The following is a 113,457-nucleotide window of genomic DNA, read 5'->3' as shown; positions in this document are numbered from 1 at the left end:
GCTGGAGATCATGCCGCGGCCGGGTGAGGAGCGCAGCGCCAACCAGCCGTGGCCGACCTTCCCCATGCTCTACAAGGTGACCTCCGCGCACGAGGAGGGCGGCGAGCGGGTCTACGCCGTCTCGACCACCCACTTCGAGGGCGACGAGGACGGGAACGTCCAGTTCCTGCACCTCACCGAGGTCGAGTTCATCGACGGCAAGCTGACCCCGAAGCCGGGCACGGAGCGCAAGATCCCGGCCCAGCTGGTCACCCTCGCCATGGGCTTCACGGGCACGGACCGCGAGAACGGTCTGGTGGACCAGTTCTCCCTGGACCTCGACGAGCGCGGCAACGTCGCGCGCGACGCGGATTTCCAGACGAACGTTCCCGGCGTGTTCGTCGCAGGTGACGCCGGCCGCGGTCAGTCGCTCATCGTCTGGGCGATCGCCGAGGGCCGCTCGGCCGCGCAGGGCGTGGACCGTTTCCTCACCGGTGCGAGTGACCTCCCGTCGCCGATTCGCCCCACGGACCGATCTCTGATGGTCTGATTCCAGCACAACCCCTCATACGTCCCGTACAACGGCGTACGGAACTGATGCGACGCCCGCCTCGTCCCCGACCGGACCTGGGCGGGCGTCGTGGCGTTTCCGGGCCGTGGTGGCGGGGCACCCCTGCGTTGCAGTGTGCGCAACGTGCATTGCTTGCAACGCAAATCACGTTTCGGCCCCGCTTAGCCGAATGGGTCTAGACCGCACCGAGCCCCTGTGACCACAATCGCTCCCACAACGGATCGGCGCAGTTACAGCACGTACCCATGAGGGGGCCGGTATGAAGCGACGGGTCATCGCGGCAGGTATCGCCATGACGCTCGGACTGACCGCGACGGCATGCGGCAGCGATGACGGGAGCGACAGCGGCGACAAGGCGACCGACGGCAAGGGCAAGACCCTCACCGTATGGATCATGGAGGGGACCAACCCCGACGCCAGGCCCTTCTTCAAGGAGGCCGAGAAGGCGTTCCAGAAGAAGACCGGCGCCAAGATCCACGTCGAGTACCAGCAGTGGGCCACCGCGCAGAAGAAGTTCACCACCGCCATCGAGGGCGGCGAGGACCAGGTCCCGGACGTGGCCGAGGTCGGTACGACCTGGGTGCCGCAGTTCGCCGAGACCGGCGCCCTCGTCGACGTGACCGACGACGTCAAGAAGTCGGGCCTGGGCGGCGACCTCGTGGAGGGCCTCAAGGACGCGGGCACGCTCGACGGCAAGCAGTACGGGATGCCCTGGTACGCGGGCGTACGCAGCATCGTGTACCGCAAGGACATCTTCGAGAAGCACAAGCTGAAGGCCCCGACCACCTGGAAGGAGCTCCAGTCCACGGCGAAGACGCTGAAGGACAAGGAGCCCGGGATGATCCCCTTCCCGGTCGCGGGCGGCGCCGAAATGTACGCCACCCCCTTCATCTGGGGCGCCGGAGGCGAACTCGCCACCGAGCAGGGCGGCAAGTGGAAGTCCGGCATCAACTCGCCCGAGGCCGTGAAGGGCATCGAGTTCTACACGGGCCTCGCCACCAAGGACAAGGTCTCCCCGGCCAAGGTCAACACCTGGACGGAGAAGGAGGTCGGCGACGCCTGGGGCAAGGGCCAGGTCGCCATGTCCGTCAACGGCAACTGGACCCCGAAGGCCATCGTCGAGGCCAACCCCGACCTCAAGGGCAAGCTCGGCGCCGTGCCGATCCCCGGCCAGACCGGCGGTATGAGCAAGTCCTTCCTCGGCGGCTCCTACCTGTCCACGTTCAACACGGACAAGAAGGACCTCGCCTGGGAGTTCGTGAAGATGCTGACCACGGGTGACTTCGCGGCCAAGTGGGCCGAGGAGACCAACTACTTCCCGGGTCAGAACTCCGAGCTGAAGAAGATCGAGGCGAAGAAGGACCCGCTGGTCGAGCCGTTCGCCAAGCAGATGCTGGAGGCCGGCGCGACCGTCCCCAAGACCAAGGCGTACGGCGAGATCCAGGCATCGAAGGTCATCCCCGGCATGGTGCAGTCCATCCTGACCGGGAAGTCCTCCGTCCAGGAAGCGGCGGACAAGGCCGCCAAGGACATGGACGCGATCTTCGCCAAGGACAAGTAGGCAAGGGCGAGCCGGCACCGTGAAAGACACGCTGATCGGCGACGGGCCCAAGGACACGCAGGCCCGTCGCCCCGCCCCCCGCCCCGAACACGAAGCGGCCCTCCGCAAGAAGAAGCTGATCGGCCTCTCCCGGCCGTGGCTGCTCCTCGCCCCCTCCCTCCTGGTCCTCGCGGGCCTGCTGCTCTGGCCGCTGATCCAGGTCGGCAAGCTCTCCATGCAGGACTACGCCGTCAAGTTCGGCGGCGGAGTGGGCACGTACACGGGATTCGACCACTACACCGACCTGCTCGGCAGCGCACTCCTGTGGAAGACGGTCCTGCCCAACACGGCGTTCTTCGCGATCGCCTGCGTCGGCCTCACCGTCGCCCTCGGCACACTCGTCGCGCTGCTGCTCAACCGCCTCGGCCCGGCCTGGCGGCTCATCTGCTCCATCGCCGTCCTCGCGGCCTGGGCGATGCCCGCCGTCACCGGGACGTACGTCTGGATCTGGCTCTTCCAGCCGCAGGACGGCATGGTCAGCCAGATCGCGGGCTCCATGGGGCTCATCGACCCCGAGACCACCAACTGGTTCACCGAGCGCGGGCCGTTCTACGCGATCGCGACCCTGAACGTCGTCCACCACGGCTTCCCGTTCGTCGCCATCACCGTCCTCGCCGGCCTGATGACGATTCCCAAGGAGCTCTACGAGGCGGGCGAGCTGGACGGCGCCAACGCCTGGCAGCGGTTCTGGAAGATCACGGTGCCGACGATCAAGCCCGTCTTCCTCGTGGTGACCATCCTCTCCACCATCTGGGACTTCAAGGTCTTCACCCAGATCTATCTGATGCCGGGCGGCGACGGCGCCAACGAAGAGGTCTACAACCTCGGCGTCTTCTCCTACATCCAGGCCTTCGCCAAGAACGACTACGGCACGGGCGCGGCGGCCGCGGTGCTGCTGACCCTGCTGCTCCTGGCCATCACGGTCGTCTACATCCGCACGCTGTTCCGGCAGGGGGAGGAGGACCTGTGAGCGTCCGTCGCACCACACTCGCCGCACGCATCGGGCTGCCCGTCGGGGTCATCGCGCTGCTGGTCTTCGCGCTCTTCCCCGTGTACTGGATGATCTCCACGGCACTCGACCCGAAGGCGGTCACCCGCGGTTCGGACGTGCTGCCGAGCGGCCTCAGCTTCGAGCACTTCACCTACGTGTTCGAGAAGGGCAACTTCGGCACGTACCTGCTGAACTCGGCGATCGTCGGCTTCGGCACGATCCTGGCCGCCGGGGTGCTCTCGCTCTTCGCGGCGATCGCGGTGGCCCGCTTCAAGTTCCGGTTCCGCACCGCCGTACTGATCATGGTCCTGATAGTGCAGATGGTGCCGCTGGAGGCGCTCGTCATCCCGCTCTTCATCCAGATGCGGGACTACGACATGCTCAACTCGCTGCTCGGCCTGACGATCGTCTACGTCGCGCTCTCGCTGCCCTTCGCGATCTGGACCCTGCGCGGCTTCGTCCAGACCGTGCCCAAGGAGGTCGAGGAGGCCGCGTACATCGACGGGGCGTCCTGGTTCCGGATGTTCCGGTCGGTGCTGCTTCCGCTGGTGGCGCCCGGACTCGTCGCGACCTCGATCTTCGCCTTCATCACGGCGTGGAACGAGTTCGTCTTCGCGTACACGTTCATGAAGGGCAGCGACAAGTACACCGCCGCCGTGGGCATCTACCAGTTCTTCGGTGAGAACTCCACGGCCTGGGGCCCGGTCATGGCCAGCTCCACGCTGGTCACCGTGCCGGTGATGATCTTCTTCGTGATCGTGCACCGGAAGCTGGGATCGGGCCTGGCGGCCGGCGCCGTCAAGGGCTGATCCCGCCTCCCGGCGGGGGGGCGTTCAGGGTCGCGGAACTACGGGACCCTGAACGTCTCCCCATACACCTTCCAGGTCAGCGGCGTCTTCAGGCTCAGATTGCCGTCGTAGAGGAACTGACGCTGCGCCGTGTCCACGCGCGTCGTGTCGCGGTGCGCCTTCTCAGACTTCATCGCCGAGCGGCGGATGTCCAGGAAGATGTCGAGGTACGCCTTCTCCTTGCCGCCCTGCGCGGGCGTGTCCGCCTCCTTCAGTGCCGCCTCGCGCAGGCCGTAGAAGCCGCGCGGTCCGGTGCCGGGGCCGTGCAGCACCATCGCGTCGTAGTAGATGAACTGCCCCAGCGTGCCGAGCCCGTCGAGCTTGGCGAGGCGGACCGCCGGGTCGAAGTAGATGCGGTCGCGCGCGCTGTTCTGGGCCTTGCGGAAGGCGGGCTCGTCGGCCTCCGCCTTCCAGGCCTTGGTGAAGCCGGGGTCGAGGCCCTCGTGCGAGTCACTGCCGTCGACCTTGCGCAGGGCGGGCAGATAGCGGGCCAGACCGTTGTCCGGGTGGTCCTTCGTATACCGCTCGACGAGGGTGAGCAGGTCGTGCGTGCCGGTGCAGAAGCCGATGATCCCGGCGGTGTAGCCGTGCCCGTCGTCGATGTCCTCGATGTAGCCGTACTGCCCGCGCCAGTTCAGCGTGGAGTTCTCCGCGCTGGCGATCAGCTGCGAGGCCAGCTCCTTCTTGGCGGGCGCCGCGAGGCCCGGGGGGAGGTCCGCGATCAGCTCGTCGTCGGCCTTGATCTCGGCCGCCGACTTGTCCCGGTCGTAGGGCCGCTGGGTGCCGGTCCCTTTCCCGTCGGCCCCGGGGGCATCGCTGTCCGAGTCCCCGCCGAGGAGGTAGACGGCGACCGTGGCGACCGGAGCGACGGCGAGAAGGAGGAGGCCTGCGCGTTTCATTCGCACAAGATTACGTGCGGTTGTGCGGTAGCGCGCCTTCCGGATCCGGCTCTATTGACTAATAGTCAATTTCGCACCAGTCTCGGGAGCCGTACCCGGTCATGGGAGGCCCTATGAGCACCGAAGCGCGGGAGCAGCTCAGCAAGGAGCTGCGGGACGAACCACCGGAATCCTTCGGGCAGTTGGCGCCCGAGCAGTCGGCCCTGCTGGCCGACGCGCTGCGCCGCGAACGCGAGAGCCGCGCGTCGGGCCTGAACGAAGCCGCCGAGGAAGCGCTGAAACTGGTGCCCGCGCTCGCCCGCGGTCCCGTGCGCCGGATTCTGTTCCGATAGCCCGACACGAAGAGGGGCAGGCCATGGACAAGCTGCGGAGCAGGGCGGAGACCCTGAAGATCGCGCGTCTTCTGGACGTGGACCCCGACGGGCTCGCGTTCCTGCGGACCCTCCCCGTCGAGGACGTACGTCGCTTCCGCGAGAGTTGCGTCGCGGCGCTCTTCGACCGTACGCCCGAGATGCTGGACCGGATCGCGTCCGCGACGAAGCTGGTGCCGGCCGGGGTCGCCGCCGCGATCTCGCAGAAGGCCCTGGGCCCGCGGCTCGCCGCCGGGGTCGCCGGGCGCCTTGAAGCGACGCGGGCCGCGGACATCATCGAGAAGCTGCCGGTGCCGTTCACCGCGGAGTCGTGCGGGCATCTCGACCCGCGCAAGATCAAGGGCATCGTCGACCGGCTCGACGAGGGCCTGGTGGTGCGGATCGCGGTGACGCTCGCCGAGCGCGGCGACCACCTGACCATGGGCCGCTTCGTCGGCCACCTGCGCGACTCCGCACTGAGCCGCATCCTGCCGCAGGTCGACGACGCCGCCGTCCTGCGGACCGGCTTCATGATCGACGTGCCCGGACGGCTCGGCCAGATCATCGACCTGATGGGCGCGGAGCGGCTCGCCTCGGTCATCGCCTCGGCGTCGGGGGAGGGCCTGTGGCCGGAGGCGCTGGCCGTCGCCGGGATGGTGACGGGCGAGCAGCGGGGCCGCATCGCCTCGCTCGCCGCGGCGCGCCCGCAGGAGCAACTGGACTCCCTGGTCGTGACGGTGAGCGAGCAGGACCTGTGGGAGTCGCTGCTGCCGCTGGTCGCGCTGCTGGGGGAGGAGGAGCGCCGGGCGGTCGCCGTGCTCCCTTCCCTGCGGGATGCCAAGGTGCTGGGCGGGGTGGTGCGGGCGGTGGTGGCGACGGGGCTCTGGGCGGAGTTCCTGCCGCTCGTGGGCATGCTGCCGGAGGAGTCCCGGAAGGTCGTCGCGGACGCCGCCGGGGCGCTGCCCGCGCCGGACCTGGACGCGCTCGCCCGGGAGGTCGACAAACAGGACCTGTGGGACCTGGTCATGCCGCTGGTGGAACTGATGGACGACGAGGCAAAGACCCGGATCTTTGAGCTGCCTGCGTTCCAGGAGCAGGTGGGGTAAGGGCGATTTCTCTTCCGGCTTCGCCGAGTTCGTCCTCAATCGCCGGACGGGCTGGAGATAGCCCGTCCGGCGATTGAGGACATCTTTCCTACCCCGCCGTCGACCCGCCGTCCACGGCGAACTCCGCCCCCGTGATGTACGACGACGCCTCCGAGGCGAGGAAGAGGACCAGCTCCCCGACCTCCTCGGGGCGGCCCATCCTGCCGAGCGGCAGATGCGACCAGTCCCGCCCGGCGGAGGCCGAGGAGATCATCGGAGTGTCGATCGCCCCGGGGTGCACGGAGTTGACCCGCACCCCGTACTCCGCCAGATCCAGCGCCGCGCTCCGCGTCAGCCCCCGCAACCCGAACTTCGTCGACCCGTACGCCGCATGCCCCCGTATCCCCACGAGCCCCGCCGTCGACGAGACGTTCACGATCGACCCGCCCCCCGCGTCCCGCATAGCAGGCAGCACCGCTTGGATGCCCAGGAACGGGCCGAGGAGATTGACCCGGATCAGGGTCTCGAAGTTCTCGTACGTCTCCTTCTCCACGGACGCCGTCCGCCACAGCGCGGCGTTGTTCACGAGCGCGTCCAGGCGGCCGAAGGCCTCCACCCCGGCCGCCACGGCCGACGCCCAGCTCTCCGCCTCCGTGACGTCATGACGTACGAAAAGGCCCTGCTCGCCCAGGGACTCGGCGACCTCGCGCCCCTCCTCCTCGCGCACGTCCGTGACCACCACCCGCGCCCCGGCCTCCGCGAAGAGCCGCGCCTCCGCCGCCCCCTGCCCACGGCCCGCACCGGTGATCAGCACGGCCTTGCCCTCCAGCCCGTAAGAGATCACCTCACGCCACCCGCCTCTCCCGTACGCTCGGCATTTTGGGACGGACCGGAGAGTGGAGCCGCACATGGGACCGGCGATCAGCCTGAGCAAGGTGGAAGAGGCGGCGCCCGCGCTCGTGAGCCTCTACAAGTCCGCCGGGGTCAGCCTGCGCAAGTACGGCCTGGAGGGCGAACGCGCCGCCGTCTACCTCGTCGTCGACTACTCCGGATCCATGAAGCCGTACTACAAGGACGGCACCGTCCAGGCCCTCGCGGACCGCGTCCTCGGTCTGTCCGCGCACTTCGACGACGACGGCACCGTGCCCACGGTCTTCTTCTCCACGGACGTCGACGCCGTCACGGATATCGCCCTCGACCGCCACCACGGGCGGATCGAGGAGATCGTCGCCGGGCTCGGTCACATGGGCAAGACCAGCTACCACCTGGCGATGGACGCCGTCATCGACCACTACGTGGACAGCGGTTCCACCGCGCCCGCCCTGGTCGTCTTCCAGACCGACGGCGGCCCCATCAACAAGCTCGCCGCCGAGCGGTATCTGTGCAAGGCGTCGAAGCTGCCGCTGTTCTGGCAGTTCATCGGCTTCGGTGACGCGAAGAGCAAGCAGTTCGACTACCTCCGCAAGCTCGACGACCTCGCCGTCCCCGCCAAGCGTGCCGTCGACAACGCCGGTTTCTTCCACGCGGGGCACGACCCCCGGACCGTCTCCGACGACCGCCTGTACGACCAGTTGGTGGGGGAGTTCCCGGCCTGGCTCGCGGCGGCGCGGGCGCAGGGGATCGTGACCACCTGAGCCCGGCCGTCCTGCCGCGCCGCGTGCCCTAACCGACCATCCGCTCCCGCAGCGCGAGAATCGTCCGTGCGTCAAGCCCGAGTCCCTTCGTCAGATAGCCGCTGAGGCTGCCGTACTCCGCCTTGACCTCGGTCAGTGCCGCCTCCAGATAGCCGGTGCGGACCTCCTGGAGGGGGATGAGCAGGTCGGGGTTCTGCATCAGGCCGCTCTGCTTCAGGCCCTCGCGCACTTTCGCGTCGTACGCGGCCCGGTAGGTGTTGGATGCCAGGAAGTCATCGACGACGGTGCTCTCGGGGACGCCCACGGCGCGCAGCAGCAGATAACTGGTCCAGCCGGTACGGTCCTTGCCGGCCGTGCAGTGGTAGAGCAGCGGTGACGTCTTGCCGCTCTGGGCGATGTCGCGCAGGGTCGCCGCGAACTGGGCGCGGTTGGGGCCGTCGGTGACGAAGGTGCGGTAGACGGCGCGCATGAAGGCGTCCGCCTTGCCGTTGCCCAGCATCTCCTCCTGCTTGACGGGGTCCCTGGAGCCGATCACGGTCATCAGCGTCGCGAAGAGGCCGTTGTCGTTGATCGCCCGGGACGTCACGGCGAGCCCGGCGGGCAGCCGGTCGGCCCCGTCGTACCGCACCTCCGCGGGCACCCGGAAGTCGACGACCTTCTTCAGGCGCAGTCCGGAGAGGGTGGCGACATCGGCGTCCGTGAGCTTGGCCAGGGCGTCGGCGCGGAAGACCTGGCCGTACCGGACCCGCTCGCCGTCGTAGGTGCGGTAGCCGCCCAGGTCTCTTACGTTCACGGCGCCCTGGAGAGGTATCTGCCGTACGCCGTCGGCGGCGGGGCGGGGGTGGTGCGGGGCGTGCCGGGCCGTGCCGCGCTCGGGTGCGGCGGGCTCGGCGTGGGCCGCCCAGACGGGCAGGGCGCCAAGGGCGAGCGCGGAGATCGTGACTCCGACCGCCGTACGGGTTCGGGTGATGCGCATCGGGCCGCCTTCCTCGAGAGCGGTCGCCATGGCCACACGTCGCTCAACCAAGCGATTGTTTGGTGGAAGGTAGCGGGGTGTCCCGACAGGGGGAAGGCGCGTCTAGTGACTGTCCGGCGGAGCGTTACAGCGGCGGGCGATGGAGCGAGTGGCGTAAGGGGGGGGGGCGGCCTTGTGCCGTGCGGCACGTGGGACCCGGAAACAACGGGTCCCTCGTCCGTGTTAGCCTTATGCGTCGCAGTTTTGGTACCCATGAACTTTATGTGCGCCTGACGGGAATGCTCCGAGGGCGCATTATTGTTTTTCTCCGGTCTCTCCGGGATGGGGGTCATTGCAGCGCTTGGAATCCACAATTCCGTGGTTTTCCTTACTCTGCCCCTGTTGAGGAGATTGACATGGCAACTGGCACCGTTAAGTGGTTCAACGCTGAAAAGGGCTTCGGCTTCATCGAGCAGGACGGCGGCGGCCCCGACGTCTTCGCCCACTACTCGAACATCGCGTCCTCGGGCTTCCGTGAGCTCCTCGAGGGCCAGAAGGTCTCCTTCGACGTCACGCAGGGCCAGAAGGGCCTGCAGGCCGAGAACATCGTTCCCGCCTGATCGTCGTAGCACGCGAACCTCATAGCCGGGGCCCGCACCAGAAAGGTGCGGGTCCCGGCTTGTGCTGTCACCAGGTCCAGGAAGGCATTTCCGTATGAATCGCTCCGAACGCCCTGCACGTCCTGCCCGCGGGCGCTCCACGAACGCACGCGGAAAGGCCCCGGTGGCCGGCGGCGGCCAGGCGAAGGGCGCCGCGAAGAAGCCGGGCCGTGCCAAGCCCAGGCCCGTCGGCGGTGAATTCGCGCTGCCCGAGAGCATCACGCCCGCACTGCCCGCGGTCGAGGCGTTCGCCGACCTGGACATGCCCGAGGCCCTCCTGAAGACGCTGGCCGCGCAGGGCGTCACCGAGCCCTTCCCGATCCAGGCAGCCACGCTCCCCAACTCCCTCGCGGGCCGCGACATCCTCGGCCGTGGCCGCACCGGCTCCGGCAAGACCCTCGCCTTCGGCCTCGCGCTCCTCGCCCGCACCGCGGGCCGCCGCGCCGAGCCGCGCTCCCCCCTCGCCCTGGTGCTCGTCCCCACGCGTGAGCTCGCGCAGCAGGTGACGGACGCGCTGACGCCGTACGCGACGTCCGTGAACCTGCGCATGTCGACGGTCGTCGGCGGTCTCTCCATCACCAAGCAGGCGGGCACGCTCCGCCGCGGCGCCGAGATCATGGTGGCGACCCCCGGCCGTCTCAAGGACCTCATCGAGCGCGGCGACGCCGATCTCTCGCAGGTGCGGACGACGGTCCTCGACGAGGCCGACCAGATGGCTGACATGGGCTTCATGCCGCAGGTCACCGCGCTTCTGAAGCAGGTGGAGCAGGGCGGCCAGACGATGCTCTTCTCCGCGACGCTCGACAAGAACATCGACCGCCTGGTGCGGATGTTCCTCACGGACCCCGTCGTGCACTCGGTCGACCCGTCCGCGGGCGCGGTCACGACGATGGAACACCACGTTCTGTACGTCGCCGACGAGACCGACAAGAAGGCGGTCGCCCTCCGTATCGCCGCCCGCGAGGGCCGCGTGATCATGTTCCTGGACACCAAGCGCGCGGTGGACCGCTTCACCAAGCGGCTGCTCGCCAACGGTGTACGGGCCTCCGGGCTGCACGGCGGGCGTTCGCAGCCGCAGCGCAACCGGACCCTGGACCAGTTCAAGACCGGGCAGGTCACCGCCCTTGTCGCCACCAACGTGGCGGCCCGCGGCATCCACGTCGACGACCTCGACCTGGTCGTGAACGTCGACCCGCCCACCGACCACAAGGACTACCTCCACCGCGGCGGCCGTACGGCCCGTGCCGGTGAGTCCGGCAGCGTCGTCACGCTCGTCCTCCCGGACGAGAAGCGGGAGATGGCGCGTCTGATGTCCGACGCGGAGATCAGCCCGAAGATGGCGCGCGTGAAGTCCACCGACGAGGAGCTGGCGCGGATCACCGGTGCGCGCGAGCCGTCCGGGGTGCCGGTCGTGGTCGAGGTTCCGCAGCAGCAGCAGGCTGCGCCGCAGCGGGGGCGTCGTCGTCCTGCCGGGCAGGGGGGCGGCCAGCGTCGCTCCCGCCCCCAGGGGCAGTCGTCCTCCCAGGGGCAGGGTCAGTCCCAGGGCGGCCAGTCCAGGGGTCAGTCCCAGGGCGGCCAGTCCAGGGGTCAGTCCCAGGGCGGTCAGTCCAGGTCCCAGTCGCAGGGTGGCGGCAGGCCTTCCGCCGGGGGCGGCGCCGCCGGCGGTGGCCGTGCCAGGCGTGGCGGTGGGCGCCCCAGCGGGGGCGCGGGGCGCCGGGCCGCGTAGTCCGTGCCCCGGCGGGGGCGCCTTGCCCCCTGCCGGGGCGGGCTCTCCCGCCCGTCCACCTGATCACCCCGCATTCACCCTGACCGAACAGGCCTTTCCCACCCACCCACCTGATTGCCCCGTAGCGGCGGATGGTTGGAGCGGGTGGGGAACCTGCCCGAGGGAGGCCCTGATGTCTGAGAAGTCGAACCGGATGCAGCCCCGGGCGGAAGCCGGCGAGCGGCAGGTGCTCCCCCTCGTCGAGCGCGATGACCGGGCGGAACTGCGGGCCGACTGCGGCAGTTGCTTCGGGCTCTGCTGCGTCGCCCTCACCTTCTCCAAGTCCGCGGACTTTCCCGTCGACAAGGCGGCCGGTACCCCCTGCGCCAACCTCCAGCAGGACTTCCGCTGCGGCATCCACCAGAAGCTGCGCCGGACGGGCTTCTCGGGCTGCACGGTCTACGACTGCTTCGGCGCGGGCCAGAAGGTTTCCCAGGCCACCTACGGCGGCACCGACTGGCGGCAGGACCCCGACAGCGCCCGCCAGATGTTCGACGTCTTCCCGGTGATGCGCCAACTCCACGAACTGCTCTGGTACTTGACCGAGGCGCTCACCCTTCCCGAGGCCCGCCCGATCCGGGCGGAACTCCAGCGCGCGCTGGACAGGACCGAGCACCTCACCCAGGGCACCCCCGCCGCCGTGGCCGCGACGGATGTCGCCGCGCACCGTGAGGACGTCAACGTCCTCCTTCTGCGCACCAGCGACCTCGCGCGCGCGGACATCCGCCGGAAGAAGAAGGACCGCCGAGGAGCCGACCTCTTCGGCGCCCGGCTCCGTGGCGCCGATCTCCGGGGCGTCACCCTGCGCGGTGCCTACCTCATCGCCGCCGACCTCCGTGGCGCCGACCTCCGCAGGGCCGATCTGATCGGCGCGGACTTCCGGGACGCGGACCTGCGGGGCGCGGACCTCACCGGCAGCATCTTCCTGACGCAGTCGCAGGTGAACGCGGCGAAGGGCGACGCCGACACGAAGCTGCCGCCGCCCCTGGAGCGCCCCGGCCACTGGGGCTAGGCCCCCGCGAAGCCCCGCGCACGCACCCTCACGTAACGCACCCTCACATCACGCGCCGCGCCCTCACGTATCGCACTCAAGCACCGTCCGGCACAACGTGCACCGGGCCCGCATCCGCCCCCGGGCAGGCAGCCGGATCCGCTGCTGACACGTCGGGCAGGGGAACGAGACCCGCAGCGGCTCCGCCCCCGCCGGTCCACGGGAGAACGAGTACGCCCCGCCCCCGCCCCCGGCGCCGGAAATCCCCGCTCCACCCGGGCCGCGCTCCAGCGCGTACCGCCGGTCCTTCGCGTACCGCCGCCGCCCCGTCCAGCCGGCGGCCGTCAGCGGAGGCTGCTGCTCGTCGCGCCTGGCCTGCGCGAGTCCCTTCGTGTAGGCGGTGTACGCCTGGGCGCTGGTGAACCACGTCTCCGGCGCCTCGCCGAAGGCGATGGCCCGCTTGGCGAGGACGTACCCGAACTCCTCCGGCGTGAGATACCCGAGCTTCTGGGACGAGGCGCCGTCCTCGCGGTAGGCGTCCAGGAGGAGCCATCCCGCCCCCAGATAGGTGGTGGCGGTGTCCGTGAGGATCTCGTTGTCGCGCGTGCCGGGGAACGTCAGATCAAGCCGGTGCAGATACACGTGCATGACCTCGTGGGCGAGCGCCGCGCCGATGTCCCTGCGATGCGTGCGGAACCGGTCGTTGAGCTCGATGAAGTACTCGGGCCCCGCGGTGAGTTCGACGTTCGCCGCGTGTTCCATCGCGCGGAAACCGACGATCATGCGGGCGTCCGGCAGCCGGAGGTGCCGCACCATCTCGCGGGCCACGCGCTGCACGCCCAGGTACAGGTCGTCCTGGTCGGAGAAGGCGACGTCGGCGGGCGTGATGCTGGTGTCGAAGGTGTGGACGCCGTCGTAGGACAGGCGTTTGTAGAGCGCGGTGATCGCGGAGCGCACCGTCTCCAGATGGGGGTAGCCGTGCACCACCGGCCCGCCGTCCGCCATGCCGGCACCCCCAGGAGACGTTTTCAACCCGCCTCCACTGTAAGGCCGGTCCCCGGCGGCAGAATGGGGCGTCGTGGCGGCTGCTGGCCGAAAACCGCCCCTTGCTCTATGCGGACACTGATCTCCATAATCCGCAACAACGCTTTGGCGGGCTCATGCCATTCTCGCGTTCGTCGTGGAGGAGGCAGCGGGTCCGCCGACGCGCGTACCCCCCACGAACCCCCCACGAAGGGAAGCCCGTTGAACACCAAGCTGCGTGGAGTCAAGAGAGCCGCCACCCTCGGTGCCATCGCCCTCGCCACCGTCAGTCTCCAGCCCGTCGCCGCCTCCGCGGCCCCGCACCCCGGCCCCACCCCGGGTGAGCGCGTGGTCGGCGGCACCCCCGCCGAGCAGGGCGAATTCCCGTTCATGGTCCGTCTGTCGATGGGCTGTGGCGGCGCGCTGTACGCCAAGGACATCGTGCTGACCGCCGCCCACTGCGTGGACGGCTCGGGCGACAACACGAGCATCACCGCCACCGGTGGTGTCGTGGACCTGGAGAGCCCCGACGCGATCACGGTGAAGTCCACGAAGGTCCTGCAGGCGCCGGGTTACAACGGCAAGGGCAAGGACTGGGCGCTCATCAAGCTCGAGAAGCCGATCGACCAGCCCACGCTGAAGATCGCCAAGGACGACAAGCTCAACAACGGCGACTTCGACATCGCCGGCTGGGGCGCCGACAAGGAGGGCGGCGAGCAGCAGCGCTACCTCCTCAAGGCGAAGGTCCCGTTCATCAGCGACGCCGACTGCGAGGCCGCGTACGGCGCCGACCTCACGCCCGGTGAGGAGCTCTGCGCCGGGAACCTGGCGGAGGGCGGCACGGACACCTGCCAGGGTGACTCCGGCGGCCCCATGTTCCGCAAGGACGAGGCCGGGGAGTACGTCCAGGTCGGCATCGTCAGCTGGGGCAACGGCTGTGCGCGCCCGAAGTTCCCCGGGGTCTACACCGAGGTGTCGACGTTCGCCGGTGACATAGAGAAGGCGGCGTCGGAACTCTGAGTTCTCGCTGTACGCGGGGCCGGACCAGCCACTGGTCCGGCCCCGCGTTCGTGTCGGCACGGCCCGCCCCGCGGGGCGGACACCCCCCGGCTGCGGACCCCCGTTAGTCCAAGACCTGCCTCCCCTTTGTCCATGGGCGCACCCGTCCCTTCCGGCGCAGGGTGACCGCACCGAGATCCGTCCCACGGAGGGGTGCCATGCAGCCGTCAGACACGTCCGGCCCAAGCCGCAGAGCCGTAGTCGCCACGGGCGCGCTGGCCGGGGTCGGCGCCGCCGTCGGCCTCGGGGGCGCGGCAGCCGCGTCGGCGCGGCCCGCGGCGGCGGGCGAAGCCGTCCTTCGCTCCGCCGACCTCGAGGTGCGCGTCGCCACCGACTTCCCCCGCGTCGTCTCGTACACGGACCGCGTATCCAAAGCGGTCCTGCACGCACAGCCGGAAACCGTCACCACGCTGCTGGTGGACGACGTCCCGCACACCCCGACGGTGACCGTCACCGACCAGGGGCGCGACCGCGTCGCATACGTCCTGGCGCTCGGCGGCGGCACCTCCCTCACCGTTGAGATCGCCCTCAAGGGCCGCCAGGTGCACTGGCGCGTGACGGAGATCGACGACACCGATGCCTTGCGCGTCGGCACGCTGCGCATCCCCGGACTCACCCTCCTCGCCGTACGCAGCGACCAGCCGGGCGCCACCCTCCTCGCCGCCAAGGTCCAGCTCGACAAGGCCAAGAGCGGCGACACGGAGGTGAAACCGACCCCGGACACCGCGGCGGAAGCGGCCACCGGATGCGCCTACGCCGTCGTCGCGCACGACACGCTGGGCGGCGCCGTCGAGACCAACACCGTCTACGACAAGCCCACCACCGAGGCCGGGACCACCTGGGACAACGGCAGGCTCCGGCGGGAGACCGTCAGGAAGAGCGGCTACGTGGAGGCCCGCCTCGCCCCCGGCCAGTGGACGCACCGCGCGGCCACCGCCGCCGTCGGCGACACCGAACCACTGCCGTACGCCACCGTCGTCATCACCGGCGACCGCAACGGCGACGGCAAGGTCGACTGGCAGGACGCCGCCATCGCGTTCCGCGACATCATGGTGAAGCCGCTCGGCGCGGACGAGCAGCATCTGCGCGTCGTCCCGCACATCCCGTTCAACTTCGCCTCGCAGGCCACGAATCCGTTCCTCGCGACCCTCGACAACGTCAAGCGGATCCACCTCGCCACGGACGGCCTGCGGCAGTACACGCTGCTCAAGGGCTACCAGTCCGAGGGCCACGACTCCGCCCACCCCGACTACGCGGGCAACTACAACACGCGCGCGGGCGGCCTCGACGACCTCAACACCCTGGTCAGGGAAGGCAAGAAGTGGAACAGCGACTTCAGCGTGCATGTGAATGCCACGGAGTCCTATCCCGTCGCGAACGCCTTCTCCGAAAAGCTCGTCGACAAGGGCAATGAGCAGTGGGACTGGCTGGATCAGAGCTATCGCATCGATCAGCGGCGCGACCTGGTCTCGGGTGACATCGCCCAGCGGTTCGGTGATCTGCGGGACGAGGCCGACGGCGCGCTCAACGCCCTCTACATCGACGTGTTCCGCGAGTCCGGATGGACCTCCGACCGGCTGCAGCGCACCCTGCGCGAGCAGGGCTGGATCGTCACCAGTGAGTGGGGGCACGGCTTCGAGCGCTCGTCCGTCTGGTCGCACTGGGCGACGGAAACGGATTACGGTCCCGATACCTCGCGGGGCATCAATTCCCGGCTCATCCGCTTCGTCCGGAATCACCAGAAGGACGTTTTCGCCGACAAATGGCCGACCCTTCTGGGCATTGCCCGCATGGGCAATTTCGAGGGCTGGGTCGGCAAGACGGACTGGTCGTACTTCTACGATCTGATCTGGACCGACTCACTGCCCGCCAAGTATCTCCAGGCCTATCCCATCAAGTCCTGGGGCGAGCACGAGATCAGTTTCTTCGGGGAGAGCGCGACGACGGTCTCCGACACGGGCGGCACCCGCCGGATCGTGACCGACGGCCGTGTCGTCTACGACGGGGGCAGCTATCTGCTTCCCTGGGAGCCGCGCAAGGCCACCGACCCCGCGAAGCTCTACCACTACAACCCCCAGGGCGGTAAGGGGAGTTGGCGGCTGCCCCGCGGCTGGTCCGGGCTCTCCGAGGTCGCGCTGTACCGGCTCACCGACCAGGGCCGGGTCTTCGTCGCCGATGTCCCGGTCCGCGGCGGCAAGGTGACCCTCGACGCCAAGGCCAAGCAGCCCTACGTCCTCTACCGCCGGCGCGCCGCCGCGCTGCCCGACCCCGGCTGGGGGCAGGCCACCCCGCTGCACGACCCCGGCTTCAACTCCGGTTCGCTGCGCGGCTGGAAGGTCTCCGGGCCCGCCTCCGTCGAGCTCAGCAAGCTCGGCGACCACGAGCTCGTCATCGCCCAGGGTGGCAAGGCCGCCGTCGGGCAGCGGCTGCGCCGCCTGAAGGCGGGGGCGTACGTCGCCTCCGTACAGGTCGAGGTCGGGGAGAAGGCCGGCGACGAGCGCAGGGCCGCCCTGGAGGTGCGCACCGCTGATGGTGTCACCGCCGCCAACTGGACGCGGACCTCCACGGCGGGCAACTACGTTGCGGCCGACCGCAAGCACGGCACCCGCTTCCAGCGGATGTTCGTGCCCTTCACCGTCCCCGGCGGCGGCGGACCGGCCGAGCTGACACTGCGGGCCGACGCGGGCGACGCGCGCGTGCGCTTCGACAACGTACGCGTCGTCCCCGCAACCCGTGGCAGCTCACTCGCGGAGGGCAAGCTCGCCGCCGAGGACTTCGAGCACGTTCCGCAGGGCTGGGGGCCGTTCGTGAAGGGCGACGCCGGGGATGTCACCGACCCGCGCACGCACATCGCGCAACGCCACGCCCCCTACACGCAGCGCGGCTGGAACGGCAAGGCCATCGACGACGTCATCGACGGCTTCCAGTCCCTCAAGTCCCGCGGCGAGAACGCCGGGCTCGTCTACCGCACCGTCCCGCACACCGTCCGCTTCGAGGCGGGCAAGCGCTACCGCGTCTCCTTCCGCTACGAGAACGAGAAGGCGGGGCAGTACGCGTGGATCACCGCCGTCGACGAGCCCGCGGCGCGCGAGACCGACCGCAAGGAGCTGCCCGTCGCGACCCAACCCACCGTTCTGACCTACGAGTTCACCGCACCCGCCAAGGGTGAGGCGTGGGTCGGGCTGCGCAAGAGCGGGGACGACGGCACTGCGGAGTTCACCCTCGACGCCTTCGAGGTACGCGAGATCTGAGGCGCCCTCCAAGACGCCATGAAGAAGCCGGAGAGGCCGTCCGCGGCCTCTCCGGCTCAACCAGTCCCCTACGACCCCTACGGCATGCGCGGGACCGGGGAGAGCGAGAGCTCCCCGGCACCCGCCCCCTCCATCTCGAGCACCCACACCTCGTTCACGCCCTCCCGCAGCACCGGCCCGGGAACGAACAGCGAACCCTGCGGGCCCACCGACCAATAGCGGCCCACATTGAAGCCGTTCACCCAGACGAACCCCCGCGTCCAGGACGGGAGTTCGACGATCGCGTCCCCCGGCCGCCCCACCACCTCCACCGTGCCCCGGTACAGGCCGGGCAGACCCGCCGCCGCATCTCCTGACGCCGGAACGCCCCGCACGGCCGAGGGCACGTCGAACGCGTCGAGCCGCAGCCCCCTGGCCGCCACCCCGTGCAGATACTGCCGCTCGTGCAGCACCCCGCCGGTGATGCCCTTCGTCTCCCCGGTCCGCGGCCCGTAGTTGACCCTCCCCAGCGACTCCACCCAGAGCTCCACGCGCGCGTGCCCCGCGACGGGCTCGGGGAGCGCCGGCTCCGCCTCGCTGAGGACACCGGCCCGCACCCCGTCCACGTACACCACGGCCAGGTCCCGCAGCCCCCGCACCCGCAGCGGGTACGGCTGCCGCGGGCCCGGCACCGTCACCGTGTACTGGACCAGGCCGCGGTCGACATCGAGCTCCTCGAAGGTGGGCGGCACGGCGTACTCCGCCAGAGGGCCGCCGAGCGACTCCATGACCGCGGACAGCGGCGCCCACTCCGTGAGGGCGACCCGAGCGGACTCCCCGAGCGCAGGCAGCGGCGCGGGCGGCTCCGGCAGCGGGCCGTCCGCGTACGCGGCGAGCACCTCGCGGAAGAGCCAGAACTTCTCCGTGGGGCGCCCGACCTCGTCGATGGGCGCGTCATAGTCGTACGAGGTGACGTCCGGCTCCAGGACACCGTCATGGAGCGCGCCACCGCCCCGGTTCGCCCCCGCCCACCCGGCGAAGTTCGTGCCGCCGTGCGCCATGTAGAGGTTCACCGACGCCCCGCACTCCAGGATCTCGCGCAACGCGTTCGCGGCGTCGGCGGCATCCCGCGTGACATGCTCCGCACCCCAGTGGTCGAACCAGCCGCACCAGAACTCCATGCACATCAGCGGCCCCTTCGAGCGGTGCCTGCGCAGCGTCTCGAAGCCCGCGCGGGCCTGCGAGCCGAAGTTGGCCGTCGCCAGGATGCCGGGAACGGACCCACCCGTCAGCATGTGGTCCTCGGGGCCGTCGGACGTGAACAGCGGCACGGTGACGCCCTCGGAGCGCAGCAGATCGGCGAGATGACGGAGGTAGACCTGGTCCGAGCCGTAGCTGCCGTACTCGTTCTCCACCTGCACCATGACCACCGGGCCGCCCCGGTCGTGCTGGCGCGGGACGACCTCCCCCAGGAGGCGGCCGAACCAGCGGTCCACGTGCCCCAGATACTCCGCGTCACGGGTCCGCGCCCGCGGACCCACCGCACCCGTCAGCCAGTGCGGAAGCCCGCCGTTCTCCCACTCGGCGCAGATGTACGGGCCCGGCCGGACGATCGCCCACAGGCCCGCTTCGTGCGCCGCGTCCAGGAAGCGGCCGAGCGCCCCGACGTCCCTGAACTCCCCGGGGCGCGGCTCGTGCAGGTTCCACGGAACGTACGTCTCCACGCAGTTGAGCCCCATCGCCCGCAGCATCGCGAGGCGGTGGCCCCACTGCGCCTCGTGCACCCGGAAGTAGTGCAGCGCACCGGACAGCAGCCGTACGGGCCGCCCGTCCAGTTCGAAATCGTCCTCGCCCACCCTGAAGCCGTTCATCGTGTCCCTCTCGCTCACGTACTGCTCCGCCACGATCACCTCTGGCGGGCGGCAGGGTCCATGGACAAAGATCTAGGCGGGTTGGACGCAGCGAGCGGGCCGCGGCCCGGATGAAAGGGGCACCAGCGGATGTACCACACGTGGATGCGGTATTTCACGCCGAGCCCGGCCCACCACCGCCTCGGCCTCGCCTGCCTCGGCGTCGGCCTGCAGCACGGCCTCCTGCCGACCGTGGGCCCGCGCACCCTCGACCACCACGTCGCGGTCGTCGTGAGCGCGGGCGGCGGCTGGTTCCAGGGCCCCGACGGCCGGCGCACGACGGTGACGGCGCCCGCGCTGATCTGGCTCACCCCCGGAGTGCGCCACCACTACGGGCCCGACCCGGAGAGCGGCTGGGACGAGTGCTTCGTCGACTTCACCGGGCCCGCCACGGCGACGTACACCGAACTCGGCTACATAGAACCCAGCCGGCCCGTGGTGCCGCTCTCCGACGCCACCGGGGCGCGGGCCGCCGTCGGGCGCATCGCGCGCGCCGCACGCCGGGGCAACCCGCTCCTGGAGGTCGAGACGGGCGCCGCCGTCCACGAACTCCTCGTCGCGCTGCGCAGGGCCCGCGCCGACATCGCCCCCGACGGCGACCCGGTCCTCCAGGCACTGGCCCGCGATGCCTTCCAGCCACTTTCCGTCGCCGAGCACGCGGCACGGCACGGCATGACACCCGCGGAGCTGCGCACGGCGGTGCGCAGGGGCGCGGGCTGCAGCCCCAAGGACTACCTCCTCGGCATCCGCCTGGGCCGCGCCAAGGAGCTGCTCGCCGCCACGGAACTGCCGGTCGCGGCCGTCGCGCGCCGCGTCGGCTACGACGACCCCGCGTACTTCTCACGGCTGTTCACGCGCCGCGTGGGCACGGCACCCGTCCGCTTCCGCGAGCAGCAGGGGCGTGCCGTCCCGGGCGGCTGGTCGCAGCAGATCCCCGACCCGGACCACCCGCCGATTTTGCGCTCTTCCGCCGTCGGCGGCGAAGGACCGGCAACGTAGGCTCGTCGACCATGACCACCAGCCACACAAGTGACGCGAACGGCGCCGGGGCCACAGACGCCACGGACGCAGCCGTGGCCGCCGAGCTGTCCCGCCTGCGCGACAGCATCGACAACATCGACGCCGCCGTCGTCCACATGCTCGCCGAGCGCTTCAAGTGCACCCAGCAGGTCGGCCACCTCAAGGCCAACCACCACCTGCCGCCCGCCGACCCGGCCCGCGAGGCCCGCCAGATCGCCCGCCTGCGCGAGCTCGCGGAGAACGCGAAGCTCGATCCGGCGTTCGCCGAGAAGCTCCTCAACTTCATCATCGCGGAGGTCATCCGCCACCACGAGACGATCGCCAAGTCGTCGTGACGCGGGCCCGCGGCATCGCTCAGGGCTGAGCCCCGATGTCCGGGCACCCCGCATCACCGGCGCGGGGATCAGGCAGCATGGACCCATGTCCGTACTGACGCGCGACGAAGCGCAGACCCGAGCCCGGCTCATCGACGTCCAGCGGTACACGGTCGAGCTCGACCTGACCCGCGGGACCGAGACCTTCGACTCCCGTACCGTCATCCGGTTCACGGCGCTCGGGGAACCCGCGGCCACGGTCGACACCTTCGTCGAGGTCAAGCCCGCCGAGCTGCGCTCCGTCACCCTGGACGGGCAGGCGCTCGACCCGGCGGACCTCGACGGGAACCGGCTCGCGCTCACCGGACTCACCGCGGGCGAGCACGAACTGCGCGTCGACGCGGCCATGCGCTACTCGCACACCGGCGAGGGCATGCACCGCTTCACCGACCCCACGGACGGCGAGACGTACACGTACACGCAGCTGTTCATGGAAGACGTGCAGCGCGTCTTCGCCGCGTTCGACCAGCCCGACCTGAAGTCCGTCTTCGAGCTGACCGTCACCGCCCCCGAAGGCTGGACCGTCCTCGCCAACGGCGTCACCGAGCACGTCGGCGGCGGCACCTGGCGAGCCGCCGCCACCCCGCTGATCTCCACCTACCTCGTCGCCGTCGCCGCGGGCCCCTGGCACTCGGTGCGCACCGAACACCGCGGGCTGCCCTTCGGCATCCACTGCCGCCGTTCACTCGCGCCCTTCCTGGACGCCGACGCCGACGAGATCCTCGACGTGACGCGCGCCTGCTACGACCGCTACCACGAGAAGTTCGAGGAGCCCTACCCCTTCGACTCGTACGACCAGGCGTTCGTCCCGGAGTTCAACGCGGGCGCGATGGAGAACCCCGGGCTCGTCACCTTCCGCGACGAGTTCATCTACCGCTCCGCCGTCACCGAGACCGAGCGGCAGACCCGCGCCATGGTCATCGCGCACGAGATGGCCCACATGTGGTTCGGCGACCTCGTCACCCTGCGGTGGTGGGACGACATCTGGCTGAACGAGTCCTTCGCCGAGTACATGGGCTTCCAGACCACGGCCGAAGCCACCCGCTTCACGGACACCTGGACGGACTTCGGCGTCGCCCGCAAGTCCTGGGGATACGACGCCGACCAGCGCCCCTCCACCCACCCCGTCGCCCCCGACCCGGACGCCGTGCCCGACACCGCGTCCGCGATGCTCAACTTCGACGGCATCTCGTACGCCAAGGGCGCATCCGCCCTGCGTCAGCTCGTCGCCTGGCTCGGCGAGAAGGACTTCCTCGCCGGCATCAACACCCACATCGCCCGGCACAAGTTCTCCAACGCCACCCTCGCCGACTTCATCGAGTCCCTCGCCCACGCCACCGACCGCGACGTGCACGCCTGGGCCGACCAGTGGCTGCGCACCACCGGCGTCGACACGCTCACCCCGGCCGTCACCCACGACGCCCGCGAGTGGACCCTGGCCGTCGACCGCGACGGCAGCCGCCCCCACCGCATCGCCGTCGGCGTGTACGACCGCGACCTCACCGACACCCAGGGCCTGGTCCTGCGCGAGCGCTACGAGAGCGACGTCCCGCACACCGGCGCCGCCACGCCCCACGACGGCGGCCGCCCCGCCCTGATCGTCCCGAACGACCAGGACCTCACGTACGCCAAGATCCGCCTCGACGAGGTCTCCATGGAGACGGCCCTGCGCAGCCTCTCCCGCGTCCCCGACGCCCTCACCCGCGCCGTCCTGTGGAACAGCCTGCGCGACATGGTCCGCGACGGCGAACTCGACGGCATGACCTACCTGGAGACGGCCCGCGCACACCTGCCCGACGAGACCGACCTCGCCCTCGTCCAGGGCGTCCTCGCCTTCGCCACCACCCACATCGCGGGCCGCTTCCTGACCCCGGAGCGGCGGACCGTCGCCCTCACCACCCTCACCGAGCTGTGCCGCGACCTGATCCGGCGCACGGAGGACGGCTCACACCCGGGCCTGCGGCTCACCGCCGTACGCGGCTTCATCGACGTGGCGACGCGCCCCGACCCGCTCCAGGAGTGGCTCTCCGAGGGCACCGTCCCCGGCGGCCCCGAGCTCGACCCCGAGCTGCGCTGGCGCGTCCTGACCCGCCTCGCCGTCCTGGGCACCGCCGACGAGCCCGCGATCGCCGCCGAACTGGAGCGCGACCCCAGCGCCACCGGCCAGGAGGGCGCCGCCCGCTGCCGTGCCGCACTGCCCGACCCGGCGGCCAAGCGCCGCGCATGGGAAGCGATGTTCGCGTCCGACGACCTCTCCAACTACCTCCTCACCGCCACCGCCCAGGGCTTCTGGCAGCCCGAACAGGCCGACCTCGTACGGGAGTACATCCCCCGCTACTACGAGGACGCGGTCGCCGTCGCCGCCCGGCGCGGCCCCGCCATCGCCGACGTCGCCGGACGCTGGGCCTTCCCGGCATCCGCGGTGGACGCCGAGACGCTCCGCCTGGGCGAGGAGTGCCTCCGCGGAGCCGACCTCATCCCCGCCCTGCGCCGCAAGCTGGCCGACCAACTGGACGACCTGGCACGGGCGTTGCGAGTGCGGGAGGCGACGGGGGCCTAGGCCCCGCCGGTACGGGGACCAGGTCCGGGGACCCATGCGGACCTGGCCCCAGCCGACGATCGCGCGAGCCCACGGGCCCGCCCAGGCTCGAAGATCCCTCACGAGATCCTCAGGAGCCCGCCGTGATCGTCATCACCGGTGCCACCGGAAACGTGGGCCGCGCCCTCGTCACCCAGCTCACCGCCGCGGCCACCCCGGTCCGCGCGCTTCGACCCCGCCGCCGAACCGGCGGACCTCGCCCCGCTGTTCGACGGCGCGTCCGCGCTCTTCCTGCACGCGGCGGCCGTCGGCGAGCACGGCGACGCGGTCCTCGCGGCGACCCGCGAGGGCGGCGTCCGGCACGTCGTCAAGCTGTCGTCGGGAAGCATCGGAAAAGGCGCCAACGAGACCAACCCCATCCACGTCATGCACGCGGACCTGGAGGAGCGGGTGCGCCGCAGCGGTCTCGCCCCGACCTTCCTGCGGCCCAACGCCTTCGCCACCAACTCCTTCCAGTGGGCGGACCGGATACGCGCGGGCGACACCGTGCGAGGGCCCTTCGCGGGAGCCCGCCGCGGTGTCGACCGAGGAGCAGATCCACGCCATCGGGCAGGCACTCGGGCGCGACCTGCGGTTCGTCGAGGTGCCGCCGCAGGACGTGACCGCGGACATGTTCCCGCACGTCCCCGCGGGGATGCTGCCGGCCATCCTGGCGGCCTTCGCCGACACCGTCGGTGTCGCGCCGGAGATCACCTCCACGGTGAGGACGGTGACGGGCACACCGGCGCGGACCTTCACCGCGTGGGCACGGGACCACGCGGACGACTTCCGGGCCCGAGCCACCGGCGTGTCATGAGGGCCGCTTAGCACCCCTGCCCGTGCCGGCACGCTTTCTCCGCGCGGCAGTACCACTTTCGGGTTCGGATCGTTGAGCTCTCCGGGCGTGCCGTCACTTCGGCAGACAGGCTGGTTGTCCCCGCCCGAGCGCACCCGAAGGACGTCGCCCATGAGCACTCCGCCGCCCCTCGCCGGAGGAGCCCAAGGCCCTGACGCGCTGCGGCCGTTGCTCACCGCCGCCCTCGACGCCCTGCACACCGGGGCGACCGCCCGCGGGGGACCGCTCCCGGCGGGCGGCCCCACCGCGGTGGCCGCCCGGGTGCGCGAGGCCGCCGGAGAGATCCTGCCCGACCGCGGCGCGGGCCCCGATACGGCCCTGCGCACGCTGGTCCACGCCCTCGCCGAGGGAGCCGCCGACCCCGCGGACGCCCTGTGCGCCGCCCATCTGCACTGCCCGCCGCTCGCCCTGGCCGTCGCCGCCGACCTGGCCGCCTCCGCGCTCAACCCCTCGATGGACTCCTGGGACCAGGCGCCCGCCGCCTCGGAGATCGAGGCCCTGGTCACCCGCGCGCTGGCCACCGAGGCCTACGGACCCGGCAACGGAACCGGCAGAGGAGACGCCCTCGTCACCACCGGCGGCACCGAAGCCAACCAGCTCGCCCTGCTCCTGGCCCGCGAGCGCACCGCCGCGCACGGCCCCGTCCAACTCGTCGTCGGCGAGAACGCCCACCACTCGCTCGGCCGCGCCGCCTGGCTCCTCGGCATGCCGGAACCGGCCACCGTCCCCGCACCCGCCGGTGTCCTCGACCCGGCCGCACTCGACGAAGCCCTGACCCAGCTCACCGGGCCACCCGGCTCGTTCCTCGTCGCAGCCACCGCGGGCACCACCGACGCGGGGCTCATCGACCCCCTCGACCAGATCGCCGACCTCTGCGCCGAGCACGGCGCCCGCCTGCACGTCGACGCCGCGTACGGCGGTCCGCTCCTCTTCAGCGGCGTACGAAGAGAGCTGCTGCACGGCATGGAGCGCGCCGACAGCATCACCTTCGACCTGCACAAGCTCGGCTGGCAGCCCGTCGCCGCCGGACTGCTCCTGGTCCGCGACCCGCACGACCTCGCGACGCTCGGCCACCACGCCGACTACCTCAACGCGGACGACGACACCGAAGCGGGCCTCCCCGACCTCCTCGGGCGTTCCCTGCGCACCACGCGCCGGCCCGACGTGCTGAAGATCGCCGTCACCCTCAAGGCACTCGGGCGGACGGGCATCGGCGCACTCGTCGACCAAGTCTGCGACCAGGCCCAGGAGTTCGCGGCTCTCATCACCGCACACCCCGGCTTCGAGCTGTACGACAGGCCCGCCCTCAGCACGGTCCTGTTCCGCCCCGTCGGCGCCGACGACGACCACATCGCGTACGTCAGGCGCGAACTGCTCGGCCAGGGGCGCGCCGTGCTCGGGCGGGCCACGATCGACGGACGCCGCTGGCTCAAGGCCACCCTGCTCAACCCGCACACCCGGCCCGGCGACCTCGCCGAGATCCTGAAGCTCGTGGAAGGAACCACCCCCCGATGACCGGCCAGAACGACAAGCCCGCCCCGCCGCTCACCACCCCCGAGGACCCCCGGGACCTGGTCGGCATCGGCATCGGCCCCTTCAACCTCTCCCTCGCCGCCCTCGCCCAGCCCCTGGCCGGACTCGACACCGCCTTCTACGAACAGCGGCCCGCCTTCCACTGGCACCCCGGGCTCCTCATCGATGGCGCCAGCCTCCAAGTGCCCTTCCTCGCCGACCTGGTGACCCTCGCCGACCCGGCGAACCCCTGGTCGTTCCTCAGCTACCTCAAGACCCGTGAGCGGCTCTTCCCCTTCTACTTCGCCGAGCGGTTCCACATCCAGCGCGCCGAGTACGACGCGTACTGCCGCTGGGTCAGCGAGAACCTGACCTCGCTGCACTTCGGGCACCAGATCGACGCGGTGCGCTGGAACCCCGAACGCGACCTCTTCGAGGTCGACTTCACGCAGCTCGACGCCGAGGGCGAGGCGGAGGCGCTCGGCCGGACGTACACGAAGAACATCGCCGTCGGCGTCGGCACCGCACCCCACATCCCCGAACCGCTCAAGCCCCTCGCGGACGCCCCCACCGTCCCCGTGATCCACTCCGCGGACTATCTCCTGCACCGCGACCGGCTGCTCGCCGCCGAGCACATCACCGTCATCGGCTCGGGCCAGTCCGGCGCCGAGGTCTTCCTCGACCTCCTCAAGCACCGACCGGTGGGCGCCGAGAAGATCCACTGGCTGGCCCGCACCGAGGCCTTCGCGCCCATGGAGTACTCCAAGCTCGGCCTGGAACACTTCACCCCCGACTACACCCGCTACTTCCACTCCCTGCCCGAAGCCGTGCGCGACGGACTCGTCCCCCACCAGTGGCAGCTCCACAAGGGCATCGACGCCGACACCATCGCCGCCATCCACGACGAGCTCTACCAGCGCACCCTGCACGGCGGCTGGCCCGACGCCGTCCTCACCCCGGGCGTCTCCGTGCGCACCGCGGGCCGCGTCGCCACCACCCGCGTGGAACTCCACCTGGAACACGTCCAGCAGGGCACCCGCTCCCGCCTCACCACCGACGCGGTCGTGCTCGCCACCGGCTACCGCGAGCGCCCCCTGGACCAGCTCCTCGCGGGCCTCGACCCCTACATGCGCCGGGACTCCTCGGAGCGCCCCCGGGTCGACGAGCGGTACCGCCTCGTCCTCGACCCCTCCGTCACCGGCACCGGCAGCAACATCTACGTACAGAACGCCGAACGCCACACCCATGGCGTCGGCGCCCCCGACCTCGGCCTCGCCGCCTGGCGCAGCGCCACCATCCTCAACGCCCTGACGGGGAAGTCCCCCTACCCCCTCCCGCGGCGCACCGCGTTCACCAGCTTCGGCCTCCAGACACCGGAGGGCCACACCTCCGCCGTCGGCCGCATCGGCGAACAGCGCGGGAATCTCGTACGCCTCAAGGGGTGACCCGCAGGGCTGTCCCAGGGCTGACCCGCAGGGCTGTTCTCAGGGCCGGGGGAGTGCCAGCTCCCCGATGGGCGCGACCACCCGCCGCGTCCTCGGGCACGACCAGACCGCGACCCCCTCCACCACCCCGGCCCGCAGCGGATGCGCGTCGGGGTGTGCGGGGCACTCCGGCCACACCGCGGGCTCCAGCTGGGCGCACAGCTCCTCGACCGCCCAGTCCTGCACCTGGTCCGCGACGTCCGCGACCTGCTCCGCCGCGCTCTGGTGCGCCGCGACCGAGACACCCTGCCCCGAGCCGTCGGACGCGTACACCATGACCACGTCCTCGCCCAGGCCCAGGAAATCCGTCTCCTCGCCCACCGTGGCCCGCACGGCGCAGGTGGCCGAGAGATCCCGGAGCACCGGGTCGAGCGCTGTCCCAAGTACGTCATCCATGACCGGAATTGTCCGCCCCCAAGCGCCGTCGCGCCGCTGAATATTCCTGCGCGAAATACGGCACACGGCGAAATACCGGAGCCGTCCGCCCTGTTCGGACGAGCATGATCACCGACTCCACGGCCTCCTGGACCGCAGCCTTCCGCTCCGCCGTCGTCAGCTCCCACGAACGCATCGACCTCTTCGAACTCCGCGCCTTCTCCGGCCAGACCCTCCGCCAGATCATCCGGCTCGACGGCGGCGGCAGCGCCCTCCGCATCCGCCTCAGCAACCGCTACGGCAAGGAACCCCTCCACATCGGCGGCGCCCGCCTCGCCAGACGCACCGAAGGCAGCGGCATCGAGTCCGGAAGCGACGTGCCCCTGCGCGTCGGCGGCGCCGAGGACTTCACCGTCCCGGCCGGCGAGGAGATCGTCAGCGACGCCGTCGAAGGCACCGTGGCCGCCGGCGACGAACTGGCACTCAGCCTCTGGCTGCCCGAGGACACCGGCCTGTCCACCTACTCGGCGGTCCCGCTGCGCACCGGCTACGCCGTGCCCGGCAACGCACTCTCCGCACCCACCCTCGACGGCGCCGAAGGCCTTCAGGAGCTCGCGACCCGCCACTTCATCAGCGGCGCCGACGTCCTCGCCCCCGCGGGCACGCCCGTCATCGTCGCCTTCGGGGACTCCTGGTTCGAGGGCACGGGCACCACGCCCGACACCGACCACCGCTTCCCCGACCTGCTCAACGACCGGCTGCGGGCGGCCGGGAGCGAGGGCTGGGTGGTGAACCAGGGCCTGTCCGCCAACCGCCTGCTCACCGACGAGATCGGCGAACACGCCCTGGCCCGCCTGGAGCGCGACGCCCTGGACGTGCCCGGCGTCACCCACGTCCTGGTCCACTTCGGCCTGAACGACCTCGGCATCCCGGGCCAGGAGGCCTACCCCGACCCCGCGCCCATCCCCTCGGCCGCCGAGCTCATCACCGGCCTCACGGCCCTCGCCGACCGCCTGCACGCGGCGGGCCTCACCGCGATCGTCACCACCGTCGGCCCGTACAAGGACACGATCTTCGAGGGATACTCCACCCCGGAGGGCGTGGCCGTCGCCCGCGAGGTCAACGACTGGATCCGGGGCGCCGAAAGCCCCTACGACGCCTACGCCGACCTCGCCGCCGCCGTCGCGGACCCGGCCGACCCCGACCGGATCCACGACGACTACGACAGCGGCGACGGCCTGCACGTCAACGACGCGGGCGCACAGGCCCTCGCCGACGCCGTCGACCTCACCACCCTCACCCGCAGGCAGCTCCTGAACGCCTAGAAGACCGGCGTGCCGTCCCGGGTCAGCTTCCAGTCCACCGACGCGAACTGGCCTGGGTCGACCGTCCCCTTCGCCTGCACCCACTGGATGATCGTGTTCCGGATCTCGTCCGAGTTCGCCCACAGCTGCTTGGCGCCCGGCACATGCGGGAAGTTGCCGCCGCCGCTCGCCCGGTAGTTGTTCACCGCGAGCACGAACTCGGCCTTCGGGTCGAGCTCCTTGCCCTCGAAGCTCAGCTTCGCGATGCGCGAGCCCACCGGCTTGGCGATGTCGATCTCGTACGTCACGCCGTACAGCGCGTCGTAGTTGTAGTCCGGGGTGTTGCCGGCGTTCGTCAGCTTCGCCGGGTCGACCGGGGCACCGGCCGCCGTCTGCACGTAATAGCGCGCCGAGAACTCCAGGTAGTCCTTGAGCTGCGCGCCCGTGATGAGCCGCGCCTCAAGGGTGTTCTCGAACGGGTAGAGCCCCGCCGCGTCCTTGATCGTCACCTCGCCCGCCGGGATCCCCGCCGTACGCGAGAAGCACGAGGCCTGCGAGAGCACGGGCAGCGCCGCGTACTGGCCGCCCTTGAGCGCCTCCTTGACCGTCTCCGCCTGGACATGGCTGATCAGATCAATGATCGCGACATCCTTGTACGGGCCCTCGGCCGTGCTCATCGCCTGCGTCGAGGTGCCGATCACCTGGTTGACGTACGCGACGACCTTCTTGTGCTCGTCCGAGAGGAGACGGGTGACCTTCTTGTCCTCCGCCGCCGTGTTCGAGTTGAGGACCTTCGCGCCGACCTTCTCCACCGTCCAGCAGCCCTTCGACCACACCAGATCGAAGTCGAACAGCGTCAGACGCTGGCCCCACTTCAGCGGCTCGGACAGGACGACCTTCTTGCCGGTCTGCTTGTTCTCCACGAAGTACTCGGGGATCTCCGTGTGCGCGTGCCCCACCAGGATCGCGTCGATACCGGGCACCTGCTCGGCCACCAGACCCGCCGCGTTCTCGATGTACGGGAGCTGGTCACCGTACGAGGACGTGCCGCTGGAGCCGGAGTGCGCCGAGACGATCACGACATCGGCGCCCATGGAGCGCAGCTTCGGCACCCACTTCGCCGCCTGCTCCTCAAGACCCGGGAACGTCATCCTGCCCTGCACGTTCGCCTTGTCCCAGATCGCGATACCGGGGTTCGTCAGACCGAGGACCGCCACCTTCACGTCCCGGCCGTGCGGGGTACGCAGACGCTTCATGAAGTACGGCGGGAAAGCGGGCTTCTGCGTCTTCGCATCCAGGGCGTTGGCGCCGAGCAGCGGGAAATCGCACTGCTCCTCGAACTTCCGCAGCACGGGAATGCCGTAATTGAACTCGTGATTTCCCAGCGCCGCAGCGTCGTAACCGATGCTGTTCATCGCCTGCGCCATCGGGTGCACCGGGCCGTGCTCGGCCGTGATCGGGTCGATCTTGGCGTAGTAGTAGGAGAGCTGAGTGCCCTGAATGGTGTCGCCCGCGTCGATGAGGAGCGTGTTGCGGCGGCCCCTCTCCTCGCGGATCTCGTTCACCAGCGTGGAGATCTTCGCCAGGCCCACATCGTTGTGGTCCTTGTCGTCGAACTCCTTGTCCGTGAAGTAGTCCCAGTTGAAGACATTGCCGTGCAGGTCCGTCGTGCCCATGACGGTGAACGAGTACCGCTTCTTCCGCCGGGCGGGCTTCCCTGAGGCCTGCGCCGACACGGAAGGTGCGGCGGCCACGCCACCCGCGAGCGCCACGCCCGTGGCTGCGGCGGACTTGCCCAGGAACTTGCGGCGGTTCAGCGGCATTTCGTACTCCCCTTGGACCCTGTGGGCCTGTGATCGACCGATGTAACGCGCGTAGATTCTGACCCCGACCGCCCCACCGGCAACAGACCCCGCAGGTTTCGATCCGATGACTGTCCGGTGCCGCCCCCCAGTGCGAGAGTGGCCGCATGGACGAGACCACCCCCACTCCGGCCCCCTACGGCACCCCCGGCGCCCCGCGCCTGGCAGTGAAAGGCGAAGCCCACCTCGAGGTCGACCCCGAGATCGCCCGCATCGGCATCACCGTCAGCGCCCGCGGCACCGACCGACGCGACGCCCTGAACGACCTCACCCGCCGCAACGCCACCGTCATCGACCTCGTGAAGACCTACGGCGAATCCGTCGAGACCCTGGAGACCGGCGCCTTCTCCATCAGCCCCGAACTCACCAAGCACGGCCGCGGCGAACGCATCCGCGCCTACCACGGCCGGGTCCACATCACCGCCGAACTCACCGACTTCACCGCACTCGGCGAGCTCACCACACGCCTCGCCGACCTCGAACTCACCCGCGTCGACGGCCCCTACTGGGCCCTGCGCCCCGACTCACCCACCCGCCGCGACGCCCGCCAGCAGGCCGTCAGGGAAGCGGTACAACGCGGCAGGGAATACGCGGAGGCACTGGGGACCACACTCGCCTCCCTCGTCGAACTCGCCGACATCGGCGCCGAGAACGCCCAGCCCCTGGGCTACGGCGCCCCGGCATCCGCCATGCGCACCGTCGCGTACGGAGGCGCACCCGACATGGGCGGCCAGGAAGCCGCCGCCCTCGACCTCGAACCCCAGCGGCAGCACGTCTACGCACAGGTCAACGCACGCTTCACGATGACACCGCCGAGGCTCTAGTCACGGGGGCCCACAAGAGTTGTGGACACCGCGGGGCGCCCCGTAAATCGCTCATCAGAGCAACGCCCCGCACAATTCAACACTTGTCAATAACCTTTCACGCAAAGGTTGTTGAGTAGTCATGCTCAGCCAATTCTCTACCGGCCGGTAAGGCCTAGGCTCGAACCATGCGCCGAGCAAAAATCGTCTGCACCCTGGGCCCCGCCACCGACTCGTACGACCAGATCAAGGCACTGGTCGAAGCCGGAATGGACGTAGCCCGCTTCAACCTCAGCCACGGCACGTACGCCGAGCACGAGGAGCGCTACCAGCGCGTACGGAAGGCCTCCGACGAGACGGGCCGCAGCGTCGGCATCCTCGCCGACCTTCAAGGCCCGAAGATCCGCCTCGGCCGCTTCAGCGAAGGACCCGTACTCCTTGAACGGGGCGACGAGTTCACCATCACCGTCGAAGAGGGCATCGAGGGCGACCGCCAGACCTGCGGCACGACCTACGACGGCCTCGCCGACGACGTCACCCCCGGCGAGCGCATCCTCGTCGACGACGGCAAAGTGACCCTGGAGGTCACCGCGGTCGACGGGCCCCGCGTCACCACCACCGTGGTCGAGGGCGGCATGGTCTCCGACCACAAGGGACTCAACCTCCCCGGCGTCGCCGTCTCCGTCCCCGCCCTCTCCGACAAGGACGAGGCAGACCTGCGCTGGGCCCTGCGTTCAGGATTCGACGTCATCGCCCTCTCCTTCGTCCGCAGCGGACGCGACATCGAGGCCGTGCACCGCATCATGGACGAGGAAGGCCGCCGCCTCCCCGTCATCGCCAAAGTGGAGAAGCCGCAGGCCGTCGAGGCCATCGACGACATCGTCGCCGCCTTCGACGCGATCATGGTCGCCCGCGGCGACCTGGGCGTCGAGATGCCGCTCGAACAGGTGCCGATCGTCCAGAAACGCGCCATCAAGCTCGCCAAACGGAACGCGAAACCAGTCATCGTCGCGACCCAGATGCTCGACTCGATGATCGACAACTCCCGCCCCACCCGCGCCGAAGCCTCCGACGTCGCGAACGCCGTCATCGACGGCACCGACGCCGTGATGCTCTCCGGCGAGACCAGCGTCGGCAAATACCCCATCGAGACCGTCCGCACCATGGGCCGCATCGTCGAAGCAGCCGAGGAAGACATCCTCGCCAAGGGCCTCCCGCCGCTCACCGAGCGGAACAAGCCCCGCACCCAGGGCGGCGCCGTGGCCCGCGCCGCAGCCGAGATGGGCGACTTCCTCGGCGCCAAATTCCTCGTCGCCTTCACCCAGTCCGGCGACACGGTCCGCCGCCTCTCCCGCTACCGCTCACCCATCCCACTGCTCGCCTTCACCCCGGACCGGTCCACCCGCTCGCAGCTCAACCTCACCTGGGGCGTGGAGACCTTCCTCGGCCCGCACGTCGAATCCACCGACGCCATGGTCCGCCAGGTCGACGAACTCCTCCTCAAATACGGGCGCTGCGAGAAGGGCGACGTGGTGGTCATCACCGCGGGCTCCCCGCCCGGAGTCGCGGGCTCCACCAACCTCGTACGCATCCACCACATCGGCGAGGACGACAGCCCCAAGTAGGTCAATCGTCTGCGGGAGTCGAGGGGCCGCTCCGGGGCGAGCGGCCCCTCGCTTTTGTGCGAGCGTGTCTAGGGCGTCACGATCGCGAAATTCGGGTCCGGCTTGTCCACTACGCCGAGCAGCTCGGCGAGGAGTTTCGCGTCCCCCTCGACCTTGATGTCACCGAGCCCCTTGCCGCCCAGCATCGCGAGCAGCTGAGGCTTGGTCATCGTCAGGGTGACGCCCACGTCAGGATCCCTCTTCGTGTCGCTGCGGTAGGTCAACACACCGTTCCGCAACGTCAGATGCCAGATCTTGCCCAGGGCCGGAAGGCTCCAGTCCATGCGCAGCTTCAGGTCCCACGCCTTCGGACCGTTCACGCGGACAGCCACCGAGTCGATCAATTGGTCCACGGAGAGTGCCATCAGCATGTCCGCGCTCGCCACGGAGGTGGGGGAGTCCTGTACGCCTTCGCGCAGCTCCTGCGCACCCGTCAGATAGAAGTTGCGCCACACGGCGTTCTCCGAGGCTTGCCCCAACATGACGTAGAGCTTGGCGAGTTCGGACTTGGCGGCCTTGTGCCCGGGATCCGCGAACACGACGTGGTTGAGCAGTGTCACCGCGAACCGCAGATCACCGCTGCCCGCGAACGCCTTGGCCTTCGCGACCGTCGCCGTACGGCCCCCCATCGCCTTCACGTACCGCTTGGCCTCCTCGACCGGCGGATGCTCCCACAGATGCGCGGGATTACCGTCGAACCAGCCCATGTACCGCTGGTAGATGCCCTTCACGTTATGGCTCAGCGACCCGTAATACCCACGATTCGCCCACACCCCGGCCAGCGCCGGCGGCAGCTCGATCTCCTCGGCGATCTCCCGCCCCGTCATCCCCGCATTGATCATCCGCAACGTCTGATCATGCATATACGCGTACAGATCCCGCTGCTGCTCAAGCAACTCGACGATCGTCTCCCCGCCCCACGTCGGCCAGTGATGCGAGGCAAAGGCAACATCCACCCGCCCGTCGAAGAGGACCACCGACTCGTTCAGGTAGTGCGCCCACTGCCGGGCGTCCCGCACCTGCGCACCACGCAACGTGATGATGTTGTGCATCGTGTGCGTCGCGTTCTCCGCCATACAGACGGCACGCAACTCGGGGAGCACGAAATTCATCTCCGCCGGCGCCTCGGTCCCCGGCGTCATCTGGAACTCGAACCTCACCCCGTCGACCGTCTCGACCTGACCAGTCTCGGTGATGTCCTTGGTCGGCGGAATCAACCCGATCGACCCCAGGGACACGGTCTGCCCAAGCCCACAACCAATCTGCCCCACAGGCGACTTGGGCAGCAGCGCGCCGTACATGTACCCGGAACGCCGCTGCATGGCCGTCCCGGCGTAGACATTCTCCGAGACGGCGTGCTCCATAAAACCGTCGGGAGCAAGGATCGGCACGTCACCGGCCCCATCCGGCAGCACGCCGCGGCACCCGCCGAAATGATCGACATGCGGATGGGTATAGATGAGCCCGGTGACCTTCTTGTCGCCACGGTGCGCGCGGTAAAGCTTGAGCGCGGCGGCGGCGGTCTCCGCGGAGATCAGCGGATCGATGACGACGACACCGGTGTCACCCTCGATGATCGTCATGTTCGACAGGTCAAGCCCACGCACCTGATAGACACGCTCAGTGACCTTGTAGAGCCCCTGCTTCGACACGAGCTGCGACTGCCGCCACAGGCTCTTGTTCGCGGACTTGGGCGCGTCCTTCTTGAGGAAGCCGTACGCGTCGCCGTCCCAGACGACCTGCCCCTTGCCGTTCTTCACGACCCCCGGAGTCAGAGCGGCGATGAACCCCTTGTCGGCGTCGGCGAAGTCGTCCCCGCCCTTGTCTGTGCCCTCGCGGTCGATCGCTGAGGCGGTCTGGGGGTTCATGGCCACGGCTGCCGCGGCGGCACCCGCGGCGGCGGCGACGAAGCTGCGGCGGTTCAAGGGAGTCATGGGGCCGAAGATCGCAGCGGGGGATGGGGCGGGGCAAGGGTTCGCCGGGGATTTGGGGCAGCTCCCAGGGAGGGCGGGGGAGGGGAGTGACGTGTCCTATTGCGCGGGCGGGGGTCGGGTCAGTACTTGGGGCCTACGTGGGTGTCCATGAGGGCTACGGAGGCTCTGCGGGCGACGGAGATGTTGTACGGGTTACCGTTGCGGGTGCAGTTCCTCCACTCGACGCCGAGCTTGTCGAGGGTGTCGGTGTAGAGCTTCCGGATGTCGTCGGAGACATTGGTGAACCAGTACCGCGGGTACTCGTAGCGCTTGCGCTCGCCGCTGATCATGCGGGTCGTCCAGTTGATGCTGCGGCAGCCGTCGGAGTGGATGAGGCCGCGGATGAACTCCCAGGGGTGGGCGTCGACGATCTCCTGCTGCCACAGTTCGAGGGCGATGACGCGCTCGTGCTTCTTGCCGGGTCCGTGTTGGGGGAAGAGACAGGGCCAGTGCTTGCTCCAGCAGGTGACGTACTGGCAGCCCTCGCTCTGGACGCGGCAGACCTTGTTGTCCGGACGCACTGACTGGATGGCGTTGGCGCAGGCTTCGATGAGACCGGGCCACGCGTCGGCGCACGCGATCCGCAGGGAGTAGACACCTTGCCTCTGGAAGCTGATGCAGCCGTCGCCGAGGTAAAGGCCGAGCAAGTAGGAGTAGGCAGCCGGGTCTTCGGGCTTTCTGGGAACGTCGCAGCACCTCGGACACGGAGCCGCCCGATTCATCCAGTCGAGCGGTTCGATGCGGGTCTGCCAGGAGCGGATCGCAGCGCGCGATATGCCGGTTTCCTTGCTGACGGAGTTCAGGCTGCGGCCTTGCCCGACCAGCACCAGGGCTCGCTTTCGCATGCCGATGTCGTACATATGGCTGAGCGTGGCTGGATCTTGCTGACCCTGTGGGGGTTCGAAGGTGCGTTCACTGCGACGAGTGAAGATCGCCAACCTGCTAGGGAACCTTCGATTCGAAGGTAAAGTGCCCCGGGTGGGATTCGAACCCACGCTGGATGGTGTTTGAGACCACTGCCTCTGCCGCTGGGCTACCGGGGCATCCTTCAGAACGAAGGTTAGCGGTGACCCGCCGTGCCTCAAACATACAGGAGCTAGGTAGGCTCAAGGCAAGCAGTAACCTGCCCCGCACCTAGGAGCCCCCGTGACTTCCCCCGAGTCGCCCCAGCCCGTAGCCGATGACGACGACAAGTCGCACGTGCCTCCGCTGACGACCCGTGTCGTCATCGCCGAGGACGAGGCTCTCATCCGGCTCGACCTCAAGGAGATGCTCGAGGAAGAGGGTTACACCGTCGTAGGCGAGGCCGGTGACGGCGAGAAGGCCGTCGAGCTGGCCCGCGAGCACAAGCCGGACCTGGTGATCCTTGACGTGAAGATGCCCGTCATGGACGGCATCTCGGCGGCCGAGAAGATCGCCGAGGAGTCCATCGCCCCGGTACTCATGCTGACGGCGTTCTCGCAGCGTGACCTGGTCGAGCGGGCCAGGGACGCGGGCGCGATGGCGTACCTCGTGAAGCCCTTCAGCAAGACCGACGTGGTGCCGGCGATCGAGATGGCTGTCTCGCGCTTCGCGGAGCTGAAGACGCTGGAGAGTGAGGTCGCGGACCTCACCTTGCGGCTGGAGACGCGGAAGCTGGTGGACCGTGCGAAGTCGATCCTGCAGACGGAGTACGGCCTGACGGAGCCCGCCGCGTTCCGGTGGATCCAGAAGACGTCGATGGACCGGCGTCTGTCGATGCAGCAGGTCGCGGAGGCGGTCATCGAGGACGCCGACGAGAAGAAGGCGGCGAAGGGGCAGTAGCAGCCCCCTCCGGCATACGTACGAAGGCCCGCACCCCGAAGCCGGGGTGCGGGCCTTCTCGCACGTCAGTGAACCGTTCAGTCCTCGCCGAGGTACGCCTTGCGCACGGACTCGTCGTGCAGCAGGTCGTTCCCCGTCCCGGAGAGGACGATCTTGCCGACTTCCATGACATGACCGTGGTCGGCGAGCGAGAGCGCCGCCTGGGCATTCTGTTCGACGAGCAGAATCGTGGTGCCCTGGGACTTCAGCTCGGCGATGGTCGCCATGATCTTCTGCATCATGATCGGCGAAAGGCCCATGGAGGGTTCGTCGAGCATGAGCAGTTTCGGCTGGGACATGAGTGCGCGTCCCATGGCGAGCATTTGCTGTTCGCCGCCGGAGAGTGTGCCCGCTGCCTGCTTTCTGCGTTCCCCGAGAATGGGGAAGAGTTCGTAGGCGCGCGCGATGTCCTTTTCGATGGCGGCTTTGTCACTGCGTAGATATGCGCCGAGTCGCAGATTGTTCTCGATCGTCATGCGCGGGAAGATGTGCCGGCCTTCGGGGGAGTGTGCGAGGCCGAGGGCGACGATCTGGTCGGCGCGGTATTTCCGCAGTGCTTTCCCGTTGAATTTGATGGAGCCGCCGACCGGCTTGAGCAGTCCGGAGAGGGTGCGCAGTGTGGTGGTCTTGCCTGCGCCGTTCGTGCCGATCAGCGTGACGACCTCGCCGGCCTCGACCTTGAAGGAGATGCCTTTGACGGCTTCGATCTTGCCGTAGGCGACCTTGAGGTCCTCGACTTCGAGCAGTGCGGTCATCGGCTGGTCTCCTCGTCGCCCGTCGCGTCGGCTTCCGTGCTGCCGGGGGCACCTTCGAAGGGTTCGCCCAGGTAGGCGGCGATGACGCGGTCGTCCTGCTGGACGGTTTCACTGTCGCCCTCGACGAGTTTCTCGCCTTGGACGAGTACGGCCACGCGGTCGCACAGGTTGAAGATGAAGCGCATGTCGTGCTCGATGACGAGGACGGCGATGCCCATGTCGCGGATGGCGAGGACGAGTTCCTCGGTGGCGCGGGTCTCCTGCGGGTTCATGCCGGCGGTGGGCTCGTCGAGGAGGAGCAGGCCGGGCTCGCTCGCGAGTGCCCTGGCGATCTCGAGCTTGCGCTGTTCGCCGTAGGGGAGGTTGCGGGAGAGGTGTTCTGCCTTCTCGGCGAGGCCGACGAACTCGAGGAGTTCGAGGGCGCGGGCTTTGGACTTGGCTTCGGCCTTGTGGAAGCCGGGGCCGCGCAGGAGGGCGGACCAGAGGCCTTCCTTGGTCCGTGTGTGGCGGCCGACGAGGACGTTCTCGAGGACCGTCATGTTGGCGAAGAGGCGGATGTTCTGGAAGGTGCGGGCTACGCCGGCCGCGGTGACCTTGAAGGATTTGCTGGGCAGGACCTTGCCCTTGTACCGGACTTCGCCCTCGGTGGGGATGTAGAGGCCGGTGAGGCAGTTGAAGAAGGTGGTCTTGCCGGCGCCGTTGGGGCCGATGAGGCCGACGATCTCGCCGCTGTTGACGGTGAGGTCGACGGAGCGTACGGCGGTGAGGCCGCCGAACCGCATCGTGACGCCCTTGGCGTCCAGGACGGTTTCCCCGGCGGGTGTCGCGGCGGGGCTGTCCTTGCTGGTGGTGGTGTCGGTGGTCATGGCTCAGGCCCCTGTCTTGCTGAGGACTGTGGGTGGCGGCGTGTCGCCTGGGGCCAGTTCGGCCTCGTGGAATTCGAGCTGGCGGCGGCGGTTGGGGATGAGGCCTTCGGGGCGGAAGCGCATGAGCAGTACGAGTGCGAGGCCGAAGGCGAAGAGCTGGTAGTCGCCGAGGAACGACAGTTTGCTGGGGATGAGGTAGAGCAGTGCCGCGCCGACGAGGGGTCCGCTGATGGTGCCCATGCCGCCGAGGACGACGGCGGCGAGCAGGAACGCCGAGTTGGGCGGGACCGTGTTGGCGAACTGGTACTGCTCGGGGGTGACGGTGTAGGTGACGTGCGCCTGCACGGTGCCGGCGAGTCCGGCGAGCGTGGCGCCGAGCGCGAAGGCGATGAGCTTGACGCGGAAGCCGTTGATGCCCATGGCGAGCGCCGCGGTCTCGTCCTCGCGGATGGCGACCCAGGCGCGCCCGATGCGGGAGTCGCCGCTGCGCCGGAAGACCAGCACGACGACGAGGGTGATGAGCAGCATCAGGAAGAAGTAGTTCGCGAAACGGCCGATGGCGACGCCGAGGATGGTGTGCTCGATGCCCAGGTCGAAGCCGAGGATCTTGAGGTTCGGGATCGAGGAGATGCCGTTCGAGCCGTTGGTGATGTCCGGACCGGACGTGCCGTCGGAGTTCATGGCGACGAGCCGGAAGATCTCTCCGAAGCCGAGGGTGACGATGGCGAGGTAGTCGCCGCGCAGCCGCAGGGTCGGTGCGCCGATGAGTACGCCGAAGATGAGCGATGCGCTCGCCCCGACGAGGATCGCGCCCCAGAACGGCAGGTGGACGTCGAAGGGCGAGGACGGTGAGCCGGAGACCATGGATGCCGCGTAGGCGCCGACGCCGAGGAAGGCGACGTATCCGAGGTCGAGGAGGCCCGCGAGGCCGACGACGATGTTCAGGCCGAGCGCGACGGTGGCGAAGATGAGGATGTAGACGCCGATGGTGGCGTACTGGTCGTCGCTCTGCGTGAACGGGAAGGCCGCGGCGGCGGCGAAGGCACCGGCGAGTGTGATGTTGCGGTGCCGTGCGGTGTACGTGGAGACCTGGGCGACGAGCCCTGCCTTGGACAGCGCGGCGAAGCTGAACGCGACGGTGACGAGGAAGCCGATGAAGAGCTCGTCGTACTCGGTGCCGATGCCGTAGGTGAAGACGAGCAGGCCCACGGCGAGTGCGGCGATGATGACGAGGATCTCGAGGTAGCTGGGCAGCTTGCGCGCGGTGGGCGGGGCCTCGGCGGCGAAGGCACCCTTGAAGATGATCATGGCGTTGCGCGCGCGGTGCTTGAACTGCTCGCCGCCGGTGTCCTCCGTGTCGACCGCGTAGGTGTGCGGCCGTACGAAGGGCAGGGCGAGGGCGCCGACGAAGGCGCCGAGGGTGGCGATGGCGGCGACCCAGCCGCCGGGTTCGAGGTTGGCGAGTCCGCCGAGCTGGTAGCTGATCGAGAGGACCGTGTACCAGGTGGTGACGAAGGCGGCGAGTGCCGCGTACTTCAGGGCCGCGTCGGCTCCGGCGGGGGCGAGGGCGCGTGCGCCCTTGATGCCGTAGGAGGCGAGGCCGAAGACTGTGGTGAGGATGCCGGCGATCAGGACGAGCACCTGGAGGCCGCCGGGGTAGCCGTAGACGGTGAGGTCGCCGGGGAATGCGGCGGTCCAGGTCCATGCCATGAACGTGGAGACGATGGTGAGGATGCCGCCGCCGGTGGCCAGTGCGCGGGCGGGGCCTTCGGGGATGGCGATGAGGCCGGTGGTGGTGTGGTTCTGCTTGGGGGTGGGCGCGTCGGCCGCGGTGGTCTGTGTGGTCATGGTTGTCACGCCCTGTCCGCGACGCGCTCGCCAAGGAGACCTTGTGGCCTGACGAGGAGTACGACGATGAGGAGTACGAAGGCCCAGACGTCGGCCCAGGACTGCCCGCCGAGCTGGCTCATGCCGGGGATGTCGTTCATGTAGGCGGTGGCCATGGCTTCGGCGATGCCGAGGACGAGGCCGCCGATCATGGCGCCGTAGATGTTGCCGATGCCTCCGAGTACGGCGGCGGTGAAGGCTTTGAGGCCCCAGAGGAAGCCCATGCGGAACTGGACTTCTCCGTAGCGGAATCCGTAGGCGACGGCGGCGATGCCGGCGAAGGCGGCGCCGATGGCGAAGGCGACGACGATGACGCGGTCGGTGTTGACGCCCATGAGCTTGGCGGTGTCGGGGTCCTGTGCGGTGGCTTGCATGCCGCGTCCGACGCGGGTCTTCATGACGAACCAGCCGAGGGCGAACATGCAGATCGGGGCGGTGATCAGCAGGAAGATGTCGCCGGGCTGGATGGTGATGGACCCGAGGTGGATGGAGTCGCCGGGCATTTCGGGGAAGGTGCGGGACGATTTCGCGTTGGGGTACCAGGCCCAGACGGCCTGCTGCAGTGCGAGCGAGAGGCCGATGGCGGTGATGAGGGGTGCGAGGCGGGGTGCGCCGCGCAGGGGGCGGTAGGCGAAGCGTTCGGCTCCGACCGCTATGAGGGTGGAGACGATGACGGCGCCTATGAGCATCAGTGGCAGTGCGAGCCACATGCTGGTTCCGCCGGGCAGCCACAGCCAGACGGTGAGGGCGCCGAAGCCGCCGACCATGAAGATCTCGCCGTGGGCGAAGTTGATGAGCTGGACGATGCCGTAGACCATTGTGTAGCCGATGGCGATCAGGCCGTACATGGATCCCAGTAGCAGGCCGTTGACCAGCTGTTGCGGCAGTTCGTGCACCGCAGGTCCTCCGAGTCTTTCGGTGTCGTTCGGCCTGCGTGCGGTGGCGGTGGGCCTCGCTGGCCGTACGGCTTAGGTGACGGATGCGACGCCGCGCGGGGCGCTGCAAGAGGCAGCGCCCCGCGCGGTGGTGTCGTGGGCTGCGGGGTGGATCAGCCGGTGAACGTGCCGGATTCGACCGGCTTCCAGCCCTTGGCCGGGTCCTCGGTGGACTTCACCTGGTACACGGTGAGTTGCTTGTTGGTGGCGTCGCCGTACTTGTCGAAGGAGACCTTGCCGGTCACGCCGTCGAACGAGACGCCCTGCATGGCGTCGACGATCTTGGCGCGGGCGTCGTCGGGCAGCTTGCCGTCGTTGTCGTCGACGACCTTCTTGACTGCTTCGATGATCGCCCAGGCGGAGTCGTAGGAGTAGCCGCCGTAGGCCTCGTAGGCCTCCTTGTAGCCGGCCTTCTTGTAGTTCGCGATGAACTCCTTGGCGGACGGCAGTTCCTCGACGGGCTGGCCGACGGAGGTGGCGTAGTCGCCCTTGCCTTCCTTGCCGGCGAGCTTGACGAAGTCGGCGCTGTAGATGCCGTCGCCGCCGACGAGCGGGATCTTGGCCCCGGCCTTCTTCATCTGCTTGCTGAGGGGGCCTGCCGCGGGGTACTCGCCGCCGTAGTAGACGACGTCCGCGTCAGAGTTCTTGATCTTGGTGGCGACGGCGCCGAAGTCCTTCGTGTCCGGGTTCACGTGCTCGGTGCCTGCGACCTTGCCGCCGAGCTTGGTGAACTCGTCCTTGAAGGTGGCGGCGAGGCCGGCACCGTAGGTCTTCTTGTCGTCGACGACGAAGACCTTCTTCTTCTTCGCCTTGTTGTACAGGTACTGCGCGGCGAACGGGCCCTGGATGGCGTCCGTGGTGGCCGTACGGAAGTAGGCCTTGTACGGGCGTACCTTCTTGCCGCCGTTCCAGTCCTGGCCCTGGGTCATGGCCGGGTTGGTGTTGGCGGGGGAGACCTGGACGAGCTTCGCGTCGTCGAAGACCTTCTGCATCGACTCGCCGACGGAGGAGTTCAGGGGGCCGACGGCGCCGAGGATTTCCTTGTTGGCGACGAACTTGGTGGCGTTGGTCTGGCCCGATGCGGGCTGTCCCTGGTCGTCTGCGGCCTCCACCTTGAAGGTGATGCCGTCGACGAGCTTCTTCTCGTTGGCCTGCTTGGCGGCGAGCTGCACGGAGTTGCGGATGCCGAGGCCCAGCGCGGACAGGTCGCCGGTCAGTGGCGCGTCGACGCCGATGACCACGGTGGTGCCGCCGCCCCCGGCGTCATCCTTGTCCTTGTCGTCGCGTGAGCCACAGGCGGTGAGGGTGAGTGCCCCCGCGGTGAGTGCAGCGGTGATGGCTATGAGCGAACGTTGACGCACGATCAGTCCTTTCCCCTGGCACGGCCGTCCCCTGTTGGGTGGCCGAGTCGAGCGCAGAACCGAACTGACAGGAATCCGGTGGGCGCGGTGACTGGCCGTGACTCTAAGGGGCGCTTTGTTCCTGGTGGAGTGGTCAGGCCAAAGGTGTGACGCTCTTGTTATGCCACGGAGTATTCCGGGCTGGAACTCAGGGGGCGGTTGGGGCGGAATAAGCCATCTTCGGTGCATCCCGCATGCTGAGAACTTGCAGGACTGTCAGGGTGTTTTACTCATGACATCAGTGTTCGGGGGGCATGCGGCTGTCAGGGCCCTGGAAAGATCTTTTGCGTACCTCTCACCGAGGATGAAGCTCTGCAGCTGCTTTGCGCGCACATTACGCAGTGTTACGACCAGGAAAGGGAGTCCGGCATTCCGTTGCACATTTCCGCATTCGCGAATGTGCATCGTGATGCGTGCCGTCCGAGGGCTTCCCGTTTTCACGTCGAATGGGGTATGGGGCGTGACGGTGACCGACAGCGCCTCCGACGGCTGCGTGATCCGTCTGACGGCCACGGGCGGCCCCGAGTCCTGGCTGACGGAGACGGTGAAGCTGAACGTGGCGTCACCGGCCTGTGGGTGCGTCATGTCGCCCCTGTAGGTCACGGCCACGGTCTGCGACGGGTAGAGGGGTGGCGGCGGCGCCGGGGGCCGGGGGCGCGTCAGATAGAGGCTGAGCCCGGCGGCCCCGACGACCACGGCCGTGGCGACGGCCAGGGCGGTGCGGCGGTGCCGGGTGAGCAGCGGGCGGGGCCGTACGGGATGGACGGTGACCTGGTCCAGATCCTGGCTCTGACCTTGGCCCTGGCCCTGGCCCCGGCTCTGGTCCGTGGCGGCGGCGCCGGTGTCGTAGGTGTTGTCGCCGGGCTCGATGGGACCGATGGCGTTCACACCCACGGCCCGCCGCTCGGCTGCCCGTGGCGGTAGCGCTTCGCGCACCGCTCACGGGCCTCCCGGGTGAGCAACTTCCGTCCCGCGTCGGCCCCGTGGCGGCTGCGCTCGGCGCGGGCCAGGTCGAGGGTGTCCCGCAGGATCAGGTACTGCCCGTTGGAGAGGCCCATCGACTGGTAGTCGCCGTAGGTCTCCTTGCCCGAGTCGTAGATCTGCCGCCCCCACTTGGTGATCAGGGCCGTGCAGAGGTCCTTGGGGGAGGTCGTGGCGGGGGAGGGGTCGGGGGAGTCGGCGGGAGGTGAGCTCCCGCATCCGGCGGCGACGAGGGCGGCGAAGGCGAGCGCACAGAGCGGTTTCCGGTGCCTCATGCGCTGACGCTAGACCGGCGCCCCACGCTCCGACAATGCGTAGGGCGCCCGCCCTCAACCGTCTTATCCGGCGGAGCCGTTGGGCTCCACGTCGCGCAGCAGGCAGGTGAGCCGCGCGGTGCACACCCGCTTGTCCTGCTCGTCGGTGATGACGATCTCGTACGTCGCCGTGGAGCGGCCCCGGTGCACGGGCGTCGCCACGCCGGTGACCAGGCCCGAACGCGCGCCGCGGTGGTGCGTGCAGTTCAGGTCGACGCCGACGGCGAGCTTCTTGCTCCCGCCGTGCAGCATCGAGCCGACCGAGCCGAGGGTTTCGGCGAGCACCGCGGACGCGCCGCCGTGCAGCAGGCCGTACGGCTGGGTGTTGCCCTCGACCGGCATGGTGCCCACGACGCGCTCGGCGGAGGCCTCGACGATCTCGACGCCCATCCGGTTGCCCAGGTCGCCCGCGGAGAAGAGGGCGGGCAGGTCCACGCCCAGCGCGGCGTACTCGTCGATGACCTCTTGCGGGAACTTCACGCTGTGCTGCTCACCCATCGGGCCCGGCTCCGTTCGTCGTCCTCACCAGTCGCTGAGCGAACGCTCAGTCGGTGCCCTATTGTTCCAGGCGCACGACGACGGACTTGCTGGCGGGGGTGTTGCTGGTGTCGGCGGTCGCGTCCAGCGGGACCAGCACGTTCGTCTCCGGGTAGTACGCCGCCGCGCAGCCCCGGGCCGTCGGATAGTGCACGATCCGGAAGCCCGGCGCGCGCCGCTCGACGCCGTCCCGCCACTCGCTCACGAGGTCGGCGTACGACCCGTCGGCGAGGTTCAGCTCACGGGCGTCATCGGGGTTGACCAGGACGACCCGGCGGCCGTTCTTGATGCCTCGGTAGCGGTCGTCGAGGCCGTAGATCGTGGTGTTGTACTGGTCGTGCGAGCGCAGCGTCTGCAGCAGAAGACGCCCCTTCGGCAGGTCGGGGAACTCGACCGGCGCCGCGGTGAAGTTCGCCTTGCCGGTGGCCGTGGGGAAGCGGCGCTCGTCGCGCGGGGCGTGCGGCAGGGCGAAGCCCGCCGGGTCGGCCACCTTGGCGTTGAAGTCCTCGAAGCCGGGGATCACGCGCGCGATGCGGTCGCGCACCGTGGCGTAGTCCTTCTCGAACTCCTCCCAGGGCGTGGCCGAACCGGCGCCGAGGACGCGGCGGGCCAGGCGGCACACGATGGCCGGCTCGGAGAGCAGCTGCGGGCTCGCGGGCTCCAGACGGCCGCGCGAGGCGTGCACCATGCCCATGGAGTCCTCGACGGTCACGAACTGCTCGCCACTGCCCTGGAGGTCCCGCTCGGTGCGCCCGAGCGTGGGCAGGATCAGCGCACGCGCGCCCGTGACGACGTGCGAGCGGTTCAGCTTCGTCGACACATGGACGGTCAGCCGCGCCTTGCGCATCGCCGCCTCCGTCACCTCCGTGTCGGGCGACGCCGCCACGAAGTTGCCGCCCATCGCGAAGAACACCTTCGCCTTGCCGTCCCGCAGCGCCTCGATCGCCCGGACGACGTCCAGGCCGTGCTCGCGCGGCGGCGCGAAACCGAACTCCTTCTCCAGGGCGTCGAGGAAGGCCGGCGCGGGCCGCTCGAAGATGCCCATCGTGCGGTCGCCCTGCACGTTCGAATGTCCGCGCACCGGGCACACGCCCGCGCCCGGACGGCCGATGTTGCCGCGCAGCAGAAGGAAGTTGACGACCTCGCGGATGGTCGGCACGGCGTGCTTGTGCTGCGTCAGGCCCATCGCCCAGCACACGACGGTGCGCTTCGAGGCGAGCACCATGGCGAGCGCTTCCTCGATGCGCTCGCGCGTGAGGCCGGTCGCGGCGAGGGTCTCGTCCCAGTCGGCGCCGCGCGCGGCCTCGGTGAACTCCTCGTACCCATGGGTGTGTTCGCCGATGAACTCCTCGTCGACCGCGCCCTCCGTCTCCAGGATGAGTTTGTTCAGGAGACGGAACAGGGCCTGGTCGCCGCCGAGGCGGATCTGCAGGAAGAGGTCGGTGAGGGCGGTGCCCTTGAGCATGCCCTGCGGGGTCTGCGGGTTCTTGAAGCGCTCCAGGCCCGCCTCGGGCAGCGGATTGACCGTGATGATCTTCGCGCCGTTGTTCTTCGCCTTCTCCAGGGCGGAGAGCATGCGCGGATGGTTCGTGCCCGGGTTCTGCCCCGCGACGATGATCAGATCCGACTTGTAGAGGTCCTCCAGGAGGACGCTGCCCTTGCCGACCCCGATGGTCTCCGTGAGCGCGGAGCCGGACGACTCGTGGCACATGTTCGAACAGTCGGGGAGGTTGTTCGTGCCCAGCTCGCGGGCGAACAGCTGGTACAGGAACGCCGCTTCGTTGCTGGTGCGGCCCGACGTGTAGTAGACGGACTCGTCCGGGCTGTCCAGGGCGGCCAGTTCCTCGCCGACGATGTCGAAGGCCCGCTCCCAGGAGACGGGTTCATAGCGCTCGGCGCCCTCCGCCAGATACATGGGGTGGGTGAGGCGGCCCTGCTGGCCCAGCCAGTACCCACTGCGGGTGGCGAGGTCGGCCACGGGGTGCGCGGCGAAGAAGTCGGGCGTGACGCGCCGCAGCGTGGCCTCTTCGGCGACCGCCTTCGCGCCGTTCTCGCAGAACTCCGCCGTGTGCCGGTGCTCCGGCTCGGGCCAGGCGCAGCCGGGGCAGTCGAAGCCGTCCTTCTGATTGACCCGCAGCAGGGTCAGCGCCGTGCGGCGCACACCCATCTGCTGCTGGGCCATGCGCAGCGAATGCCCGATGGCGGGGATGCCCGCCGCGGCGTGCTGGACCTCCGCGACCTGCGGCGCGTCCTGGACCGGATCACCCTTGGGCGACTTCCTTGCCATGGTCGGCTCCCCTTCGAGCACGTGCGTGAGCTATGTCTCCGATCCTCCCACGTGCCGCTGACGGCGCGGTCGCGGGTGAGGGTTGGGCCTGAGTGTCAGTGGGGCGTGGCAGGATCGGGGACGTGGCAGAAAAAGCAGCGCAGAAGAAGTCCCAGACCGCGACGAAGCCCAGTGGCGAGCAGCGTCCGCGCCTGCTCCTCATGGACGGGCACTCCCTGGCCTACCGGGCGTTCTTCGCGCTGCCCGCGGAGAACTTCACGACCGCGACGGGCCAGCCGACGAACGCGATCTACGGCTTCGCGTCGATGCTGGCGAACACCCTGCGCGACGAGGCGCCCACGCACTTCGCGGTCGCTTTCGACGTGTCGCGCAAGACGTGGCGCTCCTCGGAGTTCCCGGAGTACAAGGCGAACCGCTCCAAGACCCCGGACGAGTTCAAGGGCCAGGTCGAGCTGATCGGCGAGGTGCTCGACGCGATGAACGCGGTGCGCTTCGCGGTGGACGGCTTCGAGGCGGACGACGTCATCGCCACGCTCGCCACCCAGGCGGAGGCGGCCGGATTCGACGTCCTGATCGTCACCGGCGACCGTGACTCCTTCCAGCTGATCACCGACCACGTGACGGTGCTGTACCCGACCAAGGGCGTATCGGAGCTGACGCGCTTCACCCCGGAGAAGGTCGAGGAGAAGTACGGCCTCACGCCCAGCCAGTATCCGGACTTCGCGGCCCTGCGCGGCGACCCGTCCGACAACCTCCCGGGCATCCCCGGAGTCGGCGAGAAGACCGCCGCGAAGTGGATCAACCAGTTCGGCTCCTTCGCGGACCTCGTCGAGCGCGCCGAAGAGGTCAAGGGCAAGGCCGGGCAGAACTTCCGCGACCACCTGGACGCGGTGAAGCTGAACCGCCGCCTCACGGAGATGGTGCGCGACGTAGAGCTCCCCAAGGAGGTCACCGACCTGGAGCGCGCTCCGTACGACCGCACGGCCCTCGCCATGGTCCTGGACACCCTGGAGATCCGTAACCCCTCGCTGCGCGAGCGGCTGCTCGCCGTGGACCCCGGCGCGGAGGAGGCCGAGGAGACCCCGGCGGAGCCCGGCGTCGAGCTGGACGGCACGGTGATCGGCGCGGGCGAGCTCGGCCCGTGGCTCGCCGAGCACGGCAAGGCGGTCCTCGGCATGGCCACGGTCGACACCTGGCAGCTCGGCACGGGCTCGGTGACCGAGGTGGCCCTCGCGGCGGCTGGGGGAGCGGCGGCCTGGTTCGACCCGGCCCGCTTGGACGAGTCGGACGAGAACGCCTTCGCGGCTTGGATCGCAGACCCCAAGAAGCCCAAGGTCCTGCACAACGCCAAGGCCACGATGCGGGTCTTCCCCGAGCACGGCTGGACGGTGGACGGCGTCACCATGGACACGGCGCTCGCCGCGTACCTGGTCAAGCCGGGCCGCCGCTCCTTCGCCCTGGACGCCCTGTCCCTGGAGTACCTCGGCCGGGAGCTGGCGCCCGCGTCGGCGGCCGAGGGCCAGCTCGCCTTCGGTACGGAGGAGGACGACCAGGCCGAGGCCGACGCGCTGATGTCGCAGGCCCGCACGATCCTCGACCTCGGCACTGCCTTCGGCGAGAAGCTGCCTGAGGTCGGCGCGGGCGATCTCCTGACGGACATCGAACTGCCGACGTCCACCCTCCTGGCCCGCCTGGAGCGGCACGGCATCGCGGCGGACCGCGCCCATCTCGAGGCGATGGAGCAGCAGTTCGCGGGCGCGGTGCAGCAGGCCGTGAAGGAGGCACACGAAGCGGCAGGCCACGAGTTCAACCTCGGCTCGCCCAAGCAGCTCCAGGAAGTCCTCTTCGGCGAGCTGAACCTCCCCAAGACGAAGAAGACCAAGACCGGCTACACCACGGACGCGGACGCCCTGGCCTGGCTCGCGGCCCAGACCGAGAACGAACTGCCGGTCATCATGCTGCGCCACCGCGAGCAGGCGAAGCTCCGCGTCACGGTCGAGGGCCTGATCAAGTCGATCGCCGCGGACACCCGCATCCACACGACCTTCAACCAGACGGTCGCGGCGACGGGCCGTCTGTCCTCCACCGACCCGAACCTCCAGAACATCCCCGTCCGTACGGACGAGGGCCGGGCGATCCGCCGCGGCTTCGTGGTGGGCGAGGGCTTCGAGTCCCTGATGACCGCGGACTACAGCCAGATCGAACTGCGCGTGATGGCCCACCTCTCCGAGGACGAGGGCCTCCTTGAGGCGTTCGGCTCGGGCGAGGACCTGCACACCACGGTCGCCTCGCAGGTGTTCGGCGTGGAGGGCTCCGCCGTCGACGCCGAGATGCGCCGCAAGATCAAGGCCATGTCGTACGGCCTGGCGTACGGCCTCTCCGCGTTCGGCCTCTCCCAGCAGCTGAACATCGAGGCGGGCGAGGCCCGTGCGCTGATGGACACGTACTTCGAGCGGTTCGGCGGCGTGCGCGACTATCTGCGCCGAGCCGTCGACGAGGCCCGTGCCACGGGCTACACGGAGACGATGCTGGGCCGCCGCCGGTATCTCCCCGACCTCAACAGCGACAACCGCCAGCGCCGCGAGATGGCCGAGCGGATGGCCCTGAACGCGCCCATCCAGGGCACGGCCGCGGACATCGTCAAGATCGCCATGCTGAACGTGCACCGCGCCCTGACGGAGGCGAAGCTCGACTCCCGCATGCTGCTCCAGGTCCACGACGAAATCGTCCTGGAGATCGCTCCGGGCGAGCGCGCCAAGGTGGAGGAGCTCGTCCGCCGCGAAATGGCGGGCGCGGCGTCGCTGCGGGCTCCGCTGGACGTATCGGTGGGCGTGGGCCCGGACTGGGAGTCCGCCGCGCACTAATCCACCCACCGCGGACCCGGGGCTGCGGCGGCGGCCCCGGGCCCGCGGTGCATTTCAGCCCCTCCAGCGTTCTGTATTTCAGCCCCTCCGGCTGAGGAGCGGGGCCTGGGGCGGAGCCCCCGGGAGGGTGCCCGCACACGGCAGGGGGATGTGAGGTCTGGGGCGGAGCCCCAGGAGGGTGCCCGCACACCGCAGGGGAAGCGCGCCCCCCGTAGGCCCCCGGCCAGACCCCTCACTCGCGTGGCCCCCGCCCCCGAGCCCCGCCAAGGCGCCCCGGCCACGATGACCGCATGGCCCTTCACCTGCGAAAGTGCCGCATAGCGATAGCCACGGCACTGGTCAGCACTCTCCTCAGCCCCCTCCCCGTAAGCGCCGCCAGAGCAAGCACGGCGCAACGCGCGGCCTTCTGCACGGCCCGCAGCGACTCGCCCCTCGCCGCCCAGCTCTCCCGTGACATCCGCGCCGTCCTCACCGCCCGCCGGGGCACCGTCGCCGTGGCCCTCCACGACCCCGCCACGGGCCTCAGCTGCGCCCTCGGCAGCAGCTACCGCTACGACACCGCCAGCATCGCCAAGGTCATGATCATGGAGGTCACCCTCCGTCGCGCACAGGACTGGGGCCGCGGGCTCACCGCCTGGGAGCGCCGCAAGATCCGCCCCATGATCACCCGCTCGGACAACACCGCGGCCCGGCGCCTCTGGGCCGACCTGGGCCGGCCCTGCATCGCCCGCTTCCTGGGCCGCGCGCTGCTCGGCCCGACCTCACGCGCGTACGGCCTGAAGCAACTGAACGATGTGCGGCGCGACCAGCGCTGGGGCGTGCCCGCCGGAATGCCGCGGGGCACCAAGGCGTACATCAAGAACGGCTGGCTGCCTCGCTCCACGCACGGCTGGCGGGTGCACAGCATCGGCGCGTTCACCAAGGGGAGGACCAAGGCGGGGAGCAGGACCGGGGCCGGCACGGCGAACAGTCGCGACCGCGACCGCACGTACCGCATCGTTGTTCTTTCACACGACAACCCCACGATGAAGTACGGAGTCCGTACCATCGAACGCGTTGCGCAAGCCGTGCACCGCGCCCTCAACAAGGGGCGTGCGGCAGGGCAGGAGCTCACCCCGGAGAACGAGATCAGCGAAGTGGCCGACGGCTCGGCCCCGGCCGGTGCCCCGCCCGAGGCCCCACCCGAACAGGACACGGCCAACCGGTGAAAATCGGGCACGAACGGGTGTCTGGGCGCCGGAAGTTGTCGTAGTGTCGCCTGAGTCGGCCCGCTGGGGAGCACAACGGGGAGCAGCACAGAGCGGGCGGCGACACGCACAGTCGTCAAGGGGAGGGGATCACGGTCATGGCGCCGGTATTCGGCAGGCGGTTGCGCAGAGGAGCGGTGACCACCGCGGTGGCCGCGGCAGCGGTGGCCGCGCTCGCGGCGTCCCAGGCCCCGGGCGTGACGGACGTCCCTCGCGACGAGCGGACGGGGGCGTCCGGCTCCACGCCGCCACCGGAGGACTCCGCGACCGGCAACTCCCCCTACTACACCGACCTGCCGCCCCTGAAGACCCCGGTCCCGCCGACCGGAGCGCCCACCGGCAGCGACGAGAAGACCGACGCGGGACTCCCGGCCACCGTCCTGGACGCGTACAAGAAGGCGGAGGCGTCCCTGGCCACCTCCAAGCCCGGCTGCAAGCTCCCCTGGGAGCTGCTCGCCGCGATAGGCCAGGTCGAGTCCGGCCAGGCGCGTGGCGGTCGCGTGGACGCGAACGGCACGACGAACGCCCGGATCCTCGGCCCGGTCCTGAACGGCGACGGCTTCGCCAAGATCACCGACACCGACGGCGGCGCGTACGACGGCGACAAGACGCACGACCGCGCGGTCGGCCCCATGCAGTTCATCCCCTCGACGTGGGACACCTGGGCGCAGGACGGCAACGCGGACGGCAAGAAGGACCCGAACAACATCTACGACGCAGCGCTCGCCGCGGGCAGCTACCTCTGCGCGAGCGACCGCGATCTGTCCGTCGAGGCCGAGCTGCACAAGGCGATCCTCAGCTACAACCACTCGACGGACTACCTGAACACGGTCCTGTCGTGGCTGGAGCACTTCCGCAAGGGCACGCACGAGATCCCCGACGGCACGGGTGACCTGCCGGGTGACCGCAGCGACGGCAACGGCCCGGGTGCGAGCCCGAGCCCCACGCTGACGCCCACGCCCCCGGCGTCCGGTTCGCCCTCGCCGAAGCCGCCCAAGTCCGGCGACGACAAGCCCTCGAAGCCCTCCAAGCCCTCCAAGCCCGGCCATGGCAGTGGCAGTCCGACCACGCCTCCGTCGGGCGGCGACGGTGGCACCGGGACTCCCAAGCCCCCCTCGCCCACCGACCGGGTCGCGAGCCTGAAGGACGCCGGCACCGGCAAGCTCACCGCGACGGCGGGCGACGCCTTCGCCGAGCGCGTCGAGGTGCGTGCGCAGTCCACGTCCGGCGCGGGAGTGGCCAAGGCCAAGGTGAAGTTCACGATCGTCGGCGACACCGACGCGCGCTTCCCGGGCGGCGCCACGAGCGTGACCGTCACCACGAGCGCCTCGGGCAAGGCCACCGCCCCGGCGCTCAAGTCAGGTGAGAAGACCGGTGACTTCAAGGTCCGGGCCACGGTCGTCGGCCGCTCGCTGCCCGGCCTCGCCTACACGGCGACGGTCACCGCGCGTCAGGCCGATGCCCTGGCCAGGACCAGCGACAAGGCGCTGACCTGCGCGCCGGGCGGGGAGTTCGCCGACCAGGTCGAGGTCAAGGCGACGTACAAGGGGAAGGCCGCCGACCGCGTGGCGGCCACCGCCACCATGATCAAGTCGGCGGCGGACGCCACGGCCAACGACAAGGGTCCGTACTTCAAGGGCGCGGACGGCAAGCCGGTCCGCACCCTCAAGGCCCTGAAGACGGACGCGAACGGCGTGCTCAAGCTCCCCAAGATGTACGCCGACGACGCGGCGGGCACGTATCTGCTCCGCGTCACCACCGAGGGCGGCGCGACGCTCACGGTCGAACTGAAGGTGGCGGCGCCCGCGGCCTAGCCCCAGGCAGCCTCCGCACCGCAGGCATTGCAGGCACAGCACGCATAGCACGCACAGCACGCACCACATAGGAACGCCCCCTGCGCCCGCCCGGCGCAGGGGGCGTTCGGGTGTGTGCAACGTGTTCTCATCTGGCCGTCGCGTTGCTACGGTGCCCCAGCCCTGACGCCCTGTCAGTTCCCCGCCTCGGGAGGATCCGCATGCGCGCTCTCATTGCCGCCGCGACCGGTCTTGCCGTCGCCCTCGCCCTGGTCATGACGATCACGGCGATCGGCGCCCCGCCCGGCGAGACCTCGCCCGAGCCGCTGCTCACCACCGTCCCCAAGCACCCCTGACCGTCAACCGCCCGTCTCCGTAGGGAGGGCCGCCGCGATGCGCCGCAAGGCAAGCCTGATCCTGCTCGCCTTCGCCGTGTTCTTCACGGCGATGTCCCCGCTCATGCGCTGGTACGCCTTCCCGCGGCTCGCCAAGATCCCGCCGAGCCAGTACCAGGAAGCGGTGCTCGAGGCGAAGAACCCGACGCTCATCGACTACGGCACGATGCGGGCCAAGAAGATCGACAAGGTCACCATCGTGCAGACCCTCAAGGGCAACGTGGAGGCCTCCGAGAAGATCGAGAAGAGCGCCGACCGCGACGTCGTCGTCTGGGACGCCCTCTCCTACGTGCAGGACGGCGACGGCAAGATGGTCTCCAAGGTCCCCGAGCGCTACATCTTCGACGCGCACAGCCAGGAACCGGTGCACGCCACGGGCGAGATGGTCGACGGCGACCCGGTCAAGCGCGAGGGCATCGAGTTCAAGTGGCCCTTCCTGACCGAGAAGCGCGACTACGAGTACTTCGACGCGCAGGCCCGCGTCACCAAGCCCATCCACTACAAGGGCACGCGGACGTTCCGCGGCGTGGAGGTCTACTACTTCGAGCAGACCATCCCCTGGACCAAGGTGCCCTTCCCCAAGACCATGCCGGTCAAGGGCATCACTCCGGAGTCGCTCGCCAAGACGGGCACCACCCGCTGGTACACCACCGTCCGCAAGTTCTGGGTCGACCCGACCACCGGGGCGCCCGTGTACGGCGAGGAGATCCAGAGGAACGAGCTGCGGGGCGGCACGCTCCTGGGCGACCGCGACAAGGTCACCGTCTTCGCCGGCCACGTGAAGATGCGCGAGGACTACATCAAGGACACGGTCGCCCTGGTGAAGTCCCAGCGCGTCCTGGTCCTCCTCATGACGGCCTACCTCCCCTGGGGCTTCCTCGGCCTCGGCCTGCTCCTGCTGGCCCTCTCCCTCTGGCTGGAGGCCCGCGGCCGCAGGCCGGGCGACCCGGAGGCCACGGCGGCGCCCGAGCCGGAACCGGTCAACGCCTGAGCCGCGCGTTGGTGAACCGCGTCGCCCGGGCGGCCGCCGGATCCTCCGGCCACGGATGCTTCGGGTACCGCCCGCGCAGCTCGGCCCGCACCGCTCGGTAGCCGTCCCGCCAGAAGGAGGCGAGATCGGCGGTGACCGCGGCGGGGCGGCCTGCGGGGGAGAGCAGGTGCACGAGGACGGGTACGGCGCCGTCCGCGACGCGCGGGGTCTCGGCCAGCCCGAACATCTCCTGCAACTTCACCGCGAGGACGGGCTGTTCGGGGTCGGCGTAGTCGATCCGGATCCTGGACCCGCTGGGCACCGCCACCCGCTCCGGGGCGAGCGCGTCGAGCCGGGTGGCCTCGCCGGTCGCCCACGGCAGGAGCCGGTTGAGGGCCTGGCCCGCGTCGATGCGCCGCAGGTCGGCCCGGCGCCGCGCCTTCGACAGCTCGGGCTCAAGCCACTCGTCCACGCGCGCGTGCAGGGCGCTTTCGGAGACGTCGGGCCAGGGCGCCCCCAGATGCCGGTGCAGAAACGCGAGGCGTTCCCGCAGCTCCCGAGCACTCTGGGACCAGTTCAGGAGTGCGGTCCCTTCCTCCTTGAGCCCCGCCAGGAGCCCTTCCCGTACGAGTCCGGGGGCGGGCTTCTTGAGGGGCCGCACCGTCAGCTCCACGGCACCCAGCCGCTCGACGTGCCGCGCGACGATGTCCCCGTCGGCCCAGGCGACCTCGTCCCCTTCCGTGTACAGCGGCGCCGCCGCGCTCCGGGCGACGTCCTCGTCGATGTGCCCGCCGAGCAGCACGCGCGCGTGCCCCGCGCCCACCGGCCGGTCGGCCACGGCCACGGCGATCCACTCCGCACCGGTCAGCGCGGACCCCGGCCGCACCTCGGCACGGGTCCCGTTGACCATGAGGTACGTCCCGTCCCCACGCGCCTGGGCGACGCGCTCGGGGAAGGCGAGCGCGGCGACGATCCCGGCGGCGCGGTCGTCCCCGGGTCCGGCCTCGCGCCCGTCTCCGGTGCCGGTACCCGCTGCCGACGTCAGGCGCCGTACCTCCGTGCGCCACCGCGCCGCGTACCCGTCCTGGCCCCGCCGGGCGGCGCGCCAGGCCGCCGCGAGGTCGTCCCCGTACTCACGCGGCGGCTCCTCGCTCAGGAGGGCCACCACCTCGGCCGCGCGGCGCGCCCCCACGAGCGGGACCGCGTCGAGCAGGGCACGCGCCAGCCGCGGGTGCAGCCCGGCCCGCGCCATCCGTGCGCCCCGGTCCGTGACCCGCCCCGACCCCGGGGACACCGCCCCGACCGCCGTCAGAACGGCACGCGCCGCCGCCATCGCCCCACCCGGAGGCGGGTCGAGCAACGCCAGCCCGGAGGCGTCAGGATCCCCCCAGCAGGCCGCCTGCAGGGCGAACGCGGCAAGGTCGGCCAGCTTGATCTCCGGCGCCGGAAAGCGCGGCAGACGGGCGTCCTCGGCCTCCGCCCAGCACCGGTACACGGCCCCCCGCGCCTCACGCCCCGCACGACCGGCCCGCTGCCGGCCCGACGCCTGCGAAGCCCGTACCGTCGCCAGCGCGCTCAGCCCGCGCGCGTGGTCGACTCGGGGCTCACGCGCGAGCCCCGAGTCGACGACCACCCGCACCCCTGGCACCGTCAGCGACGACTCGGCCACCGAGGTCGCGAGGACCACCCGCCGGGTGCCGTCCGCCGAACCCGCGAGCACCGCGTCCTGCACCGCGGCGGGCGCACGCCCGTGCACCTGAAGCACCTCCGCGGAGGCGCCCCCCAGCTGACCCGCCACCCGCGCGATCTCCCCCACCCCGGGCAGGAAGCACAGCACGTCCCCGTCCCGCTCGGCGAGCGCCCGCCGCACCACCGACGCCACATGCGTGAGCAGCGCCGGATCCACCCGCATCCCGTGCGGCGGCCGCACCGGGCGTGCGGGCGGCGCCCAGACCACCTCGACCGGATGCGAGACGCCCTGGGCCTCCACCACGGGCGCGTCCCCGAGGATCCGCGCCCACCCCTCCGCGTCGGTCGTCGCGGACGCGGCCACCAGCCGCAGCTCGGGCCGCAGCGCCGCCCGCACGTCGACCAGGAACGCCGCCACGGTGTCCGCGTCCAGATGCCGCTCGTGACACTCGTCGATGATCACCACGTCGATACCGGTCAGCTCCTGGTCCCGCTGCAGCCGCTGCAACAGGACACCCGTGGTGACGACCTCCACGCGTGCGCGTGGACCGACCACACGCTCACCGCGCACCGTGTAACCGACGCTCTCCCCGACCTTCTCGCCGAGCAGCCACGCCATCCGGCGCGCGGCGGCCCGGGCGGCGATGCGCCGCGGCTCGGCGACCACCACACGCCGTACGGGCGCGTCCCCCAGCAGCCCCGCCAGGGCCAGCGGCACCAGCGTCGTCTTGCCCGTACCGGGAGGCGCGCACAGCACGGCGCTGCCCGGCCCCTCCAGAGCGGACCGCAGCGCGGGCAGCGCACTGCGGACGGGCAGGTCCAGGGCTTCGTTACGGAGACGGATCACGCACTCAGTCTCGTACGCAGACGAAGATCGCCGACCCCGGGATCAGATTCCCGCGCAACGGGGACCAGCCGCCCCACTCCTGGGTGTTCCACGCGGGCCACTCCGGCTCCACCACGTCGGTGAGCCGGAAACCGGCGGCCACGATGTCCCGCACCCGGTCGCCGAGCGTGCGGTGGTGCTCCACGTAGACGGCGTTTCCGTCCTCGTCCTGCTCCACATAAGGAGTGCGGTCGAAGTACGAGGCCGCGACCGAGAGGCCCTCGGGGCCCGGCTCGTCCGGGAACGCCCAGCGGATCGGGTGCGTCGCCGAGAACACGAACCGGCCGCCGGGCCGCAGCACACGGTGCACGTCCTTGAGGACGCGCACCGGATCGGCGACGAACGGCATCGCCCCGTACGCGGAGCACGCGAGGTCGAAGCTGCCGTCGGCGAACGGCAGCGCTCCCGCGTCCGCCTCCACCAGCGGCACCCCGCCACCGATCCGCAGCGCGTGCTGGAGTTGCCGGTGGGAGAGATCGAGGGCGACCGGACGCGCGCCCTGCGCGGCGAGCCAGCGCGAGCACTGCGCGGCACCCGCGCCGATCTCCAGGATGTCCTTGCCCTTCAGCTCCTCGGGCGGACCGAGGAGCTCGGCCTCCACCTCGTCGAGCCCTTCGGGACCCCACACGAAACGGTCGTCACCCAGGAAGGTGCCGTGCTCGATCTGGTAGTCGTCCGCGTTCCTGTCCCACCAGCCGCGATTGGCGCGACTGCTCTCCGTGACATTCGCGTCACGGCGGGTGGCTTCCGGTTCGGGCGTCTCGGGCAGCTCGGACTCTTGGATGATCGGCTCCATCGTCGTACTCTTCCGTCTGGCTTGGCGCGGCTCGTCGCAGCGGGATGGTGGCGGGGCGGTCCGCAAGCGGTCGCGACAGGGTGCTGTGCGGCCCATGTGGCCTTACGCGACAGCATTTGTGCCGGGTATGCGGCGTTCCGCCCCGGGTGTGCGCCTTCGCGCATTGACCCTGTCCGGCTGCCCCCGTATGCTACAAGTTGCGCTGCGAGCCTGCCGTCCTCAGACATAGCAGGGTGCGCTCGCATCTGTTGTATGTCCCCTCGGTTGTCGAGGCGCCTTCCGTTTCTTCGGAAACTCAGGAATCGGCGCTTCCAAGGCTGTCCGGCTTCTTCAGAGCGAAACCGGTTCCGGCGCTAGCAGTACCTACGACTCACTGTCCGTACCGGAGCCCTTTCCCACATGACGAGCAGCACCGAGACCACCTCTACCACGCCGCAGGTAGCGGTCAACGACATCGGTAACGAGGAAGCTTTCCTCGCCGCGATCGACGAGACGATCAAGTACTTCAACGACGGCGACATCGTCGACGGCGTCATCGTGAAGGTCGACCGGGACGAGGTCCTGCTCGACATCGGTTACAAGACCGAAGGCGTCATCCCGAGCCGCGAGCTCTCCATCAAGCACGACGTCGACCCGAACGAGGTCGTCGCGGTTGGTGACGAGATCGAGGCCCTGGTTCTCCAGAAGGAGGACAAGGAAGGCCGTCTGATCCTGTCCAAGAAGCGCGCTCAGTACGAGCGTGCCTGGGGCACGATCGAGAAGATCAAGGAAGAAGACGGCATCGTCACCGGTACCGTCATCGAGGTCGTCAAGGGTGGTCTCATCCTCGACATCGGCCTCCGAGGCTTCCTGCCGGCTTCCCTCGTCGAGATGCGCCGCGTCCGCGACCTCCAGCCCTACGTGGGCAAGGAGCTCGAGGCCAAGATCATCGAGCTGGACAAGAACCGCAACAACGTGGTCCTGTCCCGCCGTGCCTGGCTCGAGCAGACCCAGAGCGAGGTCCGCCAGACCTTCCTCACGACCCTGCAGAAGGGCCAGGTCCGCTCCGGCGTCGTTTCCTCGATCGTCAACTTCGGTGCGTTCGTGGACCTGGGCGGCGTCGACGGTCTCGTGCACGTCTCCGAGCTTTCCTGGAAGCACATCGACCACCCCTCCGAGGTTGTCGAGGTCGGCCAGGAAGTCACCGTCGAGGTTCTCGACGTGGACATGGACCGCGAGCGCGTGTCCCTGTCGCTCAAGGCGACGCAGGAAGACCCGTGGCAGCAGTTCGCCCGCACGCACCAGATCGGGCAGGTTGTTCCCGGTAAGGTCACCAAGCTCGTTCCGTTCGGTGCGTTCGTGCGCGTCGACGAGGGCATCGAGGGCCTGGTCCACATCTCCGAGCTGGCCGAGCGCCACGTGGAGATCCCGGAGCAGGTCGTCCAGGTCAACGACGAGATCTTCGTCAAGGTCATCGACATCGACCTCGAGCGTCGTCGGATCTCGCTGAGCCTCAAGCAGGCCAACGAGTCCTTCGGTGCCGACCCGTCGGCCGTCGAGTTCGACCCGACCCTGTACGGCATGGCCGCGTCGTACGACGACCAGGGCAACTACATCTACCCCGAGGGCTTCGACCCCGAGACGAACGACTGGCTCGAGGGCTTCGAGACCCAGCGTGAGGCTTGGGAGGGTCAGTACGCCGAGGCGCAGACGCGCTTCGAGCAGCACCAGGCCCAGGTCATCAAGTCCCGCGAGGCGGACGCCCAGGCCGAGGCCGAGGGTGCTGCGGCTCCCGCGTCCTCGTCCGGCACCCCGGCTGCCGGTGGCAGCGGCGGTGGCGGCGGCGGTTCGTACTCCTCGGAGTCGGACGACAACTCCGGCGCCCTGGCGTCGGACGAGGCGCTTGCCGCTCTGCGCGAGAAGCTGGCCGGCGGCCAGAGCTGACCGCGCGCCGCTCTCTCTAGGCGGTAGCTGAACGCTGCGGGCCCGCATCTCTTCGGAGGTGCGGGCCCGTTGTTCTGTTTCGGGTGCGGGTGCGGGTGCGGGTGCGGGTCCGGTGGGGCTGGTCGCGCAGTTCCCCGAGCCCTTAAGGGCTCGTCCCTTCGGGACGTTGCCCTTAGGGCGTTACCGGGATGTTCGTCAGGCCCTTGCCGCCCGTCACCGTGTTGCTTGCGTACACCGTCGTCTTGCAGCTGCCGCTGAAGTTGGTGACGTTGATGGCCAGTTGCTTGTCGCCCGTCGAACCGGTCAGGTCCGACTTGTTGCCCCGGAACACCGTGCCGCAGCCCCAGCCGGACTGCTGGCTGTGGGTCTCGTAGCCGCTGTTGGTGGTGTTCTTGCCGGTGTTGTTCTCGATGACGTAGTTGTTGCCCTTCACGTCGATCCACGAGTCGTCGTAGTTGTTGCCGGTCAGGCCCTTGCCGTCGAAGGTGTTGCCGGTGATCTTGCCGCCGGTGGTGCCTTCCTTGAGGTCGACGGCCTCACCGCCCACGTCGGGGCCGATCGTGTTGTTCAGCACCTGTACGTTGTCGCTCTTGTCGGAGAGCGTGTTGGCGCTGCCCACGTAGACGCCCTCTCCCATGCCGCGGTCGTCGTTCCCGGTGTCGTAGATCTTCGAGTTCTTGATGACGCCGTCGGTGCTCGACTTCCGGAAGTGCACGCCCTCCATGTCGAGGCCGTGCACCGTGACCGTGTCCACGGTGACGCCCTTCGCGGAGTCGATCATGATGCCCTTCTGGCCGCCCGTGACGGTGATGCCCTTCACCGTCCAGTAGGAGGCGCCGTTCAGATGCAGGCCGTATCCGCCGCCCGTCGTGAGCACGGCTTTCGAGGAGCCGGTCAGGGTGATGCGGGCGCCTGAGCTCGCGGCCGTACTCGTCGTGAAGTTCCCGGTGTACGTGCCGTCGGCGAGGTGGATCGTGTCGCCCGGGGAGGCGTTGGTGAGCGCGGACTTGAGCTCGGCCGCCGTGGAGACCTCGATGGGCGCGGCGGCCGTCGAGGCGGGGGAAGCGGTGGCCGCGACGGCCAGGCCTCCGGTCGCTCCTGTCGCGGCCGTTGCGGCGAGGACGGTGAGTGTGGAGATGAGCGGGGTGCGTCGGGTGCGCATGGGGGTACCCCTTTCCGGTTCTTGTATATGAACACTGGGTGCGCATATGAACGTAGAGCTGAGTCATGTTCGCGTCAAGGTCTGGACTAACCGGCCTGAGCCGGGCGCGGACTCGGCGGTCGGCCTGAACTCGGAGCCCCGGTGCGGGTGTTCAGTGAGGGGCGATAGTCGTACGCCGTGAAGTGAGAAGCCGCTGTGAAGAGGCGAGGGAGGGAATGCCTGCGCTCTTGAGGGCGTTCTGCTGTACGAGTCACGACGAAGAGGGCGAGGAGCGGTCACAGTGCTTGATCCGCAGGGTTTGTACGCATGGGAGCCGAAGGGCCTTGCCGTCGTCGACATGGCGCTCGCCCAGGAATCGGCCGGACTGGTCATGCTCTACCACTTCGACGGCTACATCGACGCGGGTGAGACCGGCGACCAGATCGTCGAGCGGCTCACGGACAGTCTGCCGGGTCAGGTGGTGGCGACCTTCGACCACGACCGGCTCGTCGACTACCGCGCGCGCCGCCCGCTGCTCACGTTCCGGCGTGACCGCTGGACCGACTACGAGGTGCCCGCGCTCGACGTGCGGCTGCTCCAGGACGCCACGGGCGCACCCTTCCTGCTGCTCTCCGGGCCCGAGCCCGACATCGAGTGGGAACGCTTCGCGGCGGCGATCGGGCAGATCGTCGAGCGGCTCGGCGTACGCCTCTCGGTGAACTTCCACGGCATCCCCATGGGCGTGCCGCACACCCGCCCCGTGGGCCTCACGCCGCACGGCAACCGCACCGACCTGGTGCCGGGGCACCGCAGCCCCTTCGACGAGGCGCAGGTGCCGGGCAGCGCGGCGTCGCTCGTCGAGTACCGCCTCCTGGAGGCGGGCCACGACGTGCTCGGTGTCGCCGCGCACGTCCCGCACTACATCGCGCGCTCCGCGTACCCGGACGCCGCCCTCACGGTCCTGGAGGCGATCACCGCCGCGACCGGTCTCGTGCTGCCGAGCGTCGCGCACGGCCTGCGCACCGAGGCGCACCGCACCCAGACCGAGATCGACCGGCAGATCCAGGAGGGCGACGAGGAACTGGTCTCCCTCGTGCAGGGACTTGAGCACCAGTACGACGCCGCGGCCGGTGCCGACGCGCGCGGCAACATGCTCGCGGAGCCCATGGACATTCCGTCGGCCGACGAGATCGGCCAGGAATTCGAGCGCTTCCTCGCCGAGCGGGAGGGCGACGCGTAGCGGGACGCGGCCATGGAGGGGGCAGGTGCAGCGCCTGGCCGGGAAGGCGGAGCGTGAGGCCACCCCCTAAGCTGCCGGTCATGCTGAAGGTGGGCCTGACCGGCGGTATCGGCGCCGGCAAGAGTGAAGTATCGCGTCTCCTCGTCGCGTCCGGAGCCGTCCTGATCGACGCCGACAAGATCGCGCGGGAAGTTGTGGAGCCGGGAACTCCGGGCCTGGCGAAGGTCGTTGAAGCCTTCGGCCAGGAGATCCTCGCTCCGGACGGCACCCTCGACCGGCCGAAGCTCGGCTCGATCGTCTTCGCCGACCCGGAGAAGCTGGCCGTCCTGAACTCGATCGTGCACCCCCTGGTCGGCGCCCGCTCCGCCGAACTGGAGCAGGCGGCCCCCGAGGACGCCGTGGTCATCCACGACGTGCCGCTGCTCGCGGAGAACGGCCTGGCACCCCTGTACGACCTCGTGGTCGTCGTCGACGCGAGCCCCGAGACCCAGCTGGAGCGTCTCGTGGGGCTGCGCGGCATGAGCGAGGAGGACGCCCGCGCGCGGATGGCCGCCCAGGCCACGCGCGAGAAGCGTCTGGAGATCGCCGACGTCGTGATCGACAACGACGGCCCGCTGGAGGGTCTCCGGGAGCGCGTCGACGCCGTATGGGCGGACCTCGCGCTGCGGGCGCGGGCGGCCTAGAAGGAGGCGGGGGCGTGGTCGTGCTGGCGGTGGTCACCGCCTTGGGCGGCCTGGTCGCGCTGCTGGCCGGTGCCCACGGCCTCTGGCGGACCCGGCACCTCACGGACGCGGGCGAGAGGGCGCAGGCCCTGGTCAAGGCGGTGCCGCCAGGGGCCGAGCGGCCGATGCTGCAGTTCGAGACGGGGGACGGGCGGGTCGTCGAGGTCGTGTCACCGGTGCCGCCGAGCGGCAGGCAGCCGCTCGCCGCGGGTGACCGGGTGCGCATCGCGTACGACAGCGACGACCCCCGGGAGACCGTCGTGCTCGGCCGTGAGCGCAAGGGCATCGACCGGGGGTTCGTGGCGGCGGGGGCGGCCGTTCTGGTGCTCGGGCTGGTGCTGGCGGTCCTGGCGGTGTGAGGGTGGGGCTCGGGCCGGGAAGAGATGCCGGCAGCGGAATAGGCGTCGGCGCGACGGGCGTTGACACAGTGCAGCGAGGGAAGGAGTCACGCGTGCCCGAAATTACCCCGGAGACCCATGTCATCGACTTCCGAGCGGCGGAGCAGCTCCTTGCCGCGCGGGATCCCAGAGGCGCCGTGAAGCTGCTCGACACGGTCATCGCGGCCCACCCCGAGAACACGGCGGCGCGGCTGCTGCGGGCCCGCGCCTTCTTCGCCGCCGCCCAACTGCGCGCCGCGGAGCTGGAGTTCAGCATCGTCCTGGAGCGCGAGCCGGACAACGCGTTCGCCCACTTCGCGCTCGCCCGCACCTACGAACGTGCGGCGCGGCCGGACCAGGCGCGGCGCCACTTCCGGCTGGCCGCGGCGCTCGATCCGCAGCCGGAGTACCTGGCGGCGGCGCGCTTCGACGACGGCGGCGACGCCGGCGGGGGCAACGGCAGCGGCGGCGAGGCGGGCTAGCCGGTCCGCGGGGGCTCGTACGGCGGGATGTCGCGGCCCGGCTGATAGTGCGGGCCCTGGTGGATATGGCGCACGATCATCGCCATGTCGGCGGTGACGATCAGCCAGAGCACCCCGCACGCCGCCGCCCACTCGGGGCGTCCGACCAGGGCGAAGGCGACGGTGCCGAACGTGGCCCAGATCAGGCCCCACACGCTGAGCCAGAAGCGCATGCGCAGCGGACTGCGCGCGGTCACCGGTTCACTGCCTGTACGCATCACGAGAGGTCATCTCCTCCCTCTCCCTGTCCTCTCCACCCCTTGTCCCTTACACGTCCCCGTCTGGATCCCTGAGCGTCTCCACCTTCCAGGATCCACCCCGGGGCGGTGGACCGGAAGGGCCCGAGGCTTCAAGATCGTAGATGTGCCGATCGGGGGCAGGACTGTTCGGGGGTAGGACTGTGCTGGACGTACTGAGGAACCGGGCGAGGACGGACGAGCGGCTCGCCGCGTGGCTGAAGGATCTTGAGGGCGCGGAGGAGCCACGGACCGAGGCGGTGCTGCCCGCGGCCGACGAGCTGGCGGACGAGCTGCTCGACCTGGCCGTGCCGCACGAGGACATCAATGACCTGCTGGCCCTGCGCGAGCGGCTGATGGGGGACGCGGGGGCGCGATGGCTGCTCGACCGCACCGTCGACGCGACGGTGCGGGACATGGGGAAGCCAGGTGCGGCCCCCGAGTACGCCCCGCTGCCCGCGGAGTCGGGCGCGCTCGGAACCTACTTCTACGTGTACGTGTTCACGGCGGCACTGCCGTACGTACGCGCGTATCACCGGAGCCGCGGCATCCCGGACGACATCTCCCGCCGCACGCTCGCGGACCTCGGGCGGCACATGGCGGTGCACCGCAGGGCGCGCGGTGGCCCCGGGCTGCTGCACCCGGAATGGAACGCCCTGCACTTCCGGGGCGAGCTCTATCAACTGGGCCGGCTGCAGTTCCAGCGTGCCGTGCTGGGGGAGCGGATGGGCGGGGCGGTGGCTGCCGCGGGGCATTCCGCGGGGAGGGGCGACCCGTGTCTGAACCTCCACATCACCGACTTCCGGGGGCCGCTCTCGCCGGAGGCCTGCGACCGGTCGGTGGCGCTGGCCCGGGAGTTCTTCGCGCGGCACTTCTCGGAGGAGCGGTATGAGACAGCGATATGCCACTCCTGGCTGCTCGATCCGCAGCTGAAGCAGTACCTCCCGGCGGACTCGAACATCGTCCGTTTCCAGGACCGCTTCCGCCCGGCGACCGGGTACGAGCGGGAGGTCGACGACACGGCCCCCGTCGCCTTCGTCTTCGGCGACCGCGATCTGCCCGTGGCCGGACTGCCCAGGCGGACGAAGGTCGAGCGGGCCGTGGGCGATCACTTGAGGGCGGGCGGGCATTGGTACGGGGGGCGTGGCTGGTTCCCGCTGTAGAGCGCGGGGCTCCGGGGAGAGGTGGGAACGGGCCCTCGGAGCGCTTCGTTGAGGGGGCATGACTGTGGAGATGCGTGAGGGACACGAGGGAACGGGCCCCGGAGCGATCACCCCGGACGGCTGCGCGGTGGAGTTGTACACGCGCCTGGCCGTCGGTGACGAGCCCGACGTCATCGCCGGCGCGGTGCCGGCCGGGGCGCACGTCCTGGAGCTCGGCAGTGGTGCGGGACGGGTGACGCGTCCCCTGCTGGAGCGGGGGTTCCGGGTCACGGCGGTGGACGAGTCCGCCGAGATGCTGGAGAAGGTCTCCGCGATCGAGGGACGGGTGCGTACGATCCGCAGCCCCATCGAGGAGCTCGACCTGGGGGAGCGGTTCGAGGTGGTGATGCTCGGATCGTTCCTCGTGCACGAAGGCGACGAGACGGTCCGGCGCGGGATGCTGCGGGCCTGCCGGAGCCATGTGACGGACGACGGCTGTGTGCTGATCCAGCGGGAGGGCGCGGATTACCACACGAACCTGCCAAGAGAACGGGTCGACCCGGGTGGGTACACGGTGCGGATCGTGTCGGCGGAGCCGGTCGGGGACGGGGTGAACGAGGTGCACGCGGAGTACATCTTCCCGGACGCCGTATGGACCCAGACGTTCCGTGCCCGGCCGCTCACCAAGGAGCAGTTCGAGCAGACGCTGGAGGAGGCGGGGCTGCGGGTCGACAAGTACCTGACGGAGGACGGGATTTGGGTGCGGGCGGTGCCGGTCCGCTAGGGGGCAGTGGGTTGGCTGCCGTGTCGTGGTGCTGATGTGGCCCGGCGAAGGGCCTGGCGTGCGCGGGCGGGGAGCCGGTGCGGGGCCGGTGGCCGGGCGGCTTGGAACCGCGCGGAGATCGGGCGGAGATCGGGCGGAGATGGTGTGCTGCCGGGCGATGAGTTCTGCGGGGCGGGCCGGTCTATCACGGTGACAGCACAACAGCCCCTGCTCACCGAGGAGGTCACCATGACCACGGCCACCACCTCCACGTCCGTCAGCTCCGCCACCACCGTCACCTCTGTGGGCGCCGCCCCTTCCGCCGCAGGTCGTCGCTCCGTCCGGATCACGCTGCGCACGCTCCAAGTGGTGCTGGCCCTGTTCTTCGGGCTCGCCAGCGGGGTGCCGAAGCTGATCGCGCACCCGACGGCGGTCGAGGCCTTCGAGAAGCTCGGGTGGGGCGATCCGGGGATGTACACGATCGGGGCGCTGGAGGTGCTCGGCGGGATCGCGCTGCTGGTGCCGGTGCTCAGTTCCGTCGGCGCTACGGCCCTCATCGGGCTGATGATCGGTGCGTTCATCGTGAATGTGACCGCGCTCGGCGGGGAGAACGCGGCCACGCCGCTCGTCCTCATCCTGCCGCTGGCGTGGATCGCCTGGGCGCGGCGCGGGCAGACGACGGAGCTGCTCCGGCTGCTCCTGCGACGCGGGGAGTGAGCCGGAGAGTCACGCGGGAAGTCACGCACCTGCCCCCGTCCCTGTGTTGAGGGCTCATCCGCACCGCGGTGAGCCCTCAACACAGGGACGGGGGTGTTTTCAGCCCTCGAAGCCGCGCAGCTTTTCCATGTCGCGGCGGTCGCGCTTGGTGGGGCGGCCCGTTCCCCGGTCCCGTACGCCGGCGGGGGCCACGGCTTCGCGGGGCGGCGGCGGAGGGCTGTTGTCGACGTAGCACTCGATGGCCACCGGCGGGCCGACGCGCTTGCGGATGAGGCGCTTGACGACGACGACATGTTCGCGGCCGCCCGCGTGACGCAGGCGCACCTCGTCGCCGACGTGCACGCCGTAAGCGGGCTTCACGCGCTCGCCGTTGACCCGCACATGGCCGCCCTTGCAGGCCGCCGCGCCCATGGAGCGGGTCTTGACCAGGCGTACGGACCAGATCCAGGCGTCGATGCGCACGGAACCCCCGGCCGAGGCCGCACCCGTACCCGGGCTCGCGGCCTTACCCGGGCCCGCAGTCACACTCGCGCCGCTGCCGTCACCGCCTGCATTCTGCGAAGCCATGCCCCGACTTTAATGCCTGCCCGGTGGTTCGGGGCCGGGGTCGCGATGCCTCACGCGGCACCCCGTGGCACGGCCGCCGCGCCGGGCAGGCGCGGTGCGGAGGTTGTGCGGCAGCAGTGCGGCATCCCTGCCCGCACGGCGAGCCGTTCGGAAACCGTTCCCCTCGGAGTCTGATAATTCGGGCTATTCGCCGCAAAGCGGGACGCAGACCGAGGGGTGCCGCCCATGAAGCTCGAAGCCACTGTCGACGACCTGATGGACACGTTGCGCGCCGACCTCGTACGGCTCGCCGAGATCCCGTCGATCGCCTTCCCCGGCTTCCCGGACGCACCGGTGCGGCAGGCGCACGATCTGCTGGTCGAGCTGCTCAGGGGCGCGGGCGTGCCGACCGTCGAACGGCTCGATCTGCCGGACACCGCACCCGTGATCTACGGGGAGATCCCGCCACCGACACCCGAGGCGCCGACGGTCCTGCTCTACGGCCACTACGACGTCCAGCCGCCCGGCGACGAGAGCCTGTGGAAGTCGCCGCCCTTCGAGCCGACCCCGATCGAGGGGGGCCTGCGGGCCCGCGGTATCGCGGACGACAAGTCCAATGTCATCGCGCATCTGGGGATGCTGCGGGCCTACGGCGGCAGGCCACCCGTCGGGATCAAGATCGTCATCGAGGGGCAGGAGGAGTACGGCAGCGCCTTCGACGACTATCCGCCCACCGATCCGGAGCGGTTCTCCTGTGACGCCATGGTGGTCGCCGACCTCGGCAACCTCCGGCCCGGCACCCCCACCCTCACCACCGCCCTGCGCGGCGCGTGCGAAGTCGTTGTGGAGGTGCGCACCCTCGACGAGCCGCGTCACAGCGGGGAGTTCGGGGGCGCGGCTCCCGACGCGCTGCTCGTGCTCCTCAAGGCCCTGGCCACCCTGCACGACGTACACGGCGATGTGGCCGTGGAGGGGCTGCGGCGCGAGGACTGGAGCGGCACCAGCTACACCGAGGACGAGTTCCGTTCGCTCGCCGGGGTGCGCGAAGGGGTGCCGCTCGTCGGCAGCGGCAGCCTGGGCGAGCGCCTGTGGAGCGGCCCCGCCATCACGGTGATCGGCCTGGACGCGCCCAGCGTCGAACACGCGGCGTCGGCGGTCGTGCCGTATGCGCGGGCCAAGTTGAACCTGCGCTTCCACCCTCGGCAGGACCCGAAGGAGGCGCGGGGCAAGCTGGTCGACCACCTGCGCTCACTCAAGCCCTTCGGCATTCCCCTCGCCGTCACGCCCGGCGACACCGGCCCGGGCTACGAGGCCGCCACCGGCGGACCCGCCTACCGCGCCGCCCGTGCCGCGCTCAAGGAGGCCTGGGGCGAGGACGCCTCGTTCGTGGCGACCGGCGGCTCCATCCCTCTGGTCAACGGCCTCGCGAAGGCGGCACCCGGCGCCGAGGTGCTGCTCTTCGGCGCCCAGGACAGCATGTGCAATCTGCACGCCCCGAACGAGCGCGTCCTCTTCTCCGAGCTGCGCAACACGGTCGTCGCCATGGCGGCCTTCGTGCGCGAGTACGCCGCCGGTTTCCCCGGCACCGACAGCCCGGCGGAGAGCGGCGCATGAGCACCACCGCGACCGATCCCGGCACAGAAGAGCCGCAGCACAAACGGAAGTTCACCTTTCCCAGCGCCCTGACCATCCTCGCGATCGTCACCGTGGCCGTCTGGCTGCTCGCCTTCCTCATTCCGTCCGGCGCCTACGACCGCAACGACAAGGGCGCCCCCGTCCAGGGGAGCTATCACCGCGTCGACTCGGGTCAGACCTTCGTCGACCGGCTGGGCGACCTCTTCCTCGCCCCGGTCAACGGCCTGTACGGCATCCAGGACGAGAAGTCGGGCGTCGTCGGGCCCGACCTGGCCGGTGAGCTGTACGGCAGCGCGGGCGTGTTCCTGTTCGTCCTCGCCATCGGCGCGTTCATCACCGTCGTCTTCGCCACCGGCGCCCTCGACCGCGGCATCGGCCGCCTCGCCCACCGGCTGCGCGAGCGCGGCGCGATGCTGATCGCGGGGGTGATGCTCGTCTTCTCCGTCCTCGGCACGGTCGAGGGATTCGCGGAGGAGACACTCGGTTTCTACGGCCTGATCGTGCCGCTGATGCTCGCCCTCGGCTACGACCGGATGGTCGCCGTCGGCGCGATCATCCTGGGCGCCGGGATCGGCGTGCTTTGTTCGACGGTCAACCCGTTCGCGACCGGGGTCGCCTCCTCGGCAGCGGACATCTCGCTCGGCGACGGCATCGTGCTGCGGTTCGTGATGTGGATCGTCCTGACCGCGGTCACCATCGCCTACGTCATCCGCTACGCGAAGCGCGTACAGAAGAACCCGGAGCGCTCCCTCACCGGCTTCCTGCCCGGTGACCGTGAGCAGACCGCCGCCGACGCGGGCGAGGTGCCGGAGCTGACCCGGCTGCACAAGACCGTGCTCGTCGTGGTCGCACTGGTCTTCGCCTTCATGATCTTCTCGGTGGTGCCCTGGTCGAGCGCGCTCACGGGCAAGGCGGACGCGAAGCCGTACGGCTTCGAACTCGGCTGGTCCTTCCCGCAGTTGGCGGCGCTCTTCCTGTGCGCGGCCGTGCTCGTCGGGTGCGTGGCCCGGATGGGCGAGCAGCAGCTCAGCTCGACGATCATCCAGGGCGCGGCCGACTTCATCTCGCCCGCCCTGGTCATCGTGCTCGCCCGCGGCGTCACGGTGATCATGAACAACTCCAAGGTCACGGACACCGTCCTGCACTCCATCGAGGGCATCGTGAAGGGCACCTCGTCCGGCCTCTTCGCGATCATCGTCTTCGTCGTGAACCTGCCGCTGGCCTTCCTGATCCCCTCCACCTCCGGCCACGCGACCCTCGCCATGCCGATCCTCGCCCCGCTCGCCGACTTCGCCGGGGTCTCGCGCTCGGTCGTCGTCACCGCCTGGCAGGCGGCGAGCGGCTGGATGAACCTGTGGGTCCCGACGACGGCCGTGACCATCGGCGGCGTCGCGCTCGCGAAGGTCGGCTACGACAAATACCTGCGGTTCGTCTGGCCGTTGCTTGCCATCCTATTCGTCCTGATCTGCGCCTTCGTGGCGCTTGGAGCGGCGCTCACATGACAACAAACCCGTCGGCACCTCCATCAACCGCTGCGGCGCGCCCCTCGGCCGCGGCCTACCGCAACCTCGCCGTGGCCACGGTCGGTTTCACGCTCACCTTCTGGGCATGGGACCTGATCGCGCCGCTCGGCAGCGACTTCGGGGAACGGCTCGGGCTCTCCTCGTTCGCCCAGTCCCTGCTGGTCGCCGTGCCGGTCATCGTCGGCTCGCTCGGCCGCGTCCCGGTCGGCGCACTCACCGACCGCTACGGCGCCAAGCGGATGTTCCCGCTGATCTCGGCGCTCACGATCGTGCCGGTGCTGCTGATCATCCCGGCCAGGGACACCTACGTCGCGATGCTCGCGGTCGGCTTCCTGCTCGGCCTGGGCGGCACGACGTTCGCGATCGGCATCCCGCTGGTCAACTCCTGGTTCCCGCCGGCCCATCGGGGCTTCGCGCTCGGCGTCTTCGGGATGGGCATGGGCGGTGTGGCGCTCTCCGGGTACTTCACGCCCCGGATCGCCAAGCACGGCGACAACCTGCCGTTCCTGGTCGTGGCGATCGCGCTCGCGGCCTTCGCGGTGCTCGCGGCGCTGCTCATCACCGACCGCCCCGACCGGCCGGTGCCGACGAGCCCCCTCACGACCCGCCTCGGGGAGGCCGGGCGGCTGCGGGTGACGTGGGAACTCTCGGCGTTGTACGCGATCGGCTTCGGCGGCATCGTCGCCTTCGGGGTCTATCTGCCCACGTACCTGAAGACCTGGTATGACCTCTCGCCCACCGACGCGGGCACCAAGGCGGCCGGGTTCGCGCTGGTCACGGTCGTCTTCCGGCCCATCGGCGGCTGGCTCTCCGACCGGATCCACCCGGCGACGGTCACCTCGGCCGCGCTGGCCGTCGTCGCCGTCTTCGCCATCGCGCAGGCCTTCGAACCGTCACTGAATCCGGGCGGCACGGTCTGCTTCCTGCTCATGGCGGCGGGGCTCGGCACGGCGAGCGGCAGCGTCTTCGCGCTCGTCTCGCAGGTGACACCACAGGCGCAGGTGGGGTCCGTGACGGGCATCGTGGGAGCGGTGGGCGGCCTGGGAGGGTTCGTCCCGCCGCTGGTCATGGGCGCGATCTACAGCGCCAAGAACTCGTACTCCATCGGCTTCATGCTGCTCTCGGACCTCGCGCTCGCGGGGTGCGTGTACGCGTACGGGCGGATGCGGGGGCTGCGCGCCGGGTAACCGGTCACGGGGTACGCGCGTCCGATGGCCGATGGCCGGTGATGCGCCCGGCGGGCGGGATATCTTCGGTCGATGGGCCTTTATCCGGAGATCGAGCCGTACGACCACGGCATGCTCGAAGTCGGCGACGGCAACCGCGTGTACTGGGAGGTCTGCGGCAATCCGCTGGGAAAGCCGGCGGTGGTGCTCCATGGCGGGCCGGGGTCGGGGTGCACGCCGTTCTTCCGGCGGTACTTCGACCCTGACGCGTACCGGGTGGTGCTCCTGGACCAGCGCGGCTGCGGGCGCTCGACGCCGCACGCGAGTGATCCGCGTACCCACATGAGCGTCAACACGACCAAGCACCTGCTGGCCGACCTGGAGTTGCTGCGGCGGCACCTGAGGATCGAGCGGTGGCTGGTGTGGGGTGCGTCCTGGGGCTCCGTGCTGGGGCTCCGGTATGCGCAGACCCATCCCGACCGGGTGTCGGAGCTGGTGCTCACGGGGCTTGCCACCGGAAGCCGGGCCGAGGTCGAGTTGCTCACCCGGGGTCTTGGGCGGCTCTTCCCTGAGGCGTGGGAGGCGTTTCGGGACGGGGTGCCCGAGGAGGAGCGGGACGGGGATCTCGCCGCCGCGTACAACCGGCTCCTGGAGTCCCCCGACGCGGAGGTCCGGGCCGCCGCCGCACGGGCGTGGACCGACTGGGAGACGGCCTTCGCACTGGCGGCGCCCCGGTCCGTTCCCCGGTACGAGGACGAGACCTTCCGGGCCGGGTTCGCCCGGACCGTCACGCACTACTTCGCCCATGACCACTGGCTGGGCGGCGACGAGGTCGTGCTGCGGGACGCGGGGGCGCTGGCCGGCATCCCGGGGACCCTGGTGCAGGGAAGCCTCGACTTCGGGAATCTGATCGGGATCCCCTGGCGGCTTCAAGGGGCCTGGCCCGGCAGCGAGTTGGTCCTCGTCGGGGACGTGGGGCACAACGCTGGGGCGCGGGGGATCGCGGAGGAGCTGGTGCGGGCGACGGACGGGTATCGGTCGGGCAGGGGCGGCCAGGCATAGCCCGTACGGCGTTCGAGGGCCTGCTCGGCGATGGCGGCAGGGGACTAGTCCTCTTCCTCCTCGCCGAAGAGGTGCCGCACCGTAGACCGGTAGTTGGTCCGCACGTGGGCCAGTGCCACGTCCCGGGCGCGTCCCGCGTCCCCCGAGGCCACCGCCTCGTACAACTCCCGGTGTTCCACGAGCAGATGCGCCCACTCCTCGTTGCGCCGCGTCATCCACCGCAGCCGTCCGTCCACCGGCTCCATGACCGAGGTCAGCAGGCCGTTCCCCGCCATCGCCAGGAGGCGGTCGTGGAAGCGCGTGTTGATGTCCGTGATCGCCTCCCCGTCCGCCGTGCGCGTCGCCCTCGCGGCGCTGTCGAGCAGCGCGGAGAGCTCCGCGAGGCCCTCCTCCGTGGCCCGTTCCGCCGCGCGGCCCGCCGCGAACACCTCCAACGCCTCGCGCAGCTCGAAGAGTTCGGTCACGTCGGTGCGGGTCAGGCGGCGCACCACGGTCCTGCGCGGGGTCTCGAAGGTGACGAAGCCCTCGGCGACCAGGGCCCGGATCGCCTCGCGGACCGGGACCCTGGACACCCCCAGGCGGTCGGCGAGCTCCCGTTCGACCAGGCGGTCGCCCGGGCCGAGGCGTCCGGCGATGATCTCCTGCCGCAGCTCGGCGAGCACGCGTTCGCGTACGGCGGCCAGCGGCTGCTCCACGGTCGTCATGGTGTCCATCATCGCCGAACGCCGCATCGATTTACCGATTCGTAACCGTACGGACATTGCCGGGCGCCCCCGGGAGCGGGAGCATGACGGAATCTTTGGTATACCAAACTTTGGTATACCAAAGCGCGCCGCACCTCCGTCCCCCTTCGCAGGAGGCCCCGTGTCCCTCACCCAGCGCGCCGACGCCCCGGGCGCCGACTCCCCGAGCGCCGCGACCGAGTTCGTGCCCGACCCCCGCCTCACCAACGAAGACCTCGCCCCCTCCGCCGAACGCAAGTGGAAGGTCTTCGACCTCTTCGCCCTGTGGATGTCCGACGTCCACAACCTCGGCAACTACACCTTCGCGGCCGGTCTGCTGGTCCTCGGCCTGAACGTCTGGCAGATCTTCACCTCGCTCCTCGTCGGCTTCGTGCTCATCTACGCCGGGATGAACATGATGGGGCGCATCGGACAGCGCCACGGCGTGCCGTTCCCCGTCGTCAGCCGCATCAGCTTCGGCGTCTGGGGCGCCAACATCCCCGCCCTGATCCGGGCCGTGATCGCCATCATGTGGTACGGAATCCAGACCTATCTGGCCTCCATCGCGGTCAACGTCATGCTCATCGCCGCCTTCCCGAGCCTCGAGTCGTGGACCGAGCACTCCTTCCTCGGACTGCACGCCCTCGGCTGGTGTTCGTTCGTCACGCTCTGGCTGGTGCAGGGGCTGATCATGACCCAAGGCATGGAATCCGTACGGAAGTTCCAGGACTTCTGCGGGCCCGCCATCTGGGTCGTGATGATCGCCCTCGCCGTGTGGATCCTCTGGAAGGCCGGCTGGACCATCTCGCTCACCAGCACCCCGAACCCGGTCTCCACCGGTGAGCAGGTGCGCCAGTGGTTCGGCGCGATCGGCCTGATCCTCGCCACCTACGGCACGCTGATGCTCAACTTCTGCGACTTCTCGCGCTTCGCCCCCGACTACCGCACCGTCGAGCGCGGCAACTTCTGGGGCCTGCCCATCAACTCCACGGCGTTCGTGATCCTCTCCGTCATCGTCACCGCGGGCAGTCTCGAGGTCTTCGGCAAGGCCATCACCGACCCCGCCGAACTGGTCGCCGAGATCGGCAACACCTGGGTCCTCGTCGGCGGTGCCCTCACCTTCGCCGTCGCCACGATGGGCGTGAACATCGTGGCCAACTTCGTCTCGCCCGCCTACGACCTCGCCAACGTCTGGCCGCAGAAGATCACCTTCAAGATCGGCGGGATCATCTCCACGGTCGCCGCGCTGCTCGTCACGCCGTGGAACCTCTACTCCAACCCGACCGTCGTGAACTACTTCCTCGGCGGCCTCGGCGCCTTCCTCGGACCGCTGTTCGGGATCATCGCGGTCGACTACTTCTGGGTGAAGCGCGGACGCATCGACGCCGAGGCGCTGTTCAAGGCCGAGCCGGGATCGCCGTACTACTACAAGAAGGGCGTCAACCCGAAGGCCCTCGCCGCCTTCGTGCCGACGGCCGGATTCGCGGCGGTGTGCGCGCTGGTGCCGTTCTTCGACTACGTCGCGCCGTACTCCTGGTTCATCGGGACGGCGACGGCCGCGCTGCTCTACGCCGTGCTGTGCCGCGCCGAGCGGACCGCCGGGGCCGAGCCCGTTGTCGAGCCCGCGCCCGAGGTGGAGGCCTAGTGCGCATCGTCGTCACCAACTGCAACACCACGCGGGCGATGACCGAGGAGATCGTGCGGGGTGCCAGGGACGCGGCATCCCCCGGCACCACCATCACCGGTCTCACGCCCGCCTGGGGGCCGGAATCCGCGGAGGGATGGCTCGACAGCTACCTCTCGGCGGCCGCCGTCCTCGACACCCTGCGCCGGCACGAGGAGCCGTACGACGCCGTGGTCATGGCCGGGTTCGGCGAGCACGGACGCGAGGGCGCCCGGGAGCTCCTCGACGTGCCCGTCGTCGACATCACCGAGGCCGCCGCCCATCTCGCCTGTCTGCTCGGGCGGCGGTACGGCGTCGTCACCACCCTCGACCGGGCGCGCGGCCAGATCGAGGACAGCCTGCACACGGCGGGCGTCGCGCAGAACTGCGCCGCCGTGGTCGGGACCGGCCTCGGTGTCCTGGACCTCGGGGACTCCGAGGTCACGGTCCGCGCCTTCCTCGCCGCCGCCGAACGGGCCCGCGACGCGGGCGCCGAGGTCCTGGTGCTCGGCTGCGCGGGGATGACCGGGCTGCAGGAGAAGGTCGGCGCCGCCCTCGACATGCCGGTGGTCGACGGCGTGGCGGCGGCGGTGAAGCTCGCCGAGTCGCTCGTGGGGCTCGGCCTGACCACGAGCCGCGCCGGCAGCTACGCCAAACCCCTGCCCAAGGAACGCACTTGGGCGCAGCCGTCAGAGTGATTCTTCGGGTGAACTGCCGCCCGTTCGGCGGTGTGCGCGACCTCGCGCGGGCCGCGTGACCGCAGACTCCGGGGAACGCGCCGGGCCCGTCCGGCGTCGAGCAACTGGAGGTGCCCGGTGTCGCAGCCGCCCTTCCGATCACCTGAGTGTGAGTGTGAGTGTGAGCTTGGCGGTGACCACGGTCTTGGCCGTGACGACGGTCTTGGCCGGGACCGTCGCCGTTCCCGTTCCCGTGGCGTCCGCCCCCGCCTTGCCCGGCTCCTCGCCGTCGCGCTCCTGGTGAGCGCGGCGGCGTCCGGCGGCGCCCAGGCCGCGGGCGCCCGGCCCGGATCGGCTCCCGCGCTCGCCCCCGCACCGGCGGACACCGCCCCCGGCACCGCCCCAGGCACCGCCTTCTGGATCGACCCGAACAGCGCCGCCGCCCACCAGGTCATCGCTTGGCGGCGCCAGGGCCGGACCGCCGACGCCCGGCTCATGCAGCGCATCGCGTGGCGCCCCCAGGCGATCTGGCTGCACAGCGCCAACCCCGGGCCCACCGTCCGCGCGGTCACCCTCGCCGCCACCGCGGCGCGGCGCACCGCCGTGCTCGTCGCGTACTTCATCCCGCACCGCGACTGCGGCGACTACTCCGGAGGCGGGGCGGGGAGCGCGGCGGAGTACCGGCGCTGGGTCGACGAGTTCGCCGCGGGCATCGGTGACCGCCCCGCGTACGTCATCGTCGAACCGGATGCCGTCGCGCAGAAGATCGCCGGCTGCGCGAGGGCCGACGCCCGCGAGCGCTACGGCCTGCTCGCCTACGCCGTCGCCCGCCTCAAGGCCCGCCCCCACACCAAGGTGTACGTGGACGCGGGTAACTCCGGCTGGATCCCCGAGGAGCGGCGCCTGGTCGCCCCGCTGCGACAGGCCGGGGTCGCCAGGGCCGACGGCTTCGCCGTCAATACGTCCAACTTCAAGACGAACGGCGCCAGTTCGGCGTACGGGCACCGCATCGCGGCGGCACTCGGCGGTGCCAAGCACTTCGTCGTGGACAGCAGCCGCAACGGCAACGGCCCCTACACCGGCGTCGGTGACCAGGCCTGGTGCAACCCGCCGGGCCGCGCCCTCGGCACCCCGCCCACCACCGCCACCGGCGACCCCGCCATCGACGCCTACCTGTGGATCAAGCGGCCCGGCGAGTCCGACGGGACCTGCCGGGGCGGGCCGAGGGCGGGGCAGTGGTGGCCGCAGTACGCGCTGGGGCTGGCGAGCAGGGCGCGGGGTTAGGGGAGGGCGCCGAGTGGTGACGGTCCGTTCTATGGAGCGGCCGGTGTCTCGGGGACCACGGCCGTGGCGGTGACCTCGACCAGCTGGCCGGGGTAGCCCAGGCACGTAGTGCCGAGCAGCGTCGACGTGTGCGGGCCCTTCGCGAGCAGGTCGGAGGCGCGGATGACCTCCCAGGCCTCGCTCAGCGGGCCCGGCTCGTCGCTCACGACGTACACCGTGCTGGCCACCACCTGCGTCAGGTCACTGCCGATCGCGCGCAGGGCCTCGTCGAGATTGGCGATGACCTGTTCGGTCTGGCGCACCACATCACCTTCCCCGACGAGTTTCCCCTCGGGATCGAGCGGCACCGAACCCGCCATGAAGGCGAGCTTGGTGCCGGCCTCGACGAGGGCGGCGTGGGCGTATCCGGGCGGCGGGAAGAGGGTGGGCACGACGGTGCGCTGAGTGATGGTCATGGACCCGATCCTGCGGGAGGCGGGTGCGCGGGCGCATCCGAATTCCGTTCCGGCTGGGGATGGGAAGGCGAGCCGGGGCGGTGCCTCGGTTTGGCCTCGGTTTGTGCGTCAGGTGGTGTTCCAGGTTGTGTGTCAGCGCACCGCAGCGGGTGAAGTCCCGTTCCTTACAAGCAGGTTCGAGGAGCCCTTGCCGTCCGCCCGTGCCGTCCAGATGTCCTGCTTCCTGCCCTCCGTACCCGGCAGGGCGTATGCCACGGTGTCGTCGTCCAGCCAGGCGGCCTGGTCGTCGACGCTGCGGGTCTCGGCGATCGGGTGCTCGCGCATCGTCCGCAGATCCAGGACGTACAAGCGCCAAGGGTTCGAAGTCCCCTTCCGTACGCGCTTCTTGAAGGCGATGCGCGTGTTGTCGGGGGAGAGCGACGGGCACTCCACGTTCGTGCGCAGGGTGCGCGCCGCCCACTTCTTCATGTCGCCCTGGATCAGGTACGTCTTGCCCTTCGTCGAGACGGTCGCGTAGAAGCGGTTGTCGTCGTCGGCGAAGGTGACGCCCCAGAAGTTGACGTCGGGGGAGTGGTAGCGGCGGCCGTCGAGGGTGAGGGGGATCTCCTCCATGTTCTTGATCAGGTAGCCCGTGCGGGTGTCCAGGATCGAGGTGCGGGTGGAGAAGGAGGAGCCCGCGTAGGAGTCTCCCGTCGCGAACATCGTCCAGGACAGCATGTGGCCCGATGCCGAGACCCGGGCCCGGTTGGGGATGCCGGTGAGCGCGATGCGGCGCTTCTCGCGGAGCTTGTCGTCCATGACCAGGGCGTACGACGTGGGCGGGATGCCGGGGCGCCGCTGGAGGCAGAGCGCGGTGCCCCCGGCCGCGTAGAAGCGCTCGCAGGATGGGCCGCCGGGGGTGCGGTGGCCCTTGCCGGAGGGGGTGGCGGTTCGGGCGAGGCGGCCCGCGCCCGTCTCCGTGCTCCGGTAGTAGAGGTGGCCCGCGTCGAGCCCGAACTCCGAGGTGGCGGCGGCCGGTTCGGCCCGGTCGGCCGCGTGCAGGGTGTAGCCGACGGCCACAGTCGCGAGGACGGCGGCCGCCGCGGCGACGGCGATGACGCGGGCGCGCAGGGAGCGGGGAGAGTGTGCGGGGCGTGGGGTCAGTGGGGCCTGTGGGGGTGCGGTCATGCCGGCCTCTCGGGGGATTCGGGGCGGGGGAGCAGCAGCGTCGCCCCGCCGAGTGCCACGGCCAGCGCGAGCGACGCGCAGGTCAGCGCCGGGCCGATGCCCCACAGCGTCCAGGCCGCGCCGAACCCGGCCGCCGCGACGAGACGGGCCAGGGCCTGTCCCGTCTGCAGGACCGCCATGCCGCTGGCCCGGCGCCCCTGCGCGAGCACGGGGGTGGCGAGCGCCATGAGTACGCCGTCGGTGGCGGCGTAGAAGATGCCGAGCAGGAGCAGTACGCCGATGAGCAGGGCCCAGCCGTCGGTGGGGGAGAGCAGCAGGACGTATCCGCCGAGCAGCGCCACGTGCCCGGCCAGGAACGGGACGCGGCGGCCGATGCGGTCGGCGAGGCGCCCGGCGGGCACCGCGAGCAGCAGATAGACCGCGGCGGCGCCCAGTGGCAGGAGCGGGAACCAGCTCACCGCGAAGTCGAGCCGCCGCTGGAGGAGCAGATAGAGGAAGGCGTCGCCGATGGTGGCGGCACCGAGGAGGGCCGCGGCGCCGAGGATGCGGCGGAAGGCGGGCACCCGGAGGATGCCAAGAATCCTTTCGGGCTTGGTGGTTGACGGGGGGACGGGCTGCGCGGGGCGTCTGGGCTGTGTGGCCTGCGCGGGGCGTGTGGGCTGTGTGGGTCGTGCGGGGGCCTGGGGTTCGCCTCGTCCCGGCACGAACGCGACCAGCATCAGCACGCCGAGCAGCCCGAAGCAGAAACTGACCACGAACACGGCGTCGTACGCGTCCGCCGTCGCCCAGAGCAGCGCGAACGCGGCTAGCGGACCGAGCAGCGCGCCCGTCGTGTCCATCGCGCGGTGCACGCCGAACGCCCGGCCGAGGGCGTCCGGCGGGCTGCTGAGCGAGATCAGCGCGTCGCGCGGCGCGGTCCGCACGCCCTTGCCGATGCGGTCCGCGGCGAGCGCCGCGCCGATCCCGGCCGTGGCGCCGCCCGCGAGGAGCAGGCCGAGCCGGGACAGCGCGGAGAGGGCGTAGCCGCCGCCCGCGACGAGCTTGTGCCGCCCGCCGCGGTCGGCGGCGTACCCGCCGAGGAGCCGGACGAAGGCGGTGACGCCGTTGTAGAGGCCGTCGAGGAACCCGAACTGAAGGGGCGATAGCCCGAGTTGGAGGACGAAGTAGAGCGGAAGGACCGCCGTGACCATCTCGGAGGAGATGTCGGTGACCAGGCTGACCGCGCCGAGGGCGATGACGGGACCCGCGACGCGGCCACGCTTGGACTTGGACTTGGACTTGGACTTGGCTGTGGGCTCGGGCTCGGGCTCGGCTTCAGCCTGGGGCCCTGCTTTGGCCTTGGCCTTGGCCTTCGCGACCGCGTCCGTTGACGCCAGATACATCTCGGCGGCTCAGCGGCACTTGTAGGACGGGCTGCTGTCCTTCGTCGAGCCGTCCGTGCCGACGAGGTTCCAGGAGAATCCGGTGTCGGTGAAGTTCAGCTTCACCACGCCGAAGGTCTTGGTAAGCCGCTTCTGGCTGTTGGGCTGGACTTCCTCGATCTTGTACGGGTTGGCGCCGCCCATGCCGCCGAGCAGCTCGACGATGCCGTTGGCGTCCGCCTTCCCGTCCGGGTTCTGCGGGGCGAAGCGCTCGTAGTGGTGATCGTGGCCGTTCATGACGAGCTCGGCCTTGTTGGCGTACAGCAGCTTCCAGACCGGCCTGCTGACCGGGTCGTTTCCGTGCTCGCCCGAGGAGAAGAGCGGGTGGTGCCAGTACGCGGCCACGCACTTCTTGGAGTTGGCCGCGAGGTCGGCCTTGAGCCAGTCGATCTGCGACTTGTCGTCGAAGCTGTTGGAGTCGAGGGCGATGAAGTGCCAGTTGTCCTGGTCGAAGCTGTAGTAGCTCTCGCCCTTGGGGTAGGCGATGCTGCCGAAGTAGGACTTGTAGCCCTCCAGGGCGCCGTCCGGGTCGTACGTCTCGTGGTTGCCGGGCACCGGGCGCGTCTTGTCCTTGAACGCGCCCCAGCTCGTGTCGTAGTAGTCCTCGAAGTCCTGCTCCCGGGCGTCGTCGTACTGGTTGTCGCCCATCGTCATGACGAAGGAGGGATTGAGCCTCTCGACGAGCGCGGCGGTCTTCGGGTGCGCGCAGCCGCTGTCGTCCGAGGTGCACTGTTCGGCGATGTCTCCGGCGGCGACGGCGGTGAACGCCGCCTTCGTGTCCGGGCCGCTCGGCGCGGCGTCGGCCTCACCGGCAGGGGACCAGAGGAGGACTCCGCCGACGAGCGCGAACGAGGCGCCTGCTGCCAGCGGGACGGCCCAACGGGCCTTCCTCTTGTGGGAGTTGCTGCGGGATTCCGTGGTGCGGGGGGTGGGCGGCATGTCCGTCTCCTAGGTCGGCTGGGGGCCGTGAGCGGTGTGGGGACCGGTTCCGCAGGCATCTTGTCGAGTAGGCATGTTCGCGTCAATAACTTCAGCCGATAATTGTTAGGAAAGTTTCCTACCAGCAATTGCCACGGGATGGCCGGGGGGACGGCTGGCCTAGGCTGGCGTGCGGGAATGACGTGCGAGTGACTGAGGGTGAGCTGGGTGGTGAACGTGCTGGCGGGGGGTGCCGCGGGGGGCTTGGGGGCTGCTGTGTCCTCCGCCGGGGCCGCTGCCGGGTCCTCTGTCGCGTCCGTTGCTGAGTCCGCTGCTGAGCAGCAGCGGCTCGGGGAGCTCGTGCGGTCCTGTGCCGCTGTCTTCCTTCCGGCCGAGGTGCCCAGGGAGGGGCGGGTCGTGTTCTGGGCGCCGGAGGGGGAGCTGCCGGGTGCTGCGGGGGGTGGTGCCCTCGACGGTGCCGTCGAGGGGGAGATCCCCGTCGTACGCCCTCACGGCAAGGGTGTCCGTACGCGTACCGTCCCCGCGCTGATCCTGCCCGTGGCGGAGGCCATCCCGCTCCTGCTGCACGCCGCGCCCACGCCCGCACACCCCGCTGTGGCCTGCTGGACCGCCGCCGCCCGGCACGCCCTGCACCTGGCCGCGCGGGGCAGGCTGCTGCCCGGCCTGACCAGCGGTGACCTCGACGCGTGGCGGGCCGGGCCGCTGGACACCGCCGACGTCGCGCAGCTGCGGGGTATCGCCGCGGCGATGCCGGCCGAGGCGCACGCCGTACCCCTGCCCGGCAGTGGGCCGCTCCTGCTCCCCGAGCCGTTCGCCCTGGTCAGGGCATTCGTCGACGCGGTGGTGGACACCCTGCCGCGTACGCCCGCCGCGGCCCACGCGGTCGGCGCCCCCTTCGCGGCGCGCGAGCCGCAGCGGCTGCCGGGCGCGCGGGAGTGGGCCGCCGAGGTGGCGGCCGGGATGGACGCCGGGGTGCGGGTGTCGCTGCGGCTGGATCTGCAGGCGCATGAGGTGTTCGACGGCGCGACGGACGACGGGCGGGGTGGCGGGGAGACGGGTGACGCGGCCGAGGCGGGTGCCGCGGGCGAGGCGGGCGAGGCGGGCGAGACCGGGGTGGGCGCATCGCGCGAGAGCATGGCGAGCCCGGCGGCCGCGGTCGTGCAGGTGCACAGCCTCGCCGACCCCACCCTCGTGGCGGACGCGGCCCAACTCTGGGCCGGGGCGGACCACTTCGGACCGCGTGCCCGCGTGGACACGCTGCTCGCGGTGCGGCGCGCGGCCCGCGTATGGCCGCCGCTCGCCCGCCTCCTTGAGCGCCCGCGCCCCGACGTACTGCCGCTGAGCGAGGGGGAGTTGTACGAACTCCTCGGTGCGGCGGCGACCAGGCTCGGTGCGGCGGGGGTGGCCGTGCACTGGCCCCGTGAGCTGACGCGCGGCCTGACGGCAACCGCTGTCGTACGCCCCGCGCCCGGCACGGCGGCCGACAACTTCGACTTCTTCAAGACCGAGCAACTGCTGGAATTCCGCTGGCAGTTGGCGCTCGGCGCCGACGACGGTGAGGGCGACGGCTCCGGCGGGCCTCTGACCGAGGCGGAGATGGACATCCTGGCGGAGGCGCACCGCCCGGTCGTACGCCTCCGTGACCAGTGGGTCCTGGTCGACCCCGAACTCGTACGCAAGGCGCGCAAGCGGGATCTGGGCCTCCTGGACCCGGTGGACGCGCTGTCCGTCGCGCTGACGGGAGCGGCGGAGGTGGACGGCGAGCGCGTCGAGGCCGTCCCGATCGGCGCCCTGGCCCGGCTGCGGGAACGCCTGACCGACGACCTGAGCCCCGTCACCCCGCCGCCCGCGCTCGCCGCCACCCTCCGCGACTACCAGCTCAGGGGCCTGGCCTGGCTGGACCGGATGACGTCGCTGGGCCTCGGCGGCTGCCTCGCCGACGACATGGGCCTCGGTAAGACGGTCACGCTGATCGCCCTCCACCTGCACCGGGCCAGGCCGGAGCCGACGCTGGTGGTCTGCCCGGCGTCGCTGCTCGGCAACTGGCAACGGGAGATCGAACGGTTCGCGCCGGGCGTCCCGGTGCACCGCTTCCACGGGACGGGCCGCAGCCTGCCCGGCGACGTGGCGGGCGGTTTCGTCCTGACGACGTACGGAACGATGCGGACGAGCGCGTCCGAACTGGCCGACCACGCCTGGGGGTTGGTGGTGGCGGACGAGGCGCAGCACGTCAAGAACCCGCACGCGGCGACGGCCAAGGCGCTGCGCACGATCCCCTCCGCGGCGCGGGTGGCGCTCACCGGCACCCCGGTCGAGAACAACCTCTCCGAACTCTGGGCCCTGCTGGACTGGACGACGCCGGGCCTCCTCGGCCCGCTCAAGTCGTTCCGCGCGCGCCACGCCCGGCTGGTGGAGGGCGGCGAGACCGCCGAGAACGACGAGGCGATCGCGCGCCTCGCCCGCCTGGTCCGCCCCTTCCTCCTGCGCCGCAAGAAGTCCGACCCGGGCATCGCCCCGGAACTCCCTCCCAAGACGGAGACGGACCACCCGGTGACACTCACCCGCGAACAGGCTTCCCTCTACGAAGCGGTCGTCCGCGAGACACTCGCGCGCATCGAGGCGTCCGAGGGCATCGCGCGCCGCGGCCTGGTCATGAAGCTCCTGATGGCGCTGAAGCAGATCTGCAACCACCCGGCGCAGTACTTGAAGGACGGCGCGATCACCACCCGCGGCGGCCGCTCGCGCTCGGGAAAACTGGACCTCCTGGACGAACTCCTCGACACGATCCTGGCGGAGGAGGGCGCGGTCCTCATCTTCACGCAGTACGTGGAAATGGCCCGCATCCTGGAGTCGCACCTGTCCGCACGCGGCATCGGCACGCAACTCCTGCACGGGGGTACGCCGGTCCCGCGGCGGGAGGAAATGGTGGACCGCTTCCAGTCGGGCGAGGCCCCGGTGTTCCTCCTCTCCCTCAAGGCGGCGGGCACGGGCCTGAACCTCACCCGGGCGGGCCACGTCATCCACTACGACCGCTGGTGGAACCCGGCGGTCGAGGAACAGGCCACGGACCGCGCCTACCGCATCGGCCAGACCCAGCCGGTCCAGGTCCACCGCCTCATCACCGAGGGCACGGTGGAGGACCGCATCGCCGAACTCCTGGCAGCGAAACAGGCGTTGGCGGACGCGGTCCTCGGCGAGGGCGGCGAGTCGGCACTCACGGAACTCTCGGACGCGGACCTGGCGGACCTGGTGTCGTTGCGGAGGATGTCGTGAGGGGCGGTGGCGAGGGTGGCGCCGGTATGGGGGGCGGTGGCGAGGGTGGTGCCGGTATGAGCGGCGGTGGGCGGCAGGGCGGTACCGGTATGAGCCGTGGTGGCCGGCAGGGTGGCCGAGCCGGGCGCACGGGCGGGATCGCTGCCAGTGCTGCCGGTGCTGCCAGTGCTGCCGGCGGGCGCACGGGGATGACCTCAGCGAGCCGAGCCACAGGTGCGGGCCGTGTCTTCCCCCCACTGCCTCAACACCCCGACCCCCACGCCCCGTTCGCCACCTCCTGGTGGGGCAACGCCTGGATCGGCGCGCTGGAGGGGACATCGCTCGACGCGGGGCGCCTGGCCCGCGGACGCGCGTACGCCCGCGAGGGGCACGTCGACACGATCACCGTCGCGCCGGGCCGGATCGTGGCGTACGTACACGGCAGTCGCCCGCGCCCCTACCGTGCCGAGATCCGCATGCGCACCCTCACGCCGGAGGACTGGGACAGATTCCTGGACGCGGTGGCCACGGAACCCGCGCACATCGCGGCGCTCCTGGACAAGGACATGCCGCACGCGCTGGTGGATGCGGCAGAGCAATCAGGAGTGCAACTCCTCCCCGGACCAGGCGACTTGGTGCCGTCCTGCACCTGCCCGGACCACGGCCGCCCCTGCAAGCACGCGGCGGCTCTCACCTACCAGACGGCCAGGCTGCTGGACGCCGACCCCTTCGTACTCCTCCTGCTGCGAGGCGGAGACGAGCAGGCGCTCCTCGACGAGCTGGCGCAGCGCAGCGCGCACGAGGCGGCGCGCGAGCAGTCAGCCACCCAGCAGGGCGCGACGACGGAAGCGCTCCCGGGAACCCTCGCGAGGGACGTCCTGGCCACGGACTACCGCCCGCCGCTCCCGGCCCCGCTCCCACCCCCCGCCCACCCGGGCGAACCCCCGCTCCTGCCCTCACTCCTGGGCTCCCCGAACCCCACATCCCTGGAGTTCCTGGCCACGGACACGGCATCAAGGGCCCACGCGTACCTCACCACCGGCGCCGCCCCTTTCCCGGCGGCCGACGCCTGGCACGACGCGGTCCGCCTGGCGGCCTCCCACCCGGGTCTGACGGGCCGCCGCAGCTTCAGCCGCCAATTCGCGGAGCTGGCCGAGTCGGTGGACCACACCCCCGCGGACCTGGCCCGCGCGGCGGCGGCCTGGCGCCAGGGCGGCGAGGAGGGCCTGGCGGTCCTGGAATCCCCGTGGGACCCCCCGGCGGGCCCGTTCGACCGAGCGAGGGGCGCCCTGATCGCGGCGGACCTCCCCCGCATGACGATCCACCGAAACCACCTCACGGACGCGGCCGGCGCCCTACAACTCCGCTTCGGCAAGGACGCCCGCTGGTACCCCTACCGAAGCGAACCCTCCCGAAACGACTGGTGGCCGGAGGGAGAGGCGGACGAGGACCCGGTGGGAGCCCTGAGCACGGCGATCGGTCCGTAGGCCCTAGCTCCTTAGCTCAGCCGATCGGTCCGAGTGACTCCTGCGTCATGCGTCCTGGAGCCCCTGCCGGATGGACGCGACCGGCAGTCCAGCTCCGTGAACCAACTCGCGCAGCTTCGCCTGAGTCTCGGCATCCGTCGAGTACACCACCGTGCCCACCATGCCTCTGGTCAGCAGCACCTTGTAGGTGTTACGGATCAGCCGGTCCACATCCGTGTCCGGAGTCGACTTCTTGAAGACGGGGTCCTTGGACGCCGTGCGGTCGGTGACCCACTGATCCCCGCGCCACACAAGGTCAGGGCCGAGGATCACTCCGCTCCAGTCGTACTCGAAGCCCTGCGCCGTATAGACACAGCCCACCTGCCCGAACCCGGCCGGATCGGTGGCCCACAACGCGGCGGGAGGTGCACCTCCGACAGCCCGGTCGCCGAAGACGTTCCAAGGACGTTCCCAATCACCGATGACGACATCGGTGGGAAGCGCCTGTCCCGGCGGCACCTTCTTGGTCCACTTCCAGCAGTAGCCCGCGGACATGCGTGCGCCATAACCCTGTGCCCGACGGCCGGCGAGGAACTCCTCCATCTCCTGCGGACTTTCAGTCACCATGAGCTGCATCTTGTCGTCGGGTTCCCACCGCAGGGTTCCACCGGACTCGAGCCCCAACAGCCGGACGACCCACCGCAGGTAGGCGTCACTGCCACCACAGCGGAATTGACTGTCGAGTGCCACCACTTGGCAGGCAAGTCCCTTCTTGGCGGCGGTCGCCTCGATCTCCGCGACGGTCCCCATCTCCCCGGGGCGTACGACTTGGTGCTCATCGAGGAGGAAGACCGGCACGCGCGCCGCGTCGATCAGCTCGTCGATCTGTGCCTTCCCGGTGCGGTTGGCCGCGGACGTGTACCGGTTGGCCGAGGTCTCACGCATGCGATGGGCCTCGTCGCAGATGAGGACGTCCAGGCTGTTGCGCTCGGCGGTCATAAAACTGTTGAAGTACTTGAAAAGGCTCTGCACTTCACGCTTTCGCGCTCCTGCCACCTTGCGCATGGTGGTGGTGAACGAATTGGATCCGGTCGCATGCAACGCGGTGATCCCTTGCCGATACAGCTCACCTAGTAGCGACAGCGCGATGACGCTCTTGCCGGTGCCGGGCCCGCCGGTGACGACTACGACCTCCTTGTGGTCGGACTGGTTCGCCCGCCGCACGGCATTGAGCACCATGCGGTACGCGACCAGCTGCTCGTCCAGCAAGACGAACTGCTCGCGCTCTCGCACTTCTTGAGCTGCGACGGCCATCAGTTGTTTCGAGGGGCCGACCTTCCCGGCCAGCAACTCATCGGCAGCCGTCGCGCCGGAATCGGCCCCCAGCCTCGTCCGGAGATAGTCGATCAACTCCCCCCGCCGCGCACCGATGAACAACTGCCCGTACGCATCCTGCTCGGCTTCGAACAGTCCGCCGACCCCGAACTCGGTGGCGTTGTGCAGATACGCGGCTCCGGAGATCCGATCCGGATGATCCGCCAGTGCCCCATTGAAGGAGACCAAGTAATTGCAGTAGCCGCGCACTTGGTCGACTGGATTGAGTACAGGGTGGGCATACGCGTCCACGCGGCACAGCGACGGGTCGTCGTCATCCGGTTCGGCACTGCTCCACTGCTTGAGCTCGACGACGACGTACGACGGCTGCCCGGTATGCGGATGTACCCCGGCAAGCACCGCGTCGGCCCGTCTACTGTTGAGCGGCAGCCCGTACTCAAGGAGCATCTCCACTTGCCCGAGCCCGGCGTCGTTGAGCGCGCTCGCGAGCACTGGGATGCTGCGTTCCCACGAACGGACTTCCGAGGGGCTTGGCTTGTGGCCGTGCATGTGGACGAACTGCTCGGTCAGGCGGAAGAAGAGAGCGCCGGACAGGCACTCGGCGGCGACCGCGGCGGCGGAGTCGCGGAACAGCAACGGATGCTCCCAGGCAGCACGAAGAGACTCGTGCGGGTGGGGGCATGTCCTTCGTGACCCCGCCTGAGCGGAGCGGAAGCCCGGCGGGCCGCGATGACGATTACTCGAACTCTATCGCGAGCTGTTGTGCGACGGCCTTCTCCGCGGGCGTGATCACCGGAGGGAGCTTCTTCCTCGGAGGTTTGGCCAGTGGAGAGTCCGCGACTGTGCCGGAGATCAGTTCACGCAGTGCATTGCGGGTGATGGTGTCCTCCGAGTAGAGAACGACGCCGCGACGTCCTCGCGTCAGGAGTACGTGATAGGCGTGTCGGACCAACTGGTCCACCCGCTCGTCACTCACCCATTTCTCTTGAAGCTTGCTGTCCCGCGTCTTCGCCCGATCGACGACGAACTGCCCGTTGCGCCAGAGCAGGTCCGGGCCGAGGATGACTCCGGTCCAGTCGAACTCGAAGTTCTGCGCCGTGAAGATACAGCCGACCTGTCCGAATCCGCGCGGGTCCGTTGCCCATTGGCTGGTCTCCGGCACGTCGTCGAGACTGACTCCCTCCTTCGCGTTCCACGGTCGGTGCCAATCCTTGATCTGTACTTCAAGAAGGAGTTCGCCGTTCGGTGGAGTCTTCCATTCCCAGCAGAATCCGGCTGTCATGCGGGCCTGCAGGTTGTCCTCGCGGATTCTGCGCTCGAGGAAGGTCTCCATCTCCTCCGGGCTCTCCGCGAGTCGCACGTCGATGAGTCCGTCCGGTACCCATGCCGGGGCAGTGGTCGCCTTGAGGCTGAGCAGTTTCGTCACCCACTCGCGGAAGGCGATGCTGCCTTCGGCCCGGAACATGCCGGGCAGTTCAATCACCTCGTAGTCGCATCCGCATGCCTTGGCACGTTCGACGAGGTAGTCGACGGTGCCTACTTCCTTGGGGCGCAGGGACTGCCAGTCGTCGAGGAGGAAGATGGGGGTCTCCGCGACATGAATCAGCTCGTCGGCCTGACAGAGACCGCGAGCCTTCGCCGCCCTCTTGACGTCACGCCCGTCCGATTTCAGGCGCACTCGATGGGCTTCATCGCAGATGAGGACCTCCACCGAATCCTCCGGCAGATGTCCGAACTGCTGGAAATAGCGATAGTCCTTGCGGGACTGCCGCTCTGCCGTCCCCTTCCGTCCGTAGGGAGCGGCGGCGACTGTCGCGTCGCGCAGATTCTTGGTGAACGAACGTGAGCCGCTGGCATGTACGACGTTGCGCCCCTCTTGACGCAAGGTGCGCAGCAGTTCCACGGCGACTGCGGTCTTTCCACTGCCGGGGCCACCCTGCACGATGATGACCTTCTTGCGCCCTTTGCCGCCACTCGCACCGACCTCCCGGTGAACTTCCTGGAAGGCGATCTCCTGTTCCTTCTGGAGGGCGAAGACCGGATGCGGGCTTCCCACGCGGCTGAACGCCTCACTCGACGACGGTGCCTCGTATTGCTGCGCCTGGCAGAACACATCGGCTGCCTGTGCGCCGGACACCCCGCCGGCAAGTCGGGTGGAGAGGAATCTCCTGAAATCCTCACGTTGATCTCTGGTGTACAGCTGTCCGTGAGTGCTCCGCTTCAGATCGAAGAGCGAGCTGACTTCGTGGCTGGCGTTGTGCAGCAGCGCGACTCCGGCGATCCTGTCACGTTTGCCGTGCAGGGGCACGAGACGCTGGATGAGGTACTCGCAGTAGCGCTGCACCTGGCGTACGGGATGAAGCTTGGGCTTGTCGTATCCGGCGTCCACAGCAATGGGGTTGCCGGGCGAAACCTCGGCCTTGTGCCACTGCTTGAGTTCTATGACGACGTACGACAGATCGCCGGTGGTCGGATGCTGGCCCGCCAGGATCACGTCGGCTTCGCCCGCCATGCCGGGAGTCGAGTACTCGATGAGGACCTCGACATCGTCGAGACCACGGGAGGTCAGCGCCTCGACGACTTCTGGAAGGCTGTGTTCCCACGAGGCGATGAGCCCGCTGCCCGGTTGCTTCTTGCGGGGGTGCGACTGCACGTACTCATTGATCAGCCGCTGGGTGAGCGGGAGAGTGTCCTGCCCGACGGGCACGATGAGCGGGCGCAGTTCGGCGGCTGATTTCCGGAGCAGCAAAGAGAATTCCCCACGGGCACGACGGATCTCGTGCGGGTGGGGGCATGTCCGATGAGGGAAGCCCGTCGGGCCGCAATGGCTGCTCTTACATTAGCTCGCGGTGAGGCTGACGTACGAGGAATTCGAGCGGCAGCGTGCGGTATTGGGGCGGGCCCTCGGGCCCGCCCCGCCTTCCGGTCAACCCAGAAGACGCGCCGCGTTCTCCACACACGTCCGCACGAGGTCGGCACCAAGGCCTGCCGCGACGCCGATGAGGACGTCGCGGAGCCAGGTGCGGCGCTTGGGTGTGTACTCGACGGAAGCCATACGGATGCATCCCCTTCGGTGAAATCGGGCGGTAGGAGGGCTCCCACCGGGAGCATCCACACGTCCGTACCAAAGGCCTCTGCACACGCAAGCCGCGACTCGTACACCTCAAGGAGGTTCGGGGCGCGGATCAACCGTAGCGCACGACTTATGGACCAAGGGCTGGAGTTGACGCCGCTCGCCCGCAGCAAGTCCCCTCCGCTCGCCCTGTTCTCAAGCGCGGGCCCGGCGTAGATTCCGGGACTCGATGTCGTGATCGTCGCTTGGGGGAGCTGTGGACTGGGGGACGCTTGTCGCGGCGGTGAGTGGTGGCTCCATTGCCATTACCGGCACCGTGCTGGCCGATCACCTGCGTAATCGCCATGAGACCGGCCGCGGTATCAGTGCGCGGCGGCGTGCGGTGTACATCGAGTTCATCAGCGCTGCCGAGGCCTGCCACTCACGGTTGCGTCAGATCGCGCAGGCGGCCCCCGGCGAAGGTGATGAGGGAGGCGATCAGAGAGATGACCTCGACGTGGTCACTCGCGCTGCGCTGGCCGAAGCGGCGATCTATGAAGTGCGCGAACGGCTGTTCATCGACGCGAGCGCTGACGTCGCAGGTGCGGGCCAGGTGATGTTCGAGCGGCTCCGCACGCTTCGGAGTGTGGTCGCGACGGGCGCCTCGCAGACGTCCCCCGCCTTCCACGCCGCCTATCACCCGTACATCGGGAGCGTCTGGAGCTATCGTGTCGCCGTCCGGAAAGAACTCGACGGCCAGTCCCTCTCACCCGCGGCATTCGGTTGGGCCGGGTGGGACGGCAGGGACCGGTGTCCGGTGTGCCAGGGGCCGGCCGGTGGCGGGGTGTGAGGGTGCCTGATGCGCGCGGGTTCACCCGCGGTTCATCGGCGCTTGCGGGGGGATCCTGCCTTCGTCAGAGCAGGCTCTCGTCTCGAACCGTCCAGCCTGTGCCCAACTCGCGCCGCAGAGCCTCCGGTGCCGCGTGCGCCTGTTGTTTGAAGAGCTGGAGCTCTTCATCGGACCACGGTGACGGGTTCGGTGGGTGGTCCCAGTCGATCGATGACTGATACCGCTGGGACAGCCTGGCCAGCTCGGTCCGGAGCGCCGGGGTTATCGGCAGCCGCTCGAGCTCGCAGGGGTAGCCGTACGGGCCGGCCATGTCCTCTGGCCACAACGGCGTGTCTACGCCCGCCTCGAAGAAGAATCGCAGGTGGTGCATCACGCGGCGTCCTCTCCGGCGGCTGGCGGCCGTGAGCTGCTGCCGTCGCTGGGGTCAGGGCGGCGGGTCCACAGGGATATGTCACTGCTCGTCGCTACGGCGATGGTCTCGCCGGACGGAGAGAAGCCGAAGGCTCGCAGTTCCGAGTACGTGGAGTGGAAGATGTGCCACCACCGCTCTCCGTGCGGGCCGGAGTGGGGGAGTCCGCCGTCGCCCGAGAGGAGCACACGGTCGTTGGGCCAGTCTGGAGCGACGGCCTCCAGGGTCCACCCGTCCCTGGTCGTGGTGTGCAACCCGCCGCCGAAGAGCCCTGCGATGCGTACGCGACTGCCCGCGATCGGTCCCAGCCCGGGGCAGGCCAGGTCGGCGACCGCGTCGGGGGTGCTGCTCTCGGGGTCGGGGTCGCGGTCCCTGGCGATCTTCTTCCCGGTGACGGCGTCGAAGAGACCGTGACCGTCGCGAGAGACCACCATCACCAGGTCACGGCCGCTCTCGGGGTGCGAAGCGAAGCCGATCCCGAGGAGTCCGCCGACAGGGGCGCCGTATTTGTACTCGAAGACGGGCCGCCAGGGTTCGGGCGCGGGTATCACGGGAGCGGCCAGGAGCCGCTCCCGCAGGGCGTGTTGGTAGGAAGAAAGCCCCTGTTCAGGAGCGAGTTGCTCCACTGGGGCTGCACTCTTGAGCCTCTTCGTCATCCTTCATGATCTCGCTTCGGTGGCTGCCCCTCGCAACCGGATTGCAATTGAGTGGCCCGGCTCGGTGCGGGCGTGGTGGGGTGGTGGGGATGAGTGCCATGAATTTCGCCGATGACGACGTTTTCCTCGCTCACGTCACCGAGCGGCTGGCCACCCTCAGTGGGGTCCAGGCCGTCACCCTCGGGGGCTCGCGCGCGCAGGGTACGCATACGGCCGAGAGCGATTGGGACATGGCCGTCTACTACCGGGGTGCCTTCGAGCCTGCCGAGCTGCGTGCCCTCGGCTGGGAGGGTGAGGTCTTCGGGGTGGGTGACTGGGGCGGCGGTGTCTTCAACGGTGGGGCCTGGCTGACGATCGACGGCCGGCGTGTGGACGTCCACTACCGCGACCTCGGTGTCGTGGAGCACGAACTGGCCGAGGCGCGCGCGGGGCGGTTCCGCTGGGAGCCGCTCATGTTCCATCTGGCCGGAATCCCCAGCTACTTGCTGGCCGCCGAGTTGGCCGTCAATCAGGTGCTCGACGGTGAACTGCCGCGTCCCGCCTACCCGCAGGCCCTGCGCAAGGCGGCCCCGGAGGCATGGCTGGGCCGCGCGAGGGCCACGATGCAGTACGCCCGCTCCAACAACGCCCCACGCGGCCAGCACACCGAGGTCGCGGGTGCCATCGCCGTTGCCGCGATGCAGGCCGGTCACGCGGTACTTGCGGCGCGGGGCGAATGGGTCACCAACGAGAAGCGGCTGCTGGAGCGGGCCGGGCTGCGGGGGATCGACGGCATCCTGGCGGGGATTGGGCGGAGCCCGGAAGCCTTGGAGGCTGCCCTCGCCGAGGCGCAGTTGTTTTTGCTGGCCGCTGTGTAGAGAGGCGGTGAAGGGGGGGCAGGGGGTGGAAAGGGGGCAGGGGGTGGAAAGGGTGCAGGGGGTGCAGGGAGTGGGGGAAGGCTGCCTTTCCTCCACCGTCCTGGGCGAGTGCCTGTCGCCGTAAGCGATGGGCTCCGTACGTGAGGGGCTCCGTACGTGAGGGGCTCCCGCCCGTCGAGCGGTCGGCGACCGTCACATCGGTGAAACGCCGCCGTTCCCTTTTCTCCAAAGTCGGCGTTTACGGTTGATCGCAAGCCCAGGCCGATGTCGTCCGGTGGCACGTACCCGTCAATGCCCCCAACCCCGCCCCACTCCGCCCCCGCCCCCGCCCCCGCCCCCGACGACGACAGGAACACGGTGAGTCCGGTGATCCTCCGAGTGGCTTCCGCGCGCGCAGCTTCCCTTCCGCCCTGGCTCGGCCATGCCCTGCGTACGCAGCGCGGGCCCGTGCCGTGGCACGCCGTGCTGCGGGGCGCGCTGGCCGCGGGGCCGTTGCTGGGCGCGGGCGTGGTCTTCGGGCGGGTCTCCGTGGGGGTCGTGGCCGCGCTCGGAGCCATGCTGGCCGGGATCAACGACCGGCCCGGGAGCCGTCGGGTCGCCGTCCGGCGCCTCGGACTGCCCGCGGTCGCCGGCGCGGGCGGGCTCATCTTCGGGGCGTACGTCACCGGAGCCCCCGGAGTGGCGGGGGCCCTCGGAGTGGCCGGAGCGCCTGGAGTCCCCGGAGTGGCCGGAGCCCCCGCAGCCCTCGGAGCCCCCGGAGCGGACGCAGCCCCCGGAGCGGCCTATCTGCTCCCCCTCCTCTTCGCCGTCCTCGGACTCCTCGCCGGAGCCTTCAGCGCCGTCGGGCCCGTCGCCTCCGCCTGCGGTACGCAACTGCTGGTCGCCGCAGCCATCGGGGCCGGGATGCCGTTGCCCGAGCCCGGATGGCAGCGGGCCCTGTTCTTTCTCGCCGGGGCCGCGTGGCTGATCGTGCTGCGGCTCGCGCTGCCGTCGCCCGACGGCCGGAAGGGCAGGGTGGGCAAGGCCGGGCTCTACCGCCTCGATGGCGAGCGCACCGCCGTGTCCGCCGTCTACGAAGCCGTCGCCGCGCTCCTCGATTCCGCGGGCACCCCCGAATCGACCGCCCGTCGTGCCGCACTCACCGCCGCGCTCGACCACGCCCAGGACGCCCTCTCCGGGCCTCGCCTGCGCCGCCACGCCAGCTCCGCTGCCGAACGGCGGCTGCACGCGCAGTACCGTGCCGCGCTGCCGCTCGGTGAGGCGGCGACCGCGCTCGCCTGGGCCGGTGAACCGCTCCCGGCGCGTACGGGAGAGGGGCCGCGCCGCCTCGCCGCCGCCATCCGCGACGGCGCGCCCTGCGGCCCGCTGCCCGCGCCCGCCCGCTCCGGCGCCGGGCTCCGTGCCCTCGATGACGCGCTGCTGCACGCCGCCGAAGCCTTCGACAGCGGCACCGCGGGGCCCGCGAGGGCGGTCCACGGGCGCGGCCTCGTCGGCGTACTGCGCAAGGCGGTCGGTCCCGGCGGGCGCGAGTACGGCGTGCGGGTCGCGCTCTGCTTCGGGGCGAGCGCCGCGGTCGCGCAGGCACTGCACCACCCGCACTGGTACTGGCTCCCCGCCACCGCCGTGTTCCTGGTCAAGCCCGACCTCGGGCCGCTGGCGTCACGCGTCCTGTGCAGAGCCCTCGGCACCGTCCTGGGGGCCGTCCTCTTCGCGGCGCTCGCCGCCCTGCTGCCACGACCCGCCGGGCTCGTCGCCGTCGTCGCCGTGTGCGGCGCGCTGATCCCGGTGGCCACCCGGCACTTCGCTGCCCAGACCGCCGTCGTCACCGTCCTCGTCCTCGCCCTCGTCATGGTGGGCGGGGAGCCGCAGGCCTCTTGGGGGCGGATCGGCGAGACGCTGCTCGCCTGCGGGATCGTCCTGCTCGTCGGGCATCTGCCGTGGCCGGTGCAGCGCGGCGGGCGCGTACAGGACCGGCTCTCGGCCGCCCGCGCCTCCGCGCACGCGTACCTGCGGCACGTCCTGAGCGGCACCGTCGGCGAAGGGGGGCCGGCGGGCGCCGACCACCGCGCCGCCCGCTGGGCCCTGCGGCGCGAGGCCTACCGGACGCTGGCCGAGGCCCGCGCCGCGATCGACCTGGCGGCCGCCGAACTCCCCACAGTGGCCCGGCACTCCGAGGGCTCGGCTCAGGTGGCGGCCATCCTCGAACGCCTCGTTGACACCACGACCGCCTGCGCGGTGCACGTCGACGACACGGGACACCTGCCGCGGCGGCACGCCGAGCGCCTCGACACGCTGCTCGCGGAACTCGGCGACGAGCGCACCGACGTACTCACCGCGGTGGCGTGACCGACCACCTCGCCCGGGCCCAGGCAGGGCGCAGGCCGGCCTCAGAAGTCCACGCGCACCCGGTCGTCGAGCCGCGCCACCGAATCCTGCGCGAACTCCTTCACGTAGTCCTCGCGGATCTCCTCGATCGAGGCATCACGCTTGTGCGCCTGCGACGACGGATACAGCAGGATCAGCTCGTACGAACGCTCACGCTCGATCTTGCCGTTCGAGTCCCGCCACTGGCCGCGGCCGTCCTGCACCGTGAGCCCGTCGGGGAACGACGGCGTGACCTCGTCGTCGATGAACTTCATGAACTGCTTGTCGGTCACATCGGGGCCGCCGTCGGGGCGTTCGGTCCCGAAGAGGAGACGCGTCTCGGTGTACGCGTCGCCACGGGACACCTGCGACGTGGTCGTCCTGCCGGGCGCTTGCGTGTCGGTGTCGAACGAGGCGTACGCGACCGGGGCGCCGACCGCGAGGACCGTGGCCGCGGCGGCGGTCACCGCGAGGCGGGTGCGGGAGATGCGGGAGAGGGCGAGAGGCATGGCGGCTGATCCCTTTCGGCGGGGGGGGGGCGGGGACGACGGCAGAGCGGTTTCTGCCGGCGCACGGCAGATGGATCTCCGCGCACGGTAGACGGATCTCCGCGTACGGCAGAAGGATCTCCGCGTACGGCAGAAGGATCTCCGCGCACGGTGAATACGTTGATCCATAACGGGCGCAGACGGTAGCGGACACGCCACGCTCCCTGCCCTCCCCCTCCCGGCCGCCCGGCTGGATATCTCTCCCCTCCCGTAAGTCGCCGTCTTCCCAGGAGACACTCAACTCCCATACGTTTCAGTCGACGTGACCGGAGCGGTGGAGGGGCGGCTGGCATGAGGGCACGTACTGGGACAGGCCTTGCCATGGCGGTCGTCGCCGCGGGCGCACTGGCGTTCGGAACCGCGGGGCCCGCGAGCAGCACCGCCACAGCAGTCGCCGCCGATCCGGCACCGCAGTCGCCGTACGCGTCCACCACCGGCGTCGGCGTCCACAACGCCTACGAGAAGGCGAAGTACCCGTACTTCGCCGACGCCCTCGACTCCGGCGCCGGAATGCTCGAACTCGACGTGTGGACCAACGTGTTCGGCAGCGGCTGGCGCGTCTCGCACAGCAACCCGCTCGGCAACGACAACAACTGCGAGAACGCCGCGAGTCCGGCCGAATTGCGCACCAAGTCGCGCAACCAGAGCCTCGCCGGATGCCTCGCGGACATGAGGAGCTGGCACGACGCCCACCCCGGCCACCGGCCCATCCTCCTGAAGGTGGAGCTGAAGGACGGTTTCCAGGGCAGGAACGGACGCGGGCCCGCCGACCTCGACACCCTCCTGAAGAGCAAGCTCGGCGACGCGGTCTACCGCCCCGGCCAGCTCACCGGCGGCCACGCCACCCTCGACGATGCCGTACGGACCGACGGCTGGCCCCAGCGCAGCGCCCTCGCGGGCAAGTTCATCGTCGAGCTCATCCCCGGCACCGTCGAACAGGGCAACCCGGCCGACACCCTGTGGACCGACCGCGAGTACGCCACCCATCTGCGCGACCTCAAGGCGGCCGGACGCCTCGGCGATGCCGCCGCCTTCCCCGCCGTGCTCGGCGCCGAGGCGGGCGACCCGCGCGGACGGTACACGGACACGGCGATCCGGCCCTGGTTCGTGCTCTTCGACGGCGACGCGGCAAAGTACGCGGGCGGCACCATCGACACCAAGTGGTACGCCGACCGGCGCTACCTGGTCGTCATGTCCGACGCCCACAACGTCGCCCCCGCCATCGACTCGGTGAACCCGACCGAGGCCCAGGCCAGGGACCGCGTCGCCCTGCTCGCACGGGACAACGCCAGCATCGTGTCGTCGGACTGGTATCCGCTGCCGGGCGTCCTCTCGACGGTGCTCCCGCGCGGCTAGACCGACAGAGCGGATGAAGCCGACAGAGCCGACAGAGCCGACAGAGCCGAGAGAGTCAGTACGGCCGCCGCCCCGGCTAGCGTTCGATCCGTATCCACACCGGCGCGTGGTCCGAGCCCGGCGCGTTCCGACGCTCCGCCGGATCCTCGTCCTCCACCGACGGCAGCGCCGTCGCCGTCGAACCCGGCACGCCCGTGCCCGCCGCCTTGACCAGGTTCAGGAAGCCGCGGCTCACCAGGACGTGGTCGATCAGCTCGCGGCGCCCGGCGTGGATGCGGGAGTACCGCTGCTCGGGAAGGATGAGCGGGGCCACGTTCCACAGCCGCTGCGCGTCACCCTTGTCCGGCTTGTCGAAGCCAGGGGTGCCGATCTCGGAGCCGGGCGGGCCGAGCAGGATCTGGGTCGTCGCCGCCGACACCTCGTCGTTCAGGTCACCGAGCACCACGACGTCGTGCTGGCGGCCGTCGCCCTTCAGGAGACGGCCGGCCACGGACCGCACCAGCGTGGCCTCGGCCGCACGCCGGTACAGCGCGTACGCACCGAAGCGGGCCCGCTCGCCCTCGTCCCTCGGCTGGAACCGGCCCCCGCCGTACGACAGCAGCTTCGACTTCAGATGGCAGACCGCCACGTCGAAGAAGAAGGCGCGCGTCGTCACCGTCACCGCGAGCACCCCGCGGCCCGCCCGCGAAACCGGCCTGCCCGCGTCACCGGACTGCACCGGGCGCAGCGGTTCGGGGAAGCGGTCCTCGTCGGCCACGACGAACACCGGCAGGGAGCTGAGGAAGCCGACGCGGATGCCGCGCTCGTCCGCGTGCTCCGAGAGCGTGGTGTGCCAGGTGCCCTCCAGCATCCCGGCAAGATCCGCGAGGGCCTCCGGGTCGCCGACCTCCTGCACGCCGAGCACGCTCGGGTTCAGGACGTTGATCGTCGCCGCGAGCGAGGCCAGCTTCGCCTCGTACGCGGCCTTGTCCTTGGGCCCGAACCTGCCGCCGGGCCGGTAGAGGTTCTCCAGGTTCCACGTGCCGACGAGCATGGCGGCTCCAACTGTTCGCGAGGTCAGCGGGTTGACGTCAGCGTGCTCGCGAATCCGGCGACGCGACAGGGCGCGGGATGCGCACTCCCCGTACCGTGAAGAGATGACGCCGCCTCCCGCGCACGGCCCCGCCGACCTGGTCATCACGGGCTGCACGGCCCTCGTCCACGACGAGGAGGGCCGGGTCGGATTCCTCGACGACGCGGCCGTCGTCGTACGGGACGGGCGCATCGAAGCCGTCACCACCACACCGGCGGTCGCCGGACTCCAGGCCGCCGAACGCATCGACGCACGTGGTCAGGCAGCCCTGCCGGGCCTGATCAACTGCCATACGCACGCACCGATGGTGGCTCTGCGCGGCATCGCGGAGGACGTGCCGGCGCACGAGTGGTTCAACGACTGGATCTGGCCCATCGAGTCCAATCTGACCGAGCGCGTCGTCGGGCTCGGCGCGCGGCTTGCCTGTGCCGAGATGATCCGGGGCGGGGTGACGACCTTCGCCGACCACTACTTCGCGATGGACGCCGTGGCCGACGCCGTCGCCGGGAGCGGGCTGCGCGCCAACCTCGGGGCCGCCTTCTTCTCCTCGCAGGGGCCCGAGGGCCGCGCCGCCTCCCTGGAGTTCGCGCTGCGGCAGCGCGGCGCCGCCGACGGTCGCATCACCACCTCGCTCGCCCCGCACGCCCCCTACACCGTCGACGACGCGGACCTCGCCGCGACCGCCGAACTCGCCCGCGAACACGGCCTCTTGGTCCATCTGCACGCCGCCGAGAGCCGCGCCGAGACCGACCACAGCCTGGACCGCCACGGACACACCCCCATCGAGGTCCTGCACCGCACCGGGCTGCTCGACGTCGACGTCCTCATCGCGCACGGCACCGGCATCCTCGACCGCGACCTGCCCGTACTGCGGCAGGGCACGGGCCGCATCGCCGTGGCGTCCGCGCCGCGCGGCTACCTCAAGTTCGGCTGGGACACCACGCCCGTGCGGGCCCTGCGCGAGATCGGCATCCCCGTCGGCCTGGCCACCGACGGGGCCGCATCGAACAACAGCCTGGACGTATGGGAGTCCATGGCGCTCACCGCACTCGTGCAGAAGTCCACGGAGCGCGACCCGGCCTGGCTGACCGCGCGCCAGGCGCTCGACCACGCCACGCTGCAGAGCGCGCGGGCCGTCGGCCTGGGCGACGAGATCGGCAGCCTCGCGCCGGGCCGCCGCGCCGACATCATCCTGGTCGGCCTCGACGGGCCGCACACCCAGCCCGTGCACGACCTCGCGGCCACGCTCGTGCACAGCGCCCGCTCGGCGGACGTCACCACGACCATCGTCGACGGCCGGATCCTGATGCGCGACCGACAGCTCCTGACCCTCGATGTGCCGGGCATCGTCGCGGAGTTGGGCGCGGAACTGCCCGCCCTGATCGACCGCGGCCAGGGGAAGCGCATCCAGACCTACGAGGTGTGAGGGGCGGGGGCCGAGAGCGGGCCTAAGGAGGCCGCTGCCTAGGCCGGCACCATGCCCCACGCCCCGCAGCCGGACCCCGCCGACGGCCTCGTCGACGACCCGTACGCCGCCTACGCGCGGCTGCGTGACACCGCGCCCGTGTACCGGATCGCGGGGCCCGACGGCAGCCCGGCCTGGCTGGTCACGCGGTACGACGACGTACGCGCCGCGCTCGCCGACCCGCGGCTCTCGCTCGACAAGAGCCATGCGCTGCCCGGCGGATACCGGGGCTTCGCACTGCCGCCGGCCCTGGACGCGAACCTGCTCAACATGGACCCGCCGGACCACACCCGCATCCGGCGCCTGGCCGTCAAGGCCTTCACGCCGCGACGCGTGGAGAGCCTGCGCGCGCCGATCCGTCGTACCGCCGATGAACTCCTGGACGCCGTCGCGCCGGGCCCTCGGACTGCTCGCGCTCCCGGTGACCTTCTAGATTCTTTTGAGTTTCTCCGCCGCGACCGATGAGTTCCGACGACCGCGCAGGTCACCCCTCGGAGAAGCACGGATCCGAGGGGCGGGTCCGCAGGAGGGACTGAGGGACCATGGGACTTCCCGACATCGTCACGCGCGCGCAGTGGCTCGCCGCGCGCCAGGAACTGCTGGCCAAGGAGAAGGCGGAGACACGGGCGCGTGACGCGCTCAACGCCGAGCGGCGGCGGCTTCCGATGGTCGAGATCGGCAAGGAGTATCTGTTCGACGGTTCCGACGGCAAGGCGACGCTGTTCGATCTCTTCGACGGAGACGCCCAACTGATCATCTACCACTTCATGTTCGCCCCGGAGTGGGAAGCGGGCTGCCGCAGCTGCTCGGCCTTCCTCGACCAGATCGGCCACCTGGCCCATCTGCGGGCCCGCAGCACGAACTTCATCGCCGTCTCCCGTGCGCCCTTCACCAAGATCCTGCCCTTCAAGGCACGGATGGGCTGGACGGTGCCGTGGTACTCCTCCCACGGAAGCGACTTCAACCACGACTTCGACGCCACCGTGGGCGAGGGCGCCGAGTCCTTCGAGCAGCCCGGCCTCAGCTGCTTCCTGCGGGACGGCGACCGCGTCTTCCACACGTACTCGACGTACGACCGCGGCACCGACTGGGTCGCGTCCTACTCCAGCCTCCTCGACCTCACGGCCCTCGGCCGCCAGGAGGAGTGGGAGGAGCCGAAGGGCCGGTCGACGGGGCTCGGCGCGCCCGCGGGCAGCAGCCGGCTGAAGTACCACGACGAGTACGGGATGTGACGGACCGACACGAACGGGTGTCTGGTCCGTCACGTTGCGAGTCCTTTCCACCCCCCGGTGCGTTCTACTCGACAAGAGTCCGTGAGGACTGCCAAGGGGGGAGCAGAAGGACAATCATGAACAGCCGAGTGGTACTTGAACGCTTTCCGGCCGGTGGGCCGCGAGGATCGTGGCCCGCGGAGGCCTTCGCGAAGGCCCGCCGCATGGAGGGCCAGCAGGCCGAAGTCGTCATGGACCTCGCCTCCGACGCCTTCCTGGTGATCGTGCGCGAGACCGAGGTGACCGACGTGGGCGACATAGCCGCCGCCGCGTAGCCCCGGGCCTGCCCCTCAGCGCTCGGCGCACCCCTCAGTGTTCGGCGCACCCGTCAGCGCTCGGTGCGCTCGTTCGATGAGGCGGCCTTCGGGATCTTCGCGGTGAACTGGTCGGCCTGCAGCGCGTAGAGCTCCGCGTACACCCCGCCTGTGCGCAGGAGTTCGTCCGGTGTGCCCGACTCCACCAGACGCCCTCCGTCCAGGACATGGACCAGGTCCGCGTGGCGCACCGACGCCAGGCGGTGAGTGATGAGGATGACGGTCTGGCCCGTCCCGGCGAGGGCCCTGATCTTCTCGAAGACCTCCAGTTCGGCGCGGGCGTCGAGCGCCGCCGTCGGCTCGTCCACGATGAGGATGCTGCCGCGCCGGTACGCGGCGCGCGCGATGCCGAGCCGCTGCCACTGACCGCCCGACAGCTCGTGCCCGCCGGTGAACGCGCGGGCCAGCAGCGTGTCGAGCCCGCGCGGCAGATCGGCCACGACGTCCCCGGCACCGGCCTCACCGACCGACACGCCGATCCGGTCGTCCGTGAGTGGCACGGACGAGCGGCCGATCGCGATGTTCACGCGTGCCGTGAACGGCCAGCGCTTGAAGTCCTGCGCCACCATCGCGATACGTGCCGCAAGCTGATGCCGGTCCGCGGTCGCCGCGTCGACGTCGTCCCACAGGATCCGGCCGTCCTTCGGCGCGTACAGACCGGCGAGCAGCTTCACCAGCGTCGTCTTGCCGGAGCCGTTCTCACCCACCAGGGCGACGATCTTCCCGGTGGGCAGGGTGAGGGAGACGTCACTGAGCGCGTCCCTGCCCGAGGTCCCCGGATAGCGGAAGGTGACCTTCTCGAACCGGATCTCCCGTGGGTCCAGCGGCAGTTCGGCGCCGCCGACCGGGATCGCGCGCTCCGTCGCCTCCTCGAAGAGCCGCTCCAGGTCGCCGACGAACAGGGCGTCCTCGTGCAGGGAGTTGACCTCCAGGACGAGCGTGTCGAGATTGGACGCGCCGGTGCGGATCGCGATGACGGCGGTACCCGCGACCGACAGTGCCATCGCCCCGGCGAGCAGCAGCCCGCCGAGCGTCGCATACGTCGCCGCGGTGGCCACGCCCGTCCAGGCCGCCGCGATCAGACCCGTCCGGGCGGCGAGCCGCGCCAGGCGTGCCTGCTCCTCCTCCGCCACCTCCGACATCGCCCGGAAGTGCCGCAGCAGGAAGGGGCCCACACCGTGCACCCGGATCTCCGGGGCCGCCTGCGCCTCCGTGAGCAGGCTGCCGATGAGACGTCCCGCGCGGGCGTGCTGCACCCACGCGTGGAAGGAGACATAGCGGCGCCGGGCGATCGTCAGGGCGCTCCACGCGCTCGGCAGGGTCATCGTCACCAGGAGCGGAAGCAGCACCGGGTGCAGGACGGTCAGCACGCTCGCCGCCGCGATCAGCGAGATCATCGCGTTCACCACGCGCGTGGAGATGCCGATCATGCGCCGGGCCGACGAGGCTCCGTACTGCGCGGTGTCGAGCAGTTTGTGGAACGCGTCGTCCTCGATGGCCGAGAGCTCCACCGACGCCGCCTTCTCCAGGTACTGCTCGGTGGCGACGCGTTCGACCTTCGGCTCCAGGCGCCCTGTCGCGTACGTGGACGCGGCGCGCAGCAGCGCGGCGACGAACAGCACGGACGCCATCGTGACCAGGGCGGGGGCCGCGCCGCGCAGCCGGTCGGTGATCGGGGCGTCGGTCATCAGCCGGCCGAGGACGCTGTTGACCGCGAGGAGGCTCACCGCCTGGGCGAGTCCGCGGCCCACCTCGGCGCCGATGACGACGCGCGCGGCCCGCCGGTCGGCCTGCCGGGCGAGCCGGAAGCTGGCGGCGAGGAGCGCGGGAAGCCGTTTCAGCATGGACCGGAAGCCGAGTTGGAGGAAGGCCTCCTCGTACTGGGCCCAGCCGGTGTCGTAGCGCAGGGGCCCGCCGAAGAGCAGCGACTCGGACTCCGAAGTCCCGTGGGGGATGCGGTAGTTGTTCTGTTTGTCGTTCGTGTGCTTCTCCTTCTCTGCCTGTGTCGCGTGCGGCTTGCAACCCCGGGCAACTGTTGCCGGTTCGCCGGGGCGGCAGTGCCATACCCCATGCAGGCAACATCGCACCCGCGCAGGCAAGGGAGTTATTCCGTGACCGACACTCTCCGGACACCCCAAGTCCCTTACGAGCACGGCCTGGACGGGGCCGAGGAGCGCTCCACGAGGAGTTCGCGACCGGGGACATCCCCGGCTTCGTCCACCGTGGCCTTCTTCGGTGACGGCGGCAGCTTCGCGGAGGCGGGGGCGCGGCGCGAGCTCCGTCCGCACCTGGGCAAGCTGTTCGCCGACGAGGGGCTCGTGACGCGGCAGCTGGTGGACGACCTCCTGAAGCACAAGTGCCTGGACGGCGTCTGCGGGAGGGTGCCGCCCTGGGGCGGCGGTGCGGGTCTAGGCGCTGACGGCCCGTGACCACCCCGGTGTGGTGCCCGTGGCCCTGCACCACGCCAGATACAGCGGAATGGGAGGCGTATAGGGAACCTCGCCCCCGGAGGGGCTGTGGATCAGCGAGGGAGCGCTGCGGGCGCCGGGCACCACGGCTCCGGCGGCGTAATACGCGGGCGACGGCCACTCCAGCGCGACATCGGAATCCGCAGGCACGATCCACCACCACCGGGCCCCGGCCGCGTCCCCGTCAGCCCCGGCGTCCTCGTACACACACCCCACCCGAGGCAGCCGTGCCATCAGCCGGGGCCCGAACCGTGCGGGCACCGAGACCGCGTCACACCCGAGCGGCAGCGACATCCCGGCCGGCACGGCGAGCCGCGTCGGCGCCGGTGGGGGCGAGGCGGCGGCGCTCCGCCTCCGTTCGAGGCGGACCAGCGTGTCCAGGTCCCACAGCCGCCGTACCGTCACCGTGCTCACACGCCCCCTGTCCACGTCGTCCTCACGCCCGCACCCTCATTCACGTCACGCCCGCAGTTCCGCCCATACGGTGAGGCCTGCTCCGGGACCCTCGTCCCGCACACCCCACGCGTTGCTCACCGCCTCGACGAGAAGCAGTCCCCTCCCGTGCTCCTCGTCGGCGTCGGGCCCCTCCTGGGCGGGCCGCGGGACACCTGATCCGTATCCGTCGTCACGCACAGCTATGCGCAGTGACCCGGGTTTCGTGCAGAGCTCGCAGATGATCCGGTGGCTCGCGGTGTGCACGATGGCGTTCGTGACCAGCTCGGAGACCACGAGGGCCGCGGCGTCGCGGGCTTCCTCGCCTATCTCCCAGCCCAGGAGCTGGGCGTTCGCCAGCCGTCTGGCCTGTGAGGCGGAGCCCGGCCGTGGCACCAGCGCGAAGCTGACGCAGAGCTCGGAGCCGCTCTCGACCCACGCGTCGGCAGTCATGCCAACAGGGGCTTCGGCGGCAGCGGTGTGTAACGGCGCGGGCGGAGTCACGCCATCCACTATCGCCCCGCCGGGAACACCTTGGCAAGACCCACTCTGAAAAGTGCACAGTGGCGTGTTCCTTCGAGACGGCACGTGGCACACTGCACGCAACGGCTCCAGGTGCGGAGTGAATTGGCATGTCATGGAGTACGTGGAGGTAGGACGTGAGCGAACCGCGGTCCGCGCCGACCGTCGGCCAGGTCGTCCTAGGCCGTCGTTTGCAAGACCTGCGTGAGCGCGCGGGTCTCAAACGAGAGGAGGCCGCGCGGATTCTCCGCGTGGCCCCCGCCACGGTCCGCCGCATGGAGATGGCCGAGGTCGCGCTCAAGATCCCGTATCTCCAGCTCCTCCTGAAGTCCTACGGCGTCGCCGACGACGAGGCCGACGCCTTCGTGACGCTCGCCGAGGAGGCGAACAAGCCGGGCTGGTGGCAGCGGTTCCACGACATCCTGCCGGGCTGGTTCAGCATGTACGTCAGCCTCGAGGGGGCGGCCAGCCTCATCAGGTCCTACGAACCGCACTTCGTGCCCGGTCTGCTGCAGACCGAGGAGTACGCACGCGGTGTGATGCGCTCCGGAGCGATCGGCCAGACCAACCCCGACGACATCGAGCGGTACGTGGCACTGCGCATGGAGCGCCAGTCGCTGCTCACCCGCGAGGACGCGCCACGGGTCTGGATGGTGATGGACGAGACCGCCCTGCGCAGACCCGTGGGCGGTTCCGATGTGATGCGAGAGCAGATCGACAAGCTGCTCGAAGCCGTCGAACTTCCTCATGTGACGTTGCAGATCGCGCCGTTCGCGGCGGGTCCGCACCCGGGCACGTACGGACCGTTCGTGCTCTTCCGCTTCGCCATGGCGGAGCTGCCGGACATGGTCTACAGCGAGTACCTGACCGGCGCCGTCTATCTGGACGCGCGCACCGAGGTGGCGACCCACCTCGAGGTCATGGACCGCATGGCGGCGCAAGCCGCGACGGCACATCGCACAAAGGAGATCCTCCGGGACCTCCGCAAGGAGCTGTGAATGGATCGACACCGAGCCGGTACGCGCCCCGGGGGCAAACCCGGGGCCGGATCCCGTCCCGAGTCCCGGGACGACTCCCGGATATACAACGGCATGCCCGCCCGTGAGCTCGGCAGCGAGGGCTGGCACAAGCCGTGGAGCGGCGGCAACGGCGGCAACTGCCTGGAGGCCATGAAGCTGGCCGACGGCCGGGTGGCCGTCCGTCAGTCGGCGGATCCGGACGGCCCGGCGCTGATCTACACGCACGGCGAGATCAACGCGTTCATCCAGGGCGCGAAGGCGGGGGAGGCCGACTTCCTGCTGTCGTGAGCCCAGTCATGAGCCCAGTCATGAGCCCTGCCGTGAGCGGGTCCTGAACCCGTCGTGAGCCGTCACCCGTGCCCGGGGGCGGCTCACTGTCGTGACCGCACCCCGGCTCACACCGTCATCGGCCGGTCGTACGGGCCGATCGGCGCCGCGAGATCGGTCGTACCGGTCAGCCACCGGTCGACCGCGGCGGCGGTCGCGCGGCCCTCGGCGATCGCCCAGACCACCAGCGACTGGCCGCGAGCCGCGTCCCCGGTCGCGAAGACCCCCGGCACGTTGGTCGCGAAGTCCGCGCCGCGGGCCAGTGTTCCGCGGTCCTCGACGGCCAGGCCCAGCTGGTCGACGAGGCCGCCCGGGGTCCGCTCGGGCCCGGTGAAACCGAGCGCCAGGAGCACCAGATCGGCGGGGAGTTCACGGTCGGTGCCCGGGAGGGAGCGGCGGTCCGCGTCGACCCCGGTCAGGTGCAGGGCGCGTACCCGGCCCGCCGTGTCGCCGGTGAAGCGGAGGGTGGACGCCGCGAACAGACGCGCGTCGGCGTCCGCCGCGGGGGCGGTGCGCAGCTCCCCCGCCTCCTCGTGCGCGACGGAGAGGCGGTAGAGCTTCGGGTACGTCGGCCAGGGCTCGGCCAGTTCGTCACGTGCGTCGGAGGGCCGTTCGTAGATGTCCAACTGCGTGACGGAGGCGGCCCCTTCGCGTACCGCCGTGCCCAGGCAGTCCGCTCCGGTGTCCCCGCCGCCGACGATCACGACGTGCTTGCCCGCGGCGGACAGCGGGGAGGTGTCGAAGTCTCCTTCGCACACGCGGTTGGCGAGCGGGAGGTACTCCATGGCCTGGTGGATGCCGCTCAACTCGCGCCCCGGCACGTCGAGTTCGCGCCAAGCGGTGGCGCCCGTGGCGAGCACCACCGCGTCGTGCCTGGTCCGCAGCTCCGCGGCGCCGATGTCCCGCCCGATCGTGACGGACGTACGGAAGACCGTGCCCTCGTCCCGCAACTGCGCGAGCCGCCGCTCCACGTGGTGCTTCTCCATCTTGAACGCGGGGATCCCGTACCGCAGGAGCCCGCCCGCGCGGTCGTCGCGCTCGTACACGACCACGGTGTGCCCGGCGCGCGTCAACTGCTGTGCGGCGGCGAGTCCGGCCGGGCCGGAGCCGACCACGGCGACCGTCCTGCCGGAGTGCCGGTCCGGGGTGCGGGGCGGGTTGAGACCGTCCGCCCAGGAGCGGTCGGCGATGGCCGCCTCGACGTTCTTGATGGTGACCGCGGGCTGATTGATCGCGAGGACGCAGCCTGCTTCGCACGGGGCGGGGCAGAGGCGGCCGGTGAACTCGGGGAAGTTGTTCGTGGCGTGCAGCCGGTCCGCCGCGGCACGCCAGTCGGCGCGCGAGACGAGGTCGTTCCAGTCGGGGATCAGATTGCCCAGCGGGCAGGCGTCGTGGCAGAACGGAATGCCGCAGTCCATGCAGCGGTCGGCCTGCCGCTCGATGATGGGCAGCAGCGCGCCGGGGACGTACACCTCGTCCCAGTCCTTGACCCGTTCGCCGACGGATCGGCGCGGCCATTCCTGGCGGGCGGTGGTGAGGAAGCCTTTGGGGTCGGCCATGGCCGTCTCCCTCGGGTGCTTTCGCAGGCTTTCGGCCACTGTACGACGAGTGGCCGGGCGCGGCACGCCCGCGGGCGGCGGGGGCAGTCGTCCCAGGTCAGGGGCGGTCGGACCGTGTGAGGCCGGGCCTGGTCAGGTGAGGGCGAGGAGGAAGGACGCCGACGCGGCGAGCGAGGCCCCGACGCGGATGTGGTTCCACATGGTCCATTCACGGACGTACGTACGCCAGCGGTCCGCGTTCTCCGGTGCCTGCGGGTCGAGCTTGGCGAGGGCGTCGTTGCGGGGCACGTTCGCGGCGATGGTCACGCCGAACGAGCCGAACAGATACAGCGCGCTGCCAAGGAGCAGTTCGACGGTGCCGTCGTCGGGCCAGAGCACGAACGTGACGACGGCGACGACCGCGCTGAGACCGGCGGCGCCCATGAACACGGTCATGAACCCGGCGGTGACCGCCTTGACGTTGATCGACTGCATGGCCGCGATGCCCTGCGCCGGGGGCAGCGCGGCAAGGCCCTGCATCACGAACGTCGAGAACGCGACGAACGCTCCGGCGACCAGACCGCAGGCGAGCGCGCCCAGCACGACGAGCACGAAATAGGGTCCCTCGATCATGGCAACTCCCGCGTTGTGTAAGGCAGCCGTCAGGTGAGTGAGCCGCGATGATCCTCCATGGCACGGCCCCGCACCACAAGTGAATTGCCCCGACCGGGGAGAGCGCCATGCGTGGGGCGCGCGGGGGCATGTGCGGGCGTCTGGCGGGGGCCTTGAGGCCTTGGGGGCTTGAGGAGGCCTGGGGGAGGGCTTGGTGGGCGATCCAGGGCCCGCAAGGGTTTCGGGCAGGCGCCTCAGACGGCCATGTCCTCCTGTCGCCCAGGTCCCTGCCAGGACCGGAGCGTTACCTCGACCGCCGGGGCGATCCGGCGGCGGGCCTCGCCGCGGGGGACTCCGCTCATGAGGAGACGGTCGTACGGCGTCTCCGTGTGCCGGACGGCGGCCACCACCGCCGCCGTCACCGCGGCGCCGGACAGGGCACGGCCCGCCGCGCTCCGGCCCACCCGCCCGCTGCCCCGCACGGACGCGTGCGCGGCGATCCCCCGGGCCCGCTCGTCGGGGCACCCCGGGAAGAGCCGCCGTATCTCGTCCGCGAAGGCCGCGGTGAAGCGGACGTCCTCCAGGGCCCGGCGTGCCGCGTCCCGTGCCCGGCGGCGGGCCCGCGCCTCGGCGTCCGCGAGGCACCGCTCCTCGGCCCGTGCGAGCGCCGCCTCCTCGACGAGGACGCCCTGCCGTTCGTACCGGCCCTGGCGGCGGTTGAGGCGGACGACCACCGCGGAGAGCCCGCTCCCCTCGCGGGCCCGGCGTGTCAGCGCGGTGTCGCCGCGCGGCAGGAAGACGAGGTGGTCCAGGTCGGCGCAGTCCAGACAGTGTGGCTCGGCGTCCTCGACGACCAGCAGGGAGAGCGGGCCGCCGCGGCACTCCGCGCAGTGCCGGCGCCTGAGGGGCTGGATGGCGAGAAGTTCTTTCCGGGCGAGGGGAGTTGGTGCCATGAAGGATTCATTCCCCCTGGCGCCGGGTGCGTACCGCCGCGGGAGCGGGGCCGGGGTCCGGCGATACGGCGGGGGGAGGGTCCGGCGCCAGGGCGGGGGCGGCCCGGCATCATGGGACGGGTGCGACTCGAAGCGATCACCTGGGAGCGGCTCACGGACACCCTCGCCGACCGGCTGCTCGACCTGAAGACGGCCGATGCGGGCCCCTGGCCCCGCATCGCCTTCGACGGGGCCCCGGCGGGCCGCCCGGGCGAGCTGGCCCGGAGCGTGGCCGACGCGCTGCGGGTGCGCGGACGGTCCGCGCTCGTCGTCGGCACGGAAGGCTTCCTGCGTCCCGCCTCGCTGCGTCTCGAATACGGGCGCGAGGACGTGGAGGCGTACTACAGCGGCTGGTTCGACACCGGCGCCCTGTGGCGCGAGGTCTTCGGGCCGCTGGATCCGGGTGGCACGGGGCGGGTGCTGCCCGACCTCTGGGACCCGGAAGCGGACCGCGCGACGCGCAGCCCGTACGTCCAACTCCAGTCCGGGGCACTGCTGTTGCTGCACGGGCCGCTGCTGCTCGGCCACTGGTTCCCCTTCGACCTGACGGTCCACACGAGCCTCTCGCCGGGCGCCCTGCGACGACGTACGGCGGAGGGCGAGCGCTGGACCCTGCCCGCCTACGAGCGGTACGAAGCGGAGGTGGACCCCGGTGCGGTGGCCGACGTCGTCGTACGGGCGGACGATCCACGGCATCCGGCGTGGAACGGCTGACGGCGTGAGGCGAAGGGGTCGAGAAAGTTGTTGAGGGAAAGCCCTTTTATATGCACGTGCATGTAGTTAGGGTCGGGGCATGGCAACGACAGCGCTCCACTTCAGCGAATCGGTCCGCACTCTCCTCGACGGCAAGAACTTCGCCAGCGTCGCGACCCTCGGCCCCTCAGGGGCGCCGCAGAACTCGGTGGTGTGGATCAAACGCGAGGGCGACACCGTGCTGTTCTCCTCCACGGCGCGGCGGCAGAAGGTCCGCAACCTCGAACGCGACCCGCGCATCAGCATCTCGGTCTTCGACCTGGCCAACCCGTACGTGTCGACGGAGATCCGCGGCGTCGCCGAGGTGCTCCCCGATCCGGAGAAGAGGCTTCCGCACGAGCTCTCGCACAAGTACCTGGGCATCGACCCGCCCGGCGAGAAGGACGAGGAGGCCCGGGTGATCATCAGGGTGACCCCGGAGAAGATCGTCGGGTTCTCCGTCTGAGCCTGAGCCCTGATGTGGCCCGGAGTCCTGATGTGTCCCGGAGCCGTTGTCCCGTCAGGGGTGCTCGCCTCCGGAGTGCGGACCTCCGGGGGTCCGGCGAGAATGAGGGGCGCCGGGACTGGCGGTGCCTCCGCGCCGCGCCGGCCGTCCGGACCGGGAGGCACCTCATGACCACCGCCGGAGACATCATGCACCGCGGCGCCCAGTGGATCCCCGCACACGAGACCCTGGACCGCGCCGCACAACTGATGCGTCAGCTCGACGTGGGCGCGCTGCCCATCAGCGACGAGAACGAGCGGCTCTGCGGAATCCTCACCGACCGCGACATCGTGGTCGGCTGCGTGGCCATGGGGCACGACCCGTCCCGGGTGACCGCGGGTGACATGGCCAAGGGCACGCCGCGCTGGATCGACTCGGGCGCGGGCGTCGACGAGGTGCTCCAGGAGATGAAGGGCAGCCAGATCCGCAGGCTGCCGGTCATCGAGAACAAGCGCCTGGTCGGCATGATCAGCGAGGCCGACCTGGCGACGCACCTCACCGACGACCAGCTCGCGGGCTGGGTCGAGCGCGTGTACGCGAAGAGCTGAGACGCGCGAAGCTGAGACGCGTGAAGGGCTGAGTCGCGTGAAGGGCTGAGACGCGTGAAGGGCTGAGCCTAGAGCCAGCCGTTGCGCCGGAAGCCGCGGTAGAGCGCGAAACAGGTGGTGGCGATCAGGCCGACCACCAGGCCGTAGCCGTACTTCCAGTGCAGTTCGGGCATGTGGTCGAAGTTCATCCCGTACACACCGCAGACCATCGTCGGCACGGCGATCACGGCGGCCCAGGCGGTGATCTTCCGCATGTCCTCGTTCTGAGCGACCGTCACCTGGGCGAGATGGGCCTGGAGGATGGAGTTCAGGAGCTCGTCGAAGGACGCGATCTGCTCCGTGACCCGCTTGAGGTGGTCGTCGACGTCCCGGAAGTACGCCTGTATCTCCGGGGCGATCGCCCGCAGCTGCTGGGTCGAGAGGATCTGCAGGGGGCGGCCGAGCGGCACCACGGCGCGCTTCAGTTCGAGGAGTTCGCGCTTGAGCTGGTAGATCCGGCCGGGGTCGGCGCGCTCTCCCTCCTTGGAGAACACGTCCATCTCGACCTGGTCGATGTCGGCCTGCACCGCGTCCGTCACGACGAGATAGTCGTCCACGACGTGGTCCGCCAGGGCGTGCAGGACCGCCGCGGGGCCCTGGGCGAGCTGCTCGGGCGCCGATTCGAGCTCCTCGCGCAGCGGGCCGAGCGAACCGTGGCGGCCGTGCCGCACGGTGATCACGAAGTCCGCGCCCACGAAGACCATGATCTCGCCGGTGTCCACCACCTCGCTGGTCGCGGTGAGTTCGGCATGCTCCACGTAGCAAACGGTCTTGAACACGGCGAACAGTATCTCTTCGTACCGCTCCACCTTCGGCCGCTGGTGGGCGTGGACCGCGTCCTCGACGGCGAGCGGGTGCAGGTCGAAGAGGTCGGCGATGCCCGCGAACTCGTCCTCCGTCGGTTCGTGCAACCCGAGCCAGACGAAGCCGTCGCCGCTCTTGCGGACGCGCTCGACCTCCTCGACGAGATCGCGGCCGCCGTCCTGGCGCACTCCGTTCCGGTACGTCACGCACTTGACCACTGCCGAGCCCAGGGGGGAGCGGGCGGGGTGGCTCAGGTCGACGCGCTTGTGCTTGCGGACGAACCGGGCGACCCGCGCGACTTTCCGCAGGCCGCCTACCTTGCGGAGGTTCCCTACCTTTCGCAGGTTGCCTGCCATCGACATGCGTGGCTCCTCGTTCTGGTGACGTGATGTGCCAGTGTGCCAGCACGTCCCGACCGCGTGGTCGGAGCCTGTGGGAACGGAAGACTCCGCTCCGGGTACTCGGGGCTGCCTCCCCGGAGTAAGCAGGACAATCGTGATAATTGCCGTATGACGCTCATCGATGGCTATCTGACCGGCAAGAGGAATCGGCACACGGAGGGGGCGGGTGCGGGTGCGGGCGCGGCGGGTTCGGGGCAGGGCTCCGAAGCGGCCTTCTCCGCGCTCTTCGACCCCACGACCTTCCGGCACGTCGAGCGGCTGGGCATTGGTCCTGGGTGGCGCTGCTGGGAGGTCGGTGCGGGCGGCTTCTCCGTCGTCTCCTGGCTCGCGAAGCGGGTCGGGCCCACCGGGCGGGTCCTCGCGACCGACACGGACATCTCCTGGCAGACGTCGGCCGCACGGTCACCGGTGGAGGTGCGTACGCATGACGTGGGGGCGGAGGGGCCGCCCGGCGGGGGCTTCGACCTTGTCCATGCGCGGCTCGTTCTGGCCCGGGTGCCGGACCAGGAGGTGGCGTTGCGCTCGATGATCCGGGCTCTGCGTCCGGGGGGCCGCCTGCTGGTGGAGGAGGTGGATCCGGCCCTGCAGCCGCTGTCGTGTCCGGACGAGCACGGGCCTGCGCAGCAGTTGGCGAACCGGCTTCGGGGGGCGCTGCTCGCTGAGCGCGGCGCTGACGTCCCGTACGGGCGTGGGCTTCCCCGTCTGCTTCGGGCGGCGGGCCTGCGTCAGGTGGAGGCCGACGCGTACTTCCCTTTGAGCTCGCCTGCGTGCGTGGCCCTGGAGACGGCCACGATCCAGCAGTCCCGCAGGGCGCTGACAGCAGCGGGCCTGGCCACGGACGAGGACATCGCCGACCACCTGGCGAACATCGCCACCGAGCCGATGGACCTCGCGACGTCCCCGTTGATCTCAGCCTGGGGCCGCAAGCCGTAGCGCTTCCCGGCCCCCGGGGTAACGCAACAATCGTTTCCCACCCACCCACCCACCCGATTACCCGGGAGCGTCGAGCAGTTGAGCCGGAAACGCAGGGGAGTCGGAACCCCAGCCCTGCCCCCTCGCCCCGATACCCCGCAGACGACAGCGCACGCGAGGGGACGTGTCGGTATGTCCGCCCGGAGCACGGCGCGTGGGACTTCCTCGCCGAAGTGGCGGGGCGTGTAAGCCGTGTTGGCGAGGACGGACATGTGGGCGCGGTCCCGCCTTCAGGGCGGGCGGTGCCGGAGCTGGCGCGCTCTTGCAGTCGGCAGCGCTGGCGAGGGGGCGTGGTGGTGTGTCCGCCCGGAGCACGGTGCGTGGGACTTCCTCGCCGAAGTGGTGGGGCGTGTAAGCCGTGTTGGCGAGGACGGACATGTGGGCGCGGTCCCGCCTTCAGGGCGGGCGGTGCCGGAGCTGGCGCGCTCTTGCAGTCGGC

General features: G+C 70.3%; 101 protein-coding genes, 1 tRNA gene and 1 pseudogene (1 of these 103 only partly in view). 59 read left to right on the top strand and 44 right to left on the bottom strand.

All coding sequences use genetic code 11. The features are described from left to right. From AB0E78_RS01515 to AB0E78_RS01500, 4 genes are all read left to right on the top strand, one after another. Window positions 1–529: the final stretch of a glutamate synthase subunit beta gene (locus tag AB0E78_RS01515; RefSeq protein ID WP_361826735.1), read on the top strand. It extends 932 nt beyond the left edge of the window; 529 of the gene's 1,461 nt are visible here — the last part of the coding sequence; its start codon lies beyond the left edge, outside the window; its stop codon occupies window positions 527–529. 280 nt (window positions 530–809) lie between these two features. Next, window positions 810–2,111, top strand: a complete 1,302-nt coding sequence (locus AB0E78_RS01510) for a sugar ABC transporter substrate-binding protein (RefSeq protein WP_361826732.1) — start codon at window positions 810–812, stop codon at window positions 2,109–2,111. 19 nt (window positions 2,112–2,130) lie between these two features. Then, window positions 2,131–3,120, top strand: coding sequence for a sugar ABC transporter permease (locus tag AB0E78_RS01505; protein ID WP_361826729.1), 990 nt, complete (start codon window positions 2,131–2,133; stop codon window positions 3,118–3,120). Further along, on the top strand, window positions 3,117–3,950 hold the full coding sequence (locus AB0E78_RS01500) for a carbohydrate ABC transporter permease (protein WP_361826726.1): 834 nt from the start codon (window positions 3,117–3,119) through the stop codon (window positions 3,948–3,950). Before AB0E78_RS01505 ends, AB0E78_RS01500 begins: the two co-directional genes overlap by 4 nt. Window positions 3,951–3,988: 38 nt before the next feature. Here AB0E78_RS01500 and AB0E78_RS01495 read toward each other — a convergent pair whose 3' ends face one another. Next, entirely contained in the window at window positions 3,989–4,888 is a 900-nt protein-coding gene (locus AB0E78_RS01495) for a chitosanase (protein ID WP_361826724.1), read from the bottom strand. A 113-nt stretch (window positions 4,889–5,001) separates the two neighbouring features. Between AB0E78_RS01495 and AB0E78_RS01490 the strand changes: the two genes are divergently transcribed. Together AB0E78_RS01490 and AB0E78_RS01485 are read left to right on the top strand one after the other, a co-directional pair. Further along, complete coding sequence (locus AB0E78_RS01490; RefSeq protein WP_361826721.1) at window positions 5,002–5,220, top strand: hypothetical protein; 219 nt, start codon at window positions 5,002–5,004, stop codon at window positions 5,218–5,220. A 23-nt stretch (window positions 5,221–5,243) separates the two neighbouring features. Beyond that, entirely contained in the window at window positions 5,244–6,344 is a 1,101-nt protein-coding gene (locus tag AB0E78_RS01485) for a hypothetical protein (RefSeq protein ID WP_361826719.1), read from the top strand. An 88-nt stretch (window positions 6,345–6,432) separates the two neighbouring features. On the opposite strand, the gene AB0E78_RS01480 is transcribed toward AB0E78_RS01485, so the two are convergent. After that, entirely contained in the window at window positions 6,433–7,164 is a 732-nt protein-coding gene (locus AB0E78_RS01480; RefSeq protein ID WP_361828450.1) for a glucose 1-dehydrogenase, read from the bottom strand. Window positions 7,165–7,231: 67 nt separating this feature from the next. Here AB0E78_RS01480 and AB0E78_RS01475 point away from each other — a divergent pair, with 67 nt between their 5' ends. Further along, the gene (locus AB0E78_RS01475; protein WP_361826716.1) at window positions 7,232–7,957 is read left to right on the top strand and encodes a VWA domain-containing protein; all 726 of its coding nucleotides are present in this window, start codon (window positions 7,232–7,234) and stop codon (window positions 7,955–7,957) included. A gap of 28 nt (window positions 7,958–7,985) precedes the next feature. On the opposite strand, the gene AB0E78_RS01470 is transcribed toward AB0E78_RS01475, so the two are convergent. After that, window positions 7,986–8,933: a tyrosine-protein phosphatase gene (locus tag AB0E78_RS01470; protein ID WP_361826713.1), complete on the bottom strand. Its 948-nt coding sequence runs from the start codon at window positions 8,931–8,933 to the stop codon at window positions 7,986–7,988. A gap of 395 nt (window positions 8,934–9,328) precedes the next feature. Between AB0E78_RS01470 and AB0E78_RS01465 the strand changes: the two genes are divergently transcribed. The 3 genes from AB0E78_RS01465 to AB0E78_RS01455 all read left to right on the top strand — a co-directional run bounded on the left by AB0E78_RS01465 (window position 9,329) and on the right by AB0E78_RS01455 (window position 12,348). Beyond that, window positions 9,329–9,532, top strand: coding sequence for a cold-shock protein (locus tag AB0E78_RS01465; RefSeq protein WP_160504463.1), 204 nt, complete (start codon window positions 9,329–9,331; stop codon window positions 9,530–9,532). Window positions 9,533–9,626: 94 nt separating this feature from the next. Continuing rightward, the gene (locus AB0E78_RS01460) at window positions 9,627–11,297 is read left to right on the top strand and encodes a DEAD/DEAH box helicase (RefSeq protein ID WP_361826710.1); all 1,671 of its coding nucleotides are present in this window, start codon (window positions 9,627–9,629) and stop codon (window positions 11,295–11,297) included. Window positions 11,298–11,490: 193 nt separating this feature from the next. Continuing rightward, entirely contained in the window at window positions 11,491–12,348 is an 858-nt protein-coding gene (locus AB0E78_RS01455) for a pentapeptide repeat-containing protein (RefSeq protein WP_361828448.1), read from the top strand. Between the two features lie 63 nt (window positions 12,349–12,411). Here AB0E78_RS01455 and AB0E78_RS01450 read toward each other — a convergent pair whose 3' ends face one another. Then, window positions 12,412–13,332: a hypothetical protein gene (locus AB0E78_RS01450; RefSeq protein WP_361826707.1), complete on the bottom strand. Its 921-nt coding sequence runs from the start codon at window positions 13,330–13,332 to the stop codon at window positions 12,412–12,414. 240 nt (window positions 13,333–13,572) lie between these two features. Between AB0E78_RS01450 and AB0E78_RS01445 the strand changes: the two genes are divergently transcribed. Then, complete coding sequence (locus tag AB0E78_RS01445; protein ID WP_361826704.1) at window positions 13,573–14,370, top strand: serine protease; 798 nt, start codon at window positions 13,573–13,575, stop codon at window positions 14,368–14,370. A gap of 197 nt (window positions 14,371–14,567) precedes the next feature. Continuing rightward, a complete protein-coding gene (locus AB0E78_RS01440) occupies window positions 14,568–17,660 on the top strand; it encodes an endo-alpha-N-acetylgalactosaminidase family protein (RefSeq protein WP_361826701.1) in 3,093 nt (1,030 codons plus the stop codon). 77 nt (window positions 17,661–17,737) lie between these two features. On the opposite strand, the gene AB0E78_RS01435 is transcribed toward AB0E78_RS01440, so the two are convergent. Then, entirely contained in the window at window positions 17,738–19,510 is a 1,773-nt protein-coding gene (locus tag AB0E78_RS01435) for a beta-galactosidase family protein (protein ID WP_361828445.1), read from the bottom strand. A gap of 129 nt (window positions 19,511–19,639) precedes the next feature. Here AB0E78_RS01435 and AB0E78_RS01430 point away from each other — a divergent pair, with 129 nt between their 5' ends. The 3 genes from AB0E78_RS01430 (at window position 19,640) to pepN (ending at window position 23,503) form a co-directional block, all read left to right on the top strand. Continuing rightward, window positions 19,640–20,548 carry an AraC family transcriptional regulator gene (locus tag AB0E78_RS01430; RefSeq protein ID WP_361826698.1) on the top strand — a complete coding sequence of 303 codons (909 nt, stop codon included), beginning with the start codon at window positions 19,640–19,642 and terminating at the stop codon, window positions 20,546–20,548. Between the two features lie 11 nt (window positions 20,549–20,559). Further along, the gene (locus AB0E78_RS01425) at window positions 20,560–20,904 is read left to right on the top strand and encodes a chorismate mutase (protein WP_361826696.1); all 345 of its coding nucleotides are present in this window, start codon (window positions 20,560–20,562) and stop codon (window positions 20,902–20,904) included. 85 nt (window positions 20,905–20,989) lie between these two features. After that, window positions 20,990–23,503, top strand: coding sequence for an aminopeptidase N (pepN, locus tag AB0E78_RS01420; RefSeq protein ID WP_361826694.1), 2,514 nt, complete (start codon window positions 20,990–20,992; stop codon window positions 23,501–23,503). Window positions 23,504–23,680: 177 nt separating this feature from the next. Here pepN and AB0E78_RS01415 read toward each other — a convergent pair whose 3' ends face one another. After that, a complete protein-coding gene (locus AB0E78_RS01415) occupies window positions 23,681–23,845 on the bottom strand; it encodes a hypothetical protein (protein ID WP_361826691.1) in 165 nt (54 codons plus the stop codon). A 214-nt stretch (window positions 23,846–24,059) separates the two neighbouring features. On the opposite strand from AB0E78_RS01415, the gene AB0E78_RS01410 reads away from it, so the two are divergent. From AB0E78_RS01410 to AB0E78_RS01400, 3 genes are all read left to right on the top strand, one after another. After that, window positions 24,060–24,338: a hypothetical protein gene (locus AB0E78_RS01410; RefSeq protein ID WP_361826689.1), complete on the top strand. Its 279-nt coding sequence runs from the start codon at window positions 24,060–24,062 to the stop codon at window positions 24,336–24,338. A 150-nt stretch (window positions 24,339–24,488) separates the two neighbouring features. Then, window positions 24,489–25,892 carry an aminotransferase class V-fold PLP-dependent enzyme gene (locus AB0E78_RS01405; protein WP_361826686.1) on the top strand — a complete coding sequence of 468 codons (1,404 nt, stop codon included), beginning with the start codon at window positions 24,489–24,491 and terminating at the stop codon, window positions 25,890–25,892. Continuing rightward, on the top strand, window positions 25,889–27,334 hold the full coding sequence (locus AB0E78_RS01400) for a SidA/IucD/PvdA family monooxygenase (RefSeq protein WP_361826683.1): 1,446 nt from the start codon (window positions 25,889–25,891) through the stop codon (window positions 27,332–27,334). Before AB0E78_RS01405 ends, AB0E78_RS01400 begins: the two co-directional genes overlap by 4 nt. 39 nt (window positions 27,335–27,373) lie before the next feature. On the opposite strand, the gene AB0E78_RS01395 is transcribed toward AB0E78_RS01400, so the two are convergent. Beyond that, window positions 27,374–27,769, bottom strand: coding sequence for a hypothetical protein (locus AB0E78_RS01395; RefSeq protein WP_361826680.1), 396 nt, complete (start codon window positions 27,767–27,769; stop codon window positions 27,374–27,376). A gap of 104 nt (window positions 27,770–27,873) precedes the next feature. Between AB0E78_RS01395 and AB0E78_RS01390 the strand changes: the two genes are divergently transcribed. After that, the gene (locus AB0E78_RS01390) at window positions 27,874–29,073 is read left to right on the top strand and encodes a GDSL-type esterase/lipase family protein (RefSeq protein WP_361826677.1); all 1,200 of its coding nucleotides are present in this window, start codon (window positions 27,874–27,876) and stop codon (window positions 29,071–29,073) included. Here the strand turns inward: AB0E78_RS01390 and AB0E78_RS01385 are convergent. After that, window positions 29,070–30,875: a 5'-nucleotidase C-terminal domain-containing protein gene (locus AB0E78_RS01385; RefSeq protein ID WP_361826674.1), complete on the bottom strand. Its 1,806-nt coding sequence runs from the start codon at window positions 30,873–30,875 to the stop codon at window positions 29,070–29,072. The genes AB0E78_RS01390 and AB0E78_RS01385 overlap by 4 nt on opposite strands. A gap of 146 nt (window positions 30,876–31,021) precedes the next feature. Here AB0E78_RS01385 and AB0E78_RS01380 point away from each other — a divergent pair, with 146 nt between their 5' ends. Both AB0E78_RS01380 and pyk read left to right on the top strand, forming a co-directional pair. Next, window positions 31,022–31,738, top strand: a complete 717-nt coding sequence (locus AB0E78_RS01380; protein WP_361826671.1) for an SIMPL domain-containing protein — start codon at window positions 31,022–31,024, stop codon at window positions 31,736–31,738. 167 nt (window positions 31,739–31,905) lie between these two features. Continuing rightward, a complete protein-coding gene (gene pyk, locus AB0E78_RS01375; RefSeq protein WP_361826669.1) occupies window positions 31,906–33,342 on the top strand; it encodes a pyruvate kinase in 1,437 nt (478 codons plus the stop codon). 68 nt (window positions 33,343–33,410) lie between these two features. Here pyk and AB0E78_RS01370 read toward each other — a convergent pair whose 3' ends face one another. The 3 genes from AB0E78_RS01370 to AB0E78_RS01360 form a co-directional block, all read right to left on the bottom strand. Then, on the bottom strand, window positions 33,411–35,315 hold the full coding sequence (locus tag AB0E78_RS01370) for an alkyl sulfatase dimerization domain-containing protein (protein ID WP_361826666.1): 1,905 nt from the start codon (window positions 35,313–35,315) through the stop codon (window positions 33,411–33,413). A 119-nt stretch (window positions 35,316–35,434) separates the two neighbouring features. Then, window positions 35,435–36,214, bottom strand: coding sequence for a transcriptional regulator (locus tag AB0E78_RS01365; protein WP_361826663.1), 780 nt, complete (start codon window positions 36,212–36,214; stop codon window positions 35,435–35,437). 110 nt (window positions 36,215–36,324) lie between these two features. Next, window positions 36,325–36,397: transfer RNA gene (locus tag AB0E78_RS01360), tRNA-Leu, on the bottom strand. 103 nt (window positions 36,398–36,500) lie between these two features. Between AB0E78_RS01360 and AB0E78_RS01355 the strand changes: the two genes are divergently transcribed. Beyond that, window positions 36,501–37,157: a response regulator gene (locus AB0E78_RS01355; protein WP_361826660.1), complete on the top strand. Its 657-nt coding sequence runs from the start codon at window positions 36,501–36,503 to the stop codon at window positions 37,155–37,157. Window positions 37,158–37,234: 77 nt separating this feature from the next. Here the strand turns inward: AB0E78_RS01355 and AB0E78_RS01350 are convergent, their stop codons facing one another. The 9 genes from AB0E78_RS01350 to AB0E78_RS01310 form a co-directional block, all read right to left on the bottom strand. Then, window positions 37,235–37,951 carry an ABC transporter ATP-binding protein gene (locus AB0E78_RS01350; RefSeq protein WP_361826658.1) on the bottom strand — a complete coding sequence of 239 codons (717 nt, stop codon included), beginning with the start codon at window positions 37,949–37,951 and terminating at the stop codon, window positions 37,235–37,237. Further along, a complete protein-coding gene (locus AB0E78_RS01345) occupies window positions 37,948–38,817 on the bottom strand; it encodes an ABC transporter ATP-binding protein (RefSeq protein ID WP_361826655.1) in 870 nt (289 codons plus the stop codon). The genes AB0E78_RS01350 and AB0E78_RS01345 overlap by 4 nt, the downstream gene beginning before the upstream one ends. Window positions 38,818–38,820: 3 nt before the next feature. Then, window positions 38,821–40,665, bottom strand: coding sequence for a branched-chain amino acid ABC transporter permease (locus tag AB0E78_RS01340; RefSeq protein WP_361826652.1), 1,845 nt, complete (start codon window positions 40,663–40,665; stop codon window positions 38,821–38,823). A 5-nt stretch (window positions 40,666–40,670) separates the two neighbouring features. After that, window positions 40,671–41,600 (bottom strand): branched-chain amino acid ABC transporter permease, encoded by a 930-nt coding sequence (locus AB0E78_RS01335; protein WP_361826650.1) that lies wholly within the window; start codon window positions 41,598–41,600, stop codon window positions 40,671–40,673. Window positions 41,601–41,752: 152 nt separating this feature from the next. Next, complete coding sequence (locus AB0E78_RS01330) at window positions 41,753–43,000, bottom strand: branched-chain amino acid ABC transporter substrate-binding protein (protein ID WP_361826648.1); 1,248 nt, start codon at window positions 42,998–43,000, stop codon at window positions 41,753–41,755. Between the two features lie 255 nt (window positions 43,001–43,255). After that, on the bottom strand, window positions 43,256–43,933 hold the full coding sequence (locus AB0E78_RS01325) for a Tat pathway signal sequence domain protein (RefSeq protein ID WP_361826645.1): 678 nt from the start codon (window positions 43,931–43,933) through the stop codon (window positions 43,256–43,258). Continuing rightward, window positions 43,924–44,295, bottom strand: coding sequence for a hypothetical protein (locus tag AB0E78_RS01320; RefSeq protein ID WP_361826642.1), 372 nt, complete (start codon window positions 44,293–44,295; stop codon window positions 43,924–43,926). Before AB0E78_RS01320 ends, AB0E78_RS01325 begins: the two co-directional genes overlap by 10 nt. A gap of 63 nt (window positions 44,296–44,358) precedes the next feature. Beyond that, a complete protein-coding gene (locus AB0E78_RS01315) occupies window positions 44,359–44,832 on the bottom strand; it encodes a hotdog fold thioesterase (RefSeq protein ID WP_361826640.1) in 474 nt (157 codons plus the stop codon). A 58-nt stretch (window positions 44,833–44,890) separates the two neighbouring features. Next, complete coding sequence (locus AB0E78_RS01310; protein ID WP_361826638.1) at window positions 44,891–47,158, bottom strand: FdhF/YdeP family oxidoreductase; 2,268 nt, start codon at window positions 47,156–47,158, stop codon at window positions 44,891–44,893. 122 nt (window positions 47,159–47,280) lie between these two features. Here AB0E78_RS01310 and polA point away from each other — a divergent pair, with 122 nt between their 5' ends. From polA to AB0E78_RS01285, 5 genes are all read left to right on the top strand, one after another. Continuing rightward, entirely contained in the window at window positions 47,281–50,022 is a 2,742-nt protein-coding gene (gene polA / locus AB0E78_RS01305; protein WP_361826635.1) for a DNA polymerase I, read from the top strand. A 290-nt stretch (window positions 50,023–50,312) separates the two neighbouring features. Then, window positions 50,313–51,230 carry a hypothetical protein gene (locus AB0E78_RS01300; RefSeq protein WP_361826632.1) on the top strand — a complete coding sequence of 306 codons (918 nt, stop codon included), beginning with the start codon at window positions 50,313–50,315 and terminating at the stop codon, window positions 51,228–51,230. A 137-nt stretch (window positions 51,231–51,367) separates the two neighbouring features. Beyond that, the gene (locus tag AB0E78_RS01295) at window positions 51,368–53,083 is read left to right on the top strand and encodes a lytic transglycosylase domain-containing protein (protein WP_361826630.1); all 1,716 of its coding nucleotides are present in this window, start codon (window positions 51,368–51,370) and stop codon (window positions 53,081–53,083) included. A gap of 200 nt (window positions 53,084–53,283) precedes the next feature. Next, window positions 53,284–53,418: an SPW_0924 family protein gene (locus AB0E78_RS01290; protein ID WP_361826627.1), complete on the top strand. Its 135-nt coding sequence runs from the start codon at window positions 53,284–53,286 to the stop codon at window positions 53,416–53,418. A gap of 37 nt (window positions 53,419–53,455) precedes the next feature. After that, window positions 53,456–54,448: a DUF3068 domain-containing protein gene (locus AB0E78_RS01285; RefSeq protein ID WP_361826625.1), complete on the top strand. Its 993-nt coding sequence runs from the start codon at window positions 53,456–53,458 to the stop codon at window positions 54,446–54,448. On the opposite strand, the gene hrpB is transcribed toward AB0E78_RS01285, so the two are convergent. Together hrpB and AB0E78_RS01275 are read right to left on the bottom strand one after the other, a co-directional pair. Further along, window positions 54,438–56,963 carry an ATP-dependent helicase HrpB gene (gene hrpB / locus AB0E78_RS01280; RefSeq protein WP_361826622.1) on the bottom strand — a complete coding sequence of 842 codons (2,526 nt, stop codon included), beginning with the start codon at window positions 56,961–56,963 and terminating at the stop codon, window positions 54,438–54,440. The two genes, AB0E78_RS01285 and hrpB, sit on opposite strands and share 11 nt — an antisense overlap. 4 nt (window positions 56,964–56,967) lie before the next feature. Next, window positions 56,968–57,798, bottom strand: coding sequence for a class I SAM-dependent methyltransferase (locus AB0E78_RS01275; protein ID WP_361826619.1), 831 nt, complete (start codon window positions 57,796–57,798; stop codon window positions 56,968–56,970). 399 nt (window positions 57,799–58,197) lie between these two features. On the opposite strand from AB0E78_RS01275, the gene rpsA reads away from it, so the two are divergent. Further along, window positions 58,198–59,721 (top strand): 30S ribosomal protein S1, encoded by a 1,524-nt coding sequence (gene rpsA, locus AB0E78_RS01270; RefSeq protein WP_361826617.1) that lies wholly within the window; start codon window positions 58,198–58,200, stop codon window positions 59,719–59,721. 172 nt (window positions 59,722–59,893) lie between these two features. Here rpsA and AB0E78_RS01265 read toward each other — a convergent pair whose 3' ends face one another. After that, window positions 59,894–60,883 (bottom strand): right-handed parallel beta-helix repeat-containing protein, encoded by a 990-nt coding sequence (locus tag AB0E78_RS01265; protein WP_361826615.1) that lies wholly within the window; start codon window positions 60,881–60,883, stop codon window positions 59,894–59,896. A 280-nt stretch (window positions 60,884–61,163) separates the two neighbouring features. Between AB0E78_RS01265 and AB0E78_RS01260 the strand changes: the two genes are divergently transcribed. From AB0E78_RS01260 to AB0E78_RS01245, 4 genes are all read left to right on the top strand, one after another. Continuing rightward, window positions 61,164–62,102: a PAC2 family protein gene (locus AB0E78_RS01260; protein WP_361826612.1), complete on the top strand. Its 939-nt coding sequence runs from the start codon at window positions 61,164–61,166 to the stop codon at window positions 62,100–62,102. Window positions 62,103–62,182: 80 nt separating this feature from the next. After that, a complete protein-coding gene (coaE, locus tag AB0E78_RS01255; RefSeq protein WP_361826610.1) occupies window positions 62,183–62,785 on the top strand; it encodes a dephospho-CoA kinase in 603 nt (200 codons plus the stop codon). Between the two features lie 14 nt (window positions 62,786–62,799). Beyond that, a complete protein-coding gene (locus AB0E78_RS01250; RefSeq protein WP_361826607.1) occupies window positions 62,800–63,183 on the top strand; it encodes a DUF3592 domain-containing protein in 384 nt (127 codons plus the stop codon). Between the two features lie 92 nt (window positions 63,184–63,275). Continuing rightward, a complete protein-coding gene (locus AB0E78_RS01245) occupies window positions 63,276–63,683 on the top strand; it encodes a tetratricopeptide repeat protein (protein WP_361826605.1) in 408 nt (135 codons plus the stop codon). On the opposite strand, the gene AB0E78_RS01240 is transcribed toward AB0E78_RS01245, so the two are convergent. Further along, entirely contained in the window at window positions 63,680–63,940 is a 261-nt protein-coding gene (locus tag AB0E78_RS01240) for a DUF6343 family protein (protein WP_361826602.1), read from the bottom strand. The two genes, AB0E78_RS01245 and AB0E78_RS01240, sit on opposite strands and share 4 nt — an antisense overlap. A gap of 278 nt (window positions 63,941–64,218) precedes the next feature. On the opposite strand from AB0E78_RS01240, the gene AB0E78_RS01235 reads away from it, so the two are divergent. The 3 genes from AB0E78_RS01235 to AB0E78_RS01225 all read left to right on the top strand — a co-directional run bounded on the left by AB0E78_RS01235 (window position 64,219) and on the right by AB0E78_RS01225 (window position 66,580). Continuing rightward, complete coding sequence (locus tag AB0E78_RS01235; RefSeq protein ID WP_361828443.1) at window positions 64,219–65,121, top strand: acyltransferase domain-containing protein; 903 nt, start codon at window positions 64,219–64,221, stop codon at window positions 65,119–65,121. 58 nt (window positions 65,122–65,179) lie between these two features. Beyond that, window positions 65,180–65,884, top strand: a complete 705-nt coding sequence (locus AB0E78_RS01230) for a class I SAM-dependent methyltransferase (RefSeq protein ID WP_361826600.1) — start codon at window positions 65,180–65,182, stop codon at window positions 65,882–65,884. A gap of 228 nt (window positions 65,885–66,112) precedes the next feature. After that, entirely contained in the window at window positions 66,113–66,580 is a 468-nt protein-coding gene (locus AB0E78_RS01225) for a DoxX family protein (protein ID WP_361826597.1), read from the top strand. A 99-nt stretch (window positions 66,581–66,679) separates the two neighbouring features. Here the strand turns inward: AB0E78_RS01225 and AB0E78_RS01220 are convergent, their stop codons facing one another. Continuing rightward, entirely contained in the window at window positions 66,680–67,147 is a 468-nt protein-coding gene (locus tag AB0E78_RS01220) for an RNA-binding S4 domain-containing protein (RefSeq protein ID WP_361826594.1), read from the bottom strand. A gap of 225 nt (window positions 67,148–67,372) precedes the next feature. On the opposite strand from AB0E78_RS01220, the gene AB0E78_RS01215 reads away from it, so the two are divergent. The 4 genes from AB0E78_RS01215 (at window position 67,373) to pip (ending at window position 72,512) form a co-directional block, all read left to right on the top strand. Beyond that, window positions 67,373–68,740: a M20/M25/M40 family metallo-hydrolase gene (locus AB0E78_RS01215; RefSeq protein ID WP_361826591.1), complete on the top strand. Its 1,368-nt coding sequence runs from the start codon at window positions 67,373–67,375 to the stop codon at window positions 68,738–68,740. Beyond that, window positions 68,737–70,263 (top strand): Na+/H+ antiporter NhaC family protein, encoded by a 1,527-nt coding sequence (locus tag AB0E78_RS01210; RefSeq protein WP_361826589.1) that lies wholly within the window; start codon window positions 68,737–68,739, stop codon window positions 70,261–70,263. Before AB0E78_RS01215 ends, AB0E78_RS01210 begins: the two co-directional genes overlap by 4 nt. Beyond that, on the top strand, window positions 70,260–71,471 hold the full coding sequence (locus AB0E78_RS01205) for an MFS transporter (protein WP_361826586.1): 1,212 nt from the start codon (window positions 70,260–70,262) through the stop codon (window positions 71,469–71,471). Before AB0E78_RS01210 ends, AB0E78_RS01205 begins: the two co-directional genes overlap by 4 nt. Before the next feature lie 72 nt (window positions 71,472–71,543). Beyond that, entirely contained in the window at window positions 71,544–72,512 is a 969-nt protein-coding gene (gene pip, locus AB0E78_RS01200) for a prolyl aminopeptidase (protein WP_361826585.1), read from the top strand. 44 nt (window positions 72,513–72,556) lie between these two features. Here the strand turns inward: pip and AB0E78_RS01195 are convergent, their stop codons facing one another. Further along, a complete protein-coding gene (locus AB0E78_RS01195) occupies window positions 72,557–73,225 on the bottom strand; it encodes a GntR family transcriptional regulator (protein ID WP_361828441.1) in 669 nt (222 codons plus the stop codon). Between the two features lie 151 nt (window positions 73,226–73,376). Between AB0E78_RS01195 and AB0E78_RS01190 the strand changes: the two genes are divergently transcribed. From AB0E78_RS01190 to AB0E78_RS01180, 3 genes are all read left to right on the top strand, one after another. Next, window positions 73,377–74,879 (top strand): NCS1 family nucleobase:cation symporter-1, encoded by a 1,503-nt coding sequence (locus AB0E78_RS01190; RefSeq protein ID WP_361826583.1) that lies wholly within the window; start codon window positions 73,377–73,379, stop codon window positions 74,877–74,879. Further along, on the top strand, window positions 74,879–75,595 hold the full coding sequence (locus tag AB0E78_RS01185) for an aspartate/glutamate racemase family protein (RefSeq protein WP_361826581.1): 717 nt from the start codon (window positions 74,879–74,881) through the stop codon (window positions 75,593–75,595). Before AB0E78_RS01190 ends, AB0E78_RS01185 begins: the two co-directional genes overlap by 1 nt. Before the next feature lie 279 nt (window positions 75,596–75,874). Next, window positions 75,875–76,858, top strand: a complete 984-nt coding sequence (locus AB0E78_RS01180; protein ID WP_361826580.1) for a glycoside hydrolase family 6 protein — start codon at window positions 75,875–75,877, stop codon at window positions 76,856–76,858. Between the two features lie 29 nt (window positions 76,859–76,887). Here AB0E78_RS01180 and AB0E78_RS01175 read toward each other — a convergent pair whose 3' ends face one another. The 4 genes from AB0E78_RS01175 to AB0E78_RS01160 form a co-directional block, all read right to left on the bottom strand. After that, window positions 76,888–77,307 carry a RidA family protein gene (locus AB0E78_RS01175; RefSeq protein WP_361828438.1) on the bottom strand — a complete coding sequence of 140 codons (420 nt, stop codon included), beginning with the start codon at window positions 77,305–77,307 and terminating at the stop codon, window positions 76,888–76,890. Window positions 77,308–77,445: 138 nt separating this feature from the next. Next, the gene (locus tag AB0E78_RS01170) at window positions 77,446–78,480 is read right to left on the bottom strand and encodes a hypothetical protein (protein ID WP_361826578.1); all 1,035 of its coding nucleotides are present in this window, start codon (window positions 78,478–78,480) and stop codon (window positions 77,446–77,448) included. After that, window positions 78,477–79,862: an MFS transporter gene (locus tag AB0E78_RS01165; protein WP_361826575.1), complete on the bottom strand. Its 1,386-nt coding sequence runs from the start codon at window positions 79,860–79,862 to the stop codon at window positions 78,477–78,479. Before AB0E78_RS01165 ends, AB0E78_RS01170 begins: the two co-directional genes overlap by 4 nt. 9 nt (window positions 79,863–79,871) lie before the next feature. Next, window positions 79,872–80,840 carry a metallophosphoesterase gene (locus AB0E78_RS01160; protein ID WP_361826572.1) on the bottom strand — a complete coding sequence of 323 codons (969 nt, stop codon included), beginning with the start codon at window positions 80,838–80,840 and terminating at the stop codon, window positions 79,872–79,874. Window positions 80,841–81,179: 339 nt separating this feature from the next. Here AB0E78_RS01160 and AB0E78_RS01155 point away from each other — a divergent pair, with 339 nt between their 5' ends. Beyond that, window positions 81,180–84,113: a DEAD/DEAH box helicase gene (locus AB0E78_RS01155; RefSeq protein WP_361826570.1), complete on the top strand. Its 2,934-nt coding sequence runs from the start codon at window positions 81,180–81,182 to the stop codon at window positions 84,111–84,113. 188 nt (window positions 84,114–84,301) lie between these two features. Further along, window positions 84,302–85,579 carry an SWIM zinc finger family protein gene (locus tag AB0E78_RS01150; RefSeq protein ID WP_361826567.1) on the top strand — a complete coding sequence of 426 codons (1,278 nt, stop codon included), beginning with the start codon at window positions 84,302–84,304 and terminating at the stop codon, window positions 85,577–85,579. A 45-nt stretch (window positions 85,580–85,624) separates the two neighbouring features. Here AB0E78_RS01150 and AB0E78_RS01145 read toward each other — a convergent pair whose 3' ends face one another. The 3 genes from AB0E78_RS01145 to AB0E78_RS01135 all read right to left on the bottom strand — a co-directional run bounded on the left by AB0E78_RS01145 (window position 85,625) and on the right by AB0E78_RS01135 (window position 89,948). After that, window positions 85,625–87,529, bottom strand: a complete 1,905-nt coding sequence (locus AB0E78_RS01145; RefSeq protein WP_361826565.1) for a DUF2075 domain-containing protein — start codon at window positions 87,527–87,529, stop codon at window positions 85,625–85,627. Between the two features lie 100 nt (window positions 87,530–87,629). Then, complete coding sequence (locus tag AB0E78_RS01140; protein ID WP_361826562.1) at window positions 87,630–89,642, bottom strand: DNA/RNA helicase domain-containing protein; 2,013 nt, start codon at window positions 89,640–89,642, stop codon at window positions 87,630–87,632. Window positions 89,643–89,819: 177 nt separating this feature from the next. After that, complete coding sequence (locus AB0E78_RS01135) at window positions 89,820–89,948, bottom strand: DUF6408 family protein (RefSeq protein ID WP_361826560.1); 129 nt, start codon at window positions 89,946–89,948, stop codon at window positions 89,820–89,822. Between the two features lie 274 nt (window positions 89,949–90,222). On the opposite strand from AB0E78_RS01135, the gene AB0E78_RS01130 reads away from it, so the two are divergent. Beyond that, window positions 90,223–90,795, top strand: a complete 573-nt coding sequence (locus tag AB0E78_RS01130) for a CchlQ (protein ID WP_361826557.1) — start codon at window positions 90,223–90,225, stop codon at window positions 90,793–90,795. Window positions 90,796–90,859: 64 nt separating this feature from the next. Here the strand turns inward: AB0E78_RS01130 and AB0E78_RS01125 are convergent, their stop codons facing one another. Together AB0E78_RS01125 and AB0E78_RS01120 are read right to left on the bottom strand one after the other, a co-directional pair. Continuing rightward, window positions 90,860–91,165 carry a hypothetical protein gene (locus AB0E78_RS01125; RefSeq protein WP_361826554.1) on the bottom strand — a complete coding sequence of 102 codons (306 nt, stop codon included), beginning with the start codon at window positions 91,163–91,165 and terminating at the stop codon, window positions 90,860–90,862. Further along, window positions 91,165–91,860 (bottom strand): hypothetical protein, encoded by a 696-nt coding sequence (locus AB0E78_RS01120; protein ID WP_361826551.1) that lies wholly within the window; start codon window positions 91,858–91,860, stop codon window positions 91,165–91,167. Before AB0E78_RS01120 ends, AB0E78_RS01125 begins: the two co-directional genes overlap by 1 nt. A gap of 89 nt (window positions 91,861–91,949) precedes the next feature. On the opposite strand from AB0E78_RS01120, the gene AB0E78_RS01115 reads away from it, so the two are divergent. Both AB0E78_RS01115 and AB0E78_RS01110 read left to right on the top strand, forming a co-directional pair. Then, the gene (locus tag AB0E78_RS01115) at window positions 91,950–92,717 is read left to right on the top strand and encodes a nucleotidyltransferase domain-containing protein (RefSeq protein WP_361826548.1); all 768 of its coding nucleotides are present in this window, start codon (window positions 91,950–91,952) and stop codon (window positions 92,715–92,717) included. A gap of 366 nt (window positions 92,718–93,083) precedes the next feature. Continuing rightward, the gene (locus tag AB0E78_RS01110; RefSeq protein WP_361826545.1) at window positions 93,084–95,063 is read left to right on the top strand and encodes an FUSC family protein; all 1,980 of its coding nucleotides are present in this window, start codon (window positions 93,084–93,086) and stop codon (window positions 95,061–95,063) included. 41 nt (window positions 95,064–95,104) lie between these two features. On the opposite strand, the gene AB0E78_RS01105 is transcribed toward AB0E78_RS01110, so the two are convergent. Further along, window positions 95,105–95,590 carry a DUF3574 domain-containing protein gene (locus tag AB0E78_RS01105; RefSeq protein ID WP_361826542.1) on the bottom strand — a complete coding sequence of 162 codons (486 nt, stop codon included), beginning with the start codon at window positions 95,588–95,590 and terminating at the stop codon, window positions 95,105–95,107. A gap of 330 nt (window positions 95,591–95,920) precedes the next feature. Between AB0E78_RS01105 and AB0E78_RS01100 the strand changes: the two genes are divergently transcribed. Then, window positions 95,921–96,985 carry a phosphatidylinositol-specific phospholipase C domain-containing protein gene (locus AB0E78_RS01100; protein WP_361826539.1) on the top strand — a complete coding sequence of 355 codons (1,065 nt, stop codon included), beginning with the start codon at window positions 95,921–95,923 and terminating at the stop codon, window positions 96,983–96,985. A gap of 76 nt (window positions 96,986–97,061) precedes the next feature. Here the strand turns inward: AB0E78_RS01100 and AB0E78_RS01095 are convergent, their stop codons facing one another. Then, a complete protein-coding gene (locus AB0E78_RS01095; RefSeq protein WP_361826536.1) occupies window positions 97,062–98,018 on the bottom strand; it encodes an endonuclease/exonuclease/phosphatase family protein in 957 nt (318 codons plus the stop codon). 103 nt (window positions 98,019–98,121) lie between these two features. Here AB0E78_RS01095 and AB0E78_RS01090 point away from each other — a divergent pair, with 103 nt between their 5' ends. The 4 genes and pseudogenes from AB0E78_RS01090 (at window position 98,122) to AB0E78_RS01075 (ending at window position 101,068) form a co-directional block, all read left to right on the top strand. Then, a complete protein-coding gene (locus AB0E78_RS01090; protein WP_361826534.1) occupies window positions 98,122–99,483 on the top strand; it encodes an amidohydrolase in 1,362 nt (453 codons plus the stop codon). Between the two features lie 51 nt (window positions 99,484–99,534). Next, window positions 99,535–99,915, top strand: a pseudogene (locus AB0E78_RS01085) (cytochrome P450); the annotation flags it as partial. A 149-nt stretch (window positions 99,916–100,064) separates the two neighbouring features. After that, a complete protein-coding gene (locus tag AB0E78_RS01080; protein WP_361826531.1) occupies window positions 100,065–100,754 on the top strand; it encodes a DUF899 domain-containing protein in 690 nt (229 codons plus the stop codon). Window positions 100,755–100,870: 116 nt separating this feature from the next. Next, a complete protein-coding gene (locus AB0E78_RS01075) occupies window positions 100,871–101,068 on the top strand; it encodes a hypothetical protein (RefSeq protein ID WP_361826528.1) in 198 nt (65 codons plus the stop codon). A 53-nt stretch (window positions 101,069–101,121) separates the two neighbouring features. On the opposite strand, the gene AB0E78_RS01070 is transcribed toward AB0E78_RS01075, so the two are convergent. Next, window positions 101,122–103,062, bottom strand: coding sequence for an ABC transporter ATP-binding protein (locus tag AB0E78_RS01070; protein WP_361828435.1), 1,941 nt, complete (start codon window positions 103,060–103,062; stop codon window positions 101,122–101,124). 156 nt (window positions 103,063–103,218) lie between these two features. Here AB0E78_RS01070 and AB0E78_RS01065 point away from each other — a divergent pair, with 156 nt between their 5' ends. Further along, the gene (locus AB0E78_RS01065; protein ID WP_361826525.1) at window positions 103,219–103,536 is read left to right on the top strand and encodes a hypothetical protein; all 318 of its coding nucleotides are present in this window, start codon (window positions 103,219–103,221) and stop codon (window positions 103,534–103,536) included. Here the strand turns inward: AB0E78_RS01065 and AB0E78_RS01060 are convergent. Together AB0E78_RS01060 and AB0E78_RS01055 are read right to left on the bottom strand one after the other, a co-directional pair. Then, a complete protein-coding gene (locus tag AB0E78_RS01060) occupies window positions 103,516–103,989 on the bottom strand; it encodes a hypothetical protein (RefSeq protein WP_361826522.1) in 474 nt (157 codons plus the stop codon). The genes AB0E78_RS01065 and AB0E78_RS01060 overlap by 21 nt on opposite strands. A gap of 45 nt (window positions 103,990–104,034) precedes the next feature. Beyond that, on the bottom strand, window positions 104,035–104,460 hold the full coding sequence (locus AB0E78_RS01055) for an ATP-binding protein (protein ID WP_361826519.1): 426 nt from the start codon (window positions 104,458–104,460) through the stop codon (window positions 104,035–104,037). 206 nt (window positions 104,461–104,666) lie between these two features. On the opposite strand from AB0E78_RS01055, the gene AB0E78_RS01050 reads away from it, so the two are divergent. After that, window positions 104,667–105,527: a helix-turn-helix transcriptional regulator gene (locus AB0E78_RS01050; RefSeq protein WP_361826516.1), complete on the top strand. Its 861-nt coding sequence runs from the start codon at window positions 104,667–104,669 to the stop codon at window positions 105,525–105,527. Window positions 105,528–105,620: 93 nt separating this feature from the next. Continuing rightward, entirely contained in the window at window positions 105,621–105,836 is a 216-nt protein-coding gene (locus AB0E78_RS01045) for a DUF397 domain-containing protein (RefSeq protein WP_249593092.1), read from the top strand. A gap of 107 nt (window positions 105,837–105,943) precedes the next feature. Here the strand turns inward: AB0E78_RS01045 and AB0E78_RS01040 are convergent, their stop codons facing one another. The 3 genes from AB0E78_RS01040 to AB0E78_RS01030 all read right to left on the bottom strand — a co-directional run bounded on the left by AB0E78_RS01040 (window position 105,944) and on the right by AB0E78_RS01030 (window position 108,978). After that, window positions 105,944–107,434, bottom strand: coding sequence for a glutamate synthase subunit beta (locus AB0E78_RS01040; protein WP_361826513.1), 1,491 nt, complete (start codon window positions 107,432–107,434; stop codon window positions 105,944–105,946). A 132-nt stretch (window positions 107,435–107,566) separates the two neighbouring features. Further along, the gene (locus AB0E78_RS01035; protein WP_361826510.1) at window positions 107,567–108,046 is read right to left on the bottom strand and encodes an anthrone oxygenase family protein; all 480 of its coding nucleotides are present in this window, start codon (window positions 108,044–108,046) and stop codon (window positions 107,567–107,569) included. A 233-nt stretch (window positions 108,047–108,279) separates the two neighbouring features. Next, window positions 108,280–108,978: a DUF2293 domain-containing protein gene (locus AB0E78_RS01030; RefSeq protein WP_361826508.1), complete on the bottom strand. Its 699-nt coding sequence runs from the start codon at window positions 108,976–108,978 to the stop codon at window positions 108,280–108,282. Between the two features lie 111 nt (window positions 108,979–109,089). Here AB0E78_RS01030 and AB0E78_RS01025 point away from each other — a divergent pair, with 111 nt between their 5' ends. From AB0E78_RS01025 to AB0E78_RS01015, 3 genes are all read left to right on the top strand, one after another. Beyond that, entirely contained in the window at window positions 109,090–109,731 is a 642-nt protein-coding gene (locus AB0E78_RS01025; protein WP_361826505.1) for a uridine kinase, read from the top strand. 79 nt (window positions 109,732–109,810) lie between these two features. Continuing rightward, entirely contained in the window at window positions 109,811–110,215 is a 405-nt protein-coding gene (locus tag AB0E78_RS01020) for a PPOX class F420-dependent oxidoreductase (RefSeq protein WP_361826502.1), read from the top strand. Between the two features lie 167 nt (window positions 110,216–110,382). Then, entirely contained in the window at window positions 110,383–110,802 is a 420-nt protein-coding gene (locus tag AB0E78_RS01015; RefSeq protein ID WP_361826499.1) for a CBS domain-containing protein, read from the top strand. A 68-nt stretch (window positions 110,803–110,870) separates the two neighbouring features. Here the strand turns inward: AB0E78_RS01015 and AB0E78_RS01010 are convergent, their stop codons facing one another. Beyond that, the gene (locus AB0E78_RS01010) at window positions 110,871–112,007 is read right to left on the bottom strand and encodes a magnesium and cobalt transport protein CorA (RefSeq protein WP_361826496.1); all 1,137 of its coding nucleotides are present in this window, start codon (window positions 112,005–112,007) and stop codon (window positions 110,871–110,873) included. Window positions 112,008–112,154: 147 nt separating this feature from the next. On the opposite strand from AB0E78_RS01010, the gene AB0E78_RS01005 reads away from it, so the two are divergent. Beyond that, entirely contained in the window at window positions 112,155–112,979 is an 825-nt protein-coding gene (locus tag AB0E78_RS01005) for a methyltransferase domain-containing protein (protein ID WP_361826493.1), read from the top strand. Window positions 112,980–113,457 lie beyond the last annotated feature (478 nt).

Origin of the sequence: Streptomyces sp. NPDC032198 (assembly GCF_040636975.1) — a bacterium.
Classification (GTDB): domain Bacteria; phylum Actinomycetota; class Actinomycetes; order Streptomycetales; family Streptomycetaceae; genus Streptomyces.
This window is presented reverse-complemented; position numbering and strand designations above follow the sequence as displayed.

Bases quoted from the DNA above. Each gene is read 5' to 3' on its own strand.
- AB0E78_RS01510 (WP_361826732.1), top strand. From the start codon at position 810: ATGAAGCGACGGGTCATCGCGGCAGGTATCGCCATGACGCTCGGACTG.
- AB0E78_RS01495 (WP_361826724.1), bottom strand. From the start codon at position 4,888: ATGAAACGCGCAGGCCTCCTCCTTCTCGCCGTCGCTCCGGTCGCCACG.
- AB0E78_RS01490 (WP_361826721.1), top strand. From the start codon at position 5,002: ATGAGCACCGAAGCGCGGGAGCAGCTCAGCAAGGAGCTGCGGGACGAA.
- AB0E78_RS01485 (WP_361826719.1), top strand. From the start codon at position 5,244: ATGGACAAGCTGCGGAGCAGGGCGGAGACCCTGAAGATCGCGCGTCTT.
- AB0E78_RS01475 (WP_361826716.1), top strand. From the start codon at position 7,232: ATGGGACCGGCGATCAGCCTGAGCAAGGTGGAAGAGGCGGCGCCCGCG.
- AB0E78_RS01470 (WP_361826713.1), bottom strand. From the start codon at position 8,933: ATGCGCATCACCCGAACCCGTACGGCGGTCGGAGTCACGATCTCCGCG.
- AB0E78_RS01465 (WP_160504463.1), top strand. From the start codon at position 9,329: ATGGCAACTGGCACCGTTAAGTGGTTCAACGCTGAAAAGGGCTTCGGC.
- AB0E78_RS01460 (WP_361826710.1), top strand. From the start codon at position 9,627: ATGAATCGCTCCGAACGCCCTGCACGTCCTGCCCGCGGGCGCTCCACG.
- AB0E78_RS01455 (WP_361828448.1), top strand. From the start codon at position 11,491: ATGCAGCCCCGGGCGGAAGCCGGCGAGCGGCAGGTGCTCCCCCTCGTC.
- AB0E78_RS01450 (WP_361826707.1), bottom strand. From the start codon at position 13,332: ATGGCGGACGGCGGGCCGGTGGTGCACGGCTACCCCCATCTGGAGACG.
- AB0E78_RS01440 (WP_361826701.1), top strand. From the start codon at position 14,568: ATGCAGCCGTCAGACACGTCCGGCCCAAGCCGCAGAGCCGTAGTCGCC.
- AB0E78_RS01435 (WP_361828445.1), bottom strand. From the start codon at position 19,510: ATGAACGGCTTCAGGGTGGGCGAGGACGATTTCGAACTGGACGGGCGG.
- AB0E78_RS01430 (WP_361826698.1), top strand. From the start codon at position 19,640: ATGTACCACACGTGGATGCGGTATTTCACGCCGAGCCCGGCCCACCAC.
- AB0E78_RS01425 (WP_361826696.1), top strand. From the start codon at position 20,560: ATGACCACCAGCCACACAAGTGACGCGAACGGCGCCGGGGCCACAGAC.
- pepN (WP_361826694.1), top strand. From the start codon at position 20,990: ATGTCCGTACTGACGCGCGACGAAGCGCAGACCCGAGCCCGGCTCATC.
- AB0E78_RS01405 (WP_361826686.1), top strand. From the start codon at position 24,489: ATGAGCACTCCGCCGCCCCTCGCCGGAGGAGCCCAAGGCCCTGACGCG.
- AB0E78_RS01400 (WP_361826683.1), top strand. From the start codon at position 25,889: ATGACCGGCCAGAACGACAAGCCCGCCCCGCCGCTCACCACCCCCGAG.
- AB0E78_RS01395 (WP_361826680.1), bottom strand. From the start codon at position 27,769: ATGGATGACGTACTTGGGACAGCGCTCGACCCGGTGCTCCGGGATCTC.
- AB0E78_RS01390 (WP_361826677.1), top strand. From the start codon at position 27,874: ATGATCACCGACTCCACGGCCTCCTGGACCGCAGCCTTCCGCTCCGCC.
- AB0E78_RS01385 (WP_361826674.1), bottom strand. From the start codon at position 30,875: ATGCCGCTGAACCGCCGCAAGTTCCTGGGCAAGTCCGCCGCAGCCACG.
- AB0E78_RS01380 (WP_361826671.1), top strand. From the start codon at position 31,022: ATGGACGAGACCACCCCCACTCCGGCCCCCTACGGCACCCCCGGCGCC.
- pyk (WP_361826669.1), top strand. From the start codon at position 31,906: ATGCGCCGAGCAAAAATCGTCTGCACCCTGGGCCCCGCCACCGACTCG.
- AB0E78_RS01370 (WP_361826666.1), bottom strand. From the start codon at position 35,315: ATGACTCCCTTGAACCGCCGCAGCTTCGTCGCCGCCGCCGCGGGTGCC.
- AB0E78_RS01365 (WP_361826663.1), bottom strand. From the start codon at position 36,214: ATGTACGACATCGGCATGCGAAAGCGAGCCCTGGTGCTGGTCGGGCAA.
- AB0E78_RS01350 (WP_361826658.1), bottom strand. From the start codon at position 37,951: ATGACCGCACTGCTCGAAGTCGAGGACCTCAAGGTCGCCTACGGCAAG.
- AB0E78_RS01345 (WP_361826655.1), bottom strand. From the start codon at position 38,817: ATGACCACCGACACCACCACCAGCAAGGACAGCCCCGCCGCGACACCC.
- AB0E78_RS01340 (WP_361826652.1), bottom strand. From the start codon at position 40,665: ATGACCACACAGACCACCGCGGCCGACGCGCCCACCCCCAAGCAGAAC.
- AB0E78_RS01320 (WP_361826642.1), bottom strand. From the start codon at position 44,295: ATGAGGCACCGGAAACCGCTCTGTGCGCTCGCCTTCGCCGCCCTCGTC.
- AB0E78_RS01315 (WP_361826640.1), bottom strand. From the start codon at position 44,832: ATGGGTGAGCAGCACAGCGTGAAGTTCCCGCAAGAGGTCATCGACGAG.
- AB0E78_RS01310 (WP_361826638.1), bottom strand. From the start codon at position 47,158: ATGGCAAGGAAGTCGCCCAAGGGTGATCCGGTCCAGGACGCGCCGCAG.
- AB0E78_RS01300 (WP_361826632.1), top strand. From the start codon at position 50,313: ATGGCCCTTCACCTGCGAAAGTGCCGCATAGCGATAGCCACGGCACTG.
- AB0E78_RS01295 (WP_361826630.1), top strand. From the start codon at position 51,368: ATGGCGCCGGTATTCGGCAGGCGGTTGCGCAGAGGAGCGGTGACCACC.
- AB0E78_RS01290 (WP_361826627.1), top strand. From the start codon at position 53,284: ATGCGCGCTCTCATTGCCGCCGCGACCGGTCTTGCCGTCGCCCTCGCC.
- AB0E78_RS01285 (WP_361826625.1), top strand. From the start codon at position 53,456: ATGCGCCGCAAGGCAAGCCTGATCCTGCTCGCCTTCGCCGTGTTCTTC.
- AB0E78_RS01275 (WP_361826619.1), bottom strand. From the start codon at position 57,798: ATGGAGCCGATCATCCAAGAGTCCGAGCTGCCCGAGACGCCCGAACCG.
- rpsA (WP_361826617.1), top strand. From the start codon at position 58,198: ATGACGAGCAGCACCGAGACCACCTCTACCACGCCGCAGGTAGCGGTC.
- AB0E78_RS01265 (WP_361826615.1), bottom strand. From the start codon at position 60,883: ATGCGCACCCGACGCACCCCGCTCATCTCCACACTCACCGTCCTCGCC.
- coaE (WP_361826610.1), top strand. From the start codon at position 62,183: ATGCTGAAGGTGGGCCTGACCGGCGGTATCGGCGCCGGCAAGAGTGAA.
- AB0E78_RS01240 (WP_361826602.1), bottom strand. From the start codon at position 63,940: ATGCGTACAGGCAGTGAACCGGTGACCGCGCGCAGTCCGCTGCGCATG.
- AB0E78_RS01230 (WP_361826600.1), top strand. From the start codon at position 65,180: ATGACTGTGGAGATGCGTGAGGGACACGAGGGAACGGGCCCCGGAGCG.
- AB0E78_RS01225 (WP_361826597.1), top strand. From the start codon at position 66,113: ATGACCACGGCCACCACCTCCACGTCCGTCAGCTCCGCCACCACCGTC.
- AB0E78_RS01220 (WP_361826594.1), bottom strand. From the start codon at position 67,147: ATGGCTTCGCAGAATGCAGGCGGTGACGGCAGCGGCGCGAGTGTGACT.
- AB0E78_RS01215 (WP_361826591.1), top strand. From the start codon at position 67,373: ATGAAGCTCGAAGCCACTGTCGACGACCTGATGGACACGTTGCGCGCC.
- AB0E78_RS01210 (WP_361826589.1), top strand. From the start codon at position 68,737: ATGAGCACCACCGCGACCGATCCCGGCACAGAAGAGCCGCAGCACAAA.
- AB0E78_RS01205 (WP_361826586.1), top strand. From the start codon at position 70,260: ATGACAACAAACCCGTCGGCACCTCCATCAACCGCTGCGGCGCGCCCC.
- pip (WP_361826585.1), top strand. From the start codon at position 71,544: ATGGGCCTTTATCCGGAGATCGAGCCGTACGACCACGGCATGCTCGAA.
- AB0E78_RS01195 (WP_361828441.1), bottom strand. From the start codon at position 73,225: ATGGACACCATGACGACCGTGGAGCAGCCGCTGGCCGCCGTACGCGAA.
- AB0E78_RS01170 (WP_361826578.1), bottom strand. From the start codon at position 78,480: ATGACCGCACCCCCACAGGCCCCACTGACCCCACGCCCCGCACACTCT.
- AB0E78_RS01165 (WP_361826575.1), bottom strand. From the start codon at position 79,862: ATGTATCTGGCGTCAACGGACGCGGTCGCGAAGGCCAAGGCCAAGGCC.
- AB0E78_RS01160 (WP_361826572.1), bottom strand. From the start codon at position 80,840: ATGCCGCCCACCCCCCGCACCACGGAATCCCGCAGCAACTCCCACAAG.
- AB0E78_RS01150 (WP_361826567.1), top strand. From the start codon at position 84,302: ATGACCTCAGCGAGCCGAGCCACAGGTGCGGGCCGTGTCTTCCCCCCA.
- AB0E78_RS01135 (WP_361826560.1), bottom strand. From the start codon at position 89,948: ATGGCTTCCGTCGAGTACACACCCAAGCGCCGCACCTGGCTCCGCGAC.
- AB0E78_RS01125 (WP_361826554.1), bottom strand. From the start codon at position 91,165: ATGCACCACCTGCGATTCTTCTTCGAGGCGGGCGTAGACACGCCGTTG.
- AB0E78_RS01120 (WP_361826551.1), bottom strand. From the start codon at position 91,860: ATGACGAAGAGGCTCAAGAGTGCAGCCCCAGTGGAGCAACTCGCTCCT.
- AB0E78_RS01115 (WP_361826548.1), top strand. From the start codon at position 91,950: ATGAGTGCCATGAATTTCGCCGATGACGACGTTTTCCTCGCTCACGTC.
- AB0E78_RS01105 (WP_361826542.1), bottom strand. From the start codon at position 95,590: ATGCCTCTCGCCCTCTCCCGCATCTCCCGCACCCGCCTCGCGGTGACC.
- AB0E78_RS01100 (WP_361826539.1), top strand. From the start codon at position 95,921: ATGAGGGCACGTACTGGGACAGGCCTTGCCATGGCGGTCGTCGCCGCG.
- AB0E78_RS01095 (WP_361826536.1), bottom strand. From the start codon at position 98,018: ATGCTCGTCGGCACGTGGAACCTGGAGAACCTCTACCGGCCCGGCGGC.
- AB0E78_RS01090 (WP_361826534.1), top strand. From the start codon at position 98,122: ATGACGCCGCCTCCCGCGCACGGCCCCGCCGACCTGGTCATCACGGGC.
- AB0E78_RS01080 (WP_361826531.1), top strand. From the start codon at position 100,065: ATGGGACTTCCCGACATCGTCACGCGCGCGCAGTGGCTCGCCGCGCGC.
- AB0E78_RS01075 (WP_361826528.1), top strand. From the start codon at position 100,871: ATGAACAGCCGAGTGGTACTTGAACGCTTTCCGGCCGGTGGGCCGCGA.
- AB0E78_RS01055 (WP_361826519.1), bottom strand. From the start codon at position 104,460: ATGACTGCCGACGCGTGGGTCGAGAGCGGCTCCGAGCTCTGCGTCAGC.
- AB0E78_RS01045 (WP_249593092.1), top strand. From the start codon at position 105,621: ATGCCCGCCCGTGAGCTCGGCAGCGAGGGCTGGCACAAGCCGTGGAGC.
- AB0E78_RS01040 (WP_361826513.1), bottom strand. From the start codon at position 107,434: ATGGCCGACCCCAAAGGCTTCCTCACCACCGCCCGCCAGGAATGGCCG.
- AB0E78_RS01035 (WP_361826510.1), bottom strand. From the start codon at position 108,046: ATGATCGAGGGACCCTATTTCGTGCTCGTCGTGCTGGGCGCGCTCGCC.
- AB0E78_RS01030 (WP_361826508.1), bottom strand. From the start codon at position 108,978: ATGGCACCAACTCCCCTCGCCCGGAAAGAACTTCTCGCCATCCAGCCC.
- AB0E78_RS01025 (WP_361826505.1), top strand. From the start codon at position 109,090: ATGGGACGGGTGCGACTCGAAGCGATCACCTGGGAGCGGCTCACGGAC.
- AB0E78_RS01020 (WP_361826502.1), top strand. From the start codon at position 109,811: ATGGCAACGACAGCGCTCCACTTCAGCGAATCGGTCCGCACTCTCCTC.
- AB0E78_RS01015 (WP_361826499.1), top strand. From the start codon at position 110,383: ATGACCACCGCCGGAGACATCATGCACCGCGGCGCCCAGTGGATCCCC.
- AB0E78_RS01010 (WP_361826496.1), bottom strand. From the start codon at position 112,007: ATGTCGATGGCAGGCAACCTGCGAAAGGTAGGGAACCTCCGCAAGGTA.
- AB0E78_RS01005 (WP_361826493.1), top strand. From the start codon at position 112,155: ATGACGCTCATCGATGGCTATCTGACCGGCAAGAGGAATCGGCACACG.